The sequence below is a fragment of the Halobellus sp. GM3 genome, assembly GCF_052545375.1.
This window is the reverse complement of the sequence record NZ_JBQWLT010000002.1, coordinates 222,725-333,531: the sequence shown is the minus strand read 5'-3', so window position 1 is coordinate 333,531 and position 110,807 is coordinate 222,725. Positions and strand designations below refer to the sequence as shown.

The window sequence follows — 110,807 nt, the reverse complement described above, 5'->3', positions numbered from 1 at the left end:
ATGGTGGGATCCGTCCGACGGTCACTCACTGGAACGATCGCCCGGCGGCCACGTCCGGTGCCGAGCGACGCGCCGCCGGAGCGCCTTGGGGATGCGCCGCCGGGGCGACACTCGGCGACGGATCTTTGTCCGCCGGGGCCCCACATCCGCCGATGGATCCGGTACGAACCGACCCGGAACTGGGACCGCTGGTCGAGGAACACGGGGACCGCCCGATCGGCGCGGCCGACGACGAGTTCGAGCGGCTGGTCGTCGCCGTCGTGAACCAACAGCTCTCGGTCGAGTCCGCCGCGGCGATCCGCGATCGGCTGTTCGACCGCGTCGAGATCACCCCCTCGGGAGTCCTCGCGGCCGACGAGTCGACGCTGCGGGACGTCGGCCTGTCCGGACAGAAGGTCGAGTACGTCCGCAACGTCGCCGAGGCGTTTCGGGACCGGGATCTCACCCGGGAGGGCCTGCGCGATGCCGACGACGACGAGGTCGTCGAGACGCTGACCGAGATCCGCGGTGTCGGGGTCTGGACCGCCAAGATATATCTGATTTTCGTGCTCGGGCGCCCGGACGTGTTCCCGGTCGAGGACTTGGGCGTTCGCGCGGGGATGGCGCGGCTCTACGGGTACGACAGTGACGACAGAGACGGGATGATCGAACACGCCGAACGGTGGCGGCCGTACCGAAGCTACGCGAGTCGGTATCTCTGGATGGCCGTCGAGTAAACTCGAAATGGGTTTCTCCTTCGAGTGAGGGAAACGTTGAAACGCGACGATCCCGACGAATCGGTATGGAAGTCGACGACGTCAACGCCGTCGCGGTTCTCGGCGCTGGCAGTATGGGTCACGGAATCGCAGAGGTGGCCGCCCTCGCGGGGTTCGAGGTCAGCCTCCGCGACATCAACGAGGAACTCGTCGAGGACGGCTACGACCGGATCGAGTGGAGCCTCGGCAAACTCGTCGAGCGGGGGCGGATCGATCAGCGGGCCGCAGACGACGCGATGGAGCGGATCGAGCCGTTCGTCGACCTCGCCGAGGCCGTCGCTGACGCCGACGTCGTGATCGAGGCCGTTCCCGAGCAGCTGTCGATCAAAGAAGACGTCTACGCCGACGTGGAGGCGGCCGCGCCGGATCGGACGGTCTTCGCGACGAACACCTCCAGCCTCTCGATCACCGATCTGGCCGAGATGACTGAGCGACCCGCGCAGTTCTGCGGGATGCACTTTTTCAACCCCCCGATCCGGATGGACCTCGTCGAGGTGATCGCCGGCGACGAGACGAGCGAGGAGACGCTGGCGCTGGTCGCCGACCTCGCGGAGTCGATGGGGAAGACACCCGTCCGCGTCCGCAACGACAGCCCGGGGTTCATCGTCAACCGCGTGCTCGTCCCCCTGATGAACGAGGCGGCTTGGCTCGTCGACTTGGGGGAGGCGACCATCGCGGAGGTCGACTCGACGACGAAGTACGGGCTCGGACTCCCGATGGGGAGCTTCGAGCTCGCAGACCACGTGGGAATCGACGTCGGCTACCACGTGCTCGAGTACATGCACGAGACGCTCGGGGACGCCTACCGGCCGTGTCCGCTGTTGGAATCCAAAGTCGAGGCCGAAGCGTTCGGCAAGAAGACCGGCGCCGGCTTCTACGACTACGCGGAGGGCGAGGGCGCGCAGGTCCCCTCCGACCGGGTGCGCGAGGACGTCGCCGACCGGCTGCTGGCCGTGCTCGGAAACGAGGTGGCCGGGCTCGTCGCGAACGGCGTCGCCGACCCCGAGGACATCGACACCGCGGTCGAACTCGGCGCTCGGTGGGCGAACGGCCCCGTGAAGATGCTCGAAGAGGAGGACCTCGCCGGGCTCGTGTCGACCCTCGAAGAGCGCTATGAGTCGACGGGCGAGGATCGGTACGAGGTCGTCCCGTACCTCCGCGAACTCGCCGACTCCGGCGCCGGATTCGGTGAGGACGCCCGCTCGGAAGCGCCCGTCGACGCAGAGAGCGGCGATGGCGACGACGGGAGCGACGCGTACGACGACTACGAAACGCTCATCGTCGAGGTCAGCGAGCGCGTCGGGCACGTCCAACTGGATCGGCCGCACCGGATGAACATGGTCACCGGCGAACTCCTCGATGAGCTTCGGGACGTCGTCGATCGCTTCGAGGCCGACGAATCGGTGCGCGCGGTCCTCGTCACCGGGGCGGGCGACCGGGCGTTCTCAGCCGGCGCGGACATCCAAGCGATGGCCGGTGGGGCGGGCGACGTCAACAGGGCCGCCGAGCTCTCCCGGCTCGGACAGGAGACCTGCGGCCGCCTCGAATCCGCGGAGCTGCCGGTCGTCGCCGGCGTCGACGGCTACTGTCTCGGCGGCGGGATGGAGCTCGCGATGGGGGCGGATCTCCGGATCGCCACCGAGCGCTCGGAGTTCGGCCAGCCGGAGCACGACCTCGGGCTCATCCCGGGGTGGGGCGGCACCGTCCGGCTCCCTCGTATCGTCGGGATGGGGCGGGCAAAAGAGATCATCTTCACCGCCGACCGCTACGACGCCGAGACGATGGCCGAGTACGACTTCGTCAACGAGGTCGTCCCGAACGACGAGTTCGACGACCGCGCGTTCGTGCTGGCGCGCGACCTTGCCGCCGGACCGCCGATCGCACAGCGGTACACCAAGCGGGCGATGCACCGCGGCTGGGACGACGTCGACGCCGGCCTCGACGTCGAGTCGCAGTCGTTCGGGCTGCTCTTCGATACCGACGACCTGATGGAGGGAATAACCGCGTTTATGGGCGACGACGACCCCGAATTCGAGGGGAAATAGGCGACCTACCAGGGGTGTCTTAGAAGACTCCTCACATCCAAACAGGAACCGCTCAGTTCAGATGAAGGATACACCACATCAGGTCGTCGTCCACTCTGGAACGGCCTGCTGAATATAGCGGACTCACTCTGCGTCGAGTCGATCATAGAACGTTCTCGGTTCGACGATATCGATCCCACGGAATACTTCGAGATTGAGCAGATGCCCATCTCCAGAGACGAGGTGATCGACGCCACCAGCAACGGCCGCTTCGAGGAATTTGTCGTCATCGGGATCTGCCTCGACAGCGGTGATGTCCTCCTGTGGATCGACGAACTCCGCAAAATACCGGATCGTTTCGACTTCTTGTTGCACCTCGCTTTCCACCATATGAAAACGCTCGGGATATTTGAGTAGTGTTTCGCGGAATTCCGTGAGTGTCTCTGTAGAGACGACGATCTGGTACTCACGATTGAATCCCTTGACGAGGAGTTCGTAAGGTACACCGGTCGCTATGACACCCGAGATGAGTACGTTCGTATCCAGAACAGCTCTTATTCGTCACTGCCTCGCGCCTCGTGGACCAGTCGGGTAACCTCATCGAGAGACATTTCAGCTGTTTCTGTCCGAGCTTCAACGCGCCGTTGGAACTCTTCGATCGATGGAAGATCGATCTTTTTCAACACGAGGCCGTACTCCGTCGGGACGACCATGAGCTTCGTCCCCTTCTCGAGTCCAAATTGATCTCTGAGTTTACTGGGAATCGTGATCTGTCCCTTCGAGGTTACCGTAGTTACTTCGGGTTCGTCGGAAGCCATACTATACGTAAGAATTCCTTACGTTGTGGCTTGAATCTATTGGTCAATACGCACGCAGGTTCTCACGACTGATTCAGCTGTGGATCCGTGAAATAAACCATCGTGGCCAGAGTTCTATGAGAATCTCGCCTACCGGGGAGTCAGAGCCGACTGAAGGACTCCGAGCGCGCGTACCTCTTTGTGTGTCGCCCCCGTCGGTCACGGTATGGTGACCCGCGTCCTCGTGGCGATGGACGACTCGAAAATGGCGGAAAACGCGCTGGAATACGCGCTCGACGTGCACAGCGACGCCGAAATCACCGTGCTGACGGTCGTCGGCGAACCATCGGGGTGGATGGGCGAAGCGACGGGGATCGCGACGGCCGAGGACCCGGAGGCGAAAATCGAGGAACTCGCCGCCTCGGTGACCGAGCGCGCCCGCGAGGTCGCGGCCGAGCGCGGTCGCGAGATCGAGACGGTCGTCGGGCTGGGGCGGCCGGCCCGCGAGATCATCAACCGCGCTGAGGGGTTCGACGTCGTCGTGCTCGGAACGCACGGCGGGACGCCTGCAGAGCGACTCGTCGTCGGCAACGTCGCGAAGACGGTGTTCAACCGCTCGCCCGTGCCGGTGACCGTCGTCCGCTGATCTGTGTCGAAGGGCGGGTCGCTGCACTCGGCCCACTGCGCGAAGCAGTGGCGTACCGCCCCCGTAACGGAATCTTTAAACGAGTATATCGGCGACGTAAGAATACGGGCTCGGTTGGTGTAGTCCGGCCAATCATCTTGGCCTTTCGAGCCGAGGACCAGGGTTCAAATCCCTGACCGAGCACTCCTTCCGTAACAAGTCACGGAGCGACGGCGATGTCGCTCAGCAGGTAGAACCGTACAAACAGGCGACAGTATCTATAGTCGTCAGACCGAATACACGTACGTGGAGACCCAGCACCGGATCCGCGTCGACGACGCGAGCGCGATGGCGGCGGTCGACGACGACGCCGTCGAACTCGTCGTGACCTCGCCCCCGTACCCGATGGTCGAGATGTGGGACGAGCAGTTCGCTCGCCGGTCGGAGACGGCGGCGGCGGCGCTCGAAGACGGGGACGGCGACCGGGCGTTCGAGGCGATGCACGGCCTCCTCGATCCGGTCTGGTCCGAGGTCGAGCGCGTGCTCGTCCCGGGCGGCGTCGCGGCCGTCGTCGTCGGCGACGCCACGCGGACGCTCGGCGGCCGGTACCGGGTGTATCCGAACCACGCCCGCGTGACCGAGGCGTTCGAGGCGCTGGGGTTCGATCCGCTCCCGGACGTCCTCTGGCGGAAGCCCACCAACGGCGCGGCGAAGTTCATGGGAAGCGGGATGGTGCCGCCGAACGCGTACGTGACGCTCGAACACGAGTACGTGCTCCTGTTCCGCAACGGCGACGGCCCGCGCTCGTTCGAGCCGAGCGCGACCCGCCGGTACGAGTCGGCGTACTTCTGGGAGGAGCGAAACCGCTGGTTCTCCGATATCTGGACCAACGTCCACGGCGTGGCGCAGGCGCGCGCCGACGCGGACGGCGAGCGGAACGCCGACGGCGGGCGGCACGCGGACAGCGAAGGCGGGGCGTCGGAGTCGGCGGCCGGCCGAAGCGCCACGTCGCGCCGCGACCGGACTGCGGCGTTCCCCCTCGCGATTCCGTACCGACTCGTCTGTATGTACTCGGTCTACGGCGACACCGTTCTCGACCCGTTCCTCGGGACCGGGACGACGACGCTGGCGGCGATGATCGCCGGCCGCGACTCGACCGGCTACGAACTCGACGCGGACGTCCTCGCGGGGCTCGACGACCGCGTCGACGGCGTTCGCGAGCGCTCGCGACGGGTGATCGACGACCGACTCGCCTCTCACCGGGCGTTCATCGAGGCCCGGCGCGACGACGGGACCGCCTTCGAGTACGAGTCCGAACACTACGGATTCCCCGTCCGGACGCGCCAAGAACGGCAGATCCGATTCCGCGTCGTCGACGACGTCGATCGAACCGACGACGGGTACCGAGCGATCCACGCCCCGATCTGAGAGCGTGGGTGTCCCCCGCTTGCAACGAGCCACGGTGCCCGTCGGATCAGTCATCCCGAGACTGCTTGTTCTCACGGTGTACCGGTGGGCGCCCGCCCCGTTGACGACGTCCACCGGGACGACACGGAGACAGTCAGGATGAGAGATCGGACGCGACGGCTCTGGCCCGCCGCCTGATCTCGTCGGCATCGGCGGTCTGGAGGCCGCCGAAGGCCTCGTCGTAGACGACGTCGCCGTCTACCATCGTGAACGTTACGTCGTCGCCGTGGGCTGAAAAGACGAGATGCGACAGCGGGTCGAAAAGCGGCGTCGCACGCGTCAGATCGGTGTCCAGCGCGATGACGTCGGCCGCCCATCCCTCCCGCAGCGCGCCGACGGTCTCGAAACCCGCCGCGCGCGCCCCGCCGAGCGTCGCCATCTCGAACACGGTTTGCGCGGGCGCGACCTCCGGGTCCAGCCGATCGACCTTCTGGAGGAGGCTGGCCTGCCGCATCTCGGTGAACGGATCGAGCGTGTTGTTGCACGGCGGGCCGTCGTTCCCGAGCGCGACGTTGATCCCGCGCTCGAGGTAGTCGGCGATCGGCGCGATCCCGGAGGCGAGCTTCATGTTCGACGACGGGCAGTAGGTGACGTGCGTCCCCGTGGCTTCGAGGATGTCGCGCTCGCGCTCGGTCGTGTGAACGCAGTGAGCGAGGACCACGTCCTCGCCGGTCAGCCCGACCTCGTCGAGCCACGCGATGTTCCGCATCCCGGTGTCGGCCTCGACGGTGTCGATCTCCCCTCGGTTCTCGCTGGCGTGCGTGTGGATCCGCACGCCCTCGTATCGGTCTGCGATGTCGCGAGCCCCGCGGAGGCAGGCCTCGGTACAGCTCACGGCGAATCGGGGGGTGACCGCGTAGCGGATCCGATCGCCCGCCGCGCCGTGGTAGGTCTCGGCGAGCCGTTCCGTCGTCGCGAGCGCCTCGTCGGTGTCTTCGAGCAGTCCGTCCGGGGCGCGCTTGTCCATCAGCACCTTCCCGAGGCGACCGCGGATGCCGAGATTGATCGCGGCCTCGAAGGCCGCCTCGGCGTGGTGGACCGAGAGGTGGTCGATCGCGGTGGTCGTCCCGCTCTCGAGCAGTTCGAGGTAGCCGAGTTCGGCGGCGGTCCGCATCCCCTCGCTCCCGAGCGACGCCTCCATCGGGAGGACGTGCTCGAAGAGCCACTCCAAGAGGGCGGTGTCGTCGGCGATCCCCCGCCCGACGCTCTGTACGGAGTGGACGTGGCCGCCGACGAGTCCGGGCGACAGCAGGTCGAACTCCCGGACCGGGTGGTCGGGGTACGCGTCTTCGACGTCCGCTCGAGGGCCGACGGCCTCGATCCGATCGCCCGCGACGACGACCGCGCCCTCGTCGTAGACGGTTCGGGCGTCGGCGACGACGGTTCCTGCGAGGAGCATCCCAGCGCTTCGAGTGCGCGCGTCACCAAGTGACTTGCGCTCGGGCGACGGGCGCCTCTTTCCCGGTCGACGGGCGCCTCCTTCCCCGAAAGGCCTCGCGCTCGGGCGGTCCCGGGCTATCCAACGAACGCCGGCGTCGCTGTCGGCAGCGAGATGAGCCACAGGCTGACGGCGGTGTAGCTGATCATCACGAGGACGAACGGGTACTGGCTTCGAATCGCCTGCAGTCGGCTGGGGAAGAGCCGGTAGGCCGTCGAGTGCGCCACCCAGATGGCCACGAGGTGCCCGCCGAGGACGAAGGCGATGTTCAGCGCCGACACCCACCCCGGGAGCGTCAGCACGATCGGGTTCGTCGGCCCCGACAGCGGCGAGACGAGGACGGCCGCGAGCGAGGGCAGCAGCGACAGGAAGAAGCCGAAGTAGTGCGCGAGGTGGTAGCCCGCGGCGATAACCAAGAGCGACGGCGCGAACGCGACCGCGAGCGACCGGGGCGTCCGCGTCGTCAGGACGCGGCGCACGGCGACCCGCGACGCGCCGAGAAACGCGCCGTAGAAGACCGCGAAACCGCCAACGAAGAGGACCGCGTAGACGAGCAGCGGCGGGATCCCGGCGTTCGCTACCGTTCGGATCACCGCTGCTCCCTGCTCGGTCGTGACGAAGCCGCTGAAGGTGAGCTCCCACACCAGCGCGACGGCGACGGCGACGTCGTCGAGACCGCTGACGACCCGGCGCTCCCCGTGGTCGGTCCCCGTTTCGTCCCAGCCGTCGCCCTCGACCAGTCGCATCGCGGGCAGCGAGGCGCGCAGCCGTCCGTCCTCCCACGCCAGCGGGGCGACCCGCCCGTAAAACCGGAAGAACGTCGCCACCGGATCGGCGTTTCCGAACCACGCGTCGCTGCCGACGATGACGGCGCCCGCGACCGCGACGGCGCCGTAGGCGGCCGCGAGGACGGCGAGCCGCTCCGGCGTGTCAGTGACGCCAGTCGTTGTTTCGATCCACACCAAAAGCAGGACGCCGACGACGGCGGGCCACCGGCCGAGCCGAGTCGGGTAGGCGACGAACCCGTTGGGCAGGCGCTCGGCGATCGTCCGAAACGGGTTCAGCGCCGGCCAGCCGTTCCCGAGGAGGTACGCGGCCATCGTCAGTCCCGCGCGTCCCCCGGCGAAGACGACGACGACCGCGAAGTTGATCGTCGCCAACTGCGGCCCGTCGATCCCCCGGTAGACGACCAGCGCGAAGAGGGCGAGACCCAAGACCCCGCCGAGCGCGGCGCCCGCGCGGCGCAACCGCGGGTGGGTCCCGAAGTCCCGCCGCCAGCCGTGGATCTGCGCGACGAAGCGGCGGTCGGTCACGAACCCCGCGAGCAGCGCCGACGCGCCGATCGCCGCCCCGCCGGTGGCGACGTAGAGCCAGCGCGGGACCGCGAGCGCGTCCCGGGACGCCTCCGAGAGCCCGACGGCGGCGTTACTCGCCGCGACGCCGCGAGCGAGCAGCAACACGCCGACCAGCGCGAGCGCGAACGCGCCGGCGCGGACGGCCCACCGCGAGGCGCCGACTCCGCCACCGCGATCGGACGTGCAGCGTTCAGGACGCATAGAACACGTAGAGGAAGAGAAATCCGAAGTACAGGAGCACGAGGATCCCGAGCGCGCGGATGCGGAACGAGCGGATCGCGCGCTCCTCTTCGGCGTAGACCTCGCGGTACGCGTCTCGTTCGGCCGCGTCGAGCGCCTCCGGGTGCCTGACGCCTCGGTGGAGGACCAGCAGGTCCTCGGTGTGGAAGGCGCGCTCGCAGACGTCGCAGACGTGCGCCGGGTCCGCGCCGCCGACGTCGCTCGCCGCCACCGGTCCGGCTGATCGGTGCTCGGTCATCATTCGCGTTGGCGGTCCGTCTGACTCACGGCGTTAGGTCCACGGCACCGAGCGCTCCTGCAGTTCGCCGGCGATCGAGCGTCGCATCGCCTCGGCGGGGTCGTCCCGGTTTTCGAGCGCCCACATCAGCTTCACTTTCGCCGTGCCCGGGAGCGTGTCGCCGGCCTCGACGACCCCGGCGTCGAGCAGGTCGCGGCCCGTGTCGTACACGCGGTCGCAGACGCGGCCCTCGAGACACTGGCTCGTCATCGCCACGACGACGCCGCGTTCGACCAGTTCCCCGAGCACCGGGATGAGGTCGGTGTGGACGTGACCGAGGCCGGTCCCCTCGACGACGAGGCCGTCGAGATCGGCACTTCGAAGCGTCTCCGCGTAGCGGTCGAGATCCATCCCTGGCGTGAACTTCAGCAGGTCGACGCTCTCGTTCAGGCCCGTCCGAACGTCGAGGTCGACGGCGTCGCGTTCGACGTACTCGCGACGGAAATCGACGGTTTCCGCGTCGTAGTCGACCTCTCCCAAGGGTTCGGCGCCGACCGTCTCGAAGGCGTCGCGTCGGGAGGTGTGGTTCTTGCGGACGCGCGTGCCGCGGTGGAGCGCGCAGGCGTCGTCGGACGTGGAGGCGTGCATACAGACCAGCACCTCCGCGGCGTCGGATTTCGCGGCTTCGACCGCGCAGACCGCGTTCATCACGTTGTCCGAGGAGGGGCGGTCCGCCGAGCGCTGGCTGCCGGTGAAGACGATCGGGACGGGCGTCTCGAGCATATACGACAGCGCGGAGGCCGAGAACTGCATCGTGTCGGTGCCGTGCATGACGACGACGCCGTCCGCGCCGGCGCGGATCTCCTCGGCGACGGCCTCCGCGAGGTCGCGCCAGACGTCGGCCGTCATGTTCTCCGAGAGGATGTTCGCGACGACCCGGCCGCGGTAGTTGGCCCGCCCGGCGAGATCCGGCACGGCGCGGAGCACGTCCTCCGCGTCGAACTGGGCCGTTACGGCTCCCGTCCGGTAGTCGACCGTCGAGGCGATGGTGCCGCCGGTGGAGATCAAAGAGACCGTCGGAAGGTCGTCGTCGAAGGCGATCTCGGAGGGTTCAGACTCCGACTGCGCGGACTCGACGTCGTACGCGCCCGATTCGACGACGTCGACGGCGGCGTCCTCGCGAGCGATTCCGACGTTGTACCCCCCGTCGAGTTTGACGACGAGGTGGTCCGGCGTCGAGGAGGGCATCAGCACGCCCTCGTTCGTGACGCCCGCGCGCTCGACGCGGACGCGGTCTCCGGGGTTCATACCTCCCGATACCTGGCGCGCGGACTTGAATCCACTCGTTCGTCGCCGCGGCGGGCCGCGAGTGCCGGCGGGTCCGCGAGTGCCGCACCGACCGCACGGACAAGCACAAGAGTCACGACTGACGAGCGCGACCCTCCGGTATGCAACGCTCGATCGACCGCGAGCGCGACGACGCGGGGTCGCCGTCGACCGCCGAACGGGAGCGCGATCGGACCGACGCCGGTGAGGCCACTCGCCGGGGATCGCTTCGAGGCGCCCTCCCGTCGAAACCGACGTTTTCGATCCGGTCGTTCCTGCTCGTGCTCGCGCTCTCCGTCGTCGGCGTCGTCGCCGGGGGCTCGATCCCGCTCGTGGGCTCGGTCGGCCAGTTCGTCGGCCTGTTCGTGGTCGCCTTCGGCGTCGGCGCCGTCGGATCGCGGCGTCGATACCTCGAGATCGGGCTCGCGGGCGCCGTCGCCGCCGGACTCGCGTTCGTCCTCGGGACGCTCACGAGCGTGTTCGCCCCGGTCGCGCTGCGGATCCTCGCGGACTACGGGATCGCGATCGCCGGCGTCGGGACCGGCGCGGGTGCGCTCGCGTCGCTCGCGGGATACTACTTCGGCCGCGACCTCCGGGACGGACTGACCCGCGACGTGCGATAGCGACCGCTCGTTTATTCGGGCCGCAGTCACGTCGGCTCGGCTCCGACCGCTCAGACGATTCGCCAGTCCGATCCGTCGTGGGTGACGAGCCCGCGCTCGGAGAGCCGATCCAGCGCGGTCTCGACGCGTTCGGGGCTGGCGTTCAGTTCGCGAGCCACGTCGCGGGCACTGCGAGCGTCGCGGGCGAGCGCCGCGAGCACCTCCGCGTGGAAGCGGCTGTCGGCCTCTGCGCCGATCTGATCTGTGAGGCTGTCGAGAACGTCGGTCACGCGGCCGTGAATCCACCGCTGCGCCAGCGAGAGTTCGCTCTCCACCTCTTCGAGGTAGGCGTACTCCCGCGCGAGCGAGGCGACGCCGTCGGCCTCGCGGTCGCCGTCGCGGACGACAGCGCCGCGCTCGCCGGCGCCGTGTTCGCGGTCCCCCGTTGCCGGGTCGTCACTCCCGTCCTCGCGCGTCCGCCGATCCGCTGATTCCGGTCGGTCCTCGCGCGTTGTTCGCTCCCCGCTCTTGTCGGACCGTCGCTCCCCGTTTTCCCTCGCGCGCCCGTTCTCACGCGCGATGTCGGCCGCAGCTCTATCTCCGCCGCCCTCGCCCTCCGGCAGGTCGACCGAGAGATACCGACAGCAGCCGCGCATATCGAGGCTCTGGCTGGCCGGGTACGCGCTCTTCGCCCCGAAGCGGTAGGGCGAGACGCTCACTTCCAATCGGAGGTTCTGCGCGATATGAAAGTACTTCCGCCGCTGGTCGTCGGTCCGGCTCTCGACGAGACCCGCCTCTTCGAGGCGCCGCAGGTGGTCGATGACCGCCTTCGGACTGACCCCGAGGTACTCGCTGATCTCGGTGACGTAACAGGGTTTGTGGGCGAGAAGCCGGAGAATGCGACGCCGGTTCTCGTTCCCGAGGAGGTCCAGCAGTACCGCCGAGTCCATAACCGGAGGTAAATCTCCGAGACGTAAGACGCTGACGCATCCGTGCTTCGACGGTGATCGCACTCGGAGACGGTATCTCTGGCTGATACGCCGGTTCTACCGCCACCGAGCGTTTATATCCTGAGACGGGGGCACTCCCCCCGTGACGTAGAAACCATCTCGCGTCGGGCCGCGGTTGCTCGGCACGCCGGCGCGGGGGGAGCGCGGCGAGACAAGGTCGCCGCGAGCGGGTGCCGACTGTTCGCCACATTCACCAGCGTTTGCGCTCTCCGAGGGCGGCGGAGACACCGCTGCATCCGATCACCAGTTCCCGCCGAGTCGCTGTATCCGGTCACGCGTCTGCGTTCGGTCGAGAGCGGCCTCCCGAGTCGTAGCGGTCGAACGCCCACGCCGCGTAGCCGACAGCGACGAACGTGAGCGCGACGGTGATGCCGGCCAAGAGCGGTCCCGCCTCGTACCGGAGCGGCGGGTAGAGTCCCAGTCCGTAATCGAACGCGTCGTTGACGAGGAGGAGTGCGAGCGCGGTCAGCAGGGCCTCGCGGGTCGTCTCGCCGTAGTACGGGATCAGCGCCGCCTGCAGGAGAAAGAGCAGGTGCGTGAGGAGGATGGCCCAGTACTCATAGAGGAGCGCCGGCGTGAACCCGACGTAGAGATCCGGGCGGAGATTGAGCGCGACGGCAGTCCAGAGGCCGTACTTCACGAGCCAGACGAACGCGAGTGTGTGCACGAGCGCGAGGACGCGATTCGAGGGCGCGTCGGTGACTCGCCGCCCGAGGTTGGGCAGGAGCGTCGCCACCGAGAGCGCCGCGAGCGCCAGCGCCGTCGGGGAATCGCCGAAGAGCGGGTACGAAAGCGAGCTCACGTCCCGGAGCGATGGCTCCGAGTGAACGTAGAAGCTGACGCCGAGGAGGAACGCCGCCGCGTCCACCACGAGCAGCCACCCGAGGCTCGCGCCGTTGCCGAGGTAGTACTGCACCCAGCGCTCCGGGACAGGGCGTCGAATTCGGGACCACCAGCCGCGGCTACGGACCGGGCTCTCGGTCTCGGATCGGTCGGACCCACTCGGGTGATCGGGTTCCGACCGCTCGCGCTCGTCACCCATCGAATCGATCGACGGGAGGGAACCGAAAGAAGGTGTCGCGTCCTGACGAAGCGGGTTCCTCTCCGACGGCTCCCCACAAGCGGTGCGGCGTCGTCGCCTGCGGCTCCCCACAAGCGGTGAAGCGAAGCCTATTCCCCCGCCCCTCGCGTCGCCTCGAGTATGCAGGCAGCGCTCGTCATCCTCGACGGCTGGGGTCTCGGGGACCACGACCGTCGGGACGCGGTGAAGGCGGCGTCGACTCCGAACTTCGACTCGTACGTCGATCGCGGCGCTTACGGCACGCTTGACGTCTCCGGCCGCCGCGTCGGACTCCCCGAGGGACAGATGGGAAACAGCGAGGTCGGCCACCTCAACATCGGGGCTGGCAGGGTCGTCAAGCAGGCGTACACGCGTATCGAGGACGCCATCGCCGAGGGCACGTTCCGGACGAACGACGCCATCGCCTCGGCCTTCGATCACGCCGAGGCGTCGGGCGGCCGCGTCCACTGTATGGGACTGCTCAGCGACGGCGGCGTCCACTCCGAACAGGGACACCTCCACGCGCTGATCGAGGTCGCCGCCGACCGCGGCGTCGACGCCGTCACCCACGCGTTCACCGACGGCCGCGACACCGACCCCCACGGCGGCGAAGCCTACCTCGAAACGCTCGAATCCGTCGTCCGCGAACACGGCACCGGCGACGTCGCGACCGTCTCCGGCCGGTACTACGCGATGGACCGCGACGAGAACTGGGAGCGGACGAAGCGCGCCTACGACGCGATCGTCGACCGCGAGGCCGACTACGAGGCGCCGTCGGCAGTCGAGGCCGTCCGCCACTCGTACGAGCGCGGCGACACCGACGAGTTCGTGGAGCCAACGCTCGTCAGCGGCGCCCCCGCGCTCGAAGACGGCGACGCCGTCGTCTTCTTCAACTTCCGCCCGGACCGCGCGCGCCAGCTCGTCCGGATGCTCGCCGACATCGACCCCGCGTGGCCCTTCGCGACTGACCCCCCGAACACGCGGCTCGTCACGCTCACCGCGTACGACGAGACGTTCGACCTCCCGGTCGCGTTCCCGGCCGAGGAACCGACCGACACGCTCGGGGAGACGCTCGCGTCGGCCGGCAAGACACAGCTCCGGATCGCCGAATCCGAGAAGTACGCGCACGTCACGTACTTCCTCAACGGCGGCCGAGAGGTGGAGTTCGAGGGGGAGATCCGCCGGATCGTCGAGAGCCCCGACGTCCCCACGTACGATCTCGAGCCCGCGATGAGCGCCGCCGAGGTGACCGACACCGCGATCGAGCGCATCGAGGCGGATGACCCGGATGCGCTGGTCCTCAACTACGCGAACCCAGATATGGTCGGCCACACGGGCGACTTCGAGGCGGCTATCGAAGCGGTCGAGGCGGTCGACGAACAGCTCGGACGGCTCGTCGCCGCGATCAGAGGCGCCGGCGGCCACGTCCTCATCACCGCCGACCACGGCAACGCCGACGACATGGGTACGGCGGCGGAACCGCACACCGCGCACACGACGAATCCAGTGCCGCTCGTCTACTTGACGCCCGAGGGTGACGACGGGGGACGGCGGGTGCGGAGCGGGGGATCGCTCTGTGATATCGCCCCCACGCTGCTCGAACTGATGCACGTCGAGCAGCCGGCGGTGATGACCGGCGAATCGCTGCTGGAGTCGACGGGAAGCCAACAGTAGCGTTTGCCACGGGCGCGTTCGTCCGCTCGTTGTCGGGGGTGCACGGAGGCGTATCCCCAATCGGCGGAACGCCGCCGTCGAGGGCTGCAGAAGCTATTTCGTCTCTCTCGACGCATCCCTATCTACGCTTGGTTCGACTGAACGACAGGCTGCGGTCGATCTGGAGACAGACTGCCTCCCTCGGCTGGCCGGTTGCCGTTCAGCAGACGCTCAACACGCTGATGCGGACCGTCGACATCCTAATCACCGGCTTTTTCTCCCCGGCGGCGGTGGCGGCTATCGGCCTCGCTGACCTCTACTCGCGCGTTCCGCTCAGGATCGGGATGGGACTCGGCAGCGGCGCGATCGCGCTGTCGAGTCAGGAGACCGGCCGCGGATCGGACGTGAGCCGCGACCGGGCGATCACGCAGGCGCTTCTCGTCGGCGCGCTCTGCGGCGTCCCGCTCGTCGCTGTCGGCCTGCTGTTCAGCCAGTTTATGATCGGCGTGCTCGGGGCCGAATCGGAGGTGGTGCGACTGGGAAGCCAGTACTTGGCGATCATCTTCGCGGCCGCACCGATGCGGATCGTCGGCTTCGTGGGGGCCCGCTCCCTCCAAGGCACCGGCGACACGTTCACGCCGATGGTCGTCAACGGGAGCGCGACGACGATCAACATCCTGCTGTCGGTCGGCTTGGGACTCGGCGTGGCGGGACTCCCTCGACTCGGAATCGTCGGCGTCGGCATCGCCACGGCGGTTGGTCGTACGGTCGAGGCGCTGCTCTTCGTCGGCGCCATACTCAGTGATCGGACGTCGGTCTCGCTCGCCCGTCCGCGCGGGCTCACGATCACGCGACAGCTCTTCGCGGTGAGCGTTCCCGACATCGCCGGCGGCCTGAGCTCTGAGCTCGCAAACTTCCCGTTCAACTCGCTCGTGCTGCTTTTCGGCACCGAGGCGAACGCCGCCTATCACATCGCCAACCGCATCTACCAGCAGTTCACCGCGCCGCTGTTCCGCGCGTTCAGAACCGTCGCCAGCATCCTCGTCGGCCAAGAACTCGGCGCCGGCCGCCCCGACGAGGCGCGCTACGTCGCCGGCGCGGTCTGCGCGCTCAGTCTCTCCGTCCTCGGGGCGGCCGGCGCGCTGCTCTTCGTCGGCGCCGAACCGCTGGCCGTGCTCTTCACCCGCGACGCCGCGACGGTGGCGCACGCCGTCGGATTCAACCGCGCGTTCGCCGTCTCCATGGTGTTCATCGGGGTGTACTTCCCGCTCTCGGGCGCGCTCAAGGGCGGCGGCGACACGCGAACGCCCTTTTACGCCGGGCTGGTCGGCTCGTACGTGTTCCTCTTGGGGGCGTCGTACCTGTTCGCGATCACGCTCGGATTCGGGCTCACGGGCGTCTTCGCCGGCATCGTGCTCTCGTACGTCTCGCGCGCAGTCATCGTCGGTTCGGGCGTCCTCTGGGGCGGCTGGACTGATCTCGCCGCGCGGATGATCGCGGAACGGGCGGAAGCCGCGGACGAGGAGGCCGACAGCTAGCGCTCGCTGTCGCTCACGGATTCGGATGCGAGGGGAGGGATTTGAACCCACGGACTCCTACGAGAGCGGATCTTGAGTCCGCCGCCTTTTCCAAACTCAGCCACCCTCGCGCAGTCCGGGCTTCGATTTCGCGGAGGTTTAACCCTCCGATTTTTCTCGGCCGCGTCGACGTCGACGCGGCCACCCCGCTTCGAGAGCTACTCGCCCGCTCCGCCGAATCGCGCGCGGAGCCTCGAGGGCACTTCCAGCGCGACGGCGGCCGCGACCGCCGGGGCGACGACGGCGACGGCGACCAGCGCGACGCCGCCGCCGACGACCAACAGCGCGAGGAGGGCGACTAAGACGAGCGGCACGGCGACGACGACGAGCCCGCGAGCGGCGACGTCGCCGACGCCCGAAGCGTAATCCGCGAGCGCGCCCGGCACCTCCCGGAGTCCTGCGTCCTCAGACATACTCGAACCGTCGCGCGCGGCCGTCAAAGAACTGTCCACTCGCTCGCGGCCGTAGGTCACACCCGAGACGTCGGTGGCTCACCACTCGATGACGTCGCGGTCGCGCCAGAAGTGCCCCGCGGGCGACCCGGGCCGGAACCGGCAGAGCCACGTGGGCGTCTCCGCGCCCGCTTCGATCGGGCGGTCGGCCTCCGCGCCGCCCATCTCGGTGCGGACCCACCCGGGAGAGACGGAGTTCGCGAGCAGCCCCTCCTCGCCGTACTCGCCGTCGAGGTACGCCGTGAGGCCGTTCACGCCGGTCTTCGAGATCCGGTAGGACGGCGAGCCGCCGGTCTGCGCCTCCGAGAGCGCGCCCATCCCCGACGAGAGGTTGACGACGCGGCCGCCGTCGCTCTGCAGGAGTAACGGGATCGTGTGTTTACAGACGAGCATCGGCCCGCGGAGGTTCGTCGCGAGCGTGCGATCGATCGCGTCCACCGACTCCGAGACGATGTCGGCGTCGAACTCCGCGATTGCGGCGTTGTTGACGACGATATCCAGCCGGCCCGCAGACTGGAATATCTCGTCTGCGGCGTCGGAGATCTCGCCCTCTTGGGTCACGTCGACGAGCAGGTGTTCCCACTCGTCGGGGACGTCGTGGCGCACAGAGCGCGTGGCGGCGAAGACGGTCGCCCCGAGATCGCAGAGGTTCGCGGCGATCTGTCTCCCCAGCCCGCGGTTCGCCCCGGTGACGAGCGCGACCTGTCCCTCCAGCGAGTCGTACAGCTCCGGCGCCAGCGTGTCTTCGGGCATCGTGCGGAGGCACGGGCCGGGCGTAAAAGGGGATTCCGCCTCTCGCCGGGCATCTCAGCGTCGTGCTTCGCTCCGTCGCCGTCACTCGCCGATCAGCCCGCGGATCTGCTCGACGCGCTCACCGAAGGCCGGGGCCGTGCGCTCGCGCGGGCGGTCGAGGGACACGTCGATCACGTCTCGGACGCGGCCCGGATCGGCGGCCATCACGACCACGCGGTCCGCGAGCGTTACCGCCTCCTCGACGTCGTGGGTGACGAAAAGCACCGTCTTGCCCGTCTCTGCCCAGATCCCGAGCAGCTCTTCGTGAAGCATATCGCGGGTCTGTGCGTCAACGCTGCCGAACGGCTCGTCGGCGAGCAGGATCTCCGGATCGACCGCGAGCGCGCGGGCGATGCCGACGCGCTGTTTCATCCCCCCGGAGAGCTCCTTCGGGTAGGCGCCGGCGAACTCCGAGAGGCCGACCAGTGCCAGCATCTCCTCGACGCGCCGGCTCCGTTCGGGGTCGTCGATGCCCTGTTCTTCGAGCCCGAAGGCGACGTTGTCGCGGACGGTCCGCCAGGGGAACAGCCCGTACTCCTGAAAGATCATCCCCCTGTCCGTCCCCGGACCGGTGACCCGCTCGCCGTCGAGGCGGATCTCGCCGGCGGACGGCGCCTCGAGACCGGCGATCATCCGGAAGAGCGTCGTCTTACCGCAGCCGGAGGGGCCGACGAGACAGACGAACTCGCCCTCGGAGACGGCGAAGTTCACGTCTGAGAGCGCCTCGACCCGCTGGCGCTTCGACTCGAAGACCTTGTTCACGCCGTCGACGACGACCTTCGACGTCGCGGTCGGCCCCGACTCGGTCGATCCGGCGCCGGTGTCCGCGTCCGTCGCCGCCCCGGAGCGGTTCAGTCCCGCCACGCCAGCACCCTCCGTTCGACCCGGCGGAACCCGCCGTCGCTCACGAGGAAGACGAGGCTGATGACCGCCATGTACGCCACGCTCACGTCGGTCGCGAGGTTCTGCGCCGCGTTGATGATCTGGAAGCCGACGCCGGGCGCGCCGAACAGTTCGGCCGCGACGACGATCATCCAGCACTGCCCGATGCTCGTCCGGACGCCGGTGGCGATCGACGGCGTCGCCGCCGGCAGGACCACCTTGCGGATCATCGTCAGGTCGTCGTCGACGCCGAGGGTCGACGCCACCTCCTTGAGGTGCGTCGAGACGCCCTCGACGCCCGCATACGCGTTGTAGAAGTTGATCCAGAACGCGCCGATGCCGACGATGAACGCCGCGCCGCCGTGACCGATGCCGATCCAGACGATCGCGAAGACGATCCACGCCAGCGGCGGGATCGGCCGGAGAAACCGCGTGACCGGCGTCAGGGCGTCGTCGAGGCGGCCGCTCCAGCCCATCGCGACGCCGAGTGCGATGCCGAGGACGCTCCCGACGACGAGTCCGGGGAAGTAGTGCAGCAGGCTCTGGAGGAGGTTCGCGACGAGTCGCGTCACCGGTAGGGAGACGCCGACGAACGGGATCGTGAACGTCGTCGGCGCGGTGAGTTCGACGGCGAACGCGGTCGCGACTTCGACGGGAGACGGGAGCAGGTACGTCCGCCCGACGGCGAGCGCTGCCGCCTGCCAGACCGCGAGGAAGACCGCGGATCCGACGGCGCCGTACAGCAGGCCGTCGACGTCGAGGTCGGAGACCGGTCCGGCAGGCCGCGGATCCGTGTCGCCACCGGTGTCCGTCCCCGCAGCCGGGTCTCCCGACTCCGGCACCTCGGGTGACGCCGCGGGCGACGCCGATCCGGTCTCGAGGCTCATATCGAGTCGTACACCCCGAAGTCGAACAGCTCCTCGTTCGAGAGCGCCTCGTCGATCCGTCCGGCCTCGGCGGCGTACTCCGAGAAGACCTGCGCGCCGTCTTCGATCCGGTGCGGATCGGTGATGAAATCCGAAGCGGGCGAGTCCATCGCGCGCCGGGCCGTCTCGACCGGCAGCGAGGACTCGCCGATGACGGTGCTGGCGTGCCGTGCGGCCCCGTCGGGATTCTCGTTGGCGAACGTCGTCGCGCGCTGGTGCTGCTCGACGAACGCGACGGCCTGCTCGGGGTTGTCCTCGCGGAGGCGGTCGTGCATCAGCGTGACGGCTGCGGGCTGGCCCGGCATGAAGTCGCCGGCCCACGCGATTGACTGGTACGGGGCGCCCCGCATCTCGATGACCGTCGGCACCGGCTCCATAATCGACGTGCCGTCGATCTCACCGGCGAGAAGCGCCTGTCTGACCGGTCCGGCGCCGCCGAGGGCGGTGATGTTCACGTCGGAGTCGGGGTCGACACCGACGGTCTCCGAGAGCCAGTAGCGGAGCAGAATGTCCGGCACCGAGCCGGGCGGGAACGTCCCGAAAGTGAACTTCCGGCCGCGCTGTTCCTCGAACCGGGCGAAGGCGTCCGCCCCGGACTCCGCGTCCGCCCAGACCGCCGCAAAGTCGTCGTGCGCGAGGACCTGCATCGCGTTCTGGATGTTGGCCGCAGTGATCTTCGCGGGGATATCCTTGTCCATCACCACCATCGCGGGGACGATCCCGAAGAGCATCACGTCGAAGTCCCCGGTCGCGGACGCTTGGACGATGCTCGGCCCGTCGGAGAACACCTCGCCCTCGACCGTCGCCGACAGCTCCTCGAAGTACCCCTCCTCCTGCATAACGAAGTACTGCATATCCGGATAGATCGGCATATACGCCACGCGAATCTCGTCGAGGCCGCCGCTTCCGCCCCCGGTCGCTCCGGAACAGCCGGCGACGGCCGCGAGCCCTGCCGCCGAGGCGGCGGCAGTCGTTCGCAGGAAGCGCCGTCGCGAGACTGCGGGTCGATCGCTCGTCGAATCGGTCGTCATCTACCACTCCGTAGGAGCCCGTTATATATTTAGAACGTGCACGCGGCGAACGTCGCGGACACGCTCGACGCTCGGTGGGACCGATATCGGCGGGTTCGATCGTCATTGCATCGTCGTATCATTGGCCCGAGGCAGACCGACGGTGTCGGAGATGTAGGAAAATATTACCTCTATCTACCTCAGCGCTCGGTCGAGGAAGCAAGACCTAATTCGGTGGCCGACGCGAGCACGCGTATGACGCACTTCTCCGAGCGAGTCGAGCAGGTGTCGATCAGCGGCATCCGCGAGGTGTTCGAGGCGGCGAGCGAGGACGCGATCAATCTCGGGCTGGGACAGCCCGACTTCTCCGCGCCGGCGCACGCCCGCGAGGCGGCCGCCGAGGCCATCCGCGAGGGGCTCGCCGACGGCTACACCGAAAACAAGGGGATGGAGCCGCTGCGGGAGGCGATCGCCGACAAGCACGCCCGCGATCAGGGCGTCGACGTCGACCCCGGCGACGTGATCGCCACCGCCGGCGGGTCGGAGGCGCTGCACATCGCCCTCGAGGCGCACGTCGACCCCGGCGACGAGGTACTGATCCCGGACCCGGGCTTCGTCTCCTACGACGCGCTCACGCGACTCACCGGCGGGACGCCCGTTCCCGTCCCGCTGCGGGAGGACCTGACGCTCGATCCCGCGGCGGTCGAGGACGCGATCACCGAGGACACCGCCGCGTTCGTCGTCAATAGTCCGGGCAACCCGACCGGCGCGGTCTCCCCGCCCGAAGACGTGCGCGAGTTCGCCCGCGTCGCCGACGAGCACGACGTGCTCTGCATCTCGGACGAAGTGTACGAGTACACCGTCTTCGACGGCGAGTTCCGCTCGCCGATCGAGTTCGCAGAGAGCGACAACGTCGTCGTCGTCAACTCCGCGTCGAAGCTGTACTCGATGACGGGCTGGCGGCTCGGCTGGGTCACGGCCGCGACGCCCCGGATCGAGCGGATGCTCCGCGTTCACCAGTACGCCCAAGCCTGCGCCTCAGCGCCGTCGCAGTTCGCCGCCGAGGCCGCCCTCACCGGACCGCAGGACCAGGTCGACGAGATGACCGCGTCCTTCGAGCGCAGACGCGACCTGATCGTCGAGGGCCTCACCGACATCGGCCTCGACGTGCCGACCCCCGGCGGCGCGTTCTACTGTATGCCGAAGGTCCCCGAGGGCTTCGTCGACGAGTGTCTGGACCGCGGCGTCGTCGTCGTTCCCGGCGAGGCCTTCGGCGAGCACGGCCGGGGCTACGCGCGGCTGTCGTACGCCACAGACGAGGAGTCGCTGCGGGAGGCACTGGAGATCATGGGAGCGGCCTACGACGCAGTCGCGTAGTCGCGACCCGGAAAACCGGCGCTAGCTCGCCGTACTCACGATCTTCACGACGTCGCCCTCCTCCAGTTCGTAGTCCTCGGCGATCCGGCGCTTCGAGCGGGCGTCGACCGCGTGGAGGTAGCCCTCGCCGATGTCCGAGTGGACCGCGTACGCGAGGTCGCTGGGGGTCGAACCGCGGGGGAGCAGAAACGCGTCCGGCAGCGTCTCGCCGGTCCCGTCAGTCCACTTCGACTCGTTCTGGACGGGGTAGGCGGTCACCATATCAAGCACGTCGTAAACGGCGGTGTTGAGCGCTTCTTGGACCCCGGTGCCGCCGTACTCGTCCATCACCTCCCGGATCGTTTCCAGTCCCTGCCGCTGCGCGTCGGAGACGTCGCCGACGACCTCGAAGTCCTCGTCGCCCGGCAGGTACTCGACGACGCCGGCCTCGGCCGCCGAGCGCAGCGCGAGTTCGCCGTCCGCGGTCGCGGGGATCACGGGCTTGTCGGACTCCCGCAGGCGTTCGAGGTTCTCCGGCGGGGCGACGTCCGCCTTGTTGGCGACGAGGACGATCGGTTTCGTCCGCTCGCGGACGTCCCGTGCCAGCGTCTCGCGGTGCTCGTCGGTCCACTGCTGGGGGTCCTCGGGGTACTCGAGCGCCCGGAGCGACGCCGCGACGTCGTACTCGGTCGCGCCGAAGCCCGTCAGCATTTCCGTCAAGGCCGCGTCGATGTCGAACTCCGGCGAGCGCGACTTGCGGACGACCGACTCCCAGTTCCGCTCGATGATGCCGACGAGCCACTGTTCGAGTTCCGCCTCGACGAAGTCGGCCTCCTCGACGGGGTCGTAGGTGCCGACCTCGACCGGCTCGCCTTCCGCGTCGGTGCCGCCGGAGGCGTCGACGACCGCGAGGATGACGTCGGCGTCGGTGAGCGCGTCCAAAAACTGGTTGCCGAGGCCGCGCCCCTCGTGCGCGCCGGGGACGAGACCGGCGACGTCGAGCAGTTCCACGGGGACGTAGCGGACGCCGTCCTCGCAGTTGCCGCAGCGCTCCTCGCGGTCGCGGCAGGGACAGCGCGTCCGGGCGTGGGTCACGCCGCGGTTGGGATCGATCGTCGTGAACGGGTAGTTGCCGACGTCGACGTCGGCCATGGTCGCGGCCTTGTAGAACGTAGATTTGCCCGCGTTGGGCTTGCCGGCGAGCGCTACCGAGAGCATACCGGCGAGACGGCCGACGGCGGGAAGTAGGTTTCCGTCTGGACGAGTCACCCGTGTCGAAGGGCCTCGGACATCGGTTCTCGGAGCGCCGTCACGGTCGAACGGCCGGGACAAAGAAAGGACCAGACAGTCGCAAGGAACGAGGTTACCCCTCGGTGGCCTCTACTACCGTCTCCAATGGCAGCACATACAATGGGTTGGTTCGGACGGTTCTCAGCGGCGGGATTCGTCGTACTGGCCGGGTTGTGGGCGATCGACATCTTCGCCACCGGCCTGTGGCCGTACTCATCGGTCTGGACTGGAATCGTCGCCCTGATCGCGGGCATCGGAGCGGTTGCGCTGTACTACGGCAACGACCCGACGGCCGAAGAATACACCGAGACGACCACCGAGGCCGGGCGCTGATATCTCCACGGCATCTCGGTCCGGATTCGTCGTGACCCGCCCGTCCACCTCGCGTGAGCCCGGTCTGTCCGCGACGGAGTGGAAAATTCCAGTACAGGAGGCGGCCGCTTACCTGAAAGTAGGCGCTAAGGCCCCTTCCTCAACGACCGAGCGAAGCGAGTGAGTAGGGAGGGGATACAGCGTTGACGAGACGCAGAGCGTCTCGTCTGCACACGAGAGCTTTGCTCTCGTGAACGCCGCACAGTCCTCAACCACGTTCGCCGCTCGGCCCACAGGCCTACGCAATCGCAACTGTCTAATACGTACTTTACATAAATTATGGTGTGTCAACACGCAAGACAATCTCTATCCGTGACGACCAAGAGGAGTGGATTCAGGAGAATCACCTGAGCCTGTCCTCTTTCGTCCAAGAGAAACTTGACGAACTCATCGAAGAACGCTCGTAGATGAACTACAACTACAGGTATCGACTCCGACCGTCCGACGCTCTCAAAGAGCAATTAGCGTGGACTGTCGATACCTGTAGACAAGTCTACAACCACTTCCTCCACCGACTCAACCGCACCGACAACACGTCAGCGTACTCCGAACAGAAACTCCTGCCGAGTCTCAAGAAGTGGTGGAACGACCTGAAATGCGTCCACTCGAAGGTACTACAGAAGGTCGTTCAGCGGTTGTACGACAACCTCTCGACGCTACACAGTCGAAAAGAGAACGGCTACCGCGTCGGCACACTCAACTGGAAGGCACCGGGCGAATACCGCAGTTTCACCTACAGTCAATCCGGCTTCAAGCTCAAAAACACGAGCGGTCGGACGCGACTGTGGCTCTCGAAACTCGGAGAAATCCCCATCAGCTTCCACCGCGACCTTCCCGACGACACCGAAATCAAGACCGTCACCGTCAAGCAAGAACCCACCGGCAAGTGGTACGCTATTCTCGGTGTCGAAACCCCGGACGACCCACCGGAGAAACCGGATAATCCGGAGACGTGCGTCGGCATCGATGTAGGGATTTGCAAGTACGCTCACGACACGGACGGAACAGCCGTCGAATCACTCGACCTCTCGGACGAACGCGAGCGGTTGGAACGCGCCCAGCGCGACCTCTCTCGGAAACAGCACGGGTCCGCAAATTGGGAAGAACAGCGGAAGGTCGTGGCCGAACGTCACGCCGAGTTGAAGAACAAGCGGCGCGACTTCCTTCACAAACTCTCGAACCACTACGCCCGAGAATACGACCTCGTGGCGGTCGAAGACCTCGACGCGAAGGGCTTGGTCGAACTGCCGGGCAACTCGCGGAACCGGGCGGGAGCGGCGTGGGGAACGTTCCTTCGGATGCTCGAATACAAGTGCGAACGCGAAGGAACGCACTTCGTCGCCGTAGACCCGAGAGGGACGACCAAGGAGTGTGCGTCGTGCGGCGTCTCGACGGAGAAACCGCTGTGGGTGCGCGAACACTCCTGTCCTGCCTGCGGGTTCGAGGCGGATAGAGACGCGAATGCGGCGTGGAACATCCTTTCTCGCGGTATCAGGAAGCGGTTAGGAGCGGGACGCTCCGAATCAACGTCCCCAGAAATCGAAGATTTCTGGTGTGCGAACGAATCGCGCAGCGATTCGTTAACGCCTGTGGAGACTGCGCTCCCTGTGGATACCTCGGTATCCGCAAAGCGCGTCGTAGAAACAGGAAGTCCCACCCTCAAGCGCGAGCCGTCAGGCGAGCGGTAGGGTGGGGTAGTTCACTGGAACGTGCGGCTGACCTCTCTCTCGGGAGTCCGCTCGACGTCGCTGGTCTGGAAGCGCTCTTCGATCTGCTGGTAGCGCTCGCGGGTCTCGGGGGTGACGCTGGGGCCGACCTCCTCGAGGGCGCGCTCGAAGTGCGCCATCGTCACGCGGACGTTTCCGATGGACTCCTCGACCTCCTCGCGGGAGACGCTGTTGATGAATTCTCGGCTCGCGGCCATCGACGCCTCGCGGCAGACGGCCTCGATGTCGGCGCCGACGTAGCCCTCCGTCCGGGCGGCCAAGTCGTCGAGGTCGACGTCGTCGGCCAGCGGCTTGTGCTCGCTGTGGACCGCGAAGATCGCCCGGCGGGCGTCCTCGTCGGGAACGGGCACGTGGACGTGGCGGTCGAGCCGCCCCGGCCGGAGCAGCGCCGAGTCGATGAGGTCCGGGCGGTTCGTCGTCGCGACGACGACGACGTCCTCTAGGGTTTCGAGCCCGTCGAGCTCCGTCAGTAACTGGGAGACGACGCGCTCGGAGACGCCCGAATCGCCGGTGTTGCTGCCGCGCTCGGTCGCGATGGAGTCGATCTCGTCGAAGAACACCACCGTCGGGGCGTTCTCGCGGGCCTTCTTGAAGATCTCGCGGACGCCCTTCTCGGACTCGCCGACGTACTTATCGAGGAGTTCGGGGCCCTTCACCGAGATGAAGTTCGACTCCGACTCGTTGGCGACGGCCTTCGCGAGCAGCGTCTTGCCGGTCCCGGGCGGGCCGTACATCAGGACGCCCTTCGCGGACTGCATGTCCATCGCCTCGTAGACCTCGGGGTATTCGAGCGGCCACTGGATCGTCTCGCGGAGGCGCTCTTTGGTGTCTTCGAGGCCGCCGACGTGCTCCCAAGTGACGTCCGGGACCTCGACGAACACCTCGCGCAGCGCCGAGGGCTCGATGCCCTTGATGGCCTCCTTGAAGTCCGCTTCGGTGACCGTCAGCGAATCGAGCACCTCGGCGTCGATCTCGTCGGATTCGAGGTCGAGTTGGGGGCGGATGCGACGCAGGGCAGTCATCGCGGCCTCCTTCGCGAGGCTCTCGATGTCCGCACCGACGAAGCCGTGCGTGTTGTCGGCGTACTCGTCGAGGTCGATGCCGTCGGAGAGCGGCATGTTCCGCGTGTGGACCTGCAGGATCTCCTTGCGGCCCTCGCGGTCGGGGACGCCGATCTCGATCTCGCGGTCGAATCGACCGCCGCGGCGCAGCGCCGGGTCGATGGCGTCGACGCGGTTCGTCGCGCCGATGACGACAACCTCGCCGCGCTCGTCGAGCCCGTCCATCAGCGAGAGCAACTGTGCGACGACGCGCCGTTCGACGTCGCCGCCGGCCTCGCCGCGCTTCGGGGCGATGGAGTCGATCTCGTCGATGAAGACGATCGCCGGTGCGGCCTCCTCGGCCTCCTCGAAGATCTCTCTAAGCTGCTCTTCGGACTCGCCGTAGTACTTCGACATGATCTCCGGCCCCGAGATCGTGTGGAAGGAGGCGTCGATCTCGTTGGCGACGGCCTTCGCGATCAGGGTTTTCCCGGTCCCCGGCGGGCCGTGAAGCAGCACGCCCTTCGGCGGCTCGATACCGAGCCGCTGGAACAGTTCGGGGTGCCGCATCGGCAGCTCGATCATCTCTCGCACCTGTTCGAGCTCGCGGTCGAGACCGCCGATGTCCTCGTAGGCCACGGAAGGCGTGTCTGCCTCGCTCTCTGCGTCCGTCTGAATCTCCTCGGCGGGCGTCTGGCTGATCGACACCTCGGTGGAGTCGGTGACGACGACCGTGCCGTCCGGCTCCGTCGCGGCGACCTTCAGCGGGATCGGCTGATTCGAGGAGGTCATGAATCCGAACCCGAAGGGGACGCGGATGTTCTGGCCCTTCGTGACGGGCTGTCCGGCGAGCTTATCGCGCAGGTGCGCGCCGATGTTGCCGCTGATCCGGAGGTTCTGCGGGAGCGCGACCGAGACGTGCTTCGCGGGCTTGATATCCGCCTTCTCGATCTCGACGCGGTCGTCGATGCCGACGTTCGCCTGCTGGCGGAGTCGACCGTCGATCCGGACGATTCCCGTGCCGGTGTCCTCGGGGTACCCGGGCCAGACACGCGCGATGGCGGTGCCGCCGTTCCCGTCGATTCGAATGTAATCGCCGCCCTCGAGGTCGAGTTCTTCGGCCGCCTCGCGGTCCATCGCCGCGAGTCCGCGACCGGCGTCCTTCTGCTTCAGCGGTTTGACGGTGAACTTCATTTTTCCACCGTGATGGTGAGCACGCCGTTGTTCGTCGAGACCGATGCATCCTCGCCGGGCAGCTCGAACTCCGCCTCGGAGACCTCACCGTCCCGTTCGCCCACGACGATCGCGGTCGTGCCGACGACGTCGACGTCGATGTCTTCGGCTGCGAGGCCGACGTCAGCGGCGAGAACCCAGCTGTCCTCGTACTCGTACCGGCGGACGATCCGTTCGTCTCCACCGGCTAATTGCTTGGTACTCATCGTTTATTCCTAACTCCAAGTTAGTCGCCATAGTATATAAACCTTTCTCCGACTAATCGCAACACAGCGGTCGACCCTTGCGAATACAAGTTGAATTGCGATTCGATCCCGAATCGGCCGCCACGACTCCGCTGACGCACCCGCGGATGCCGACGTCACGCTCGCTCGGAGGTTTATTATCGGCGCCGCCCAAGCAGTCAGTATGCAAACGGTAACACACCACGGCCGAACGACGGCCTATCGCGTGTTCGACCGCGACGCGACCGGGCCGACGGTCCTGGCCGTCCACGGGAGCGGGGGCAGCCACCGCGCCTGGAGCGCACAGGCGAAACTGGCCGCGGACTACCCGTTCGTCGCGGTCGATCTGAGCGGCCACGGCGAGAGCGAAGACGTGTCGGCTGATCCGGGCTATGAGACGCTCTCGGCGTACGTCGACGACGTCGTGGCGGTCGCCGAGGCCGTCGACGCCGACGTCCTCCTCGGTAACTCCCTCGGCGGCGCGGTGGTTCTCTCGACGCTCTTAGAACGCGACCTCGACGTCGAACGGGTGATCCTCGCCGGCACGGGCGCGCGGCTCCCGGTGCTCGATGACCTCCTCCAGTGGGTCGCCGAGGACTTCGAGCGCGTGATCGAGTTCTTCCACGAGCCGGATCACCTCTTTCACGACGCCGACGAGGCCACGCTGGCGGTGTCGCGAAAGGCCCTACGGAGCACAGGCGCGGCGACGCTCGAACGCGACTTCCGGACGGCGCACGCGTTCGACGTCCGCGGCGACCTCTCGGCGGTTGACGCGCCGGCGCTCGCGCTCGTCGGCGAGTACGACCGACTCACGCCGCTGCACTTCCACGAACAGCTCTGTGAGGAACTGCCCGACTGCGAGCTGACCGTGCTCGACGACGCCGCTCACCTCGCGATGCTCGAAGCGTCGTCGCAGTTCAACGACGCTGTGCGGACGTTTCTCTCCGAGCGCTGACGTCCTCCAACGACTGGAGTCGTGGGCTCTCCTCGACTCCGTGTAACGCGGCGTCGCCCTAACGAGGCGGGAGAGAAAGAGACGGAACGGCCGAGAGACGGAACGGCCGAGAGACGGAACGGCCAAGAGACCGAAGAAGGCAGACGGACGAGAGACGGGAATCCCGCCTGCCTCGGCGGCGCAACACTCGCCGACTGCTCACTCGGCGTCGTCGGGGGGCGCGGGGAACGACCCGTCTTCCACCGCCGCGCAGTACGCTTCGGCGGCGCCCTCGATCTCATCTCTGATCGACGCGAACCGCCGCGCGAACGGCGGCGAGCGCTCGCTCAGTCCGAGCACGTCGTCGATGACGAGCACCTGCCCGTCGCAGTCGGGGCCGGCGCCGATCCCGATCGTCGGGATGTCCAGTTCCGCCGTGATCCGCTCGGCGAGCGACGCGGGGACGTGTTCGAGAACGATCGAGAACGCGCCGGCGGCCTCGTGTCGGCGCGCGAGCTCGACGATGTCCTCGGCCTCGGCCTCGGCGGTCCCCTGTTTCTGATAGCCCAGTTCCTTCACGCGCTGGGGCGTCAACCCGACGTGGGCCATCACCGGGACGCCGAGTTCGACCAGCCGCTCGGTGAGCCCGACGGTGTGCTCGCCGGATTCGAGTTTCACCGCGTCGACGCCGGCCTCCTTCAGCAGTCGACCGCAGTTGCGCACGCTCTCTGCCTCGTCGACGCCGACTGAGAGAAACGGCATATCGGCGACGACCAGCGCGTCGTCGATCGCGCGGGCGACTGCGGCGCTCCGGGACTTGATCTCCTCGTAGGTCACCGGCAGCGTCGAATCGTAGCCGAGCGCGGTGTTGCCGGCGCTGTCGCCGACGAGGACCACGTCGACACCGGCCGCTTCCAGAATGGACGCCATCGTCGCGTCGTAAGCGGTCAGCACCGTGACCGGCTTCGCCCCGTCTTCGCTTCGTTCGCGGATGTCGCGTACCGTCGTCACGGATAGATCGTCACTGTGAACCCGATTAAAGCATTCGCTGTGCCGGCGCCCCACGAGAGACCATCACGCGGAGGGGTGACGACGGGTGCGGGAGCGAGTCGGTGTGTTGCCGCGGGGGAGAGTCGGATACGGTGTGTTGCCGCGGAGGAGAGTCGGATACGGGTGTCGGGTACGGGAGGGCGAGCAGTCGGCACGTTCTCCGCCTCGATTCGGCCGTTCTCCGGCCGATCTCCCCGCGTCGGTGTGCCGAACAACCGCGTTCGACGCGGGGTGAACGCTACGTCACACCGGTGCTGGTGCCGGAATCAGTTATAAACCCTCGCCGGTCTCGGTCGAATCGGCACGGCTTTGACGCCGCCGACGAAGGTCCGAACGTGCAACCAGTCGAGACCTCGAACCCCGAGGGGGTCGACTACGGGTGGGTGATGCAGACGACGTTCGTCCTCACGATCGTCGTCGGCGCGCCGGTCGTCACCGCGCTCTCGCTCAACGCGACGCTCCCCACGTGGGCCGCCCGCGTCGAGTTCGCGGTCCGGGTGGGCGCGGTCGTCTGGATCATCGTCGCTATCGCGGTGTTCGCGTACGCGAAGCGGTTCGACGCGGGCGACGGCGGTACCGACCCCGACGAGATCGCCGAATCGGAGTGAGCCGATACCGGGAGCGCGTCCGGCCGGCACCCGCGACAAAACCGTCCCGCTGCGGCGACGAACCGCCCTCCGTCGGAAGGTCTTTCACCCGAGTCGCCGACTCTCAGCTATGATCGACGAGACGATCGCGGAGATCCGAGAGATGCAGACGCACAGTTCGTCGGTCGTCGCCGTCAAGGCGACACGGGCGCTCTCGGAGCTCTTAGACCGCGATCACGCGACGGTCGAGGAGTTCGAACGCGACCTCGAACGCAACGCGGGCGCGCTCAAACGAGCGAACCCTTCCCACGCCTCGCTGTACAACGCGATGCAGGGCGTCCTGACGAACGTCATCGACCGGAAGGACTCCGTCGAGGAGGCCAAATCGCTGCTGGAGGAGGTCATCGAACGCGTCGTCGAGGACGTCCAGCAGGGCAAATCGCGCGCGGCGAAGAACGCCGTCTCGACGTTCGAGGACGACCAGACGTTTCTGGTCCACGACTACTCATCGACCGTCCTCGAGGCGATCGAGCGGGCGGCCGCGGGCGGGACGTACCTGACGGCGTACGTGACGGAGGCGCGGCCGCGGTATCTCGGGCGGAAGACGGCCCGCCGACTCGCCGAACTCGACCGCGTCGAACCGCACCTGATGGTCGACGGGGCGGCCGGGACGTTCCTGTCGGAGTGCGATCGGGTCGTCATCGGGATGGACTGTATCGTCGAGGACGTCCTGTACAACCGCATCGGTACCCTCCCGATCGTCACCACGGCGAACCGCCTCGACGTCCCGGTGACCGTCGTCGGCTCGGCGGCGAAGATCGTCGGCGACGACTTCGTCTTCGAGAACGAACACCGATCCCCCGCGGAGGTGTCGCTGGAACCGATCGAGGACGTGGTGATCGAAAACCCCGCCTACGACGCGACGCCCGTCGAGATGATCGATCAGGTGATCACCGACAACGGCGTCAAAGAGCTGTAGTCAGGTCGTCATCGCGTCGTCGTCGTACTCGTGCGGGCCCGTGGACGTCGATACGCGGCTGAGCGCGAGTGACTGGTCGCTGTACTCGGACCGCTGACGAGAGTGACTGGCCGCTCACTCGCCGACGACAGAGCGGCGGAAGAACTCGGCGAACTTCTCGCGGAGCGAGGAGCCGTCGCCGAGGCGGAGGTAGTAGGCGTCGCCGCCGTCCTCGTAGTAGCCGGTGATTCGGCGCGTGACCTCGAAACCGAGGTGCTCGTAGAACGACAGCGCGTCCTCGTTCGTCGCCCGCGCGTGACAGGAGATGGACTCGTGGTCCTGAAGCGCGGCCGCGACGAGCCGCTTGCCGTACCCCTCGCCGCGGCGGTCCGGCGAGACCGCGAGAAAGAGGATGTAGCCGTCCCGGCGGACGGAGGCGAACCCCACGAGTTCGTCCTCTTCGAAGAGCAGGTGATCGTGCGCGCGCCGGTACGCGTCGACGAAGAAGCCGCGCCGCTGCTTGAGCACGCCCTCGCGGGCCCTGATCCGCTCTTTCAGGTCCCAGGCTTCCTCGGCGTACTCGGCGGAACCCGGGGCGTCCACCCGCGTCTCGACGTTGACGCTCACACTCCCGAGTAGGACCACGAGCGATATAATTCCACCGTCCGACGGGTCACAGGCGGCCCGTGTCGAGCTCCACGCCCGGCGGCGTCACGACGAGGAACCGACGGAAGTGCGTGAGGCTGCCGCCCATGTCTCTGATCGGCCGGGCGAACCCCTTCGCCAGCTCGTTGAGGTCGCCCTCGACCGCGAGGACGAGGACGCTTCCCGCCTCCACCGCGTCGATCCACGCCGCTGGGTCCGTCGAGCCGTCGAGGACGCCGAGAACAACGTCGCCGTCGGCCTCGTCGTCGAGGTGTTCTTCGGCCTCCGAGAGGTTCAGGTTGAAATCGCTCATAGGGGTGCACACGCGAAGGGGCACGAAAAGGATTCGGGCGACGGACACAGAGAGCGTCGCCGTCCCGCTTCGTCGCAGCTCCCGCGGCGCTCCGTGTCCGTCGCCCGACCACAGCGAAAGAGTTTAATATCGTCCCGCGGCAGTTGACAAACACAATGTCTAACGACGACATGGAGGCTCAGTCGGACACCCCGGCTGGTCGAGTTCTTCCAGGGCACATTAGCCCAAATAACTGAATCCGAGATCGAGAACGTACGGATTTTTGACACGACGCTCCGCGACGGCGAACAGTCGCCACGCACCTCGTTCAGCTACGACGAGAAGCGCGACATCGCGGCCACGCTGGACGAGATGGGGACACACGTCATCGAGGCGGGCTTCCCGGTCAACTCCGAAGCCGAGTTCGAATCCGTGAGTGACATCGCCGCTGCGACGGACACGACCGTCTGCGGGCTGGCGCGCGTCGTCGACAAAGACGTCGAGGCCGCGATCGACTCCGGGGTGGAGTTGGTCCACGTCTTCGTCAGCACGAGCGACGTCCAGCTCGCGGACTCGATGCACGCCTCCCGCGAGGAGGCCGTCGAGCGCGCGGTCGAGAGCGTCGAGCGGGTGAAAGAGGCCGGCGTCGAGGCGATGTTCTCGCCGATGGACGCCACCCGGACCGACATCGACTTCCTTTCGGAGATCCTGAGCGCCGTCGACGAGGCGGGCGTCGACTGGGTCAACATCCCGGACACCACCGGCGTCGCGACGCCGACGCGCTTTGCGAACATGGTTCGCGAGGTGCGAACGCACACCGATGCGCGGATCGACGTCCACGCCCACGACGACTTCGGACTGGCCGCCGCCAACGCGATGGCCGGCTTCGAGGCGGGCGCGTCGCAGGCGCAGGTGTCCGTCAACGGCATCGGCGAGCGCGCCGGTAACGCCGCCTTCGAGGAGGTCGTGATGTCGGCGGAGTCTTTGTACGGCGTCGACACGGGGATCGACACCACCCGAATCACCGAACTGTCGCGGATCGTCGAGGAGGCCAGCGACATCCCGGTTCCGGCGAACAAGCCGGTCGTGGGACGGAACGCCTTCTCACACGAGAGCGGAATCCACGCCGCGGGCGTGATGGAGAACACGGACACGTTCGAGCCCGGCGTGATGACTCCCGAGATGGTCGGGGCCCAGCGCGAGTTCGTCCTCGGCAAGCACACCGGCACGAACTCGGTCCGCAAGCGGCTACAGGAGTCCGGGTTCGCGCCCACCGACACGGAGGTCACCGAGGTCACCCGCCGGGTCAAAGACTACGGGGCCGAAAAGGAGCGCGTCACCGTCGACGTCCTGACGCGCTTCGCCCGCGAGGTCGGCGTCGACCGCGCGGACGAGGACGAAGACGAACAGGAGGAGGTCCGCGCCTGATGGCGCGCGCCCCGTTCGCTCGATCCGCCGAGCCGCGGGTGCGCTGTCGACCGGGCCGATCCGACGGCGGAGCACGAAACGTTCATTACCGACGAGACGAATCTGTGGTGTATGACGCGACGACGACACACCTGCGAGACGGCCGCCGCGAGCGCGGCGGCTCGGACCGCGCCCCGTCGTCGGTCGTCCAACGGCGCGCTCGGCGCCGTTTCGCGGATCATCGTAGGGGCCCTATAGCCCCGCATACCCCCATTCTCGTCCGTTCGATCTCGTTCGAGACCGCCGTTCGACCGACCAGTACCCATCACCCAACCATGGAGCATCACGCTCGATTCACACGACCGAACTCGCATCGCACGCAGACCGCGTCGGGAACGACACGACCGCGTCCGCCCCGTCGACCGCCCGCCCCGAAGCGGGGTGAGCGCCGATGAGCAAACAGGCCCCGTCCTCGCCGGAGACCGACGCCGACGACGACGCCGGGTCGGAGGCGGCGCGCTCGCCCGTGACGACCGGTTCCGAATCAGTCATCCGCGCGCTCGAAAACGAGGGCGTCGAGGCGGCCTTCGGCGTCCAGGGCGGGGCGATTATGCCCGTCTACGACGCGCTGTACCACTCTGACATCCGCCACATCACGATGGCGCACGAGCAGGGCGCGGCGCACGCCGCCGACGCCTTCAGCGTCGTCAGAAACGAGCCCGGCGTCTGTCTGGCCACCTCGGGCCCCGGCGCGACGAACCTCGTGACCGGCATCGCCGACGCGAATATGGACTCGGACCGCCTGCTCGCGCTCACGGGGCAGGTCTCGGCGGATATGGTCGGCTCCGACGCGTTCCAGGAGACCGACACCGTCGGCGTCACCGCGCCGATCACGAAGCACAACTACTTCGCCGACGACGCCGACACCGTCGGCGACATCGTCGGTGAAGCGTTCGCGCTCTCCGACGAGGGGCGTCCCGGGCCGACGCTCGTCGACCTGCCGAAGGACGTCACGCTCGGCGACACCGACAGCGAACCCGGCCCGGCGGAGCCGCCGGCGACGACCCGGCCGCAGTACGTCGCCGACGAAGACGCCGTCGGGGAGGCCGCCGACGTCATCGAGGCCGCCGAGCGGCCGCTGCTGCTCTTCGGGGGCGGCGTCATCAAGGCCGACGCCGCCGACGAGGCGCGCGCGTTCGCGCGGGAGTACGAGATCCCGGTCGTCACGACGATGCCGGGGATCGGCTCGTTCCCCGAGGACGACGACCTCTGCCTGTCGTGGGCGGGGATGCACGGCACCGGCTACGCCAACATGGCGATCACGCACACCGACCTGCTGATCGCCGTCGGGACGCGCTTCGACGACCGCCTGACCGGCGGGATCGACACGTTCGCGCCCGAGGCCGAGGTCATCCACATCGACATCGACCCCGCGGAGATCTCGAAGAACATCCACGCGGACTACCCGCTGATCGGCGACGCGGGGATCGTCCTCGACCAGCTCGACGACGCCATCAAATCGGCCCCCGAGGCCGCCGAGTGGCGCGAGCAGGTCCAGACGTGGAAGGCGGAGTACCCGATGGACTACGCGACGCCCGACGACGAGCCGCTGAAACCGCAGTTCGTCGTCGAGATCCTCGATGAGGCCACCTCCGACGAGGCCATCGTCACGACCGGGGTCGGGCAACATCAGATGTGGGCCGCGCAGTACTGGACCTACACCGAGCCCCGGACGTGGGTGTCGAGCCACGGTCTCGGTACGATGGGTTACGGCCTGCCCGCGGCGATTGGCGCGCGGATCGCCGCCGACGACGATCAGGAGGTCGTCTGCGTCGACGGTGACGGCTCGTTCCTGATGACGATCCAGGAGCTGTCGGTCGCGGTCCGCGAGGACCTCGATATCACCGTCGCGGTGCTCAACAACGAGTACATCGGGATGGTCCGCCAGTGGCAGGACGCCTTCTTCGAGGGCCGCCGGATGGCCGCGGAGTACAACTGGTGTCCGGAGTTCGATATGCTCGCGGAGGCCTTCGGCGCCCGCGGCTGGCGCGTCGACGACTACGACGAGGTCGCAGAGGCCGTCGAGGAGGCGCTGGCGTACGACGGCCCGTCGGTCATCGACTTCCACATCGACCCGGCGGAGAACGTCTACCCGATGGTCCCCTCTGGCGGCGCAAACGGACAGTTCGCCCTGACGGAGGATCAGCTATGAGCTCACAGGATTCCGAGACGGACGCGGCGGAGGAGTTACCGAAGCACGGACTGCAGGGACCGACTCCGGAGGAACGGCCGCACCCCGAGGGGCGGCGGAACGCCCAAGGGATCCGAATCGATCCCGAGGCGGAGGCCGAACACGAGCCGCGGCGGGCGGTGCTCTCGGCGCTCGTCGAGGACGATCCCGGGGTGCTCTCCCGCATCGCGGGGTTGGTCTCGCGGCGGCAGTTCAACATCGAGAGCCTGACCGTCGGGCCGACGACCGTCGAGAACCACTCGCGGATCACGATGGTCGTCGAAGAGCCCGAGCCGGGCATCGACCAGATCGAAAAGCAACTCGGCAAACTCAAGCCCGTCATCGCCATCGGTGAACTCGACGACGACGCCGTGCGGACCGAACTCGTCCTCCTGAAGGTCGAGGGCGACGACCCCGACAAGGTCCACGCGGTCACCGAGATGTACGACGGACAGACGCTCGACGCCGGCCCGCGGACCATCACGGTCCAGCTCACCGGCGACGAGCAGAAGATCGACGACGCGATCGACGCGTTCCGGCAGTTCGGCATCATCGAGATCGCGCGGACCGGCTACACGGCGCTGGCGCGCGGTGACCAAGCGACCGTCCCGGGCGAGAAGCCCGGAACCGCGGACGAGCCGACGCAACCGACGAACGTACAGTGACGGACGGACAACGACAGACGACAGACGCACAATGACAGACACAGACCTGAATACGACGGTATACTACGACGACGACGCGGACCGCTCATACATCGACGACAAGACCGTAGCCGTGCTGGGCTACGGCAGCCAGGGGCACGCCCAGGCGCAGAACCTCGCCGACAGCGGGGTCGACGTGATCGTCGGCCTGCGCGAGGACTCGTCCTCGCGCGACGCCGTGGAAGCGGACGGACTCCGAGTCGAGACGCCCGCCGAGGCGGCCGCGGAGGCGGACATCGTCACGATGCTCGTCCCCGACACGGTCCAGCCCGCGGTGTTCGCGGAGATCAAAGACGGCCTCGAAGCCGGCGACACGCTCCAGTTCTCCCACGGGTTCAACATCCACTACAACCAGATCCGGCCGCCGGAAGACGTCGACGTGACGATGATCGCGCCGAAGTCCCCGGGGCACCTCGTGCGACGCAACTACGAGGCCGGTCAGGGAACGCCCGGCCTCGTCGCCGTCTACCAAGACCAGACGGGCGAGGCGCGAGAGGAGGCGCTCGCGTACGCGCACGCGATCGGATGCACCCGCGCCGGCGTCATCGAGACGACGTTCCGCGAGGAGACCGAGACCGACCTCTTCGGCGAGCAGGCCGTCCTCTGCGGCGGGGCGACCGCGCTCGTCCGACAGGGCTTCGAGACGCTGGTCGACGCCGGGTACTCCCCGGAGATGGCGTACTTCGAGGTCCTCAACGAGCTGAAGCTGATCGTCGATCTGATGTACGAAGGCGGGCTCTCCAACATGTGGGACTCCGTCTCCGACACCGCCGAGTACGGCGGGCTCACGCGCGGCGACCGGATCATCGACGACCACGCCCGCGAGCGGATGGAGGAGGTCCTCGAGGAGGTTCAGGACGGGACGTTCGCCCGCGAGTGGATCGCGGAGAACCAGGCCGGCCGGCCGTCGTACACCCAGCTGAAACACGCCGAGGAGACCCACCACGTCGAGCGGGTGGGCGAACCGCTGCGTGAGCTGTTCTCGTGGGCCGAGAAAGAAGAGGCGGAGGCCGCCGAGGCGGCCGCGGACGACTGATCGGAGACGGACATGACAGGAACACAATTCACAGGTGATGTAGATGAGTGAGGGAACGCTGTACGACAAGGTGTGGGAGGAACACACCGTCGGGGAGCTGCCGACCGGACAGACGCAGCTGTTCGTCGGCCTACATCTCATCCACGAGGTCACGAGCCCGCAGGCGTTCGGAATGCTGCAGGAGCGGGACTTAGAGGTCGCGTATCCCGAACTCACGTACGCGACGGTGGACCACATCGTCCCCACGGCGGACCAGTCGCGGCCGTACCGCGACGACGCCGCTGAGGAGATGATGTCCGAGCTCGAACAGAACGTCCGCGACGCGGGCATCCAGTTTGCGGACCCGAGTTCGGGAAAGCAGGGAATCGTCCACGTCATCGGGCCCGAGCAGGGGCTCACCCAGCCCGGTAAGACCATCGTCTGCGGCGACTCGCACACGTCGACGCACGGCGCCTTCGGCGCGCTGGCGTTCGGCATCGGGACGAGCCAGATCCGCGACGTGCTCGCGACGCAGACGATCGCGATGGAGAAAAAGAAGGTCCGAAAGATCGAGGTCACGGGCGAGCTCGGTCCCGGCGTCGAGGCGAAGGACGTCATCCTCGAGGTGATCCGCCGTCTCGGTACCGAGGGCGGCGTCGGCTACGTCTACGAGTACGCCGGGGAGGCCATCGAGAACCTCGACATGGAGGGCCGGATGAGCATCTGCAACATGTCCATCGAGGGCGGCGCCCGCGCGGGCTACGTCAATCCCGACGAGACCACCTACGAGTGGCTTGCCGAGACCGACTACTTCCGGGAGAACCCCGAGAAGTTCGACGAGTTCAAGCCGTACTGGGAGTCGATCCGCTCCGAGGACGACGCCGAGTACGACGACGTCGTCACGATCGACGGCTCCGAGCTAGAGCCCGTCGTCACGTGGGGGACCACCCCCGGACAGGGCATCGGCATCAGCGAGCCGATCCCCGCCCCGGAGGACCTTCCGGCGGACAAACAGGACTCCGCGCGAGGTGCACAGGAGCACATGCGCGTCACGCCCGGCGAGAAGATGGACGGTTACGAGATCGACGTCGCCTTCATCGGCTCGTGTACGAACGGACGCCTACCCGACCTCCGCCGCGCCGCGGCGGTCGTCGAGGGCCAGCAGGCCCACGAGGACGTCCGCGCGATGGTCGTCCCCGGCAGCCAGCGCGTGAAGGCCGCCGCCGAGGCCGAAGGACTCGACGAGATCTTCGAGGAGGCCGGCTTCGAGTGGCGGAACGCCGGCTGTTCGATGTGTCTCGGGATGAACGAGGACCAACTGGAGGGCGATGAGGCCTCCGCGTCCTCGTCGAACCGCAACTTCATCGGGCGGCAGGGCTCGAAGGACGGCCGCACCGTCCTGATGAACCCGCGGATGGTCGCCGCCGCGGCCATCAAAGGCGAAGTGACTGACGTGCGCGACCTCAAGGAGGTGACTACGGCATGACCGAGGAGATCCCGGAGATCGATTCGGTGTCGGGGTCGGGGATCCCCGTCCGCGGCAACGACATCGACACCGACCAGATCATCCCGGCGCGCTTCATGAAGGTCGTCACGTTCGACGGCCTCGGGGAGTTCGCCTTTTTCGACCTCCGGTTCGACGAGAACGACGAGCAGAAGGAACACCCCTTCAACGAACCGCAGTTCCAGGACGCTTCGGTCCTCGCTGTCAACGCCAACTTCGGCTGTGGGTCCTCACGCGAACACGCGCCGCAGGCGCTGATGCGCTGGGGGATCGACGCCATCGTCGGCGAGTCGTTCGCGGAGATCTTCGCGGGCAACTGCCTCGCGTTGGGTATTCCGACGGTCACGGCGGACCACGAGACCATCGTCGAACTGCAGGAGTGGATCGACGAGAACCCCGACGGCGAAATCGACGTCGACGTGGAGGCCGAGACCGTCACCTACGGCGATACGACGGTCGAGGCGACCGTCGACGACGCACAGCGACGGGCCCTCACCGAGGGCGTCTGGGACACGACGGCGCTGATGAAGTCCAACGCCGACGCGGTCGCGGAGAAAGCCGCCGCTCTGCCCTACACCGATGCGTGAGGAGATCGTCGTCATCGAAGGCGACGGGATCGGCCGAGAGGTCATCCCCGCGGCCGTCTCCGTGCTGGAGGCCGTCGGCGACTTCGAGTTCGTCGCGGCCGAGGCCGGCGACCGAGTGAAGGAGGCGACCGGCGAGGCGCTGCCGCAGGAGACCTACGACACCGTCGCCGCCGCGGACGCGACGCTGTTCGGCGCGGCCGGTGAAACGGCGGCCGACGTCATCCTACCGCTTCGGGAGGCGGTCGGCTCGTTCGTCAACATCCGCCCGGCGCGGGCGTACCCCGGCGTCGACGCGGTTCGGCCGGAGACGGATCTGGTCTTCCTGCGCGAGAACACCGAGGGCGTTTACGCGGGCCACGAGGACCGCCTCTCCGAGGACCTCTCGACGCTGACGCGCGTCGTGACGACCTCCGCCTCGGAGCGGCTGGCGGAGTTCGCCTGCGAGTACGTCGACGAGCGCGACGAGTCGGGCTTCCAAGTCGTCCACAAGGCGAACGTGATGCGCGAGACCGACGGTCGGTTCCGCGACGCGGTCGTCGGCGTCGCCGAGGAGGCCGGCGTCGAGACCGATGAGGTATTGATGGACGCGTTCGCCACGCGAGTCTGTCTCGACCCGACGCAGTTCGACGTCGTCGTCTGCCCGAACCTCGCGGGCGACGTGCTCTCGGACCTGGCGGCCGGGCTCGTCGGCGGGCTCGGACTCCTGCCCTCGGCGAACGTCGGTCCCGACAACGCGCTGTTCGAGCCGGTCCACGGGACCGCGCCGGACATCGCGGGGGAGGGCGTCGCCAACCCCTCGGCGGCGATCCTCTCGGCGGCGATGCTGCTGGAACACCTCGGATACGTCGAGGCGGCCGGAAACGTCCGGAGCGCCGTCGAAGCGGTGCTCGAATCGGGTCCACACACGGGCGATCTCGGCGGCGACGCCGGCACCGACGAGGTCACCGACGCGATTATCGACCGACTGGACTGACGTCAGATCGATTCGGTTTTCGTTTGTGTTTGCGCCCATACCGCTGCGTATATCTGTCAGGTCTGCTCCTCGAAGCGCAGAATATCCGTAGTCTCGCGATAATATGTCCGTTTGTGACTGATATGGCTGCCTATTCCGAATGTTCGATCCGATACGAACACGAACCATTAACAATACACAGGGCGAACGACACGTAGACGACCCACATGTTACCCGCTGAGCGAAAACGACGCATCGTCGAACTCGTCACCGACGAGGACGGGCAGTCCGTCGAGGCACTCGCGGCGGAACTGGAGTACTCGAAGGCGACGATCCGGCGGGACCTCCACGAACTGGAGGACCGCGGTCTCATCGAACGGTCCCACGGCGGCGCGGTCCCCGTGACGAACGTCGGGCACGAACAGGCGTACGGACAGAAGGAAGTACAGAACCTCGACGCGAAGCGCGCGATCGCCGACCGCGCCGTCGAGGAGATCACCGAGGGACAGGTGGTCTTCTTCGACGCGGGGACGACCACGATGCAGGTGGCTCAGCAGGCGCCGAAAGACGGGTCGATTCTCGCGGTGACGAACTCGCCGCGACTGGCCGTCGAACTCGGCAAAGAGGACAACGACGTGAAGCTGACCGGCGGGACGCTGCGCCGACGGACGCGGTCGCTCGTCGGGCCGAGCGCCGAGGCGTTCCTCGAGCGGACGAACTTCGATCTGCTGTTTCTGGGCGCGAACGCCGTCGACGCGGAGACCGGGCTGACGACGCCGAACGAGGAGGAAGCGCGCGTCAAAGAGCTGATGGTTCAGAAGGCCTCCCGGGTCGTCCTCGTCGCGGACGCGACGAAAGTCGGCGAGCGCTCGTTCGTGACGTTCGCCGACCTCGAGGACGTCGACCTGTTCGTCACGGACGACAGCCTCTCCGAGGAAGCGCGCGAGCGGTTCGAGGCCGAGGACGTCGCCGTCGCGATCGTAGAGGCGAGATCGGGATGACGGGAGGCCGCGGCGGCCCCGATCCGGGCGGCGACGTTCTGACGGTGACGATGAACCCGGCGATCGATCACACCCTCGCGGTCGAGGAGCCGCTTCGGACCGGCGAGGTCGCAAGGACCGACGACGCGCGGTTCGACGCCGGCGGCAAGGGGATCAACGTCTCGCAGTATCTCACCGCGCTGGACATAGCGGCCCCCTCGACCGGCTTCCTCGGCGGTCCGTTCGGACGAATGATCGCCGAGGCGCTCGACGACGACGGGGTCGCGCGCGACTTCGTCGAGATAGCGGGACGGACCCGACTGAACACGACCGTGCTGAGCCCCGAGGGGGAGTACAAGATCAACCACGACGGGCCCGTACTCGAAGCGGCGGACGTCGACGCGCTCGTCGAGCGCGTGCGCGAGCGCGGCCCCGAACTGCTCGTCGTCGCCGGCAGCCTCCCCCGCGGTATCGACACCGACGCCGTCGACCGGCTGGCCGGGGCGGGACCGTGGGACACCGCGGTCGACATGGGCGGCGAGTTGCTCAGGCGGCTCGACGCCGACTACCTCGTCTGCAAACCGAACCGCGAGGAGCTCGCCGCCGCGACCGGGCGCGGCGCCGAGACGCTCGACGCGTGCGCCGAGGCCGCCCGGGAACTCCGCGAGTCGGGGTTCCGGTACGTCCTCGCGTCGCTCGGCCCCGACGGGGCGCTTCTCGTCACCGACTCGGCCGCGCTCTACGCCCCGGCGCTCCCCGTCACGGTCGTCGACACCGTCGGCGCCGGTGACGCGATGCTCTCGGGCTTTCTCGCCGGCCTGTCGCGCGGAGAGTCCCACGCAGCGGCCCTCCGGACCGCGATCGCCGTCGCGTCGCGGGTCGTCTCCGTCTCCGGCACGCGCGTGCCGGCGTTCGAGTCCGTGTTCGAGGCGCGGGAATCGGTCGACGTCCGCACGCTCTGATGCGCTCGGTGATCGGTTCTATGTATTTTGCAACTTGAGAAGTCAGAAACGATCACAAGCGAAAGTATTTTTCATATCCTTCGTAAACATCCGTGAGAGAGACTTATGTCAAGCAAGGCTGAGAGCAAGATGCGGTCCCACCTGACGAAGGTCAAGGAGGACCTCATGACCGGCGTATCGTACATGATCCCGTTCGTGACCATCGGCGGGATCTTCCTCGCCCTCGGGTTCGCGGTCGCGCCGACGGGGCCGAACGGCGCGCCGGACACGTCGCAGGTAGGGACGCTGGCGTACTTCCTCGGACAGATCGGTGGACTGGGGCTGACGATTATGGTCCCGATCCTCGGCGCGTACGTCGCGTACGCCATCGCCGATCGGCCGGGGCTGGCCCCCGGGTTCCTGGCGTCGTATCTGATCCAGCAGGGTGAGGTGCTGGTGGCCGCCGGCGAGGTCATCGGTCTACAGGGCGGCGAAGCCGGTGCCGGCTACCTCGGCGCGCTCGTCACCGGCCTCCTCGTGGGCTACGTGGCCCGGTGGATCAAAAACTGGAGCGTCCCGGACTTCATCCGGCCGATGATGCCGGTCCTCATCGTCCCGGTGCTGACGATGGCGATCGTCTCGCCTATCGTGCTGTTCGTTCTCGGCGTCCCGGTCGCGATCGCGAACGCCGGCCTCACAGCGTATCTCGAGGGGCTGCAGGGCGGACAGGCGCTGCTCGTCGGCGCGCTCCTCGGCGCGATGATGGCGTTCGACATGGGCGGCCCGGTCAACAAGGTCGCCTACGTGTTCGCCGCCGGCCTGATCACCGAGGGGATCACCGAGCCGATGGCGGCGGTGATGATCGCCGGGATGATCCCGCCGATCGGCCTCGCCATCTCGAATTTCATCGCCCCGCACAAGTACGCCGAGGAGATGTACGAGAACGCGAAGTCCGGCATCATCCTCGGGTTCTCGTTCATCACTGAAGGGGCGATCCCCTACGCGTCGGCCGACCCGATCCGGGTCATCCCGTCGATCATGGTCGGCAGCGCGGTCGGCGCGGCGATGTCGATGTCGCTCGGCATCGACATGCCCGCCCCGCACGGCGGCGTCTTCGTCGTCCCGCTGTCGAACAGCCCGCTGCTGTTCCTCGCGGCGATCGTCATCGGCTCGCTCGTGACGGCCGCGCTCGCGACGCTCTTGAAGCCCGACTACGAGGACCGCGTCGGCGCGTCCGAAGGCGCCGAGGCCGGCGCGGCGGCGGGAGACTAACGCTCCCGACGCCGCCAGTTCCGGACTGACCGAAGAGAAAATTCCTTACGGTTCCCCTGCACATATTCGAACGATTATGCTCGAAGATGACATCGACCGGCTGCTACCGCTTGCACATATCTCGCTCGAGGAACCGCCGGCCGACAAGGCGGAAGCGATCGAGTACCTCTTGGACCTCATCGCGGACAACGGCCGCGTGAGAGATCGAGAGGCGGCGCTCGACGCGCTCCGCGAACGGGAGAAGGAGGCGACGACCGGCGTCGGGATGGGAATCGGCATCCCGCACGCGAAGACGGCCGCGGTCGAAGAGCCGTCCGTCGCGTTCGCCCGCTCCAGTGCGGGCATCGACTTCGACGCGATGGACGACGAGCCCGCGCGGCTCCTATTTATGATACTCGTCCCCGAGGAGGGCGGCGAGGAACACTTACAGATCTTGAGCGCCCTTTCGAGAGCACTCATGCACGAGGACGTCCGCGAGACGCTGCTTGGAGCCGAAGACGAAGCCACCGTCCAGAACGCGGTTCGGGAGGCCGTGAACTGATGGCCGAGCGCGTCGTCACCGTCGTCCCCGAGGACGGCCTGCACGCGCGGCCGGCGTCGAAGTTCGTCGAGGCGGCGAACGGGTTCGACGCGGAGATTCGGGTCGCCGCCGCCGACGGGGAGCCGGTGAACGCCGCGAGTATGCTCGCGGTGACGAGCCTCGGCGTCGCCGCCGGCGACGACGTCCGACTGACTGCGGAGGGCGCAGACGCCGAGGCCGCCCTCGACGAGCTCGAACGCATCCTGAGCACGCCAGAGGACGAGCTCTGAACCGATGTCCGAGCGACGACTCTCCGGCGTCGGCGTGACGCCGCTGTCCGGGGCGGGAACCGTCGTCTGGTACGCGCCCGACGCGGAACTCGACGCGCCGCCGGCCCCCGAGACGGTCGATCCCGACGCTGAGCGCGATCGCTTCGAGACCGCGCGGGACGCGGCGCGCGAGGAGCTCCGAACGGAGCGCGAGCGCACGGCCGAACGCGTCGGCGAGGCCGAGGCGGAGGTCTTCGACGCGCACGTGCAGTTCCTCGACGACCCGCAGATCACCGAGGGCGTCGAGACCGAGATCGGCGAGGGTCTCCCCGCCGAGCACGCCGTCTCGCGGACGTTCGAGCGGTTCGTCGAGCAGTTCGAGGGGATGGACGGGCGGATGGCCGAGCGCGCCGACGACCTCCGAGACGTCCGCGACCGACTCGTTCGCGTGCTCCTCGACGGCGAGCGCGTCGACCTCGCGGAGCTCCCGTCGGGGAGCGTCGTGCTCGCAGAGCGGCTGACCCCGAGCGACACCGCACAGCTCGATCCCGAGCGCGTCGCCGGGTTCGCGACGGTCACCGGCGGTCGGACGTCCCACGCGGCGATCTTCGCGCGCTCGCTCGCGCTGCCGGCTATCGTCGGGATCGGCGAGGAGCTTCGCGACGTCGCCGACGGCGCGGACGTCGTCGTCGACGGCACCGAGGGGACGCTGATCGTCGATCCCGACGCCGAGACCCTCGAGGCCGCCGCGAGCGACGAAGACGTCGAAATCCGCGAGGAGGCGGTCGAGACCGCCGACGGAACACCCATCGAGGTCGCCGCGAACGTCGGCACGACGGCGGATCTCGCGCCCGCCGCCGAGCGCGGCGCGGACGGCATCGGCCTGTTTCGGACGGAGTTTCTCTTCCTCGACCGGGAGTCGGCGCCGACCGAAGAGGAGCAGTACGAGGCCTACCGCGAGGCACTGGAGGCGTTCCCCGACGGGCGAGTTGTCGTCCGGACGCTCGATATCGGCGGCGACAAGCCGGTCGAGTACCTGAATCTACCCGCAGAGGAGAACCCGTTCCTCGGCGAGCGCGGCATCCGCCGATCGCTCGGTCCCGACGCCGACATCTTCGAGACGCAGTTGCGCGCGCTCCTGCGCGCGGCCGGCGGGGGTGGGACTCCGGACGGGCCCCAGACGGCCGGCGGGACGCTGTCGGTGATGCTGCCGCTCGTCTCGACCGTCGAGGAGGTCCGCGAGGCCCGGGCGGTGCTCGAGTCGGTCGCCGCGGACCTCGAGGAGGAGGGCGAGGCGTACGCGCGCCCGGAGTTCGGCGTGATGATCGAGACGCCCGCGGCGGCGCTCCTCGCGTCGGATCTCACCGAGCACGTCGACTTCTTCAGCATCGGGACAAACGACCTCGCGCAGTACGTGATGGCCGCAGAGCGGGGCAACGACCGCGTGAAAGACCTCGGGGACTACCGCCAGCCGGCGGTGTTGCGGGCGATTCGCGCGACTGTCGAGGCCGCCGAGGGGACGGACGTCTGGGTCGGGATGTGCGGCGAGATGGCCGGCGATCCCGACCTCACGGAGCTGCTCGTCGGGCTCGGTCTCGACGAGCTGAGCATGAGCGCCGTCACGGTGCCGCAGGTCAAGCGCGCCGTGACAGAGACGACGGTCGTCGACGCGCGCGACCTCGCAGAGCGCGCGCTCGCCGCCAGCACGAAAGATGAAGTCATCGGCGTGGTAACAGAAGGCACACAATGAACGTAGTCGCAGTCACATCCTGTCCGACCGGAATCGCACACAGCCAGATGGCCGCGGAGAACCTCGAACAGACGGCCGAACGGCTCGGCCACGACATCAAAGTCGAGGTGCAGGGCGCGATGGGAGCGCAGAACGAACTCACGGCCGCGGAGATTGAGGCCGCGGACGCGGTCATCATCGCCTCCGACACCTCGGTCAGCCGGGACCGGTTCGCGAACAAGCCGCTCGTGAAGGGGACGGTGAAAGACGGCGTCAACGACCCCGAGGCGCTTTTCGAACGGGCGGCCGAACTCGTCGAGGAGGGCGAGGCCGGCGAGGTCGAAGTAGACGCCGCGGACGCGTCGGAGTCTGACGCGGCGGCGGACGCCGGCGACGAGGAGTCCGAGCGCTCGCCCGAGGAGACAGCGACGGCTGAGACGACCGCCGCGGAGCCGGCGTCGGGCCGCCGCGGCGGCGACCGAGAGAAGGGCCTGTTCGCGCGGCTCAAGAAGCTGTTCTCCTGATCGGGACCCCGCCCGGCGCGATTCGACCGCTGTGTCGATCCGCGCGCCGGCCTGTTGGTCGGGGGAAATCGACCGAACCCGCCCGTTTCGCGCGGAGCGCACGCACTACCGCGCAGAGACGAACAGGTCCGCATATCTTATGATGGCGGCGCCGGAAAGCGCACACGAGGTGACACACAGTGCCGTTCTACGGCGGGAGTGAACTCGCCAACGTCTACGACGACGCGCTCGAGGAAGGATTCGGCCTCGTCGCGTCGAACATCGCCGAACCGAACGTGATGATGGGCCTGATGGAAGGCGCCGCGCGGGCGGAGTCGGATCTCCTCTTGCAACTCAGCGGCGGTGCCTGCACGTTTGCGGGCAACGAGGATCCGGTCGCCGGCCTGAAAGCGATGGGCACGTACATCGAGACCATCGCCGACCAGTACGACATCGGCGTCTTCCTCAACATGGATCACCAGACGGACCCCGAGTTCATCGAGACGCAGATGGAACTCGATATCCCCTCCTCGATCATGATCGACGCCTCTCACGAGCCGTTCGAGGAGAACGTCGCGACGAGCAGAGAGGTCGTCGAGATGAAAGAGCGGAAGGACGCAGACGTCCTCATCGAGGCCGAACTCGGGCAGATCAAGGGCGTCGAAGACGAGATCGAAGCCGAGGAGGCGTTCTACACCGACCCCGAGCAGGCCGTCGAGTTCGTCGACCGAACCGGCTGTGATCTGCTCGCCATCTCCGTCGGGACCCAACACGGGGTCGCGAAGGGCAAGGACTTGGAACTCCGTCCGGATCTCGCGGGCGACATCCGGCAGGCGCTGCGCGATCACGGCCTCGACACGCCGCTTGTGCTGCACGGCTCCTCGGGCGTCCAGCCCGATCAACTCCGGCGGATGCTCCAGCACGGGATCTGTAAGGTGAACAAGGACACCCGGTACCAGTACGAGTACACTCGAACGGCCTACGATCTCTACCGCGAGGACCCGTCGAACATCGTCCCGCCGGAGGGAGTCGACGCCGACCGCGACACGTTCTTCAACGACACCGACTGGTCGCCGAACAAGGACGTCTTCGACCCGCGGGTCGTCGGCCGGGACATCCGCGAGCGCATCGCCGACGTGCACGCGGACCTCACCGAGGTCTCGGGAAGCGCCGGGCAGAGTCGGTACGCCTGACCCCGCGTTCCCATACCCGCCGATCCGATCGAGAGTGGGGACCGAGCGGGATTTAAGTCGATTCACCACGTCCGTTCGAGTATGCCTCAGATACACCTCGACGAGGAGACGGTGGCGCGACTGGACTCCCTCCGGCAGGACGACGAGGAGTACGACGAGATCGTCACGGAACTCATCAACATCTACGAGGCCGAAGAGCTGACGCTGTTCCGGAGCGGCGACGCGTAGTGACTGACGACAAAAGTTTCACTCACCGCTATCGAGCACAGACGACAGCGTCGCAGGCGTGGCAGCTTAACAGAGTCGGTAGCGCTCGGCGTCCTGATCGATCAGGTCGCGTTCACACAGCGTCGAGAGAATGCTGTACAGCGAGATTTTCTTCATATCGAGCCCGGATTCGAGTTCGGAGATGGTCGCTTCACCGTGCGTCGAAAGGAACAGATAGACGAGTTTCGCGCGCGGCGATTCGAGTTCGGACGGAATCGACGGCGTCTCGATCCCAGCCGTCGGTCGTGTGCGTATCGTGCCCTGCATCGTTGGTATCTATCTCTTGGATTCGACGATAATAAAACCCGCCCACGACGATTGTCGAACTCATTGTGTCGCGAATCGGTTGTCACATCGGCTCTCGCGACCGATTGCGGAATCGTCCACGAACGATCACCGCGTTCTGCGGCGCTCTGAGGGGTCGTATTTTCGACTGGTGACGTGATTCACTCAGCGAGCGCGACGCCGGAGACGCACCGAAGGCGCACGAGGACACCGCCTGAAGGCGCACCGGACACCCCCCGAAGGTGCGTCGAATACTGTCAGAAACCCGCAGGGTAGCCGGGAGCCGTGCGGCGTCACAGGATTACGGTGACCGTTCGTCGGTTCTCGCCGAACGGGACGGCGGTATGGCTGCGGAGGGGCGATGGTCCCCTCAGTAACTCCGGATCTTCGGCTCGTAGCGCTTCTCTTCGCCCTCGAGGAGCACCGGCTTGAACCACAGTTCGGGCGAGCCGTCGTTCCACGACAGCAGCGTGTGTTTCAGCCAGTTCTCGTCGTCGCGCTCTTGGTGCTCTTTGCGCCAGTGCGCGCCGCGGAACTCCTCGCGCACGAGGGCGCCGAGGGTGATCGCTTCCGCGAGGTCGATGATGTTGCGGGTCTCGATCGTCTGCAGCAGGTCGGTGTTGAACGTCCGCGACTGGTCGGCGACGCCGACGTCGCGGTAGGCCTTCCGCGCCTCCCGGATGTCGCGGAGCGCCTGTTCGAGGCTGGCTTTCTCGCGGAAGACGTTGACGTTCTCCGTCATCGACTGCTGGACGTCCGAGCGGATTTCCGAGTGGTTCCGGCCGTCCTCGTTGGCCAAGAGCGCTTCGACGCGCTCTGTGGTACGCTGCGTCGCCCGCTCGACGAGCTCGTCGGGACCGAGATCGGCGGCTCCGGCGGCTGCGCCCCCGTCGGCGACTGCGCCGCCCTCGGAGGCGTCGATGTCGCCGGGCTCGACCGGCGTCTCGACGTCCCCGGCCTCCCACTCGCCCCGCTTGCCCGTGGGGATCTCGGCCTCGCCGAGGTCGCGGCCGGCGGCGTGGTGGCCCGCGCGCGCGCCGAAGACGATGAGTTCCGGCAGCGCGTTCCCACCGAGGCGGTTTGAGCCGTGGACCGAGGCGCAGGCGCACTCGCCGGCGGCGTAGAGCCCCTCGATGCACGTCTCGCCGTTCTCGTCGGTCTCGATCCCGCCCATGGCGTAGTGCTGGCCGGGCTTGACCGGCATCGGCTCTTCGAGCGCGTCGACGCCCTCGAAGTCCTCCGCGAGGTGGAGGATGTTCTCGAGGCGATCGAGGATGCGCTCCTCGCCGAGATGGCGCATGTCGAGGTGGACGTACTCGTCCTCGATGCCTCGCCCCGCGTTGACCTCGTTCAGCTCCGCGCGGGCGACGACGTCGCGGGAGGCGAGTTCGCCGTCGTTGCTCGCGTAGCCGTACTCGAACATCAGCCGTTCGCCCTCGGCGTTGTAGAGGATCCCGCCCTCGCCCCGGACGCCCTCGGAGATGAGCACGCCCGTCGAGGGCAGCGTCGTGGGGTGGAACTGAATGAACTCCATGTCCTCGATCGGAACGCCGGCGCGGTAGGCCATCGCGACGCCGTCGCCGGTGTTCGAGACGGCGTTCGTGGTGTGGTCGTACACCTGGCCGAGCCCGCCTGTCGCGAGGATGACGCCGTCGCGGGCGCGGAAGCCCTCGATCGACCCCGACTGGATGTCGTATCCGACGACGCCGTGACAGCGTCGGTCCTCGGGGGCGTCCTCGTCCGTCACCGCCAGATCGAGGACGTACCACTCGTCGTAGACCTCGATGCCGCGCTTGACGAGCTGTTCGTACATCGTGTGCAGGAGATGATGGCCCGTCTCCGCGCCGGCGTAGGTCGTCCGCGGGAACGAGAGGCCCCCGAACGGCCGCTGGCTCACCGTCCCGTCTTCCTCACGCGAGAACGCCATCCCCCAGTGTTCGAGCTGGATGACCTCCTCGGGGCTGTCCTGTGCGAGCGTCTCGATCGCCGGGGCGTCGCCGAGGTAGTCCGACCCCTTCATCGTGTCGTAGGCGTGGTCCTCCCAGGAGTCCCCCTCGCGGAGGGCGGCGTTGATGCCGCCCTCCGCCGCCCCGGTGTGACTCCGCACCGGGTGGAGTTTCGAGACGATAGCCACGTCGGCTCCCTCTTCTTGCGCCGCGATGGCCGCGCGGAGGCCCGCGCCTCCGGCGCCCACCACGATAACGTCGTGTTCGTGCATATGTATCTTCAACTACCAGAATTTGAGGTTGTTCTTGACCGCCTCGCGCTTCAGTTCCTGGATGTGCTCGGTCAGCGGGATGTCCTTCGGACAGACGTTGGTACAGGAGAACTGCGTCTGACACCGCCAGACGCCGTGTTCCTGCTCGAGGATCTCCATCCGGTGCTGCTTCATATCCTCTCCCTCGCGTTCGTCCATCGTGAAGCGGTACGCCTTGTTGAGAGCCGCCGGGCCGAGATACTGGTTGTCGCCCGCGGCGATGTTACACGAGGACATACACGCGCCGCACCAGATACAGCGCGTCGACATCTTCACTTTCTCGCGGTTCTCGGGAGTCTGCCGCTGCTCTTCGAGTTCGCCCTCCGGAAGCTCGTTCGTCTGGAAGTACGGCTCGACCGCCTCCATCTGGTCGTAGAAGTGCTCCATGTCCACGACGAGGTCTTTGACGACCTCCTGATGAGGAAGCGGCTCGATGCGGACCGGCTCTTCGAGGTCCGAAAGCTGCGTCTTACAGCAGAGCCGCTGTTTCCCGTTGACGAACATCGCGTCCGAGCCGCAGATCGCCTGCCGGCAGGAGTGCCGGAAGGTCAGGCTCGAATCGTACGTGTCCCGGGCGTACATCAGCGCGTCGAGGACGGTCATTCCCTTGTGATAGGGGACGTAAAAGTCGTCGAAGCGTGGCTCCTCCTTGCCGGCGATCTCGGGGTCGTACCGGAACACCTTGAGGTGGTACGTCTCCTCGTCGGCGAGTGCCGCCTCGGCCTCCTCGGCCTGCTGCTGTCGCTCCTTGTCCGCAGCGCGCTGTCGTTTCTTCTCCAATCGGCGCTGCTGTGCCGGGGACTGCGGTTCGGCCTCGCCGGCGGACGATTCCTCTTCGGCCTGATCGGGTAGTTGCGTGCTCATTGTGTTAGAGTGGGACGCCTCCGGCCCACGCGAGTGCGGTTCTGATTCCCTGCACGATCACGACGAGACTCGCGACGCCGAGGACCAGTGCCGCCGCGGTCTTTCGAGAGCCGGTGAGGCCCTGATTGATCAGCGCGTTGTACACGCCGTTGACGCCGTGGAAGGTCGCCGCGAGGAGGAACAAGATCATGAGCGAGAAGTACGTCAGCTGTTCCATCCGCGCCTGCGACATCGCGAACGTCACCTCGTCGGCGTGGTTGACGAAGTGCAAGAGGAAGAAGTGAAACGCGAGGACGACGACGAGGAACGCCGCCGTGATGCGCTGCCAGAGCCAGCGGCGGCCGCCGGACTCGAACGAGGAGTAGCGCTCGGCCATCAGCCGAACACCCCCGCGAGGAACGTCGGCACGCTCGCGATGGCGATCGCTCCCGTGAGCAGCAGCGACGCGTAGAAGCTCTTATCCTGCGACTCCAGCCCGACTCCGAGATCGACGAACAGCAGCCGGAGGCCGTTGAGGATGTGGAAGACGGCGACCGACAGCAGCCCGACCTCGAGGATGCGTACGAGAAGCAGACTCTCCAGCGACTGGATCGTCGTCGTGTACGCCTCCGGGCTCTGTAGCGCCGTCGAGAGGACGGCGATGTGGGTGAAGAGATACCCCACGAGCACCCAGCCCGTGAACTTGTGGAACACCCAGGCCCACATCCCCGCTGAGAACTCCCGCCAGCGGCCGAAGTCCTCGATGCGGCCTCGATTGTAAGACTGACTCATACTCTCGTGAGTCTCGGGTCGGGGCCACTATAGAACTTACGTGTACGGCCGCTCGTGGCCGGGGCGAGAATCGATCGACGGCGGGATCCCCGCCGGACTACTCGGGGTGTGCCGGCCTGACCGCGGCCGTTTCCCGCTCGACGACCCGACGGACGTCTGGTTCGAGCTCGACGAGGTGACAGAGGGGGTTGCCGGGATAGACGACGGGGTTTTCGAGGATCCCCACCAGCAGCCCGGTGAACGGGGCTTCGACGGCGACGTTGTCGTCTTTGAACGGGTTCGTGAGCGTACAGATCCGCTCCCCCTCGTGGACGAGCGAGCCCCGTGCGTGGTGCATATCGACGATCCCGCCGGCGTCGGCGCGAATCCACGTCTTCTCGTTGGCGTCGTCGATGACGGTCCGCCATCCCGGCCAGCGGACGGCGGGCGTCGAGAGCAGTTCGTACTCCGCGAACACACTCTCGACGCCCGCGAGCGCGTCGTCGATCAGCCCCCGCTGGAACCGGTGGGCCTCACCCATCTCGACGGTCACGGTCGGGATCCCGACCCGCGTGGCCTCGGTCCGGAGGATGCCGTCGCTGCCGCCGCTGTCGATGATCACGTTCGAGCCGAACGCCCGCGCCAGTCGGGACACCGCGTCGTCGGACATATCAGCTCGAACGTGGAGCATATTCGTCCGCCCGCGCGTCGACGTGTGGAAGTCGATGCCGAAATCGCAGGGAGCGATGAAGTTATCGAAGATCCGAGCGGCCATCCGCTTCGCGCTCGTGGAGTCCTCGCGGCCGGGGAACGACCGGTTCAGGTCGCGGTCGTAGATCGGGAGGTAGCGCTGCTGGGCGAGGAAACCGGGGACGTTCAACACGGGGAGACAGACGAGCGTGCCGGCGAGCTCGGAGAGGTCCCACTCGTGGGCCACCTCGCGGACGACCTCGATGCCGTTGAGTTCGTCGCCGTGCGCCGCCGCCGAGAGGAAGACCGTCGGCCCCTCCCGTTCGCTGTTGATGATGGTGACCGGGATGCGGACCGGATCGCCGAGGTACGTCTCGCTGATCCCGTAGCGGAGATTCTGTCGCTCGCCGGGATCGACCTTCCCGCCGTTGTACGTGAAGGCCCCGTCGGTACTCATACCCCGCGCTCGGACAGCCAGAGGGATAAACGCTCGTACCGAGGAATCTCCGCCTCCGAACACGCGGCAGCGTCGTGGCGGATCGAGCGTCTGCGGGACGCCCCGCCAACGTGCGAAGCGCTCACATCGGTCGAGGGAGGCGTTCGGTCGGCCGTCGAGGGTAGATCGTCATCGGCACTTCTTTGAGCGCGTGCGCGTACGAGGAAGTATGCCTACCGGTACTGACGACGACCCGGTTCGTGTCGGCGTCCTCTCGTTACACAACAGCAAGGAGACGAAGGCGATTCTCAACGCGGTCGACGACCTCGGCCACGAGGGCGTGTGGCTACGCCGGGAGAACGCGGCCGTCTCTATCGAAGGCGGCGACGTCGCGACCGAGCCCGAGGTGGACATCGTGGCCAATCGACTCCTGCTCTCGAACACCGAAGAGCCGGCGGAGCTTCTGGGGCTCGCGACGACGTTCGAGCGGATCCGCCCGATGCTGAACGAACCCGCCTCGGTGCTCACCGCGATTCACAAGTTCGCCACCGCGGCGACGCTCGCGAATTGGAACATCAAGGTCCCGGACGCGCTGCTCGCGCTCTCGAACGACCGGCTGAACCGCGGTCGCGACCGCTTCGGCGAAGTCGGCGTCTACAAGTCGGCGATCGGAACCCACGGCGGCGGCACGTGGAAGGTGGACCTCACAGAGCCCGTCAACCCGAAGGTCGGGAACCGGCAGGCGTTCCTGCAGGATCTCATCGACCGCGACGAGAGCGAGCACCGCGACCTCCGCGTCTACATCGTCGACGACCAGATCGTCGGCGCGATGTACCGGTACGCGCCCGAGGGCGAGTGGCGGACCAACGTCGCCCTCGGCGGCGACGTCGTCGACGCGACCGACGATATGCCGCAGGAAGCCCGCGAGACGGCGCTCTACGCCGCCGAAGTGATGGAACTCGACTACGTCGGCGTCGACCTCATCGAGGGCGACGACGGCTGGTTCGTCCTGGAGGTCAACCCGACGGCCGGGTTCAGGGGACTGCACAAAGCGACCGGACGCAGCCCCGCCCCCTACATCGCCAAACTCGCGATCGAGCGAATCGGCGGCGAGGTCGACGACGAGCGCGTCGAAGAGCTGTCGGCGACGCTCGATGACTCCCGGCCGGCCGGGATGCCCCGGGTCGACACGACGCCGGTCGGCGACCGGCCCACGATCGGCTACATCGAGGAGGTCGTCGTCTCCGGGACCAGCGGCTCGACGCAGGCGAAGGCGAAGTCCGACACCGGCGCGACGCGGACGAGCATCGACACCTCGCTGGCCGCCGAGATCGGCGCGGGGCCGATCAAGAGTATGACGCGCGTGAAGTCGGGATCGCTGAAGTCCGGGAAGGCCCGCCCCGTCGTGGACCTCGTCATCGGTATCGGCGGGACCCAGCACACGGTCACGGCGAGCGTCGAGGACCGCTCGCACATGGACTACCCGCTGCTCCTCGGACGCGACATCCTCCAGCACTATCAGGTCGACGTGAACCGGCGGACCGACGAGGGCGGAAAGGACGACGCCGAGCGCGAAGAGGAGTACCTGGAGTAACGCGGCCGCTTCGTTCACCGGGATACAGAGGCGACAGACGCGCGCGTCCCGACCGGAACCACCGGCAGCCGAGTACACCGGCGATCGAGCATCGATTCCCGAGAGCCGGAGCGAAGTAGCGAACAGTCGGCACAGTCACACAGTAGCGTTTGCACTGTCGATCCCGCGTCGATGTGCCGAACAACCGCTGTTCGACGCGGGGCGAGTCCTACGTCACGGGATCTCTGGCCGCGTCATCCGTCATAAACGCCCGGTCGCACGTACAGACCGCATCGAACGGGGCGAGAGGGGACCCAGACGAGTCGAACCGACGCTACCGCTGCCGGACGAACCAGACCGCGAACCACACGAGCAGGACGGTGAGGCCGCCGAGAAACACGAGGAGCCCCGGCGGCGGTCCCGTCGCGGCGGCCGTGTCGGCGGCGACCTGTACCGACTCGGTCTGCGCCGCGTAGTCGCCGTCGGCGCCGGTCTGTGCGGCGAACGGGAGCCCCTCGATGGCGAACTGTGCGAGGAGGCTGACGAGACCGACGACGCCGACGCCGGCGAGCAGTCGCTTCAGCGCGGACGCGAGCCCGTCCGTCTCGTCGTTGTCGGCGGCGACGACGACGAGGGGGCGATCGGCCGGCGCGTACACGTTCATCTCGCGGCCTTTCTCGGAGTAGACCGTGTCGACGACCTCGACGGCGCCGGCCGATTCGAGCCGTTCGAGGTGGTACTGGACGTTCTGCAGGGACGTATCGACCGCGTCGGCGAGCGCGGCGGGGTTCGTGGGCTCGTCGTGGAGCGCCGCGAGGACGCGGCGCGCGGTCGACGAGGACAGCGCCGACAGCAGGTCGTCTGCATCGTCGTCTTCGAGACCGACCACGCGCGGGGACGCGTCGACTTCGGGCTCGGATTGGGAGGGCAGGAGGCGGGCCATCGTCGCCCCGTAGGACGCAATCCGATACAAAGCTGTTGCTCCCACCGCGGGGACCGGACGGCCACCGACAGCCGGCGGCCCCGGGTCTCCGACAGGCCCGGATCTCCGACAGGAGTAAAAACCACCGCGCGGTAGGGGGCACAATGAGTCAGGAAGCGGCCGGAGAGGGTCGCGTCCGCGTCGTCGGGACCGCACACGTCTCCGAGGAGAGCGTTCGCGAGGTCGAAGCGACCATCGAAGCCGAGCGCCCCGACGTCGTCGCCGTGGAACTCGACGAGGGGCGGTACCGACAGCTGAAGGGGGGCGAACCGGACGATATCGACCCCGGAGACCTGCTCCGCGGCAACACCGTATTTCAGTTCATCGCCTACTGGATGCTGTCGTACGTGCAGGCGCGCCTCGGCGAGCGCTTCGACGTGACACCCGGCGCGGACATGCTCTCGGCGGTCGAGACCAGCGAGGAACTGGGCATCGACGTCGCGCTCGTCGACCGCGACATCAACGAGACGATGCGGCGCTTCTGGTCGCAGATGGGACTGATCGAGAAACTGCGGATGATCGGCGGCCTCGCCTTCGGCATCGGCGACAGCCGGGGCGTCGGCCTCGCCGCGGGCGTCTTCCTCGGCGTCCTCTTCGGCCCGCTCGTGGCGATCTTCGGCGGGAGCGTCGGGATCGGGCTCCCGGTCCTCTCGCGGATCACCGGCGGCGCGCTCCTCGCGGTCGGGGTCGCCACGGCCGTCTGGATCTTCGGCGCGTCGGTGCTCTCTACGGAGGACCGACTCCTCGCCGCCCTCGCCGCCGGTACCGCGATCGGCGGCGTCGGCGGCGTCGGATTCGGCCTCGCCGCGCCCGCGGTCGATCTGCTGGGTGACTTCGTCGTTCGCGTCGTCGGGAGTATGACGCTCGGTATCGTCGGCGGACTGCTGGTCGGCGGGCTACTCGGGCAGTTCGCGGCGACCCTCGGCGTCAACGAGGTTGACGGCGAGGAGCTCGAGGAGTTCGATATGTCCAAGATGACCGACACCGACGTGGTGAGCGCGATGATGGAGGAGTTCCGGCAGTTCTCGCCGGGCGGTGCCGCGGCGCTCATCGACGAGCGCGACGCGTTCATCGCGCACAAGCTCATCGCGCTCCGACAGACCGGCGCGGACGTCATCGCGGTCGTCGGCGCCGGCCACCGCGAGGGGATCGAACGGTATCTCGAACACCCCGAGGAGCTGCCGCCGATGTCGTCGCTTTCGGGCACCGACAGCGGCGGTCTCCCGTGGGCGAAGATCGTCGGGACGGGGATCTCGCTCGTGGTCGTCAGCTTCTTCGGCCTGCTCGCGCTCTCGTCGGCCGGTGACGACACCCTGCTTCGGCTCTTCGGCGCGTGGTTCCTCGTTAACGGCCTGTTCGCGGCGGGGCTGGCGAAGGCGGCCGGCGCGCGCTGGACCTCCTCGCTCGTGGGCGGCGGCGTCGCGTGGATGACCTCGATCAATCCCTTCCTCGCGCCGGGGTGGTTCGCCGGCTACGTCGAACTGCAGTACGACCCAGTGAACGTCTCCGACATCGGCACGCTCAACGAACTGCTCGCCGACGAGGAGAAGCCGATCGGCGACCTCGTGAGCGAGATGTTCGCGGTGCCGCTGTTCCGGCTGATCGTCGTCGTCGCGGCGACGAACATTGGCAGCGTCATCGCCTCCGCGCTGTTCGTCGCGTACCTGCTCCCGCTTTTCGCGCTGGACCTCGGCGGGGCGGCGGGCGTGACGCAGTACCTCTTCGAGGGCGCACAGAACGGCTGGGAGATCCTCCGGAGCGCGATCTGAGATGGCTGACGTCCCGCTTCTGTCGGGCGTCTCGTTCAGTTCCAAGGAGCTGCAGGACCTGTTGGTCGCATGGATCGCACTCGGCGTCGCGTTCGCCATCTTCTTCGCCGGCGGCGGCCAGCGCGCCGTCGTCGGGCTCCTCGAGGGGGGCGTCGTCGGTCCGCTGCTGCTCAGTCTGCTGACGGCGGGGATGGGCTTTCTGCTCCACGAGGTCGCCCACAAGGTCGTCGCGGTCCGGTACGGGCAGATCGCGGAGTTCCGAGCCGACTACGGGATGCTCTTTCTGGCGGTCGTCAGCGCGCTCGCCGGGTTCATCTTCGCGGCGCCGGGGGCGGTCTATCACCGCGGCCGGCTGACGCCGCGCGAGCACGGCCTCATCGCGCTCGCCGGCCCCGCGACGAACGTCGCGCTCGCGGTGCTTTTTCTCCCGCTCTTTTTCGTCGGTGTGCTCCTCGGCTCGGAGTTTCTCGCGCTCTCGGGCTCGCGCGGGCTGACGATCAACCTCTTTCTCGCGGCGTTCAATATGCTGCCGTTCGGACCGCTCGACGGGAAAACCGTCATCGGCTGGAGCAAGGCGGTCTTCGCGGCGTTTTTCGTTCCGACGCTGGTGCTCGCGCTCGGGGCGCTGTTCGTGGGATTCGGGTTCTGAGGATCTGAGTGGAGGGGCGGCATCGAGGGTCGCTCGGCGGTCGGTTCATCGCGGCCCCAATCGGTGTTCCGTCTCGGGCCCGCTACAGTGGGTTCACTCGGTCGTCGCGGACTCCGCTGCGGCGGCCTCGGCCATCGCCGGATCGTAGTCGTGGCCGAGGACGAACGCGAGCGCGTTGAGCGCCACGAGACCGGCGAAGAGGAGGGCTTCGCCGCCGGTGAGACCGCCGGCGAGGAGCGGGAGGTACGTGAACGGGAGCACGATCGCGGCCCAGAAGCTGGCGGCTTTCAGGCCTCGAAGGCTCCGTTTCGCGGCGGTTCCGGCGGCACCGAGCCCGCGACGGAAGGCGTCGCGGTTCAGGGGGGCTTGAAGGGAGTGGGGGACGCTCGACATTGTGTTTCCTCACTCGTTCGTACGACCGGGACCCCCATATAATGCGGTGAGCGTTCAGTCGTTTCGCGACGCTTCACCGGGAGATAACGACGTTTTATAAACCGTTTAGGTGTCGTTAAAACGTTCACAGTTCGATTTAATGCAGTATTTCGACCACAAGAAATACTGATCCCCTCCAGCGAACGCGACGCGTGAGCTTACTGTCGTGTCAGTTCGCGTCCGCGCTGATACCCCAGACTCGGATCGCGTATACGCGCGGCGGAGACCGGACGTATTTTCTCCCCCGACCGCGGGAATTCGCGTATGAGCGACGACGCAAGCGCGGAGAACGACGAGGGGGCCGTCGAGGAACTGACGTACGCCGAGGCGGGCGTGGACATCGAGGCGAGCGAGGCCGCGACCGCGGCGCTGATCGGCGCAGTCGGCGAGAGCGAGGGCGACTACGCGGGACTGCTCGACATCGGCGACCGCTACCTCGCGCTCGCGACCGACGGGGTCGGGACGAAGCTCCTCGTCGCGGAGGCGCTCTCGGACTACTCGACGGTCGGCATCGACTGTATCGCGATGAACGCGAACGACCTCGTCGCCGCCGGGGTCCGTCCGGTCGCGTTCGTCGATTACCTCGCGGTCGAGGAGCCCGACGAGATGTTCGCCGAGCAGGTCGGCGAGGGGCTCCGCGACGGGGCCGAGGAGGCGGACCTCTCGCTCGTCGGGGGCGAGACGGCGGTGATGCCCGAGGTGATCCGCGGTCTCGACCTCGCGGGGACCTGCGCGGGCCTCGCCGCGAAGGACGCGATCTTTCCCGGCGAGGCCGAGCCGGGCGACGCGCTCGTCGGCTTCCGCTCCTCGGGGATCCACTCCAACGGCCTGACGCTCGCGCGGACCGCGACCACGCGCGACCACGAGTACACCGATCCCTGCCCGTTCGGGGAGTACGACACCCTCGGCGAGGCGCTGCTCGAACCGACGCGGCTGTACACGTTCCTCCTCGATCCGATGCGGGAACACGGCGTCCGCGCGGCCGCACACGTCACCGGCGGCGGTTGGACGAACCTCGAACGGCTGGGCGAACACCGCTACGTCGTCGAGGACGCCTTCGAACCCCAGCCGGTCTTCGAGTTCATCCGGCGGGAGGGCAACGTCTCCGACGAGGAGATGCACCGGACGTTCAACATGGGCACGGGCTTCGTCTGCGCGCTCGCGCCCGACGACGCCGAAGCGCTCGCAGACGCCACGGACGGCCGCGTGATCGGCCACGTCGATGAGGGCGAGGGCGTCTCGATCCGCGGGCTCGAACTCTGACCGCGCGCCGAGAATGCGCTAGGAACAGCAGATCGCGCTCACAAGTGAGCCGCGACGTCGGCCTCGGTCACGATCCCGATGGTCTCTCCGCTCTCGACGACGAGGACGGCCGAGTGGTGGTCCAAGGCGGCGTCGATCTCTTCGAGCGTCGCCGACGGCTCGACGGTCGTGACCGATTCGCGCATCACGTCCGCGATGGGGAGCGTCCCGACGTCGTCTTCTTCCTGTGCGTGCCTGATATCGCTGTTCGAGATGATGCCGACCGGCCGGCCGTCGCGGATGACCGGAAGCTGAGAGAACCCCTCATCGAGCATCACGTCGCGCGCGAAGCGCACGGAGTCGTCGGGCGCGACGCTCACCACGTCCTCGTTCATCAGGTCGGCCGCGCGAACGATGCTCCCCTCGGCCTCCTCGAGGGCGTTAACGATCCGGCGGAGCGTCGAGAGCCGGGGGTCGACGTCGCCGCCCTCGATGCGCGCGATGAGCGGCTGGGAGACGCCGGCCATCTCCGCGAGCGTGCTCTGCGTCAGATCCAACTCGGTGCGACGCTGTCGCAGGTCCTGTGGGGTCGGGAGTTCCATAGGGCTAATAACCCGAAGTTATACGAAAGTGTTTCGGGGGCGCGGCGGCCGCCCGCCGCGGGCGCTACTCGTCGCGCTCGTGGGCGTCCTCGTCGATCTCGATGACGTCGATCACCGAGAGGGGGACGTCGCGGAGCGCGCCGCCGACTTCGCTCTTGGCGATTCGGGAGGCGTGCTCCTCGCCGTCGGCGTTGAAGACGTCGATCTCGAGGAGGAGACCGACGAGCGCGGTGTTGGCCGCGATGAACGCGGAGTCGAAGGGTTCGCCGCAGGCGGGACACGGGGTCGCGCCGACCTCGACTTCGACGTACTCTTTGTTCTGATCGTTGAGTCGCTTACCGGCCTCGCTGACGGCGACCCCGATGGCGTCGTCGATGTCGTCGACGTCGCGGACCAGCCACGCGGCCTCCATCGCGACGAGATAATTGCTCATACGCCGCGGACGGGCCGCGGGGTTTCGTGTCTTGTGGTTCGTCCGCGCGGGTGCGAGTCAGTGACAGGACGCCCGTCGAACGGCGGATCACGGCGGTATCGCGGTGCGTACGCGACTGCAATACTCCGCATAAGTTATGTCGAAGCACGACGCTGATGACTGCGTTCGTACGTGGTGATCCGGCGCCCGGACAAGCCTTCTTGTCTCTGACGCAAGCTCGATTTAATCGGATGACTGCGTCGACCCCGTATCGATCTTCGACAGAGAAGGTTTATATACCCCCGTCGCCCCAGCACGGGCAAGGCGATGATGACAGACCTGCACCGGGGCGCGGCGCTCCTGCTGTATCAGACGACGCTGCTCTTCGGAATCCTCGCGATGCCGATCGCGCTGTTCGCGCGGCAACTGGGACTCACACTTCCCGTCCGACCACTCATCGAATCCGCAGAGCGGACCTACGAGCGCGCCGGCGAGCGCAGCGGACACCGCTGAATCGAGGCACCGATTTTTTGTTCGGGTTCGTACGGGTCGATGCCGTGAGCCCGTCGGTCACGTCCGTGACTGCGCCGACCCCACGGTACGGGCAACAGCAGTGGGAAGGGTGGCATTTATCTGCGGCGGGCGTCAACGTCGGGTAATGCGTACTCCCACGAGCGACGACGCCTCTGGGCGTCTCGATCCACTGAACGGCGAGCACTCCGGCGTCTTCTCGCCGGAACTCGGCGAGTTCTCGAACCGCGAACAGCGCGCCGGTCAAGCGACCGACACCGAGACCAAGACGGGAACGACGACCGTCGGTCTGAAGACGTCCGAGGGCGTCGTCCTCGCGACGGATATGCGCGCGAGCCTCGGCCATATGGTCTCCTCGAAGGACGTCCAGAAGGTCGAAGAGATCCACCCGACGGGCGCGCTCACGATCGCCGGGTCCGTCTCGGCCGCCCAGTCGCTCATCAGCTCCATCCGCGCGGAGGTCCGCCTGTATGAGGCCCGGCGCGGCGAGGATATGAGTATGCAGGCGCTGTCGACGCTCCTCGGGAACTTCCTCCGCTCGGGCGCGTTCTACATCGTCCAGCCGATCCTCGGCGGCGTCGACGAGGAAGGCGCACACATCTACAGCATCGATCCCGCGGGGTCGATCCTCGAAGAGGAGTACACCGTCACCGGCTCCGGGAGCCAGTACGCCCTCGGTGTCCTCGAACAGGAGTACGACGACGATCTGACGATCGAGGAGGCGAAGACCGTCGCCGCGCGCGCCATCGAGAGCGCCGTCGAGCGCGACCTCGCCTCCGGCAACGGGATCAACGTCGCCGTCGTCACCGACGAGGGCGTCGAGATCACGAAGCACAAGGACTTCGAAGAGATCCTGTAGTCGGCCCGCTCGCGCTTCGCGCCGAGTTTTCAGCGCCGCTCCGCGGCGCGTGTCAGATCCAGTCTGCGAACGACCCGTCGAGAAGCGTCTCCCGCTGTTTTCGCACGTAATCGCGCTGCATCTCGCTGACGGCGTCGGCGAAGTCGTCGCCGTCGGCGAGGTACTCGCTGACCCGCCGGGTCTTCCAGTCCGCGGGGGTGATCCCGCGTTCGACCCGGGCGCGGAGCGGTTCCACGTACGTCTCGGCCTCTTCGGGCGAACAGCCGGCGCTTTCGAGCCCGTCGACCGCGTGCGCGAAGATGTCGTCGTAGACCGCCGCCGTCTCGACGGTCTCGACCCCGTCGTTTCCGATCCATCGCTGGCCGCTGTCGATCCCGTCTCGCATCGCGGCGTAGAAGTTCTCGCGGGCGGTCGACCACCCCTGATCTCTCGCGGGGTGCCGCCGGCGCGGCAGGCTCTCCATCAGCCCGGCGAACGTGGCCTGGAAGGCGACGGCGTCGCGCACGGTCGGCTGTGCCGCGATCGGTCGGAACTCGATGCGGGCGTTCGCCGAGGAGCGCGACGCGCCGTCGAACACCGGCCGAACCCAGCGCCAGTACGTGCCGTGTTTCCGTCGGAGCGTGGCGAACGTGTCGTCGAACCGCTCGCCCTGCGGGACCGGCATCGGGACCATCGTCGCGTCGCTGGCGACCCGATCGACGGCTTCCTCGACGCTCTCGAGGTCGCGGGGGAACCGGACCTTCTCCGTCTCGCCGGAGTTGAGGACCGACTCGAAGACGAGGATCCGGTGACCGTCGTACCCGTCTTCGAGGATCTTCTGCGCGCCGACGTCGTCGTAGAGGTCCGGCGGGAAAAGCGGCGAGTTGACCCCGAGCGCGAGGAGCGGCCCGGCGACCCGCAGCGCGTAGTTGAAGTACGTCGGGAGGTCGGCGGCGTGAGCGACCTGATAGTGCGGCTGGATCGAGGTGATGAGCGACTCGGGCATCACGGTGTCGGCCGAGAGCGTCACGTTCGGCGCCTCAATCGTCAGTTCCTCGGGCGCGGCCGGTCCGTTGGCCATCGCGTGGTACCGGACGGACCCGCTCATGTTCGTCGCGATCCGAACCCCCTCGGCTTCGATGCTGTCGGTGAGGTACTCGCGCGCGGTCTCGCCGGCCGGGGGAATCGTCCACATCCCGTCGCTGACGAGGCGGATCCCCTCCGCGCCGGTGCACTCGAGCGCCGCCGCGAGCCGCGCGCGCACCTCCGACTCTTGGGCCCGCAGACCGTCGGGGTTCAACGGCTGTGGGCTGGTGGTCATTTCTGCATTATGGAGGCCGAGTTCCTTCTCGAAGCCGATGAGTTCGAGCAGCCGTCGCGGGACGCGCATCAGCCCGTAGACGTCGGCGTCGTCGGAGGCGGCCCACCGACCGTCGGCGACCGCGTAGAACTCGTACTCCAAGCCGACGATCGACTGGTGGTTGTCGAACGTGCCCTCTCGGAGCTCTGATTTCACCACTTCGGCGTCCGTCCGCGCCTGCGCTTCGAACTCCTCGGGGTCTACGGCGAGCGCGTCTCGCACCGACGCCGCCAACTCCTCGGTCATGGCTCTTGCTGAGCGATGGGACGGCTTGATAGTGTCGGACGCGAGCCTCGCCGCGACCGAGTCGGCGGACTCTTGTCGCGGGGACGGGTACGGTCGCCCGATGCAGTTCGCCGAGTTCGCCGCGCGCGCACGGGAGTTAGAGGCGGAGCCGGGTGATCTCGCGACCGTCGAGGCCGTGGCGACGCTCCTCCGGGAGGCGGAGTCGGACCTCCCGGTCGTGGTCCGGTTCCTCCAGGGGCGGGTCTTCCCGGCGTGGGACGCCACGACGATCGACGTCGGTCCGGCGCTCCTCCACGAGGCCATCGCCCGCGCCGCGGGCCCGAACGTGGACGCCGGCGACGTCGAGGCGAGGCTCGCGGACGTCGGCGAGATCGGTGCCGTCGCCGCGGCGTACGACTTCGGCGGCCAGCGGGGGCTCGGCGCCTTCACCGGCGGCGGAAACGAGAGCGGGGGCGGAGCCGGTGATGGGAGCGAAACCAGCGGCGGGACGGGCGCCGACGACCTGACCGTTGCAGCGGTCGACGAACGACTTCGCGCGGTCGCGAGCGCGGCCGGCGACGGGAGCGAGCGCCGGCGTCTCGACGTGCTCTTCGGGCTGTTCAACCGCTGTTCGAGCGCCGAGGCGAAGTTCCTCGCGCGCCTCGTGCTCGGAGAGATGCGCATCGGCGTCGGCGAGGGAGCGATCCGCGACGCCGTCGCCGTCGCGTTCCTCGACGCCGGCGCGAAGCCGGACGGTGAAGCGGTCGCGGGCGGGGACGGGGACGCGATCGAAGACGACGGCCGCGAGTCTGTCACCGCCACCGACGACTCAGTCGAGACCGTCGAGCGCGCCCTGCAGGTCTCGAACGACTACGGGATGGTCGCGCGCGTCGCCCGCGACGAGGGCCGCGAGGGGCTCGAATCGATCGGTCTCGAAGTCGGTCGCCCCGTACAGGCGATGCTCGCGCAGGCGGGAACGGCGACGGAGGCGCTCGAGGCGTGGAGCGAAGCGGTCGTCGAGACGAAATACGACGGCGCCCGCGTGCAGGTCCACTTCGACGGCGGGGAGACGAGGCTGTTCTCGCGGAACATGGACGACGTCACCGACCCCCTGCCGGACGTCGTCGAGGCGGTCGAGTCGGCGGTGGACGTCCCGGTCGTCCTCGACGGCGAGGTCGTCGCCGTCGACGACGCCGGCGAGCCGCTGCCGTTTCAGGAGGTGCTCCGGCGGTTCCGCCGCAAGTACGACGTCGAGCGGATGCGCGAGGAGGTCCGCGTCGAACTCCGGGCGTTCGACTGCCTGCACGTCGACGGCGAAGACCTGCTGGACGCACCGTTGACGGAGCGCCACGAACGCCTGCGGGGCGTCTTCGGCGACAGCGGCGAAGAAGCCGCCGGCGTCGTCTCCGACGCCGACCACGGCGATGAGGCCGCGGGCGTCGTGTCCGATCCGACCGTCGCGTCCGATCCCGACGAAATCGCCGCGGTCGAGGAGGCGGCGCTGGAGGCGGGCCACGAGGGGATTATGCTCAAAGACCCCGCCTCGACGTACGCGCCGGGCAAGCGCGGCCGCAACTGGCTGAAGCGCAAGCCCGACGTGGAGACGCTGGATCTGGTCGTCACCGGTGCGGAGTGGGGAGAGGGTCGCCGCGCGAACCACCTCGGGACGTTCCTCCTGTCCGCGCGGACGGACGGAGACGCGTCGGGGCATCGGTCACGGACGGAAGGAGACGCGCCGGGGGCCGATTCGAGCGTCGGCGGCGACGACCCCTACGTCGCGATCGGGAAGGTCGCCACCGGCATCACCGACGCGAAACTCGAGGAACTGACCGAACGGCTGCGGCCGCACATCGACACGCAGGACGGACAGACGGTGTCGATCGATCCCGCGGTGGTCTTCGAGGTCGGCTACGAGGAGATCCAGCGCTCGCCGAGTTACGCGTCGGGGTACGCGCTTCGGTTCCCGCGGTTCGTCGGGGTTCGCGAGGACAAATCGGCCGCCGACGCCGACAGCCTCGACCGCATCTCGCGGCTGGCCGACGAGCAGTGAGCGCTGACTGATGAGCAGTGAGCGCTGACTGATGAGCAGCGAGTGTGTGCGGGCGAATAGTGAGCGATAGCCGACGAACGGTCAGCGCTGACGAGCGAGTAGCGAGCGTCGACGCCGACTACAGGACGCCCATCGTCGAGAGCCGCTCGGGCAGGTACGTCTCGGTGACGAAGTCCAGCCCGCGGGCGGCGAGCGCCTGCTGTTCGGCCTTCTTCTCGATGTCGAGTTGGAGTTCGATCTGCTCTGTCCAGTAGTCGGTCTCGAAGCGGGGGTCCTCCAGTTCGGATTCGAGGGCGTTGATGTCCGAGTCCGCGAGCGGGTCCGTCGGGAGGTCGTACTCGACGATGTCCTCGGGCTGGATGCCGACGAAGCGCGCCTCCGGGGTCGCCAGATACTCAGAGAGGTGCGCCGATTTGATCGAGCCGTAGGCGACCGATCCGTAGATGCGGTAGGACCACGGGTCGCCGTCGGTGAAGACCACGACCGGGAGGTCGAGTTCGTCGTGCAGACGCTTCGTGATCCGCCGCGTCGCGCGTGCGGGCTGTCCCTTCAGGTGGACGACGAGGCAGTTGTACTGCTCGTCGAAACCGTTCTCGACGAGTCGATCGCGCATCCCGCCGGTCTCGACGCAGAGGACGAAGTCGATGTCGTGATCCAGGAAGTCGATCGTATCGGGGTTGTTCGGGATCTGATAGCCGGCCTCGCCGACGTCTTTCTGACAGTGGATCTCGCGTTCGCCGCGGCGAGTCTGCTCCCGAAGCTCCAGCGGACCCATCAGGGTCGCTCCAGACTCCTCGGGGCGCATGTGGAAGTCCTCGCGGGTGACCTCCGAGACGATCTCTAAGTCCTCGATGAGTTGGTTCGACTCGTCTTGGCTCTGGAACTGCGCCTCCTCGTTGTCCCACGACTCCGAGAGGTAATACAGCTCACGCAGCGTCGAGGAGCGGTCCTCCTCCAGTTGGTTCACCAGAAACTCGATCGCGTAGGCGGCCTTCAGTAGCTTCCGTGCGCCGCGGACGCTGTTGGCCGACCGCGTCGACGTCCGGTCGCCGTAGACCCACACCTTCGAGTCCTCGTCGAAGACGATGTTCGATTTCGTCCGCGTGGGGATGTTCATCTGCGGCACCTCGCCCGCCGCGAACTGGTCGTAGAACTCCACGGCGAGATCGACGAGGCGCTCTTGGGCGAGTTCGTCGTCCTGTTTCGTGCTCATTGTCTTAGTTTGCGTTGATCGTCAGCTTCTCGGTCTCGATACCGTCGACGTCGACGTCGAACTCGGCGTCCGACGCGATGGTGTAGGCGAGCTCGGCCGATTCGCCCGCGGGGATCGACGGCGTCCACGTGATGAACCACTCGCCGTCGAGGTCGACGACGCTCGCGTCCCCCGGGAGGTCCGACGGCTCCGACGTGACGATATCCGTGATCTCGGGCTCTTCGGTCCGGTCGGAGTGGTTCTCGACGACGAGCGTGACGCGTCCGTCCTCGACCTCGCGTTCGACGCTCACGTTGTTCATAATCCGCGCCAGCGCGCCGTCGATGTTCGGCCGCCGCCGCCCCGTCACCTCCGAGAGCTTGTCGGCCATCTCCGGGAGGATCCGGCCGAGGACGTCCTGTTTCTTCCGGCGCTTCTGCATCGAGCGTCGCTTGTTCAGATACGATTTGAGCTCTCGGGCCGCCTCGCGGACCGCGAGCTCGATCTCGTCTTCGATCGCGGGGATGTTCGCGAGCGCGTCCTTCGACTCGCTCGTGAACGGCACGTTCGTCGAGGCGACGTGGATCATAATCACCGCCGGACCGCTCGGCATCCCGGAGCCGCCCGGCTGGTCGAGGCCGTAGTTCCGCCAGCCGATCCCCTTCACCACGTCGGTCGTCGCACAGGCCCCCCGCTGGTAGACCAGCGGCACGCGGTTGGCAAAGCGGAGCAGATCGACTGTCCCGTCTTCGAGTTCGCCGCCGTAGGCGATACCGGCCTCGACGATGAAGGGGTCGCCGCCGTGGACTTCCGCGTCGCGCGTCGCCGCCGAGTAGAAGTCGGCGTCGAACTCCTTGCGAAGCCCGGCCTCGACGAGTTCGGCCGTGATCGGCGAGAGGCAGTTCGTCGGCGGCGCGAGGATGTCGGTCTCGCGCATCGCCTCCAGCAGTTCGGAGGCGACGTCGCGGCTGTCGGCGACCTCCCGGACCTTCGGCACGTCGTCGGGGACCGTCCGCATCGCCGCCCAGACCGCCTCGACGACGTTCTCGCGGGCGGTGTCGCCGAAGGAGACCTCCTCGGAGACCAGCCGGTCGGCCGAGCGATCGACGTACTCGCGAAGCGCCGCGCGCGTGGCCCGGTGCCGGGGGTCACCCGCCTCGAACTTATCGGCCAGTCGGTCCGCCAGCCCGGAGACGGTCGCGTCGTCCTTCTGCGTGCTCGTCGCCTCGTCGACCAGCGGATACAGATCCGCGGTGAGGTCCGTCGTGAGCACGTCCCACGCGGCCCCGACCGCGTTCTCGCGGACGGTGTCGCCGAACATGGCGTCGTACTCCTCGCCGACGTCGTCGGCGACGGTGTCGACGATGGCTTCCAGTTCCGAGTGCGTCGTCCGCTCGCGGGAGGCCAGGGTGTCTGCGACCCGCGTCGCGAACGTCTCGGTCGCCTCCGCGCCCTTGTTTGCGACCGCGTCGGCGACGGCGTCGTCGAGCGCGACGTCCGGACCGCGGGGGACGGCCCACCCCATCTCGCGCCCGAAATGTCGATCGCGGAAGCTGTTCAGCACCTTCGCCGCTGTCTTCGACCCGACGCGGGTGAACTCCTCCTGCAGGAACCCCGAGACCGAGTACGACTCGGTCGCGCCGAGCATCTTGATCAGGGTGCCGAGTTCGACCCCGTGGGGATGCGGGCGGATCTCCTCGGTCTCCGCGGGCAGGTCGGCGCCCTCGACGCGCTCGAACCGGAGCGGTTCCGCCAGTTTCGGCTCGTCGAGGACGAGCCGCGCGTGGGGGTTGACGACCGCGGTGTGCTTGACGTAGTCGTGGAGCTGTTGGCGCGCCCGCATGTTCGCCTCCATCTCCATTTCGATGCGCGTGCCGTGGGTCGGCGAGAGGTCGGACTCGCCGGGCGCGCGCTCCTCGTCGACCTGGATCTCCGGCTCGTTCGTGTCGGTGTCGATGATGAGCTCGAAGTACTGGGCGGTCTCCGAGCGCTGGGTCCGCGAGGTGACTCGCGCCGGCTTCCCGGACGTGAGCTGAGAGTACAGGACAGCGGCCGAGATCCCGATCCCCTGCTGGCCTCTACTCTGCTCTCTGCTGTGGAACCGCGACCCGTAGAGCAGCTTCCCGAAGACCTTCGGGATCTGCTCCCGCGTGATTCCCGGGCCGTTGTCCTCGACGATCAGGGTGTAGTAGTCGCCGGACTCGCGGATCTCGATCGAGATGTCCGGCTTGATCCCGGCCTCCTCGGTCGCGTCGAGGGCGTTGTCGACCGCCTCCTTGACGGCGGTGACGAGCCCCCGGGCTCCCGAGTCGAAGCCGAGCATGTGTTTGTTCTTCTCGAAGAACTCGGCGATGGAGATCGCGCGCTGGCCCTCCGCCAGTTCCTCGGCGATCCCGCCCCCCTCCTCCTCGGCGAGCGTCGACTGAAACGAGGTCATTCTGTGCGCGCTCCTACCCCACGGACGGTTAAGAAGGGTTCGGCAGTGGAGTGAAAGTGATACCGACCGCCCGCGAGTGACGCCCGAAAAAAGCGAAAATCCACCTTGGAGACCTCTACACGTACTTACGCGCCCGCGCGTGCGAGGGTTTAAGAGCCGAGGTGGTCTAACGACGGTACGTTCAATGTCACGCGATACTGAGTACGGGGCCGGGCAGATACAGGTCCTCGAAGGGCTCGAGGCCGTCCGGAAGCGCCCGGCGATGTACATCGGGTCGACGGACGATCGCGGGTTACACCATCTCGTCTACGAGGTCGTCGACAACGCGATCGACGAGGCGCTCGCCGGCTACTGTGACTCCATCGAGGTAACGCTCCACGACGACGGATCGGTGTCGGTCTCGGACAACGGTCGGGGGATCCCGGTCGACACCCACGAGCAGTACGACCGCCCGGCCGTCGAGGTCATCATGACCGTCCTCCACGCCGGGGGGAAGTTCGACAACAAGTCCTATCAGGTCTCCGGCGGCCTCCACGGGGTCGGGGTGAGCGTCGTCAACGCGCTCTCGCGCCGCCTCGACGTCGAGATCAAGCGCGACGGCGCGCTCTGGCGGGACGGGTTCGACCACGGCGAGCCGAAAGCGGACGCCTTCGAGCGCGTTCGCGACCTCCGAGAGGGGGAAGATACGGGCACGACAGTCCGCTTTTGGCCCGACGGGGAGATCTTCGAGACCGTCGAGTTCGACTTCTCGACGCTCGAAAACCGCCTCCGCGAACTCGCCTTCCTCAACTCGGGCGTCGAGATCCGGTTGGTCGACGAGAGCGCGGACGTCGAGGGCGAGGCCGCCGATTCGGACGCGGACGCCGACGCGCAGCGACGCGAGCGCACGTTCTACTACGAGGGCGGCATCCGGGAGTTCGTCCGCTACCTCGACGAGACCAAGACCGTCCTCCACGACGACGTCATCTACTACGCCGACAGCGCCGAGGACATCGAGATCGAGGTGGCGCTGCAGGCGACCGAGGAACTGCAGGGCTCGATCCACGCCTTCGCGAACAACATCAACACCCGCGAGGGGGGCACCCACCTCACCGGGTTCAAAACGGCGCTCACCCGCGTCGTCAACGACTACGCCCGCGAGCACGACTTGCTGGGTGATCTGGACTCCCTGAAAGGCGAGGACGTCCGCGAGGGACTGACAGCGGTCATCTCCATCAAACACCCCGATCCGCAGTTCGAGGGCCAGACGAAGACGAAACTCGGCAACAGCGAGGTCCGCGGCATCACCGAGTCGATCACGCACGAGAAACTCGGCACGTACCTCGAAGAGCACCCCGACACCGCCGAGGCGATCGTCCGCAAGGCCGCAGAGGCCGCGAAGGCGCGCAAGGCCGCGAAACAGGCCGAAGAGCTCACCCGACGGAAGTCCGCGCTGGAGTCGACGTCGCTGCCGGGCAAGCTCGCGGACTGTCAGAGCCGCGATCCGAGCGAGTCGGAGCTGTTCGTCGTCGAGGGCGACAGCGCCGGCGGGAGCGCAAAACAGGGCCGAGACCGGAGATTTCAGGCGATCCTCCCGCTCAAGGGGAAGATCCTCAACGTCGAGAAGCACCGGCTCGACCGCGTGCTGGAGAACGACGAGGTCCGCGCGCTGATCACCGCCATCGGCGCGGGCGTCGGCGAGGAGTTCGACGTAGAGGACGTCCGCTACGAGCGGATCATCCTGATGACCGATGCCGACGTCGACGGCGCTCACATCCGGACACTCCTTCTGACGCTGTTTTATCGACACATGCGACCGCTCGTCGAGGCGGGGTACGTCTACGCGGCGAAGCCGCCGCTGTACCGCGTCCGCTACCGCGGCGAGACGTACGACGCGATGACGGAAGCCGAACGCGACCGGATCATCGCCGAAAAGTGCGACGGCAACCCCACGCAGGTCCAGCGCTTCAAGGGGCTGGGGGAGATGAACCCCGATCAGCTGTGGGAGACGACGATGAACCCCGAGAACCGCATCCTCAAGCAGATCACCGTCGAGGACGCCGCGGCCGCCGACAAGATGTTCTCGGTCCTGATGGGCGACGCCGTCGAGCCGCGAAAGCAGTTCATCAAGGAGCGAGCGACCGAGGCCGAATGGGTGGATATATAATGAGTTTCGACGCACACGAGGTGGCCGAGAGATGAGTTCCGACGCCCCAGAGCCGTTCGATCCCGGAACGGGGATCGCCGCTGACGTCGAGACCGCGCGCATCGAACAGGAGATGGAACAGTCCTACATCGACTACGCGATGTCGGTCATCGCGGGGCGGGCGCTTCCCGACGTCCGCGACGGGCTCAAGCCCGTCCACCGGCGCATCCTCTATGCGATGCACGAGTCGGGCGTCACCGCCCGGTCCTCACACCGGAAGTCCTCCTCTATCGTCGGCGAGACGATGGGTGATTACCACCCGCACGGGGACTCCGCCATCTACGACACGCTCGCGCGGATGGCGCAGGACTTCTCGATGCGCTACCCGCTTATCGACGGGCAGGGGAACTTCGGCTCCGTCGACGGCGACCCGCCGGCCGCGATGCGCTACACGGAGGCGCGGATGGCCCCGATGGCCGAGGAGCTGCTCTCGGACATCGAGATGGACACCGTGGACTTCCAGCCCAACTACGACGACCGGCTGGAGGAGCCAGAGGTGCTGCCCGCGTCGTTCCCCAACCTCTTGGTCAACGGTTCCTCGGGCATCGCCGTCGGGATGTCGACGAACATCCCGCCGCACAACCTCGGAGAGGTCATAGACGCGACGGTCCACCTCATCGAGCACCCCGACTGCACCGTCGAGGACTTAATGGAGCACGTGAAGGGCCCGGACTTCCCGACCGGGGCGAACATCGTCGGTCGCAACGCCATCCACAAGGCGTACAAGACCGGTCGCGGACGGATCCGCGTCCGCGCGGAGTTCGAGATCGAGAGCGACGACCGGATCGTCATCACCGAACTGCCGTTTCAGGAGAACAAGGCGCGGCTCGTCGAGCGGATCGCCGACAACGTCAACGAGGGGAAACTCGAGGGAATCCGCGACCTGCGCGATGAGTCGGACCGCGACGGCATCCGCGTCGTCGTCGAACTCAAACGCGGCGCGAACGCCGAAGTGGTGAAAAATCAGCTGCTCGAACACCACCTCGAATCGACGTTCGGCGTCATCAACCTCGCGCTCGTCGACGGGCAGCCGCGAGTGCTCACGCTGAAGGAGACGCTCGTCGAGTACCTCGAACACCGCCGCGCGGTCGTCCGCCGCCGCTCGCAGTTCGAGCTCGGCGAGAAAGAAGAGCGCGCGCACATCCTCGAGGGCCGGCTGACGGCGCTCGAACACGTCGACGACGTGGTCGAGGTGATTCGCAACTCCGAGAGCCGCGACGACGCGAAGGCGGCGCTGCGCGGCGAGCACGCCGTCGAGGTCGACGGCGAGGTGCTCCCCTCCTTCGACTTCTCGGAGGCGCAGGCGAACCACATCGTCGCGATGCAGCTCGGGTCGCTCACCGCGATGGAGGCCGACGAGATCGAATCCGAGTACGAGGAGGTGCAGGCGCGCATCGAGCGCCTCGAGACGATACTCGGCGACGCCGACGAGCTCGACGCCGTCGTCGAGTCCGAGCTCCTGGAGATCAAAGACGAGTACGGCGACGACCGCCGGACGTCGATTATCGAGGACACGGGGACGGTCACCCACGAGGACCTCATCGCCGAGGAGGACGTCGTCGTCGTCGTCACCGAGGACGACTACATCAAGCGGATGCCGCTCGAGCGCTTCCGGGCCCAACACCGCGGCGGCAAGGGAATCATCGGGACCGAACTGAAAGAGGGAGACAGCGTCTCGTCAGTGTACGTCGCGAGCACCCACGACTACCTGCTGTACTTCACGAACCACGGGAAGGTCTATCAGCTGAAGACGTATCAGGTCCCGGAGATGTCCCGGACCGCCCGCGGGAAATCAGCCGTGAACCTCCTCGACCTCGACGACGGCGAGGAGATCGCCGCCGTGGTCAACACCGCCGAGATGGACTCCGACGCGGAGAAGTTCCTCACGATGACGACGCGGAACGGGTACATCAAACGGACGAGCGTCGAGAACTTCCAGAACATCCTCTCGACGGGGATCATCGCGACGAAACTCGACGGCGACGACGCGCTCGTCGACGTGGAGGTCACCGACGGCACCCGAGACCTCATTCTCGCGAGTCGCGGCGGGATGGCGATCCGGTTCGACGAGGCCGAGGTACGAGCGATGGGCCGCTCCGCGCGGGGCGTCCGCGGGATCAACCTCGCCGACGGTGACGAGGTGGCCGCCCTCGCGTCGGTCGACGGCGACCGACACCAGTGGGTGCTCACCGTCACCGAACACGGCTACGGAAAGCGGACCGACGTCGAGAAGTACCGTCGCCAGTCCCGCAACGGGAAGGGGCTCATCGACATCAAAACGAACGACCGCAACGGTCGCGTCTGCGAACTGGAGACCGTCGGTCCCGGCGATCACCTCTTCGTGATGAGCGGCGACGGGCAGATCCTCCGAACGCCCGTCGAGGACGTCTCGATCGTGGGGCGAAACACGATGGGCGTGATCGTGATGACGCTCGATGAGGGCGACGCCGTCGCCAGCGTGGACGTTCACTTCCCGGCCGAGGAGGATGCCGAAGCGACCGCGGACGCCACGGACGCTGCCGGCGACGAAAGCGCCGCTGTAGACGACGGCGCCGACGGCGACGGCGACGCCCCGCAGTAAGCGGCCGATTTCACCGGAAACCCGGTGTGTTCAGCCGTCGCATTCGGGGCGATCCGGGCGTCGTCCGCACGGTCGCGCCGCGCTGCGTCAATCCACGTCTCATACTGATTATTCACACTGTATACCGGTGAGCCCCGTTAACGGGGTGGGCGCTCACCGGGACGGGGCGACGCCAATCAGTATCAGAGAATCTTTTTCCCGAGCGCGCTGGCAGCCAGTTCGGCCGCGAGCGACGCCGTCTCGTTGGCCTCGTCGAGGATCGGGTTGACCTCGACGAGTTCGAGCGAGCGGAGGCAGCCGCGCTCGGCGACAGCCTCGAGCGCCGAATGGGCCTCCCGGTACGTGACGCCGCCGCGGACGGGCGTTCCGACGCCGGGCGCCTCGCGGGGATCGAGCCAGTCGAGATCGAGGCTCACGTGGACGCCGTCGGTCCCGGTCGCGGCGACGTCGAGCGCGTCCTCGACGACCGCCGCGATGCCGCGCTCGTCGATGTCCGACATCGAGAACGCCGTCACGTCGCTGTCGGCGATCGCGTCGCGCTCTCTCTCGTCGACGTCACGGAGGCCAACCAGCGCGACGTTCTCGGCGCGGAATCCGGCGTCTCGCTCGTCGGCTCCGGAGCCGTCGCGTCCGCCCGCGTTCGCCCAGTCGACGTCGGCGAACTCACCGATCCCGAGGAGAGCCGCCAACGGCATCCCGTGGACGTTGCCCGACGGCGAGGTCTCCGGCGTGTTGAAGTCGCCGTGGGCGTCGAACCAGACCGCGCCGATCGACGCGTCGCGGGCCGATCCGGTGACCGTCCCGATGGCGACGGAGTGATCGCCGCCGAGAACGAGCGGTACCTCCCCGGCGTCGAGCGCCCCCTCGACCCGCTCTGCGAGTCGCGTCGCTACCTCTCTCGTCTCCCGGAGGAACCTCACTCGCCCGGTCGAGAGCGTCTCGGCGTCGGGGTCGCGCTCTTCGGCCCGCGGCGCGCGAACGTCGCCGTCGTCGACGACGGCGACGCCGGCCCGCCGCAGTTGCTCTGCGAGCCCCGCATAGCGGATCGCGGAGGGACCCATATCGACGCCGCGCCGGTTCGCCCCGTAGTCGATCGGCGCACCGATGACTCGGACGGTTCTCGCGGGCGTCATCTCACACCAGATACGGCGCGCAGACGCGTTCGACGCCGTCCTCGAACGATATCTCGGGCTCCCAGCCGGTCGCCTCGCGCATCTTCGTGCCGTCGGCCATCGTGTCGTGGACGTACACGTCGAGCGGGTTCTCGACGTACTCGGGATCGACGTCGGTGCCGAGCGCGTCGTTGATCAGCGCGATCATCTCGTTGAACGTGTAGCTCTCGCCGGTGCCGAGGTTGTAGATCCCCTGCAGCCGATGGTCCGCGGCGAGTTCGACGCCGCGGACGATGTCGTCGACGTGCGTGAAATCCCGCGTCTGCGAGCCGTCGCCGAACACCTTCGGTCGCTCGCCGTTGGCGATCTTGTCTGCGAACTGCGCGACGGTGTTGGCGTACTCGCCCTTGTGCTCCTCGGCGCCGCCGTAGCCCTGATACACCGAGAAGAAGCGCAGGCCGGCCAGCGTCATATCGTAGTGGTGATGGAAGTACTCGCCGTACTGCTCGCGGGCGAGTTTGGAGGCCTCATAGCACGTCCGCGCTTCGACCGGGAGCGACTCCGGGGAGGGCTCGGTCCGGGAGCCGTAGATCGACGAGGTCGAGGCGTAGACCACCGTCTCACAGCCGTCCTCGCGGGCCTGTTCGACCGCGTTGACGAAGCCCTCGACGTTCACGCGAGTCGCCTCGCGCTTATGCTCCTCCGCCATCGTGTACGAGGAGTACGCCGCGAGGTGAAACAGCGCGTCGACGCCCTCGGTCGGGAGGTCGTCCTCGAGCACGCTCGCGTCGACGAACTCGACGCCGTCCTCGAGGTTCTCGGGCGTTCCGAGATGCAGGTCGTCGACGGCGACCACGTCGTTTTCGGCGGCCAAGTGGTTCGCGAGGTTCGAGCCGATGAACCCCGCACCGCCGGTCACGAGCACCCGTTTGGATTCCATATCCACCACACGAACGAGGGCGCACAAAGCGGTACCGGAACCGAGATCCGCGAGATGTTCCGATCAGCGAATTGACCCTCTCCGAAACGAAACGAATCCGAAGAAAGTGGAAGAAAATCGGGAGAGTGTGTGACACTGCGCTCATCCATCCACCGGATTTAAGACCGTATGCGGCCTACGATTTGGTATGTCATCAATCGAGCTGACGTCCAGTCAGAAAACGATTCTGACAGCATTAATCAATCTCCATCGGGAGAGCGAGGACGCCGTGAAGGGCGAGGACATCGCCGCGGAGGTCGACAGGAACCCCGGAACGATTCGGAACCAGATGCAGAGTCTGAAAGCGCTCCAACTCGTCGAGGGAGTCCCCGGCCCGAAAGGCGGCTACAAGCCGACGGCGAACGCCTACGAGGCGCTCGACGTCAATCAGATGGACGAGCCCGCGTTCGTCCCGCTGTATCACGACGGCGAGGAGGTCGAAAACGCCAACGTCGACGAGATCGACCTCTCGTCGGTTCATCACCCGGAGCTGTGCCGCGCGGAGATCCACATTCAGGGCTCCGTCCGCGACTTCCACGAGGGTGACAACGTGACGGTCGGTCCGACCCCGCTCTCGAAGCTGGTCATCGAAGGGACCGTCGACGGCAAAGACGACACGGGCAACATCCTCATCCTCCGCATCGAGGACATGCGCGCGCCCGTCGGCGACGCGACGCACTGACGGCCACTTTTCGACGACATCGACATACTGCCGACGTATCTCTTTCGACGACACCGACACACTGATGGCCGCCCCGTCGATGACGCCGATACACGTCGTCCGGTGATTCCTCTCCGGTTTTCTGTTCGATCACTCGGCGAGAGCGACGCCGGTTCCCGATCCGTCAGACGGATCGACGGCTACGGCTAGAGGCTGTCCCAGGCCTCGAGCGCGTCGCGCGGCGAGGAGATGTCCGAAATCCAGCGTGCGGCGATCGTCTTCTTCAGCGTGCGCGCGGCGGGGCCGCCGAAGACGTTCACCGGAAGCCCGCCGAGGACGGGGAGTTTGACGGCGTGGGCGACGGCGTCGTCGCCGACGGAGACGACCGTGCCCTTGTCGTCGTGGCGCCACGTTTTCAGCGGTTCGCCCGCGACCGCGCGGGCGACGTTCTCGCCGGCGACGTCGGCGGCCTGCCAGGCGGCCTGTGCCGTCGGCGGCGCGACGGCGTCGGGGCCCTGCTCGACGAGCGCGGTGTCGCCGACCGCGAAGACCCGGTCGTTCGAGGTCTGGAAGTCGGCGTCGGCGAAGATCCGGCGCGAGCGCTCGTCCTTCTCGACGTCGACGTCGTGGATCTCCTCGTGACCGGTGATACCGCCGGTCCACAGCAGGACGTCGTAGCCGAGCTCTTCGGGCGCTTCGTCCTCGCCGCCGCCGAGGTAGACGGCGTCCTCGTCGGCCTTCGAGATGAAATCGCCCGTGAGGATATCGATATCCAGCGCCTCGAGGCGCTTGCGGAGCGCCCCCTGGAGCTCCGGATCGTTGCCGGGGAAGACCTCATCGAGCCCCTCGACGAGCGTGACGTCGATCGGCGCGCGGTGTTCGTCGCGGTACTCGGCGATCTCACCGGCGGTCTGGATGCCCGAGAGGCCGGCACCGCCGACGATCACCTGCGCGGGATCGTCGCGGGAGGCCGCCTCTGCGGCCTCTCTGATCTCGGCGTGGATGGCGCGCGCGTCGTCGAGGCCCTTCAGCTCGTGGGCGTGCTCCCGCAGGCCCTCGATGCCGAAGAAGGCCGTCCCCGAGCCGACCGCCAGGAGGAGGTAGTCGTACTCGACCTCGTCGTCCTCGAGTTCGACCACGCGCTCGTCGACGTCGACGTCCGTGACGTGGCCCTTGATGAAGGCCGTCGAGGGCGATTTGATGTCGTCGACCGGGATGGCGATCTTCGATTCGACGCTCGGATCGCGGATGCACCGGTGGACCTCGTGGAGGACCAGGTGATAGTCGGTATCGGATATCCACGTGAGTTCCGTGCCGGGATCGAGTTCCGCTTCGAGCCGTTTGACGGCGCCAGCGCCGGCGTAGCCGGAGCCGACGACGACGACCTGTGTGCTCATAGACGTGAGTGCGACGGCATCGGATAAAGGGACTGCGAAACGGTCCCAGCGGGGACGGGATCGCAGACGCGACTGTCGAGCGCGTACGCGGCGGTCAGTCGAGGGCGAGGCCCGGATGCCAGTGATCGACGCCGGCCTCCCGCTTCGCCTCGTCCATCCTCGCGAGCAGGTGGACGGCGAGACTCGCCGTCTCCGCCGCGCGCGACTCGCCCTCGGTCCTGAACTCCCCGGTGATCCGGTTCGCGTAGACCGAACAGACCGCGCCCGCGCGGAGCCCGTACACGTTCGCGATCGTGAGGAGCGCGGCGGCCTCCATCTCGATGTTCTTCACGTTCGCGTCCCGGAGTTCCGCGACCAGCGAGTCCGACCCGGCGGCGCGGAAGCCCTCGAAGCCCGGGCGCCCCTGGCCCGCGTAGAAGGAGTCGGCGCTCATCGTCAGCCCGACGTGGTAGTCGTGACCGAGGCGCTCGGCGGCGGCGACGAGCGCGGCGACGACCTCGCGGTCGGCGACGGCCGGGTAGTCCTCGCGGACGTACTCCTTCGAGGTGCCCTCCTGTCGGACGGCCCCCGACGTGATGACGAGGTCGCCGACGTCCATCCCGGGTTGGATCGCTCCGCAGGAGCCGACGCGGATGAACGTCTCTGCGCCGACGCGAGCGAGTTCCTCGATCGCGATCGCCGCCGAGGGACTCCCGATCCCCGTCGACGTCACGGAGATCGGCGTCCCCCGGTATTCGCCCGTCGCCGTTCGGTACTCGCGGTGAGATCCCGCCTCCTCGGAGTCGTCCCACAGCGCTGTGACCTTCTCGACGCGCTCTGGGTTGCCGGGGAGGAGCACGCGCTCTGCGGCGTCGTCGGGGCCGACCGCGATGTGGTACTGCACCTCGTCGTTTGGGTCTTCGCTGTCGCTCATACGGACGCTCCCGGCCGCAGCGAAAATATACTGTCGGCTGCGTCGGGTGAGCGAGCGCCCGCCCCGCGGCAGCGCGACGACGGCCCGCGCTTACGACTCCGGGTCGTCGTCGGTCGCTCGCTTCGCCTCCGCGGCCGAGAGCGTCTCCAGAGAGATCGTGTTCGGCAGGAGTTCCGAGAGCGTGTAGGTCGTCGCCTCGTCGCCGCCCTCGTCGCAGACGACCTCGAAGTCTGCGTCGGCGAACTCCGCGAGCGTCTGGCGGCACATCCCGCAGGGCGTCACGCCGTCGCGAGCGCCGGAGGCGACCGCGATGCGCTCGAAGCGCTCTTGGCCGTCTTTGACCGCCTCCGCGATCGCGACCTCCTCGGCGTGGAGGCTGTTCGAGTAGTTCGCGTTCTCGATGTTGCAGCCGACGTACACCGAACCGTCGGCGGTCCTGAGCGCGGCTCCGACCCGGTATTCGGAGTACGGTACGTAGGCGGCTTCGAGCGCCTCGCGGGCCCGTTCGACGAGATCGTCGGTCATCGTCATTCCGTTCAGCCGGCGCACGCTTGTACGTTGTCGTCGCGGCCGTGTCGCCTCGGTGCGGTGCGCCGACGGACCAGCCGACCGGGAACGGGACCCCGAGCGCGAAAGAAAGCGCCAAACGTCCCCCGCGCGTAACGCCCGTCGTGCACTCGGAGACACCCGCCGGCGAGCCCGAAGACGAGGCGAACGCCGATGATATCGACGCCGACCCAATTGCGGACGCCGACGATATCGACGCCCATCCGAAGGCGGACGCCGACGCGGATCCGGAGACCCCCCCGACGGGGCGCCCCGGGCTGGGCCGGAAGATCCTGCTGTCGGTCGGCGCGAGCGTCGTCGCGATCTCGGGGATCGTCGGCTGGATCGTCGGGAGCAACGGCGCGGAGGCGGTCCCGGAGTCGACGCTCTTCGGAACCGGGCTGTCGATCCCGACGACGCCTACCACGTTCGCGCTCTACGGCGTCGTCGTCTCCGCACTCATCCTCGGCGTGCTCTTCGGGCTCGTCGAGCTCGCGTCGCGTCTCGAAGACGGGCCGTGAGCACAATCCGTACGAGGCCGGCGAGACACAGCGCGGCGCTTTTGTCGCTTCGGTCCCGACTCGCTGGTATGACCTCCACGACCTCGGCCGACGATCCCGCAGAGGCCGCGGGAGGGACCGACGAGGAGTTCGACCCCAACGCGCCGCTTCGAGCGGAGTCGGGGGGAAAGAACCGAAAGCGGGCCGCGCTGGCCGTCGCGCCGTTTCTCGCGATCGGCCTCGGCTGTGTGGTACTGCTCCTCGGGTGGGGGCTCGAACCGCTGTGGGCGTTCGCGATACTCCCGCCGATCCTGTTCTGTAGCCTGCTCGCGTACCTCGTCTTCAGCACGGACTTCCTCGACGAGCGGACGTAAACTACCCTACCCTACTCCCTCGGCGTTGTGCGCCTCGGTCCTTGAGGGTAGGGCTTTGATGTGGACTCCCGGCAATCAGTCGTCAGCAATAGGCTGGTGACTCTCACCGTTCAACATCCCACCATTCACACGCACGTCTACTTGTGCGTCTCCGCTCCCCGACGTGGGCGAGGAACGGAGTCTGTGTGTCCGCTTTCGAGCGTACCGCACGCCAATGTTCTTCGCAGCGTTATAATCCGCGTTCACCTCGTACCCGCATTTCTGGCACTCGAAGTGTTCGCCGTGGCGATTGCCGTCGTGCGTAAAGCCACAATCCGTCCGAGAACACCGTTGGGATGTGTGGTTCGACTCGACCTGCTCCACGGAGACCCCCTGTTCAGGGGCTTTGTAGGAGACGTATTCAAACAGGCGTCGGAACGCCCAAACGTGGTGCCACTTCGCGTGTGGAAGCCGCTCTCGAATGTCGGTTAACTCCTCGAACACAATAACGTTGCAGTCGTGTTCAACGGCTTCCGCGACAAGTTCGTTAGCGACCGTGTGGATGTACTGTTTCCGCCACGCTTCTTCGCGCTTCCCGAGGCGAAGCAAGGCGTTGTGCGCGGCTTGTGTGCCGCGCTGTTGCATCTCACCACGCCGCGTCTCAAACTCACGGCACCAGTGGTCGTAGTCGTCTCCCTGCCAGAACATACCGGTCGAGCAGACTGCCAACGAGTTGACGCCGAGGTCGATACCGAGGACCGTCTGGTCGGGGTGCCCGGTATCTTCCGAAACCTCTGCGTCACCGTCTATCTGCCGCGTCGAGAGTTGGATGTAGAACTCGTCGTCCACCGCGTCGTATCGAACCGTACTTTCGCGGAACTCGTAGTCCTCGGAGAGTACGTACCGCTCGTAGGGCGTCGGACTGTCTGCCGGGAGAACGAACGAGGGTTCGACTCGACCCTCGACAGTTGCCAGCGACACCTTGTTTCGGTAGAAGGTCGCGCTTCGCGTGTCGTAGTCCATCGTTTCAGCGGTGAACGTCGGTTGAGAGACGCGCTGTCCTTTCTTCCACCGTTTGACACACGCTTTGACGGCTTCGACGGCGCGTTTGATAGCGGCTTGGACGAGTTGTGCCTGTAGGTTTGTCTCCTCTCGAAGTGCGGAGTAGAGCGCGTCACGAACCTCTCGCTTGTTGGTCTTACACTCGATGTAGGAGGTGTCGGACCAACAGTAGTCGGCGGTTCGGTTCGCGCAGTACAGGTATTGCTCGGCGGTTCGGTGGAGTGCGTCGCGTTGCTCGTCGGAAACGTCGAGTTTCACGACGGTGGTTCGACGCACATCCATAACTTCAGAGAGTGACTGACGGTACATATACGTTCGGGAGTCAGTCGGTCGTAGTATGCCGGTTGTGTCGTACTATGTCGGGTTCCTCTCCGGCCTACTCGCTCACTCCGTTCGCTCCTTGAGGTCGGAGGCTCCACCTCGAAAATGCTGACTCGGTGGCGGTGGCTCACCGGTCGGCCACGCCGCCGTCCGCGTGTCGGTAAGCACGCACAACCCCTGGCCGCAGGCGCGTCCCGAACTCCGTGGCGACGTTCGAGAACCGGTAGTACCGACCGTCGACGCCTTGTTTCATCTTTCGCACCCGCGCCCGGCCGCGTCCAACGAATGCGAGTGTCGAGAACGTTTCACCCACCTTATCTGCACTGCCGCGCCGCTATGTGGCTCATAACTAATCAGCCGTAGCCGGTACTCGACAGAGTCGAAGACGGGGTCACGCGATGGAATACGGGTACGTACTGCTCTGGGCGGTGATGTTCGTGACCGTCTCGGCGCTCGGCCTCCCGCTCACCAACGCGCTTTTCTCCCGTCTCCCGGGGAGCGGCTCCGGGTTCGCGCCGGCGGTTTCGATCGGCGTCGTCTCGCTCGTCGCCTTCTGGCTCGGTCAGGTTCGCTTCGGCCCGGTCGTACTCATCATCGGAGTCGCGGCGCTTGTGGCCCTGAGCGGACTCGCCGTCCGCGCCGGCGCCGAGATACACTGGCGGGCCTTCGGTGAATCGATGGGCGTCTTCGCGGCCGCTTTCGGGTTTATGATCGCCATCTACTCGGTCGATCCGGGGATCCTCCCGTTCACCGAGGACTTCCTCGACTACGGGATGATGCGCGCCGTACTTCGGGCACCGCAGTTGCCCCCCGAGGACTTCTGGTTCGCCGGCGAGTCCGTCCGGTATTATTACGGGGGACACCTGATCGCCGCGCTGGAGACGTCGGTCACGGGAACGCCTCCCCCGGTCGCCTACAATCTCGCGATTGCCGGATTTTACGCCACGCTCGTCTCCGGGGCGTACGCGATGGCGGGGGCGGTCGCCGCCTCGAACAGTCGTTCGAGGCGGCTCGGGGGCATCTTCGGAGCGTACTTCGTCGGGTTCGCGTCGAACCTGCTCGCGCCTTTCACGTTCCTCCTGTGGGTGATTCCGGACGCGGTCGCGCGCCCGCTGGCCGCATTCGCCGCGGAGAAGACCGCCCCGCAACTCGGGTGGTTCTCGGAACCGAATGCCGTCGTGTACTGGACGCCGAGTAGAGTCGTCGAGGGGACCATCAACGAGTTTCCGCTGTTCTCCTGGCTCCACGGCGAACTTCACGCTCAGATGACGAGCGCCCCCTTCTTTCTGGTCGTCGCCGGGCTCTGTTTCGCGTACTTCCGAACCCCCGAGGAAGCGCGCGGCGAACGCCGCCGTTTGGCGTTCGTCGCCGTTCCGATCGCCGCGGGGTTCGCGATGCTCGTCGACATCTGGACCGCTCCCTCGTCGCTCGGGCTCTTCTGGCTCACTCTCGCGTTCTCCCCGGCGGCTCTCGGAACGCTGCTCCCCGATCGGATCCGGGCTCCGCTCACCCTCGTTCGTGGGGGGACCCGCGAGTCCGTGAAGTCCCGCGCTACGTTCGAGCTCTTGCGGTTCGGCGGCGCGACCGCGTTGACTGCCGGGATGGGGTTCGCCGTCGTTCTCGTCGCTGCGCCGCTTCTTCTCATCGCGACCGGTGGCTCCGAATCCGTCGGCTTCGTCGCCAGCACCGAGCGTTCGACGCTCCTTTCGTTGCTCCTCGTTCACGGCGGTATGGTTTCCGTACTCGTCGTGTTTCTCGGCGCACGCGTACGATCACGTCAGTCTGGGAACGTCGGCAGTCCCTTCCTCGTCGTGGTGGCGTTCGCCGCACTGGTCGTTCTCTCGGCGGTTACGAACGCGATGGCACTCCTCCTCGTCGTTCCGCTTCTGGCGGTGAGCTGGGTGCTGTTACGGACCGACGCCGGGGGGTACGAAGTCGTGCTGATCGCCGGCGGCGCAGGCCTCGTTCTCGTCCCGGAGTTCGTCTACCTCCACGGTCACGAGTACCTAGCGACTCGACGGATGAACACCGTCTTCCGGGCCTATCTGCAGGCGTGGGTCCTCTGGGGCGTCGCAGTCGGGGGAATCGTTTCGACGCTCGTCCGAGTTCCCGAAACCTCACCGCTGTCGCTCCCGAAGCGGGACGCCCTTCGGACGGCGTTCGTGTGCGGCCTCCTCGTATCGACGGCCGTTTACGGAGGTGTCGCCGCGTTCAACCACTTCGACAGGGCATTCGAAGAACCGGACGACCGGTGGGAGATTCAGGGATACGTCTATCACGCGGCGTACGCGCAGGACGGGCCGAACTCCCCGACGCAGCCGCCGACGCTCGATGGCCTACTCTGGGCCGAAGTGATGTACCCCAACGAAACGGCCGCCGTCAACTGGCTTGATCAGAACGCGTCCGGGACACCGACCATCGTGTCCGCACCGGGCGGGCGCTGGGAGTGGCGGAGTCCGGCCGCCTCGTTGACCGGCGTCCCCACCGTGGCCGGGTGGGGCCACGAACTCGTATACCGCGACTGGGACGAGTATTACTCCCGGGTTTCGGACGTGCAGCTGATATACACCGGCACCCCCGAAGAGCGGGTGGAACTCCTGAAGCAGTACGACGTGCAGTACGTTTACGTCGGACGCGACGAGCGGATCCGATACGACATCTGGGAATTCGCCGTTCTCAACGGAGTTACGGTCGCCTACGATCGCGGAGAGCGGTGGAACGAGTCGGTCACGATCTACCGGATCGATCAGTCGGCGTTGGCGTACGCGCCGACCCGATTCGACGGGAGGCGGATCAGTCCCGGTGACCTCTCCGTCAATCGGAGCGTGGCGGACTGGCGTGAAGAGTCCCTTGTCGCGAACGGCTCCGGCGGCGCACTCGCTTGGTACGGACCGGAAATGCACCTACCGCCGGGAGCGTACGAAGCGACGTTCGAGATCGACGTGAACGCGACCGACAACGCCGCGGCGTCGGAACCGAGAGTTACCGTCGACGTTGTTCGCGGGGCGAAGAGCAGGGGGATGGCGGACTTTCGGGTCGTCGGCAACGAGTCCGTCGGACCGACGGACGGCCCGAGAAACGTCACGGTGTCGTTCAGGCTCACCCGCCCCGCGACCGACGTTGAGTTCCGCGGGACGCTCCGAGAGGGCAACGGCTCCGTGAGGCTACACGGGATCAGCGTCGCTCCCCGATCGGAAAACGTAACGAAAAACGTGGACGCGCCGCGGCGGGGGTAGCGACTGTCGTGCGGGCACTGTTAACTTCCGCGCCGCTCTTCTTGTGCCGCTTCCGTTTCGTCGTCCTTCTCGCCGAACGCGTCCTGCGTTACGAGGTCTCGACACCGTTCGAATCCCGGATTCTCCACCGTCGCGCTCTCATCGCCCGCCTCGATAACGAGCGAACGGATGATGTGTTCTCGGTTGTTGGTATCGTCGTCCTCGTCTCGGAACCCGTTGGTACCATCGAACGGACCGTCGAACCGTCGGTCGGTACCGTTCAGGAAGTTCAGACGCACCCGGTCGTACTCGTCAGCGTTCACCGTCGCCGTGGTGCAACAGAACGTCACCTCGGCCTCGAACGGATCTTCGACGATGACCGTGTTCATCGCGCACGCGTCGTCTCTTCCGTGTTCGTCGCCCGCATCGTCACAGGATCCGGGGCGGATAGTGATCGGCTCTTCCGGGTCTAGCTCGATTACCTCGGGATCGTCGATGTCCCCTGAGAGGAACTGCCAGTCGGTCACTCCGTCGCCGTCGCCGAACGGGTCCAACTTCGCGTCCTCGCCGAAGACCGACTTCACGGAGAGACAGAACTCCTCCGCTTCCAGCCCGCGGAATACGGCTCCGTCGTTTCGGCCGGACGACCCCCAGGCCCAGTTGAGGACCGCCTCTTGGTCTCCGAGCAGGAACTCGTCGGTGGCACCACCGTAGCTGTCGTCGAGAACGACCCATTCGCCGTCGACGGGGAGTCCGCAAACGAGAACTGTCGCGGCGCCGCCGGGGTCATCGTCCCCGCCCTGAACGAACACCAACGAGAGCCCTTCCGGTCCGTCGTAGAGGAACAACCGACTCGTCTGCGCTTCTTCGAGCGGTGACGGGAGGTTCGCCTGCCTCGGGTCCTCCACGTCGATGTCGCCCTCGTATCCATAGGCGTCGACGACGTCTTCGTCACCCCGTAGGGGTTCGATTTCGGTGCACGTCTCGCCCTGTGTGACGGCGAAGAGGTAGTCCCCGCTTCCGCTGGCGGCTCCCGCCAACTGCGCTCCGCCGACCGCTCCGATCACGGTCGCGGTCCCGGCCCCTTTGAGTACGGTGCGTCGACTGAGGCGCTCGAGGATCTCTTCGCGCTCCATAGCGTGACAAACGAATACCACCGTGGAGTTAGTTATAGACAGAGACGTTATGGGAAAGGGAACCCTGTTCGTCTCGCCACTGACGAGCTCCCGGCCGGGATTTTGAATATGACCGTCCTAGTCTCGAAGTCGATCGCTGAAATGTACTCACAATCCCGAAGGCCACCAGAGCTGGGCGGGTGCATCTGGAAGACGTATAGTAGCGTTTGCAACTGATCGCTCATTCGGTCGCACGACTGCTCGTGATTAGAAATTCGACAGAGAGCCGCTGAAGCGTCCGTTTTCGTCTTCGAAAACGATACGCCAGTAATCGGATTGATACCGGATAGATGCAGTAATCTCTACGTTTTCGCGCCCTAGTGACGGCCTGTGAATCCGGCCGTTCGGAAGTGAGAGCGATTCTCTCCGAACTGGTTTGTCCCCCCACCGCTTCGGCACGATCGGTCCCTCTCAGTTGCCGGTGTCGTACTTGTAGGTCGCCTCCGAGGGGTCGATCCCGAAGTCCTCGGCCGTCTCCTCGACGCCGACCTCTCCGTCCTCCGGTTGGTCCGCCGGCTGCGCCTCTTTGAATCGATCGCGGAACTCCCCCGGCACGTCGAATCCCTCGGCGCGAACGGCCATCGCGATGACGTCGTCGCCGCGTTCCCCGCGGACTTCCGCCAGCCGGGCTGCGACCGGCTCCGGGAGGCCGCTCGTCTCCTGCGGCTCGAATCCGAACGGCGTGAAGTACGCCGGCTGTCGCGTGAACGTGTAGACCGTCTCGTATCCCTCGTCGCTGGCCTCGGCGACGAGCCGCTCCATCACGTGCGCGCCGACGCCCTGCTGTCGCCACGGGGGGAGCGTATAGACGAACGCCAGTTCGCAGAACTCGCCGCCGTCGGTTTTGTGGACGCGGATACGGCCGAATCCGGCCTTCCGAGACGTCTCCTCGTCGAGGGCGATCACGTAGTCCCGGGACCGAAACGCGGGGTCGTCGATGTCCGCCTCCTCGATCCTGTCGAGTAACCAGACCTCATCGCGGTTTTTCGCGTCCCGGACGTACATATCGACGTCTAGGAAGCCGGGAAGGAAGTGTATTGCGGCGCGGACAGGACGTATCGCTGCCGGCGGGTCGGAGCGCCCTCGCTGTCGCTCGGATCTCCAGTGCGGGGGATGGGATTTGAACCCACGAACCCCTACGGGAGCGGATCTTAAGTCCGCCGCCTTTGGCCTGGCTCAGCCACCCCCGCGCAAGCGAGCATTCCGCGGACGACCGGATAGTGGTTTCGCTTCGACGGACGCTGACGACCTACCAGTCGACGCTCAGGGTACCGTCGCCGTGGGGGTCGGGCGCGATTTCCTCGTCGGTTCGGCGATCGATGACGTGGATCACGCCGCGGTCTTTCTTCGCGGGGCAGACCGACGCCGCGCGGACGTTCTCGTCGAGTTCGTCCTCGCCGATGAAGTACGATTTCGGGCGCGCGAGACCGGAGGTGATGTCCATCTCCCAGTTGGCCGCGACCTCGGCACAGCGACCCGCGCCGATGCATTTGTTCCCCTCGAAGATGATCTTGTAGGGCTTCTCCGAGACCGGCGGGGCGTTCGCCTCGTCGCCGATGTCGCTCGGTGAGAGGGGCGCGTCCTCGCTGTCGTCGACCTCACTCATACGTCGGCGTAGCGGCGGCGGCGTCTTTGCGCTGTCGGTTCATCCCCTCCTTCTTTATCGTCGAGATTCACGGGACACGTATGTTTTCGCTCGCACAGGCGGTCGCGACGGTGCCGTTCGCCGCAATCGGAGGCGTCGCCGCCCTCCTTCTGATCAGCGCCTTCTTCTCCTCGTCGGAGATCGCGCTCTTCTCGATCGACGACCTGTTCGTCTCGGGGCTCGATGCGGGCGACGACCGCGTCGCCGCGCTCCGTCGACTCCGAAAGAATCCCCACCGCCTCCTGGTGACGATCCTCGTCGGCAACAACGTCGTCAACATCGCCATCGCATCAATCGCGACGACGATCCTCGTCGATCGGCTCCCGGCCGGGTACGCGGTCACCGCCTCGACGGTTCTCGTGAGCGTGCTCGTACTCGTCGTCGGAGAGATCTCGCCGAAGTCCTACGGCGTCGCCAACGCCGAGTCGTGGTCGCTGCGGGTCGCCCGGCCCCTCGAACTCGTACAGACGGCGATGTTCCCGCTCGTCGCCGGCTTCGAACTCGTCACCCGTGGGGTCGTCCGCCTGACCGGCGGCTCGACGGCGTATCAGCCGGCGGCGGTGACCCGCGCGGAGGTGAACGCGTTCGTCGAATCCGCCGAACGCGCCGGCGTCGTCCACCCGGGCGAGCGCGAACTCATCCAGCGAACGCTCGAGTTCTCCGGGACGCCCGCCCGCGACGTGATGACGCCGCGGGACCGGGTGATCGCCGTCGAGGCCGACGCGACGGCCGAACGGGCGATCGGCCTCTGCGCCACCCATCGGGTCACGCACCTGCCAGTGTACGAGGGCTCTCTCGACCGGATCGTCGGCTCCGTGGACCTCCGGGACCTCGTCGCCGAGCTCGAAATCGGCGGCAGCGGCGACGGAGAGAACAGCGGCGGAGCCGAACGGGGCTCCGTCTCGGCGCCCGGATCGAATGCGGCGTCGGTGTCGGCTCACCTTCACCCTGTGCTCTCGATCTTCGGCGACAGAGCAGTCGACGGCGTCCTCCGTGATCTCCAAAACGAGCGGTTCGCGCTGGCGGTCGTCCTCGACGGATCGGGAACCGTCGAGGGAATTCTCACGGCCGAGGACATCGTCGAGGAGTTAGTCGGCGAGATTCCGGAAGGCGACGACCCCCCGTCGATCACGCGCGTCGCAGGGCAGGCAGTGATCGCTCGCGGCGACGCTCCGCTGGGAGAGGCCGTTCGGCTCCTCGACGTCTCGCTTCCCGCCGACGTCGGGACTGAGACGTCCGTCGCGTCGTTCCTCGCGGGCGAGCTCGGACGCGCGCCCGTTTCCGGCGACGTGATTCGCTCCGCCGGAATCCGCCTCACCGTGGGCGCCGTCGACGGGGACGAGGCCGTCCGCGTCCGAATCGAAGCCGACTCGGATGGGGGCGAGAGTCGGTGAAAGCCCCGCAGAACGCGACTACTCGACGTCGACTGATTCGATCTCGATGTCTCGGACCGGTTTGTCGTCGCTGTCGGTCGGGACGTCGCCGATCTCCGTCACCACGCTCATCCCGTCGACGACGCGCCCGAAGACCGCGTGGCGGCCGTCGAGATGCGGCTGGGCGCCGAGCGTGATGAAGAACTGCGAGCCGTTCGTGTTGGGGCCGCGGTTCGCCATCGAGAGGACGCCCGCGCCGTCGTGGTTCAGGTCCTCGTGGAACTCGTCGTCGAAGGTGTAGCCGGGACCGCCGCGTCCCGTCCCCTCGGGGTCGCCGCCCTGGATCATGAAGTCGTCGATGATCCGGTGGAAGACCGTGCCCTCATACAGCGAGTCCGTGCGCGTCTCGCCCGTCTCGGGGTCGCTCCACTCCTTCTCGCCGGTCGCGAGACCGAGGAAGTTCTCCACGGTTCGCGGGGCGCGCTGCTCGAACAGTTCGAGCGTGATGTCGCCCTTCGTGGTGTGCAGCGTAACGACGGGGTTCTCGGGGTTCTCCAGATCGGAGTCGTCGACCATACCGTGGGGAGGAGCGAGGGATACAAAACGGTGTCCTCTCTCGACGCTCCCGACCCCGAACTCATCGCCGGTCAGAACGCGCGGAGGTCGTCGAGGACGGCCTCGGCCGCGCCCGACTCGATGCTTTCGCGCGCCATCTCCAGCCCCTCGTCGATGGTTTCGGCGTCCTCGCGGGCGTAGATCCGGAACGCCGCGTTGAGGGCGACAGCGTCCGCGAAGTGATCGTCACGCTCGCCGGCGACGACCGCCTCGGTGAGGCGCGCGGAGTCGCCCGCGACGTCGTCGGGGTCGACCTCGAGGTCCTCGTACTCGAATTCCATCCCGTACTCGGGGGTCTCGATCTCGTAATCCCGGAACTCGCCGTCAGTCCACTCGCCGACCTTCGTGTATCCCGGCCGGATGTCGTCGTAGCCCTCCATGCCTTGGAACATCACGACACGACGGGGGCTCTGTGAGTCCATCCGATCGAAGGTGTCGACGATCTTCTTCGCGAACGCGAGGTGGTAGAACGAGCCGAGGTGGACGTCGGCTCTCGCGGGGTTGGCGATCGTCTCGACGGTGTTGACGAACGTCCGCACGCCCATCTGATCGCGGCGGTCCCACAACGCGTGCACGCGCGGGGCGAACTCGGGCTGGTAGTAGAACCCGAACCCGGTCTCGTCGACCATCTCGGCGCTCTCGGCGGGTGCGAGTTCGGTCCGGACGCCGAGTTCGTCGAGGACGTGCTTGTAGGCGTCCTGTTTCTGCGTCGGGACGCGGTCGCCCGAGTGGACGACGACGGGCGTGCCCGCGCCGGCCGCGACGATGCCCGCGGCGGCCCCGAGGATCGCGGTGTCGCCCTTGCCGTCGTAGTTGGCCCCGCAGTCGACGGGGTCGCAGTCCGGCTCTGCGTAGACGACGTCCTCGGCGATCACGTCGGCGTAGGCGGCGAGTTCCTCTGCGACGTTGTGCTTCCAGCGGTTCGCGAGCCAGAACGCCCCGAGCGTGGTGTGATCGGGCTCGCCGGCGAGGATGCGTCGCATCGCCTCGGTCGCCTGCTCGCGCGAGAGGTCTTCGGCGGATTTGACCCCCGTTCCGACGACCTCCGTCATCAGTCGTTTCAGCGGCCACTCCCCGTATTCGGCGGTTTCCGGCGATTGCGCCATATGTCACCGCGTACGGATGCGACCGCCAAAAGTGATCCGTTCGGTTCTCACGGCGTCGGATCGATCGCGCGGACCGAGGCCGAAATAGGTACGTCCCTCGGGCTCGAAGGCCGCCCAATGAGCGCACTGGACGAGGACTGGCGCGCCGACCTCGACGACGTCGACGCCGCGCTCGTCGACGGGTACCAGAGCGGCTTTCCCGTCGTCGAACGGCCCTTCCGCGTCGTCGGCGAGGAGCTCGGAATCGGCGAGGAGGCGGCGCTCGACCGTGTCCGCCGTCTCCGCGAACGAGGGGTCTTCCGGCGGTTCGGCGCGGTGTTGAACCCGCCCGTCATCGGAAGCTCGACGCTCGCGGCCGTCTCCGCGCCCGAAGAGCGGTTCGAGGAGATCGCCGACGTGATCAACGGCTACCGACAGGTGAACCACAACTACCGACGGGACCACGCGTGGAACATGTGGTTCGTCGTCACCGCGGCCGGCCGCGAGAAGCGCGATTCGATCCTCGGAGAGATCGAGACGCGGACCGGCTGCGACGTCCTGGCCCTTCCGATGCTCACCGACTACTACATCGACCTGGAGTTCCCCGTCGTCAACGACGACGCGTTCGCACGGGAGAGCGTGGCGTCGACGGACGCGTCGGCGACTCGGATCTCCGAGGAGGCCGCCGGCCACCTCTCGGAGCTGGAGGCGGCCGTCCTCGTCGAGATTCAGGACGGCCTCCCGCTCTCTGCGACGCCCTACCGCGACGTCGCCGACGCCGTCGGCGCGGACGCCGGCACCGTCGTCGACGCGGTCGAACGCCTCCTCGAGGGCGGCTGTATCAAGCGCGTCGGCTGCGTCGTCAACCACGTCGTTACCGGCTTCGACGCGAACTGTATGGTCGTCTGGGACGTCCCCGACGGCGAACTCGACGCGCGCGGCGAGGCGGCCGGCGAACTCCCGTACGTGACGCTGTGTTATCACCGCCCGCGGCGGCCCGAGCAGGGGTGGCCCTACAACCTCTTCACGATGATCCACGGCCGCGAGAGCGACGCCGTCGACGCCAAGATCGACGAACTCGCCGAGGAGTACCTCCCGTTCGACCACGAGCGCCTGTACTCGACGGAGACGCTGAAACAGACCGGCGCGCGCTACGACGAACTCGTGAGCGCCCGGCCGAGGTCGTAGCGGCGGCCGGGACCGGGTAGCACCGGTTCGCGCTCGAGGTGTCGCTCCCGGTGAGTACGCTCGGGGGCGACGTCGGGGAACTACGCGTCGAGGATCGTGGACAGGAGCTTTCCCTGTGCGGCCGCGACGTGCTCTGCGAACGTCGAGCGATCGATGCCGAGTTCGTCCGCCACCTCGCCTGCGTTCGCGCGCTTCGGATACTCGAAGTAGCCCATCTCGTGGGCGGTCCGAAGCACGTCCCGCTGTCGGTCGGTCAGTTCGCTCCGGTCGACGAGCACGAGATCCCCGCTCCCGCTACCGCCGCCCGATCGGACGAGTCGATGCAACGAGACGCCGTCCCAGCGCTCGTCGAGTCGCGCGATCACCTCGCGCAGCGTGTCGACGTCGGGGGCGTGGAAGCTGATCGTCAGATCGCCGTCGCGGGAGAACACGTCGCGAATCGGACAGCCGAACTGCTCGACGCACTCACAGAGACACGTTCGCGCCTGTGATCGCTCGAATCTGTACACCCGCTCTGAACCGTAGGCGAACACCTCTCGCATCTCGGTGTCGGCGGCGGAGACGGCGCCGTCGCGCTCGGTCCCGTCCGGGGTCGTCGGCGACTCCAGCGTGAACTCCTCGACGACGTCGTCGCTGGGATCGCTCGGCACGGACTTCGAGACGGCTGACGCCTCTCCCCCCGTCGCGGCCGACGCCAAGGCGGCCGGGCAGTCCGACGGGGAGTCGATCGCGATCTCCGCGCGGATCCCACTCATATCTGTCCCGAGGGCGTGCGATACCAATAATCGTTCGTCATCGATCACGGTTTTTCCACCGGCTGGTTAAAAATGCCCCCGATACCGGGGGTGGCGCTATACCTCACTCGCCGTCGAACTACTTCGTGTCTGGTGGCGGGTCTCGACCACCCCCCACGAACCGACACCACGGTCACAACAATGAAACGACGAAACTCCCCTGTTGCTAAACTCGGACACGTCGCGGCGCACACTCCCGACCTCGACGAATCACTGTGGTTCTTCAACGAGGTGATGGGCTTTCAGATCACCGAACGCGACGGTGACACCGCCTACCTCCGCGGAATGCGCGACTGGGAGCATCACACCCTGAGTCTCACCGAGAGCGGTCAGACCGGCGTCGACCACTTCGCGTTCAGGACCGAGAGCGAGGCGGCGCTTTCGGACCTCGAGGCCCAACTGAAGGCGGAGGGAGAAGAGGTCACGCACGTCGCGGCCGGCGAGGAGAACGGCATCGGCGAGGCGATCCGCGTGGACAAGTTCGGTCACAACTACGAGTTCTACTGGGACGTCGAGAAACCGCGCGCGCCCGAGGGCCAGCGCTCCGGCCTGCTCAATCGCAACTACCGCGAGTCGCTCGCCAACCGGATCGCGCCGCGGCGGATCGATCACATCCACGTGAACGATCCCGGCGAGAACGCGTTCAAACACGACGAGTGGCTGCGCGAGACGATGAACTTCCAACTGAACGAGCGCTACGAGGACAAAAACGGCGAGTACTGGGGCTGGTGGTACGCCGTCACGCCGCTGCCGCACGACATCGCGATCCACCGCGAGGCCGAGGACGACCCGACGCAGTTCCACCACGTCGCGTTCCACCTCGACAGCCTGCAGGACCTCTGGACGGCGGGCGACATCTGCAGCGAGCACGGCTTGGAGATCAACAACCGCAGCAACGGCCCGGCGATGCACGCCATCACGCGCGCTGACTGTATGTATGTGAAGGATCCCGCGAGCCAACTGCGCCTCGAGCTGTTCGCCGGCCCGGGCTATCTGAACTTCGAGCCCGACTGGGAGCCGATCGAGTGGAAAGAGGAGTCTCTCGGCGGCCCGACCAACCACCAGTGGCACGGCGGCGGCCCCACGTGGGACGGCATCGACTACGTGTGATCACCATCACCACGGGTGCGGGCGACCCACGATAAACGCCCGCCGCGCACCGCTCCCGATCCACCAATTATCCCCCTTCCCGAACCGGCGAGCGGCGACGTCGCCGAAGCGCTACTGCGAGAGCGGCGAGAGCCGATAGAGCATCCGCGCGGCCCCGAGCGCGCCCGTCTTCGCGAGCGCACCGCTCTTGTACGCGCCGTATTTGGCGTACCAGCCGCTCTTCCGCGCGCCCGCGCCGGCGTAGTGGCGCGCGGAGGTCGGAATCGGCGTCCGACGACCCTCGACGCGGGTCGCGCCGTCGCGGATCGCATCGAGTACCACGTCGGACGTCAACTCCGCGCGCGCGACGTCTTCGATCTCGATTTCGGTGTACGCGCGGCCGACGTACCCGACCTTGTGGGCGTCGCTGCCGGCGACGCCGGGGTAGCCGTTGGCGTCGGCGTAGCGCCGAGCGCGGCGGTTCTTCCACCCCGTGAACGCCCACGAGTTGTACACTTCGATGGCGTCGGGGTCGACGCCGGAGAGGTTCCGTTTGCGGACGCCGTGGCGACTCCGCTGGAACGGGTGCGGGACGATCGCGACGCCGCCGCGGTCGCGCACCCACGCGGCCGTCTCGTCCATCGGTGCGCGACGCGGCGGCATCTCCTCGACGCCGAGTGCGAGCAGGTGGCCGTCAGCCGTCGACACCTCGACTCCCGGAATACCGACGAGCCCGTACACCGGGGCTAATTCGGCCGCGCGCACGGATTCGTGCACCACGTCGTGGTCGGTCACGACGACGGCATCGAGTCCGATCTCTGCGGCCTGTTCTAAGAGTAACTCCACGGGGTCGGTCCCGTCGTAGGAGGCCTCCGAGTGGACGTGCGGATCGATTCTGACGGTGAGCGACACGAACGGAGGTTGGGATCCGGGGAAGTAAAGGCTGTCTCACAGGGGGTAACACACTGCGAGCGAATCGATATCGACCGGCAGACCCACGGGCCTCCGATCGGCGAAAACGGGACGGAACCGTTATACGGGAGTCGAATGAGGACCCACTATGCGGATACCGAGCGGGATCAGCGGCTTCGACCACCTGATCCAGGGCGGATTCCTTCCGGGGCGGTTGTACGTCCTCTCGGGGCCACCGGGGAGCGGCAAGACGACGTTCACCGCCCAGTTCACCGCGGAGGGACTCAGGAACGGAGAGAACTGCCTCTACATCACGATGCACGAGTCGCGCGAGGAACTCGTCGACGACATGTCGAACTTCGAGTTCGGCTTCGAGACGCTCACAAACTCCGAGCAGTTCCGGTTCGTCAACCTAGCGAGCAAGCAGGGAAAACGCCTGCTGAATCAGTCACAGAGCGGCAGTCCGTCAAGCGTACAGAGCCTGACGGACAAGATCGTCGCGTTCGTCAACTCCCGGGACATCGACCGGCTGGTCATCGACTCGACGATGCTTCTGGAGCTGTTCTTCGCGGACGGCGACGAGGAGATGACGCGGTTTCTCACGGCGCTGAAAGAGTGTGGCGCCACGACGCTTCTCATCTCGGAGATGACCGACCCGAGCGCGTACTCCGACGAACACTACCTCGCACACGGCGTCATCTTCTTCCACAACTACCTCGAGGCGACCGGTATGACGCGCGGGATACAGGTCGTGAAGATGCGCGGCACCGACATCGACTGTGACATCCGGTCGCTCCGGTTCACCGACGGGGGGATCGTCATCGACCCGACCAAGCGCGTGGACTTCTGAGATGTACGAACGCGTCTTCGATACGGACTGGGAATCGCTCTCGGGCGAGAGCGCGCTCCAGCGGATGTACGCCCTCGGTATCGCCGCCGAACTCGGTCACCGCCACCCCGAAGAGCGGTCGCGGATCCGGGCGCTCGCCTCCAGCGCGTACGAGCGCAGCGTCCTCGATCTGGCCTTCGAGGAGGGAAAGCGGAACGTCGCGGACGTCCGCCCGCTCCACGACAGTGACGAGGCGGCGTGGGAGGAACTCGTCGAAGGCGAGGAGTCGCCGACGCCGCCGCCGGAGTCGCTCTCCGTCGACGACCGACCGGTGGAGCTCCCGGACGCGATCGACCGACCGTCGCTGCTCGACGGCTTCGACGTCGACGACCTCGAACGACTCCGCCTCCCGCCGCTGCTCAGACGCGACGAGGAATGAACGACTGCGATTCGACTGCCGGCGGGTCGACTGCCTGAAGGGGAACCTCTCAGCGGCCGCCACGTCCGCGAGCGTTTATATACGAAAACGAGACCAGTACCCGTATCACGTAGCAGCCGCCCCCCGCCGAGTCGCGGTTGTTCGGCACGTCGGCGCGGGGAACCGGTCAGAGACGACCGTGAGGGAACGCTCGGACCGAAAACTGGCGTGCCGACTGTTCGCAACAGCGCTCCACCGGACGAGGGCGAAGTTCTTGACGCTCCGTCCCCAACGGTGGGTATGGCGAACGAAACGACAGAGAGCGACGCGGCGGAGCGAGCGCTTCCGGAGTCCGAAGACGAGTGGCGCGAACGGCTCACCGAGGAGGAGTACGCGATCCTCCGCGAGCGCGGGACGGAGCCGAAGTTCAGCGGCGAGTATCTCGACGTCCACGACGACGGGACCTTCAGGTGCGCCGGCTGCGGCGCCGACCTGTTCGACAGCGAGACGAAGTTCGACTCCCAGTCGGGGTGGCCGTCCTTTTTCGACGCCGACGAGGGCGCCGTCGAGACGCGGACGGACACGCGACACGGAATGCGACGCGTCGAGGTGCTGTGTGGCAACTGCGGCGGCCACCTCGGGCACGTATTCGAGGACGGCCCGGAGCCGACGGGCAAGCGCTACTGCATCAACTCCGTCGCACTGGATTTCGACCCCGAGGAGTGAGCGCCGCGAGCGGAGCGGTCGGCGACCATCACTCCTCGGCCGCGAGGTTCGTCGTGAGGACGGGCGCGGACGCGCGGGCGACGACCTTCTGGGAGACGCTCCCCATCAGGTTGTTCGCGTAGTCGCCTCGGCGGGTCCCCATCGTGATGAGGTCGGCGTCGATCTCCTCGGCGTACGCGAGGATCTCGTCAGCCGGGTCGCCCTGTCCGATCGCCGTCTCGACGGCGATACCGGCGTCGCGGAGACGCGTCGCCGCGCGGTCGGTCGCGGCCTCGCCCTCGCCGGTCAGCTCTTCGAGCACGTCGGTTTTCATCTCCTCTTGGAGCGTGAGGAACGCCCTGTCGTCGACGACGTAGAGGACGTACACGGTGGCGTCGCGACGACCGGCGATGTCGGCCGCGGTCTCGACGACCGCGTCCATCGAGTCGGTTCCGTCAGTCGGCAGCAAGATTCGCTCGAACATATGGCTCTGTCGGACGTTTCACCCGCGGCACCCTATATCCTCCTTTCTCGTTTCGCGGTTGCGGCTGCGGTGCGGCCGCGGCGTTGAAGTCGCTGCCGCCCCTCAATCCGAGCGATGGATTCGCGGCTCGTTCCGCAGCGCTGGCCGACGAGACCCGAGACGGCCGTGTTCGTCTCCGGAGTCACGAGTATGGGCCTCGAGATCCTCGCCGGACGGATCCTCGCCCCGGAGTTCGGAAGCAGCATCTACACGTGGGGCGGCATCATCGGCGTCTTCCTCGCCGCGCTCAGCCTCGGCTACCACCGCGGCGGGAAGCGAGCGGCCGAGAACGCGTCGCACGCCCGTCTCGTCGGCGTCTTCCTCGCGACCGCGCTCTACGTCGCCGGCGTGGTCCTCTTCGGAGATATGGCCGTCCAGTCGACCGGGATACTGCCGCTCCCGAGCCGGTTCGCGTCCCTGCCGGCGATCACGCTGCTGTTCGGGCCGCCGACCTACCTCCTCGGATACGTGAGCCCGTACGCCGCGGAGCTCGCCGGCGGCGACGTCGGCGCCACGGCGGGCCACGTCTACGCAGTGGGGACCGTCGGGAGCATCGTCGGCGCGTTCGCGACGACCTACGTCCTCGTGCCGGCGCTCTCGATCCCGCAGATCGGCCTCGTCCTCGGTCTCTCCGCGGTCGCCGCAGCGGCCGTCGTCGCCGTGCCCGACCTCGATCGGCGCGAGAGCCTCCGCGTCGGCGGCGTCGCGCTCGCGCTCGTCGCCGCCGCCGCCACCGGCGGCGTCGGCCCGAGCGTCGTCGGTGACACGGTTTACGGGACGCAGACCGCCTATCAGGAGCTCCGCGTCGTCGACCGCGGCGACACTCGGACGCTGTATCTCGACGGGCAACCCCACAGCGCGATGGACCGCGAGGACCCCACGCGACACGTCTTCGAGTACACGCGGTACTTCCACGCGTCGCTGCTCTTCACCGACAGCGTCGACGACGTCGACCGCGTGCTGTTTATCGGCGGCGGCGGGTTCACGGGGCCGCGGATCTTCCACGATCGATACCCGAACGTCACGGTCGACGTCGTGGAGATCGACCCCGCGGTCGTCGACGCCGCCGACCGGTACTTCGGCGTCCCCGACTCCCCGCGGATGAACGTCCACGTCGACGGCGGTCGACAGTACCTCGAAGAGACCAACCACACCTACGACGTGATCGTCCTCGACGCCTACCGAAAGGACACCGTGCCGTTTCAGCTGACGACGGTCGAGTTCATGCGCCTCGCCGCCGAGCGTCTCGACGACGACGGCGTCCTCCTCGCGAACCTCATCTCCGCGCCCACGGGACCGGCCTCGGAGTTCTACCGCGCCGAGTACAAGACGATGCAGGAGGTGTACCCGCGCGTCTACAGCTTCCCGACCGCCGGCGGACCGGTCGTCCAGAACATCGAGGTCGTCGCGACGAAAGACGGGACGCTTCTCACCCGCGAGACGCTGCAGTCCCGGAACGCGGATCGTGACCTCGGAATCGACCTCTCCGGGGACCTCTCCTCGTACCGCCGGGACGAACCGACCGGTGACGTGCCCGTCCTCAGAGACGACCGCGCGCCGGTCGACAGCCTGATGGACGGGATGGTCGGCCAGCGCTACGTGCAGGTCCGCGCGAACGAGTCGGCGTCGGTCGCCACGGCGACGGCGACACCCGGTTAGCGGCTTTCACCGACCGCGGTCTCTCTTCAGAACCCGCCCCAGCGGATGTACACCATCACAGCGACGATGCTGAGTTGCAAAACACCCTGCACGCCGCTGAGTTTCGCGTTTCGCATCCCGATCGATCCGATGAGGTCGGCGTCGGGGCTCTCTGAGGTCATCTCGAGGTACATCCGGGCCTCGCCGGGAAGCAGGACGCCGAATCCGAGGACCGTGAGGACGGTGACGATGGCGAGCGCGAGCAGAATCGCCGCGCTGGGCATCGCGAGCGCTCCCAGGTTCGCGACGAGCGAGGCGGCCCCGCCGCCGACGATGACGGCGAAGAAAGCGAGCCAGCGCCAGTCGGTGAGGGCGTCGAACTGGTAGCCGACCGCGAGCAGCGCGGGCCCCATCGCAACGACGGAGAACAGCCCGCCCCACGCGGCGAGACCGGGGAGCAAGCCGAGATCCGCCGCCAGCACCATCCCGCCGATGATCGTGGTGAACGCCAGCGTCGGCATCAGAAACGTCATCTTGGGCGTGAATCGCTGGAAGACGGCCGCGCGCCGCTCGACGGCGAGCCCGCCGAGGACGGGACCGAGAACCAGCGCCATAAACAGGTCGATCCCCGTCCAGAGCACCCCAGCCATCACGTGGACGTACGTTAACTGCTGTGTCGTCCCGAACAGGACCGCCGCGACGAGCAGCGCCACGGGAACGAAAACCGCACCGGCCCCGAACGCCGGGTTCGCTCGATCCGCCATTCCCCGAACCGTGTCAGTGATCGATACGCTCACGGTGAGGACGGAACGACGGGCGGACTAATAGCTACCGGTTGTCACATTCGGCGGCGCCGCTGAAGCGATCAGCCACACCGTTCGACGGCGTGAACGCTATCGGGCGTAGTGAGTTGGAAAATCGCGGTTGTCGTCGTCAACAGAACGCGAGGCGTTCTGGCCGGGTCACGAGCGCGAAGCCCTCGTGAAGACCGGACGGCGACGGTGTAACCGGATTAGACGCGGACGACGTTCGTCGCGCGGGGGCCCTTGGGGGCCTGTTCAATCTCGAATTCGAGTTCCGTACCTTCTGTGAGATCTTCGCCGCCGATGTCTTCCATGTGGAAGAACACGTCCTCGTCAGCGTCTTCTGTCTCGATGAAACCGTAACCGCCCGTGTCGTTGAAGAAATCAACCGTACCGTTTGCCATTGCAAATAGACGAATGTCCGATTGACGGATAAGGCTTCCGTATTCGTTTTCAAAATCGCCCGGTAGAATATACAGATATCCGATTATAGAGAGAATTGGTTTGATATCCGGTATACGGTCGCTTTCCGGAGACAAAGGACGACAGTTCGACGATCCAATCGGGAATTCTGCCGGAATCAGCAGCGCGGGTTCACTCCCCGCGCGGGAAGTTGTCGATCGTATCCGCGCGGAAGGCGTCCTCGTCGAACTCGTAGTCCGTCTCGAAGAACTCCAAGAGCGTCTCGGTGTCCCGCATCGCGTTTTTCAGGCTGGTCGAGGCCCCCGGCGAGGGCGTGATGTTGAAGATGATGTCGTCGCCGACGATCTTCGCCTCGCCCATGTCGAGCGACTTCGCGCTCGTGTCGACGATCTGGGGGCGGACCCCGCCGTAGCCCTTCGCGCGCTCGATGTCGTCGAGTTCGACGCTCGGGACGACCTTCTGGACCTCCGGGAGGAACGACCGCGCGCCGAGGTTCGGGACGTCGTACAGGAGGTTCCTGAGCACGTAGGGGAGGAGAATCCGGTCTGCGAGGATGTTCCCGTAGCTGAGGAACGACGCGGCGTTCAGTCCGAACACGTCGAAGAAGTCCCCCACGGTCGAGACGCGGCCCCGTTCGAGCGTCGGGACGAGCTTCGCCGTCGGCCCGAAGCGAGTGACGCTGGAGTCGTGGACGTCGGCGTCGCCGTGAACCGCCGCGAACGGCAGTTTCTTCATCTGAAGCGTGTAGACCTTCCCGTTCAGCAGGTCGTTCGCGAGGAAGAAGCTCCCGGCGACGGGCAGAAGCACCATATCCTCGCCGTAGCCGAGCTCCTTTGCGATCTGGAGGCTGTGTGACCCCGCGGCGACGACGGCGACCTCGCAGTCGAAGGGCCCCCGACTCGTCGAGAGCGTGTACCCATCGGTGCTCTTCGTGACGTCTTCGACCTTCGTCCCCGTGTAGACGTCGACCGCGGACTCCTCGCGTGCGCGCTCGACGAACGACTTCGCCGTCGCGCCGTAGTCGACGACGTACCCGTCAGGCGTCTGCAGCGCGAGCATCTCCTTGTCGGGGTCGCGTCCCTCCACGACCTTCGGTTCCAACTCGCCGATCTCCTCGCGACCGATCGGCCGGAGCTTCGGGAACAGGTCGCCGAATCCCTCGTCGTGGTAACGGCGTTCCAGCTTCTCGACTTCCTCCTCGCCGACGCCGAGGACCATCTTGCTGCGTTTCGCGTGCATCTCGCGGTCGGCATCGTGGTTCTCGAGATAGCCCGCGAGCAGTTCCGCGCCCGTCTTCACGCCCTCGGCCTTCTCCAAGGTGTAGTTGGTCTCGATGTCCCCGAAGTGAAGCGTCTGGGAGTTGTTCGTGTGATGTGAGTTGATCGCCGCGATCTCCGGCTCCTTCTCGATCAGGGCGATGGAGTCGATGTCGGTGAACTTCGCCGTGGTGTAGAGAAGCGATGCCCCACTGATACCCCCGCCGACGATGACGAGATCGTATTTTCCAGACATGATCGTAGGTGTGTCTATCGTGACCGCTGTGCTCCAGCGGGATAACTCCATATTTTTTCGATCGGCGTTTAGACGATTGACGAAGGTGTTTTCGACAGAATTGGCGCCACGGATTCGGCGGCTCGAAACGGCGGATCGGTGGGTCGGAGGGACGACCGGGGACCGGCTCCTCGCGCGACTGCTCTATGGAACGCGACCTTCGCCCGGATATGGAGCTATAGTAGCGTTTGCAACTGATTGCACATCCCACCGCACGCCGTCGTGCGGTCGAGTGTGTAAAGACTTGCAAACGCTACTATACCTTCCGATGCCCGAGTGGAGGCCATCGAAGAACAGCTCGATCGCGAGCCGGACGCTACCGACGGCTCAGTAGTCGACGCGGAAACGATCGGATCGGTGTCGGGAGTGTCGAATCGGTGGGCGCGCTCGCCGAGGTCGAGTGAGAAGCCAGAGGCGGCGCGATACTCCGTCAGTTCCCCCCGCTGATCACGGTCCCCGCGTTCTCGCCCGCGAGGAACGCCTCGAGCGCGTCGGGGCCGAACACGTGTGCGGGCGCCCCGAGGTCGAGGAGCGCGCGGACCTTCGCCGCCATCCCCCCGGTCACGTCCGTCGCCTCCGAGCCCCCGAGCGCCGCGTCGACGTCCGCGAGATCCGTGATCTCAGGGATCACTCGGCCGTCGTCGTCGTAGACGCCGGGGACGGTCGAACAGAGCCCGACCGAGTCGGCGTCGAGCCCGCCCGCGAGACGCGTGACCAGTTCGTCGCCGCTGATGATCGTCGCCCCCGCGCCGGCGTGGGTGATCACGTCGCCGTGGAGAACGGGCACGAAGCCCTCCGCGAGCATCGCGGCCGTGGAGTCGAGCGGGAACGCGAGCGCTGCGTCCGCGTCGCGAGCGCCCACGGAGAAGGGGTGCACCGGCTGCGCCGGCACGCCGGCGTCGTGCAGTTGTTGGATGACTGCGTCGTTCAGCCGGCGCATCGCGTCGTGGATCGCCCAGACGCCGGCGGCGTCGCGGCTCCCGTCGGCGACGCTCACGCCGTGTCGCTCCGCTTGGGGATGACCGAAGCTCCCGCCGCCGTGGACGAGCGCGAGCCGCGTCGTGTCCGCCTCGGCGATGGTGCTCGCGACCGCGGCGAGCGTCTCTTCGTCGACCGTCTCGGGCGTTTCCTTGTCGGTGACGACGCTCCCGCCGAGCTTGAGGACGACCGTCACAGTTCCTCAGCCTCCGGACTCGTCCCCTCGCCCGACGCATCGGCCGAGTCCTCTTCGCGAACGCCCTCGCGGTCCAGCTCGGCCCGGAACTCGTCTGTGCACTCGGCGGTGTACCGGAGTGCGGTCCGGGTTTCGGACGTCTCATCGAGCGCGACGATGCATCCGCCCCCGCCCGCGCCGGTGAGCTTCGCCCCGTGGGCGCCCGCCTCGCGAGCGGCCCAGACCATATTGTCCAGCGTCCGCGAGGAGACGCCGAGCGCCTCGAGCAGGCCGTGATCGAAGTCCATCAGCCGGCCGAGTTCGGTCAGCAGGTCGTCGCTCGGAACCGAGTCGGGGTCCGCGTCCGCGAGAATCGACTCGCCGGTCCGGACGATGTCGCCGATGCTCTCGACGGTGTCAGCGGCGAACCCGTACTCCTCGCGGAGGCGTCGAACGCCCGCGACGAGTTCGCCCGTGTCGCCCGCGCCGCCGTCGAATCCGACGACGAACGGGAGGTTCGGCGCGTCGATCCGCCGGCAGTCGTCGCCCTCGACCCTGACCGCGCCGCCCACCGCCGAACAGAACGTGTCCGCGCGCGAGGCCTGCCCGTCCTGTACCTCGTACTCCGCGCGGTAGGCGCGCTCGGCGATCTCCTCGGGGGCGAGCGGCACGCCGAGCTCCCGCGTCGCCGCGTCGATGCCGGCGACGACGACGGCCGCCGACGACCCGAGTCCCGCGCCGAGCGGAATCTCGCTCTCGACGGTGATGTCGAAGCCGGCGTCGGGGGCGTCCGCGGCGTCGCGGGCCTGCCCGACGGCGGCGTCGATGTACCCCACCGCGGCGTCGACGAGCCCCTTCGACACGTCGACGTCGGGGCGGTAGTCGGTCTCGCCCGCGTACTCGACGGTGAAGCCGTCGAGGCTCAGATCCCGCGCTTCAACCCGGATATGGTCGTCCTCGCGGGCGTCGACGGTCACCCGCGCTCGCCGCTCGATCGCACAGGGAACGGCGGGTTCGCCGTAGACGACCGCGTGCTCCCCGAAGAGGTACACCTTCCCGGGGGCGCTTGAGACGGTCATACGGGTGCGATGCCGGGGACACCGCTTAAGCTATCCGACTGCGAGTCTCCCCCCGTTCGCTACGCTTTGGGATGCCCGCCGTCACTGCTACTGCCGCTCGCCGGACGCCTGACTGCTACTGCTGCTTGAGGGGCGACTGGCTGAGAAGCGCTCTCCGACAGGCGACTGGCTACGCGCAGACGGACTACTCCTCGGTGAAGTCCTCCAGTTCGGTCAACTCCCCGGATTCGTCGTCGCCGCGGAGGGACTTCGCCGCCGCGGCGAGTGCGAAAAGGAGCACGAGCGCGACCAACGCGCCTACCCGGCGACCGCGGAGTCCGTCGTCCGCGGAGCCGTCCGACCCGCCGAGAGGGCCACTCGACTCGCCGCCGAATAGCCCGCTCGACTCGTCGCGGTCGGCGTCTGACGCGTCCGCCTCGGCCTCCTCGTCGCTCGACCTGCCGATCGCGGGCGCGGTGTTCGTCGCGCTGAAGCTGAAGCCGTCGTGCAGATGAATCTCGAAGAACGTGAATGATTTTTCGCTCATCGCATATTTCGATACGCCGACAAGAAGGATAATCGTTGCGGAAAGGTATCAGATGGGCGTCATTCGATGGTTTCAGGTGCCGGCCGGTCGGAGCACCCCTATGAACGACGACAGACGGACCTTTCTGACCGACCTACTGACGACGCCGAGTCCATCTGGATTCGAGGCCGTCGGCCAGCGGGTGTGGACCGAGTACGTTCGGCAGTTCGCCGACGACGTCTGGACCGACGCCTACGGCAACGCGGTGGCGGTCCACGAGGGCGACGCGGACGCCTCCATCGCGTTCACGGGGCACGCCGACGAAATCGGCTACATCGTCCGGGACGTCACCGACGACGGCTACCTCCGGATCAACTCGATCGGGGGCGCAGACCGAACGGTTTCGAAGGGCCAGCACGTGACCGTCCACGCCGAGACGCCCGTCGCCGGCGTGATCGGGCAGACAGCCATCCACCTGCGCGACGTCGGCCACGAGGAGTACGACGACATCGACGAGCAGTTCGTCGACGTCGGGGCCACAGACGCCGAGGAGGCCGCAGAGATCGTCGAGATCGGCGACCCGGTGACGGTCGAGACCCGCGTCCGACCGCTCTATGGAACGCGACTCGCCGCCCGCGGGATGGACAACCGCGTCGGGACGTGGGCCGCCGCGGCGGCGCTCGAAGCGGCCGTCGAAGCCGACGTCGACGCGACGGTGTACGCCGTCAGCACCGTGCAGGAGGAGGTCGGCGTCCAAGGCGCGAAGATGGTCGGATTCGACCTCGATCCCGACGCGGCCGTCGCGGTCGACGTGACCCACGCCACCGACAGCCCCGACGTTCCCGAGAACCGGGTCGGCCCCGTCGAACTGGGTGCCGGACCGGTGATCTCCCGCGGCAGCGCGAACCATCCCTCGCTCGTCACCCTCGCCCGCGAGGCGGCCGCCGACGCCGACGTCGAGGTGCAGTTGCAGGCGACCGGGACGCGAACGGGGACCGACGCCGACGCGTTCTACACGGCCCGAAGCGGCATCCCGTCGCTGAACATCGGCGTCCCGAACCGCTACATGCACACCCCGGTCGAAGTCGTCGACACCGACGACCTCGACGCCCTCGCAGCGCTGCTGGGCGCGATGGCGGAATCGGCGGCCGATTCCGCACCGTTCGGCCTCGACCTCCGATAGCGAGCCCCCGTGCCTCCGACTGACACGGCCGTTCGGCCGAAAGAAAACCGTTAAAAGTCGTCACAGGGTGTTGTGAGGTATGGCTGGAACCATCGAAGTACTCGTTCCCGGCGGGGAGGCTAACCCCGGCCCGCCACTCGGTCCGGAGCTCGGACCGACTCCTGTGAACGTGCAGGACGTCGTCCAGCAGATCAACGACGAGACCGCCGCATTCGACGGGATGGAAGTCCCCGTCACCGTCGAGTACGATGACGACGGCTCCTTCTCGATCTCGGTCGGCGTGCCGCCGACGGCCGAACTCGTCAAAGACGAGGCCGGTTTCGAGACGGGATCGGGCGAACCGCAGAAGGACTTCGTCGCCGATCTGACCGTCGAGCAGGTGAAGAAGATCGCAGAGCAAAAGTCCTCGGACCTGCTCTCGTACGACTCGTTCAACGCCGCAAAGGAGGTCGTCGGAACCTGCACCTCCCTCGGCGTCACGATCGAGGGCAACAACCCGCGCGAGTTCAAAGAGCGGATGGACGACGGCGAGTACGACGGCGTTTTCGCCGAGTAAGCGACCCACGCGGCGGACACAAGTCGCATCTCGTTGCCCGCGCGGCTGACGACGTCCTTTCTCTGTTCGGTTTCGGGGAGTAGCGGCGCGGCTCTCCCCGCAGACCTTCGGCGCGACGGCGACGGATCACGCGTGTCACCTTCGATCACCGACGTCGCGGTCGACAGGGGTCGCCCGTTCGACCGTGGTGACGATTCCCACGAACGGGGCGTCAGGCCCCCGAAATCCCCCGAAACGAGGGATCCGCTTCGACGGACTTAAGGCCGCCATTCCCGTTCGATCCGACGAGACAGGCAGACGCCTGTTTCACTGACCCGTAGGAGCAATCCTGCGTACTACGGAGGTGAATAATGGCAGATACGATAATTGACGCAGTCTCTCGCGCACTCGACGAGGCGCCGCCGCGGAAATTCCGCGAAACGGTCGACCTCGCCGTGAACCTGCGCGATCTCGACCTCAACGACCCGTCGCAACGCGTCGACGAGTCTGTGGTTCTGCCGGCCGGCACCGGCCAGGAGACCCAGATCGTCGTCTTCGCGAGCGGTGAGACCGCGCTCCGAGCCGAGGAGGCCGCCGACCAGGTACTGGACGGCGACGACCTCGAAGACCTCGGAGACGACACCGACGCGGCAAAAGACCTCGCCGACGAGACCGACTTCTTCGTGGCCGAAGCCAGCCTGATGCAGGACATCGGCCGCTACCTGGGGACGGTTCTCGGTCCGCGCGGTAAGATGCCGACGCCGCTTCAGCCGGACGACGACGTGGTCGAGACGGTGAACAGAATGAAGAACACGGTGCAGCTCCGCTCTCGCGATCGCCGGACGTTCCACACCCGCGTCGGCGCGGAAGATATGGACGCCGAGGCCATCGCGGACAACATCGACGTCATCGTTCGTCGGCTCGAAGCGAACCTCGAGAAGGGTCCGCTCAACATCGATTCGATGTACGTGAAGACGACGATGGGGCCCTCTGTGGAGGTACCCGCATGAGCGAAAGCGCATCCGCCCGTCGCACGGAGACGATCCCCGAGTGGAAGCGCGAGGAAGTCGACGAACTCGTCGAGTTCCTCGAGGGCTACCAGTCGGTCGGCGTCGTCGACGTCGCGGGCATCCCGAGCCGGCAGCTGCAGAGTATGCGGCGCGATCTCCACGGCAGCGCGGAACTGCGGATGAGCCGCAACACGCTCACTATCCGCGCGCTGGAGGCGGTCGACGACGGCCTCGAGGAGATCGTCGAGTACGTCTCCGGACAGGTGGCGCTCGTCGGCACCAACGACAACCCATTCGGGCTCTACAAGCAGCTGGAGGCGTCGAAGACGCCCGCTCCGATCAGCGCCGGCGAAATCGCGCCCAACGACATCGTCATCCCCGAGGGTGACACGGGCGTCGACCCCGGCCCGTTCGTGGGCGAACTCCAGCAGGTCGGCGCGGCCGCGCGCATTATGGACGGCTCGATCCAGGTCACCGAGGACTCGAAAGTCCTCGAGGCCGACGAAGCCGTCTCCGAAGAACTCGAAGGCGTTCTCGGGGAACTCGGTATCGAACCGAAGGAGGTCGGTCTCGACCTCCGCGGCGTCTTCTCCGAAGGCGTCCTCTTCGAGCCCGAGGAACTCGCGATCGACGTCGACGAGTACCGCGCGGACATCCAGTCCGCCGCCGCAGCCGCTCGGAACCTCTCGGTCAACGCGAGCTACCCGACGGCGCAGACCGCGCCGACGCTGCTCGCGAAGGCCGCCGGCGAAGCGAAGGCCCTCGGCCTGTTCGCCGCGATCGAGGATCCCGACGTGCTTCCGGATCTCGTCGCGAAGGCCGACGCGCAGCTTCGCGCGCTCGCCGCCCAGATCGACGACAAGGAGGCGCTTCCGGAGGAGCTCCGGGGCGTCGAAGCGCCCGAGCCGGCCGCCGACGAGGCGGCCAGCGCGGATGACGAGGAATCGGCCGACGAAGACGAAGACACTGAAGCCGACGCCGACGACACCGACGACGACGATGACGACGACGGTGCCGAAGGCCTCGGCGCGATGTTCGGATAACAAGGTACACGACAATGGAATACGTTTACGCAGCTCTCATCCTGAACGAATCGGGCGAAGAGATCAACGAAGACAACGTCACGGCGGTCCTCGAGGCCGCCGGCGTCGATGTCGAGGAGTCCCGCGTGAAGGCGCTCGTCGCCGCGCTCGAGGACGTCGACATCGAGGAGGCCGTCGAGACGGCCGCCGCCGCACCCGCACCCGCTGCGGGCGGTGCCTCGGGCGGAGAGGTCGAGGCCGCCGACGAGGACGAAGACGAAGAGGAAGAGGCTGAGGAAGCCGACGAAGCGGAAGAAGACGAGGACGAAGAGGCCTCCGGCGAGGGCCTCGGCAACCTCTTCGGCTGAGTCCGGATTCACTTCCCGACGACGCCGTCCGTCCTATCCGGACGTCGCGCTGACTCGACTTTCGATCCGATTTCTTTCGATGCCGTCCCGTCCAGCGGCAGCGCTGGTCGTACTATGGTCGCGTGTGGCGAACAGTCGGCACTGTCGGCTTCGGTCGGTGGCTCTCCGACCGACAGTCCCCGCGTCGACGTGCCGAGCAGTCGCAGTCCGACGCGGGACGGTATTCACGTCACGGGGGTGCTGGCCCCGTTTTGAAATATAAACCTACGCTCGGTCCGGCGGGCGGCACGCCCGGCAGAATCGGATTCGTCCGATAGTATCTATACGGTCGCGACGCACCGTTCGGGTATGTCCGCACTCGACCGGTACGACGAAGCGCGCGCGACGCTCGACCCCGACGACGGCGAGATCGAGACGGCAGAACTTGTCGTCACCGACGACGTGCTCGTGAAGGCGTTCGGACTCGGTCCGGGGGCCGAACTCGCTCCGCACGAGCACGCCGAGAGCACGAACGTCTTCCACGTCCTCGAGGGGCGGGTCGTCGTCGTCCGCGACGGCGAGGAGGAGACCGTCGACGCGCCCGGCGTCGTCCGTCACGATCGCGGTGCCGTTCACGGCGCTCGCAACGAGACCGACGAGGTCGCGGTCTTTACCGCGAGCCTCTGTCCGCTGCCCTGAGTGTCGAACCCGATGCTGGCCACGCACCGTGTCGACCCCGATGAAGTCGCGCCGATCGCGATGGATCCGCGCCCGAAATGATTAACGGCGACGCACGAGAGGGGCGCGTATGGACCGCATCCCGTTCGGCGTCTCGCGCTTCGACAGGATCGTCGGCGGCGGCGCACCGCCGGGGACGGTGGTGCTTCTCGTCGGCGAACCGGGGGCCGGCGCACGGGAGTTTATGTACACGAGCGCGGCGATGAACGGCCTCGCGCACGCCGACGAGGACCTCTTCGACCTCCACTACGGCGACCTCCACGAGAACGCCGCGCTCCCGCCCGAGGTGCACTACCTCTCTTTCACGGCGGACGAATCGAACGTCCGCCAGGAGATGTCATACGCGCTCGAAGCGGAACTCGTGAGCGAGGCGACGGACCACATCGCCGTCCGCGACTTCTCGCCGGAGTACTTCCAGCTGAGTCCGGTGCCGCGCGAGTGGTACCTCGGCGAGACCACCACGCTGCAGGACCTCGGCAGACGGGAGGGGCGGGCGTCCGTCCTGTCGGCGCTCGGCCGGTACCTCAACGAGCACGCGCCGGAGAACCTCGTCGTCGTCGATTCCATCACGGACCTCGTCGCGGCGATCTCCGACGAGATGGCGTGGAACGACATCGCGATGCTGATGCGGGGACTCGGAAAGGCGTCGCACCGCTGGGGCGGGCTCGTCCTCGCGTACGCCAGCCGAGAGACGCTCGAACGGACGCAACTCGGGCACCTGATGGACGCGGCGGACGGAACGCTCCAGTTCGAGTGGGAGTCGGGCGGCTCGAAACGCGCTCGGACGATGGTCGTCCAGGAGTTCCGCGGCGTCCTCTCACAGATCGAACGCGAGAACATCGTCCGCTTCGAGACGGAGATCCACGAGGGCGGATTCGACGTCAGCGACGTGCGGAAGATCCGGTGAGCGCTGACAGATGCCCCGACGAACGCTGAGACGAGCGAAATCGACGCCGAAGGAAACGAAGTGCGCCAGCGCCGAAGCGTCACTCCTCGACGACGTCGACGCCGCTAATCTCGAAGCGAGCGCCGCCCGCTCGGCCCTCGACCGCCCGGATCTGCCAGTCGTGCGCGTCGAC

At 67.1% G+C, this 110,807-nt stretch carries 112 protein-coding genes and 3 tRNA genes (1 of these 115 cut by a window edge); 59 read left to right on the top strand and 56 right to left on the bottom strand.

Annotation, left to right across the window (positions count from 1 at the left end; translation table 11 throughout):
• The first annotated feature begins 152 nt into the window (after window positions 1-152).
• Together ACT3HL_RS04445 and ACT3HL_RS04440 are read left to right on the top strand one after the other, a co-directional pair.
• Window positions 153-716 carry a DNA-3-methyladenine glycosylase family protein gene (locus tag ACT3HL_RS04445; protein WP_445085601.1) on the top strand — a complete coding sequence of 188 codons (564 nt, stop codon included), beginning with the start codon at window positions 153-155 and terminating at the stop codon, window positions 714-716.
• A 65-nt stretch (window positions 717-781) separates the two neighbouring features.
• Window positions 782-2,800, top strand: coding sequence for a 3-hydroxyacyl-CoA dehydrogenase NAD-binding domain-containing protein (locus ACT3HL_RS04440; RefSeq protein WP_445085600.1), 2,019 nt, complete (start codon window positions 782-784; stop codon window positions 2,798-2,800).
• A gap of 123 nt (window positions 2,801-2,923) precedes the next feature.
• Here the strand turns inward: ACT3HL_RS04440 and ACT3HL_RS04435 are convergent, their stop codons facing one another.
• Complete coding sequence (locus ACT3HL_RS04435; protein ID WP_445085791.1) at window positions 2,924-3,325, bottom strand: putative toxin-antitoxin system toxin component, PIN family; 402 nt, start codon at window positions 3,323-3,325, stop codon at window positions 2,924-2,926.
• Between the two features lie 8 nt (window positions 3,326-3,333).
• Window positions 3,334-3,597 carry an AbrB/MazE/SpoVT family DNA-binding domain-containing protein gene (locus ACT3HL_RS04430; RefSeq protein WP_445085599.1) on the bottom strand — a complete coding sequence of 88 codons (264 nt, stop codon included), beginning with the start codon at window positions 3,595-3,597 and terminating at the stop codon, window positions 3,334-3,336.
• Window positions 3,598-3,802: 205 nt separating this feature from the next.
• On the opposite strand from ACT3HL_RS04430, the gene ACT3HL_RS04425 reads away from it, so the two are divergent.
• The 3 genes from ACT3HL_RS04425 to ACT3HL_RS04415 all read left to right on the top strand — a co-directional run bounded on the left by ACT3HL_RS04425 (window position 3,803) and on the right by ACT3HL_RS04415 (window position 5,629).
• On the top strand, window positions 3,803-4,222 hold the full coding sequence (locus ACT3HL_RS04425; protein ID WP_445085598.1) for a universal stress protein: 420 nt from the start codon (window positions 3,803-3,805) through the stop codon (window positions 4,220-4,222).
• A 108-nt stretch (window positions 4,223-4,330) separates the two neighbouring features.
• Window positions 4,331-4,405: transfer RNA gene (locus ACT3HL_RS04420), tRNA-Glu, on the top strand.
• 102 nt (window positions 4,406-4,507) lie between these two features.
• Window positions 4,508-5,629, top strand: a complete 1,122-nt coding sequence (locus tag ACT3HL_RS04415) for a DNA methyltransferase (RefSeq protein ID WP_445085597.1) — start codon at window positions 4,508-4,510, stop codon at window positions 5,627-5,629.
• A 133-nt stretch (window positions 5,630-5,762) separates the two neighbouring features.
• On the opposite strand, the gene ACT3HL_RS04410 is transcribed toward ACT3HL_RS04415, so the two are convergent.
• The 4 genes from ACT3HL_RS04410 to gatD all read right to left on the bottom strand — a co-directional run bounded on the left by ACT3HL_RS04410 (window position 5,763) and on the right by gatD (window position 10,226).
• Window positions 5,763-7,067 (bottom strand): 5'-deoxyadenosine deaminase, encoded by a 1,305-nt coding sequence (locus tag ACT3HL_RS04410; protein WP_445085596.1) that lies wholly within the window; start codon window positions 7,065-7,067, stop codon window positions 5,763-5,765.
• Between the two features lie 116 nt (window positions 7,068-7,183).
• Window positions 7,184-8,662, bottom strand: coding sequence for a hypothetical protein (locus tag ACT3HL_RS04405; RefSeq protein WP_445085595.1), 1,479 nt, complete (start codon window positions 8,660-8,662; stop codon window positions 7,184-7,186).
• Window positions 8,652-8,939 carry a DNA-binding protein gene (locus ACT3HL_RS04400; RefSeq protein ID WP_445085594.1) on the bottom strand — a complete coding sequence of 96 codons (288 nt, stop codon included), beginning with the start codon at window positions 8,937-8,939 and terminating at the stop codon, window positions 8,652-8,654. The genes ACT3HL_RS04405 and ACT3HL_RS04400 overlap by 11 nt, the downstream gene beginning before the upstream one ends.
• 33 nt (window positions 8,940-8,972) lie before the next feature.
• Window positions 8,973-10,226: a Glu-tRNA(Gln) amidotransferase subunit GatD gene (gene gatD, locus ACT3HL_RS04395; RefSeq protein ID WP_445085593.1), complete on the bottom strand. Its 1,254-nt coding sequence runs from the start codon at window positions 10,224-10,226 to the stop codon at window positions 8,973-8,975.
• A gap of 140 nt (window positions 10,227-10,366) precedes the next feature.
• Here gatD and ACT3HL_RS04390 point away from each other — a divergent pair, with 140 nt between their 5' ends.
• Complete coding sequence (locus ACT3HL_RS04390) at window positions 10,367-10,867, top strand: hypothetical protein (protein WP_445085592.1); 501 nt, start codon at window positions 10,367-10,369, stop codon at window positions 10,865-10,867.
• A gap of 50 nt (window positions 10,868-10,917) precedes the next feature.
• Here the strand turns inward: ACT3HL_RS04390 and ACT3HL_RS04385 are convergent, their stop codons facing one another.
• Together ACT3HL_RS04385 and ACT3HL_RS04380 are read right to left on the bottom strand one after the other, a co-directional pair.
• Complete coding sequence (locus tag ACT3HL_RS04385) at window positions 10,918-11,796, bottom strand: metalloregulator ArsR/SmtB family transcription factor (protein ID WP_445085591.1); 879 nt, start codon at window positions 11,794-11,796, stop codon at window positions 10,918-10,920.
• 331 nt (window positions 11,797-12,127) lie between these two features.
• Entirely contained in the window at window positions 12,128-12,898 is a 771-nt protein-coding gene (locus ACT3HL_RS04380) for a DUF1405 domain-containing protein (protein ID WP_445085590.1), read from the bottom strand.
• Window positions 12,899-13,057: 159 nt separating this feature from the next.
• Between ACT3HL_RS04380 and gpmI the strand changes: the two genes are divergently transcribed.
• Together gpmI and ACT3HL_RS04370 are read left to right on the top strand one after the other, a co-directional pair.
• Window positions 13,058-14,590 carry a 2,3-bisphosphoglycerate-independent phosphoglycerate mutase gene (gene gpmI, locus ACT3HL_RS04375; RefSeq protein ID WP_445085589.1) on the top strand — a complete coding sequence of 511 codons (1,533 nt, stop codon included), beginning with the start codon at window positions 13,058-13,060 and terminating at the stop codon, window positions 14,588-14,590.
• 128 nt (window positions 14,591-14,718) lie between these two features.
• Window positions 14,719-16,107: an MATE family efflux transporter gene (locus ACT3HL_RS04370; protein ID WP_445085588.1), complete on the top strand. Its 1,389-nt coding sequence runs from the start codon at window positions 14,719-14,721 to the stop codon at window positions 16,105-16,107.
• Between the two features lie 26 nt (window positions 16,108-16,133).
• On the opposite strand, the gene ACT3HL_RS04365 is transcribed toward ACT3HL_RS04370, so the two are convergent.
• From ACT3HL_RS04365 to ACT3HL_RS04340, 6 genes are all read right to left on the bottom strand, one after another.
• Window positions 16,134-16,217: transfer RNA gene (locus ACT3HL_RS04365), tRNA-Leu, on the bottom strand.
• A gap of 87 nt (window positions 16,218-16,304) precedes the next feature.
• Window positions 16,305-16,559 (bottom strand): hypothetical protein, encoded by a 255-nt coding sequence (locus ACT3HL_RS04360; protein WP_445085587.1) that lies wholly within the window; start codon window positions 16,557-16,559, stop codon window positions 16,305-16,307.
• Between the two features lie 78 nt (window positions 16,560-16,637).
• Entirely contained in the window at window positions 16,638-17,336 is a 699-nt protein-coding gene (locus tag ACT3HL_RS04355) for an SDR family NAD(P)-dependent oxidoreductase (RefSeq protein WP_445085790.1), read from the bottom strand.
• A gap of 96 nt (window positions 17,337-17,432) precedes the next feature.
• Entirely contained in the window at window positions 17,433-18,254 is an 822-nt protein-coding gene (locus tag ACT3HL_RS04350) for an ATP-binding cassette domain-containing protein (RefSeq protein ID WP_445085586.1), read from the bottom strand.
• Window positions 18,242-19,159 (bottom strand): ABC transporter permease subunit, encoded by a 918-nt coding sequence (locus tag ACT3HL_RS04345; protein ID WP_445085585.1) that lies wholly within the window; start codon window positions 19,157-19,159, stop codon window positions 18,242-18,244. The genes ACT3HL_RS04350 and ACT3HL_RS04345 overlap by 13 nt, the downstream gene beginning before the upstream one ends.
• Complete coding sequence (locus ACT3HL_RS04340; protein ID WP_445085584.1) at window positions 19,156-20,229, bottom strand: ABC transporter substrate-binding protein; 1,074 nt, start codon at window positions 20,227-20,229, stop codon at window positions 19,156-19,158. The genes ACT3HL_RS04345 and ACT3HL_RS04340 overlap by 4 nt, the downstream gene beginning before the upstream one ends.
• Window positions 20,230-20,463: 234 nt before the next feature.
• On the opposite strand from ACT3HL_RS04340, the gene ACT3HL_RS04335 reads away from it, so the two are divergent.
• Entirely contained in the window at window positions 20,464-21,585 is a 1,122-nt protein-coding gene (locus tag ACT3HL_RS04335) for an aminotransferase class I/II-fold pyridoxal phosphate-dependent enzyme (protein ID WP_445085583.1), read from the top strand.
• Window positions 21,586-21,606: 21 nt separating this feature from the next.
• On the opposite strand, the gene ACT3HL_RS04330 is transcribed toward ACT3HL_RS04335, so the two are convergent.
• On the bottom strand, window positions 21,607-22,782 hold the full coding sequence (locus ACT3HL_RS04330) for a YchF-related putative GTPase (RefSeq protein WP_445085582.1): 1,176 nt from the start codon (window positions 22,780-22,782) through the stop codon (window positions 21,607-21,609).
• Window positions 22,783-22,974: 192 nt separating this feature from the next.
• Between ACT3HL_RS04330 and ACT3HL_RS04325 the strand changes: the two genes are divergently transcribed.
• The 3 genes from ACT3HL_RS04325 (at window position 22,975) to ACT3HL_RS04315 (ending at window position 24,914) form a co-directional block, all read left to right on the top strand.
• Window positions 22,975-23,187, top strand: a complete 213-nt coding sequence (locus ACT3HL_RS04325) for a hypothetical protein (protein WP_445085581.1) — start codon at window positions 22,975-22,977, stop codon at window positions 23,185-23,187.
• 323 nt (window positions 23,188-23,510) lie between these two features.
• On the top strand, window positions 23,511-23,633 hold the full coding sequence (locus ACT3HL_RS04320; RefSeq protein ID WP_445085580.1) for a hypothetical protein: 123 nt from the start codon (window positions 23,511-23,513) through the stop codon (window positions 23,631-23,633).
• On the top strand, window positions 23,634-24,914 hold the full coding sequence (locus tag ACT3HL_RS04315; RefSeq protein ID WP_445085579.1) for an RNA-guided endonuclease TnpB family protein: 1,281 nt from the start codon (window positions 23,634-23,636) through the stop codon (window positions 24,912-24,914).
• Between the two features lie 11 nt (window positions 24,915-24,925).
• Here the strand turns inward: ACT3HL_RS04315 and ACT3HL_RS04310 are convergent, their stop codons facing one another.
• Together ACT3HL_RS04310 and ACT3HL_RS04305 are read right to left on the bottom strand one after the other, a co-directional pair.
• The gene (locus ACT3HL_RS04310; RefSeq protein WP_445085578.1) at window positions 24,926-27,187 is read right to left on the bottom strand and encodes a CDC48 family AAA ATPase; all 2,262 of its coding nucleotides are present in this window, start codon (window positions 27,185-27,187) and stop codon (window positions 24,926-24,928) included.
• Window positions 27,184-27,432 (bottom strand): DUF7127 family protein, encoded by a 249-nt coding sequence (locus ACT3HL_RS04305; protein WP_445085577.1) that lies wholly within the window; start codon window positions 27,430-27,432, stop codon window positions 27,184-27,186. The genes ACT3HL_RS04310 and ACT3HL_RS04305 overlap by 4 nt, the downstream gene beginning before the upstream one ends.
• 202 nt (window positions 27,433-27,634) lie before the next feature.
• Here ACT3HL_RS04305 and ACT3HL_RS04300 point away from each other — a divergent pair, with 202 nt between their 5' ends.
• Entirely contained in the window at window positions 27,635-28,405 is a 771-nt protein-coding gene (locus ACT3HL_RS04300) for an alpha/beta fold hydrolase (RefSeq protein ID WP_445085576.1), read from the top strand.
• A gap of 198 nt (window positions 28,406-28,603) precedes the next feature.
• Here the strand turns inward: ACT3HL_RS04300 and panB are convergent, their stop codons facing one another.
• Window positions 28,604-29,395: a 3-methyl-2-oxobutanoate hydroxymethyltransferase gene (gene panB, locus ACT3HL_RS04295; RefSeq protein WP_445085575.1), complete on the bottom strand. Its 792-nt coding sequence runs from the start codon at window positions 29,393-29,395 to the stop codon at window positions 28,604-28,606.
• Window positions 29,396-29,769: 374 nt separating this feature from the next.
• Here panB and ACT3HL_RS04290 point away from each other — a divergent pair, with 374 nt between their 5' ends.
• Complete coding sequence (locus ACT3HL_RS04290; protein WP_445085574.1) at window positions 29,770-30,042, top strand: DUF5822 domain-containing protein; 273 nt, start codon at window positions 29,770-29,772, stop codon at window positions 30,040-30,042.
• Between the two features lie 109 nt (window positions 30,043-30,151).
• Complete coding sequence (locus ACT3HL_RS04285; protein WP_445085573.1) at window positions 30,152-31,000, top strand: translation initiation factor eIF-2B; 849 nt, start codon at window positions 30,152-30,154, stop codon at window positions 30,998-31,000.
• Between the two features lie 114 nt (window positions 31,001-31,114).
• Here ACT3HL_RS04285 and ACT3HL_RS04280 read toward each other — a convergent pair whose 3' ends face one another.
• Together ACT3HL_RS04280 and ACT3HL_RS04275 are read right to left on the bottom strand one after the other, a co-directional pair.
• Entirely contained in the window at window positions 31,115-31,606 is a 492-nt protein-coding gene (locus ACT3HL_RS04280) for a GNAT family N-acetyltransferase (RefSeq protein ID WP_445085572.1), read from the bottom strand.
• A 46-nt stretch (window positions 31,607-31,652) separates the two neighbouring features.
• Entirely contained in the window at window positions 31,653-31,937 is a 285-nt protein-coding gene (locus tag ACT3HL_RS04275; protein ID WP_445085571.1) for a DUF5779 family protein, read from the bottom strand.
• A 195-nt stretch (window positions 31,938-32,132) separates the two neighbouring features.
• On the opposite strand from ACT3HL_RS04275, the gene ACT3HL_RS04270 reads away from it, so the two are divergent.
• The 17 genes from ACT3HL_RS04270 (at window position 32,133) to ACT3HL_RS04190 (ending at window position 47,950) form a co-directional block, all read left to right on the top strand.
• On the top strand, window positions 32,133-33,344 hold the full coding sequence (locus ACT3HL_RS04270; RefSeq protein WP_445085789.1) for a homocitrate synthase/isopropylmalate synthase family protein: 1,212 nt from the start codon (window positions 32,133-32,135) through the stop codon (window positions 33,342-33,344).
• Window positions 33,345-33,455: 111 nt separating this feature from the next.
• Window positions 33,456-33,581, top strand: a complete 126-nt coding sequence (locus tag ACT3HL_RS04265) for a hypothetical protein (protein WP_445085570.1) — start codon at window positions 33,456-33,458, stop codon at window positions 33,579-33,581.
• Between the two features lie 193 nt (window positions 33,582-33,774).
• Complete coding sequence (ilvB, locus tag ACT3HL_RS04260; RefSeq protein ID WP_445085569.1) at window positions 33,775-35,535, top strand: biosynthetic-type acetolactate synthase large subunit; 1,761 nt, start codon at window positions 33,775-33,777, stop codon at window positions 35,533-35,535.
• Window positions 35,532-36,218, top strand: coding sequence for an acetolactate synthase small subunit (ilvN, locus tag ACT3HL_RS04255; protein WP_445085568.1), 687 nt, complete (start codon window positions 35,532-35,534; stop codon window positions 36,216-36,218). Before ilvB ends, ilvN begins: the two co-directional genes overlap by 4 nt.
• A gap of 31 nt (window positions 36,219-36,249) precedes the next feature.
• Window positions 36,250-37,293 (top strand): ketol-acid reductoisomerase, encoded by a 1,044-nt coding sequence (gene ilvC / locus ACT3HL_RS04250; RefSeq protein WP_445085567.1) that lies wholly within the window; start codon window positions 36,250-36,252, stop codon window positions 37,291-37,293.
• 43 nt (window positions 37,294-37,336) lie between these two features.
• Window positions 37,337-38,758, top strand: a complete 1,422-nt coding sequence (leuC, locus tag ACT3HL_RS04245; RefSeq protein WP_445085566.1) for a 3-isopropylmalate dehydratase large subunit — start codon at window positions 37,337-37,339, stop codon at window positions 38,756-38,758.
• Window positions 38,755-39,363: a 3-isopropylmalate dehydratase small subunit gene (gene leuD, locus ACT3HL_RS04240; protein WP_445085565.1), complete on the top strand. Its 609-nt coding sequence runs from the start codon at window positions 38,755-38,757 to the stop codon at window positions 39,361-39,363. Before leuC ends, leuD begins: the two co-directional genes overlap by 4 nt.
• Window positions 39,356-40,336, top strand: coding sequence for a 3-isopropylmalate dehydrogenase (gene leuB / locus ACT3HL_RS04235; protein WP_445085564.1), 981 nt, complete (start codon window positions 39,356-39,358; stop codon window positions 40,334-40,336). Before leuD ends, leuB begins: the two co-directional genes overlap by 8 nt.
• Window positions 40,337-40,542: 206 nt before the next feature.
• Window positions 40,543-41,316 carry an HTH-type transcriptional regulator GlpR gene (gene glpR / locus ACT3HL_RS04230; RefSeq protein WP_445085563.1) on the top strand — a complete coding sequence of 258 codons (774 nt, stop codon included), beginning with the start codon at window positions 40,543-40,545 and terminating at the stop codon, window positions 41,314-41,316.
• Complete coding sequence (gene pfkB / locus ACT3HL_RS04225; RefSeq protein WP_445085562.1) at window positions 41,313-42,257, top strand: 1-phosphofructokinase; 945 nt, start codon at window positions 41,313-41,315, stop codon at window positions 42,255-42,257. The genes glpR and pfkB overlap by 4 nt, the downstream gene beginning before the upstream one ends.
• 105 nt (window positions 42,258-42,362) lie before the next feature.
• Window positions 42,363-43,508, top strand: a complete 1,146-nt coding sequence (locus ACT3HL_RS04220; protein ID WP_445085561.1) for a fructose-specific PTS transporter subunit EIIC — start codon at window positions 42,363-42,365, stop codon at window positions 43,506-43,508.
• Window positions 43,509-43,584: 76 nt separating this feature from the next.
• On the top strand, window positions 43,585-44,049 hold the full coding sequence (locus tag ACT3HL_RS04215) for a fructose PTS transporter subunit IIA (RefSeq protein ID WP_445085560.1): 465 nt from the start codon (window positions 43,585-43,587) through the stop codon (window positions 44,047-44,049).
• A complete protein-coding gene (locus tag ACT3HL_RS04210) occupies window positions 44,049-44,318 on the top strand; it encodes an HPr family phosphocarrier protein (protein WP_445085559.1) in 270 nt (89 codons plus the stop codon). Before ACT3HL_RS04215 ends, ACT3HL_RS04210 begins: the two co-directional genes overlap by 1 nt.
• 4 nt (window positions 44,319-44,322) lie before the next feature.
• The gene (gene ptsP, locus ACT3HL_RS04205; RefSeq protein ID WP_445085558.1) at window positions 44,323-46,047 is read left to right on the top strand and encodes a phosphoenolpyruvate--protein phosphotransferase; all 1,725 of its coding nucleotides are present in this window, start codon (window positions 44,323-44,325) and stop codon (window positions 46,045-46,047) included.
• On the top strand, window positions 46,044-46,550 hold the full coding sequence (locus ACT3HL_RS04200) for a fructose PTS transporter subunit IIB (protein WP_445085557.1): 507 nt from the start codon (window positions 46,044-46,046) through the stop codon (window positions 46,548-46,550). Before ptsP ends, ACT3HL_RS04200 begins: the two co-directional genes overlap by 4 nt.
• Before the next feature lie 179 nt (window positions 46,551-46,729).
• Window positions 46,730-47,722: a class II fructose-bisphosphate aldolase gene (fba, locus tag ACT3HL_RS04195; RefSeq protein WP_445085556.1), complete on the top strand. Its 993-nt coding sequence runs from the start codon at window positions 46,730-46,732 to the stop codon at window positions 47,720-47,722.
• Window positions 47,723-47,803: 81 nt separating this feature from the next.
• Window positions 47,804-47,950 carry a DUF7557 family protein gene (locus tag ACT3HL_RS04190; protein WP_445085555.1) on the top strand — a complete coding sequence of 49 codons (147 nt, stop codon included), beginning with the start codon at window positions 47,804-47,806 and terminating at the stop codon, window positions 47,948-47,950.
• Between the two features lie 66 nt (window positions 47,951-48,016).
• Here ACT3HL_RS04190 and ACT3HL_RS04185 read toward each other — a convergent pair whose 3' ends face one another.
• The 6 genes from ACT3HL_RS04185 to ACT3HL_RS04160 form a co-directional block, all read right to left on the bottom strand.
• Window positions 48,017-48,256, bottom strand: a complete 240-nt coding sequence (locus ACT3HL_RS04185; protein ID WP_445085554.1) for a TrmB family transcriptional regulator — start codon at window positions 48,254-48,256, stop codon at window positions 48,017-48,019.
• A 388-nt stretch (window positions 48,257-48,644) separates the two neighbouring features.
• Window positions 48,645-50,492, bottom strand: a complete 1,848-nt coding sequence (locus ACT3HL_RS04180; RefSeq protein ID WP_445085553.1) for an FAD-binding protein — start codon at window positions 50,490-50,492, stop codon at window positions 48,645-48,647.
• Between the two features lie 12 nt (window positions 50,493-50,504).
• Window positions 50,505-51,395 carry a succinate dehydrogenase iron-sulfur subunit gene (locus ACT3HL_RS04175; protein WP_445085552.1) on the bottom strand — a complete coding sequence of 297 codons (891 nt, stop codon included), beginning with the start codon at window positions 51,393-51,395 and terminating at the stop codon, window positions 50,505-50,507.
• A 4-nt stretch (window positions 51,396-51,399) separates the two neighbouring features.
• Complete coding sequence (locus tag ACT3HL_RS04170) at window positions 51,400-51,771, bottom strand: succinate dehydrogenase (RefSeq protein ID WP_445085551.1); 372 nt, start codon at window positions 51,769-51,771, stop codon at window positions 51,400-51,402.
• On the bottom strand, window positions 51,771-52,166 hold the full coding sequence (gene sdhC, locus ACT3HL_RS04165) for a succinate dehydrogenase, cytochrome b556 subunit (RefSeq protein ID WP_445085550.1): 396 nt from the start codon (window positions 52,164-52,166) through the stop codon (window positions 51,771-51,773). Before sdhC ends, ACT3HL_RS04170 begins: the two co-directional genes overlap by 1 nt.
• Window positions 52,167-52,263: 97 nt before the next feature.
• Window positions 52,264-53,292, bottom strand: a complete 1,029-nt coding sequence (locus ACT3HL_RS04160) for a succinylglutamate desuccinylase/aspartoacylase family protein (protein WP_445085549.1) — start codon at window positions 53,290-53,292, stop codon at window positions 52,264-52,266.
• A gap of 208 nt (window positions 53,293-53,500) precedes the next feature.
• On the opposite strand from ACT3HL_RS04160, the gene ACT3HL_RS04155 reads away from it, so the two are divergent.
• On the top strand, window positions 53,501-54,865 hold the full coding sequence (locus ACT3HL_RS04155; protein WP_445085548.1) for a putative ATP-dependent zinc protease: 1,365 nt from the start codon (window positions 53,501-53,503) through the stop codon (window positions 54,863-54,865).
• Window positions 54,866-55,178: 313 nt separating this feature from the next.
• On the opposite strand, the gene ACT3HL_RS04150 is transcribed toward ACT3HL_RS04155, so the two are convergent.
• Entirely contained in the window at window positions 55,179-55,787 is a 609-nt protein-coding gene (locus tag ACT3HL_RS04150; RefSeq protein ID WP_445085547.1) for a helix-turn-helix domain-containing protein, read from the bottom strand.
• A gap of 143 nt (window positions 55,788-55,930) precedes the next feature.
• On the opposite strand from ACT3HL_RS04150, the gene ACT3HL_RS04145 reads away from it, so the two are divergent.
• Window positions 55,931-57,595, top strand: a complete 1,665-nt coding sequence (locus tag ACT3HL_RS04145; protein ID WP_445085546.1) for a TraB/GumN family protein — start codon at window positions 55,931-55,933, stop codon at window positions 57,593-57,595.
• Window position 57,596: 1 nt separating this feature from the next.
• Entirely contained in the window at window positions 57,597-58,244 is a 648-nt protein-coding gene (locus ACT3HL_RS04140) for a metalloprotease (RefSeq protein ID WP_445085545.1), read from the top strand.
• A gap of 93 nt (window positions 58,245-58,337) precedes the next feature.
• Here ACT3HL_RS04140 and ACT3HL_RS04135 read toward each other — a convergent pair whose 3' ends face one another.
• Complete coding sequence (locus tag ACT3HL_RS04135; protein ID WP_445085544.1) at window positions 58,338-58,637, bottom strand: hypothetical protein; 300 nt, start codon at window positions 58,635-58,637, stop codon at window positions 58,338-58,340.
• A gap of 303 nt (window positions 58,638-58,940) precedes the next feature.
• Here ACT3HL_RS04135 and purM point away from each other — a divergent pair, with 303 nt between their 5' ends.
• On the top strand, window positions 58,941-59,939 hold the full coding sequence (purM, locus tag ACT3HL_RS04130; RefSeq protein ID WP_445085543.1) for a phosphoribosylformylglycinamidine cyclo-ligase: 999 nt from the start codon (window positions 58,941-58,943) through the stop codon (window positions 59,937-59,939).
• A gap of 38 nt (window positions 59,940-59,977) precedes the next feature.
• On the opposite strand, the gene ACT3HL_RS04125 is transcribed toward purM, so the two are convergent.
• Window positions 59,978-60,520, bottom strand: coding sequence for a CBS domain-containing protein (locus ACT3HL_RS04125; protein WP_445085542.1), 543 nt, complete (start codon window positions 60,518-60,520; stop codon window positions 59,978-59,980).
• Window positions 60,521-60,584: 64 nt separating this feature from the next.
• Window positions 60,585-60,953, bottom strand: coding sequence for a DUF555 domain-containing protein (locus tag ACT3HL_RS04120; protein WP_445085541.1), 369 nt, complete (start codon window positions 60,951-60,953; stop codon window positions 60,585-60,587).
• 306 nt (window positions 60,954-61,259) lie between these two features.
• Between ACT3HL_RS04120 and ACT3HL_RS04115 the strand changes: the two genes are divergently transcribed.
• Entirely contained in the window at window positions 61,260-61,445 is a 186-nt protein-coding gene (locus ACT3HL_RS04115; protein ID WP_445085540.1) for a hypothetical protein, read from the top strand.
• 145 nt (window positions 61,446-61,590) lie between these two features.
• Window positions 61,591-62,322 carry an archaeal proteasome endopeptidase complex subunit beta gene (gene psmB, locus ACT3HL_RS04110; RefSeq protein WP_445085539.1) on the top strand — a complete coding sequence of 244 codons (732 nt, stop codon included), beginning with the start codon at window positions 61,591-61,593 and terminating at the stop codon, window positions 62,320-62,322.
• Between the two features lie 52 nt (window positions 62,323-62,374).
• On the opposite strand, the gene ACT3HL_RS04105 is transcribed toward psmB, so the two are convergent.
• Window positions 62,375-63,907 (bottom strand): hypothetical protein, encoded by a 1,533-nt coding sequence (locus ACT3HL_RS04105; protein ID WP_445085538.1) that lies wholly within the window; start codon window positions 63,905-63,907, stop codon window positions 62,375-62,377.
• Window positions 63,908-64,007: 100 nt separating this feature from the next.
• Here ACT3HL_RS04105 and ligA point away from each other — a divergent pair, with 100 nt between their 5' ends.
• Entirely contained in the window at window positions 64,008-65,936 is a 1,929-nt protein-coding gene (gene ligA, locus ACT3HL_RS04100) for an ATP-dependent DNA ligase LigA (protein ID WP_445085788.1), read from the top strand.
• A 118-nt stretch (window positions 65,937-66,054) separates the two neighbouring features.
• Here ligA and ACT3HL_RS04095 read toward each other — a convergent pair whose 3' ends face one another.
• Both ACT3HL_RS04095 and ACT3HL_RS04090 read right to left on the bottom strand, forming a co-directional pair.
• Window positions 66,055-67,149 (bottom strand): DNA topoisomerase IV subunit A, encoded by a 1,095-nt coding sequence (locus tag ACT3HL_RS04095; protein WP_445085537.1) that lies wholly within the window; start codon window positions 67,147-67,149, stop codon window positions 66,055-66,057.
• Window positions 67,150-67,153: 4 nt separating this feature from the next.
• Window positions 67,154-69,565, bottom strand: a complete 2,412-nt coding sequence (locus ACT3HL_RS04090; protein WP_445085536.1) for a DNA topoisomerase VI subunit B — start codon at window positions 69,563-69,565, stop codon at window positions 67,154-67,156.
• A gap of 184 nt (window positions 69,566-69,749) precedes the next feature.
• Here ACT3HL_RS04090 and gyrB point away from each other — a divergent pair, with 184 nt between their 5' ends.
• Window positions 69,750-71,711, top strand: coding sequence for a DNA topoisomerase (ATP-hydrolyzing) subunit B (gyrB, locus tag ACT3HL_RS04085; RefSeq protein WP_445085535.1), 1,962 nt, complete (start codon window positions 69,750-69,752; stop codon window positions 71,709-71,711).
• A gap of 31 nt (window positions 71,712-71,742) precedes the next feature.
• Complete coding sequence (gene gyrA / locus ACT3HL_RS04080; protein WP_445085534.1) at window positions 71,743-74,331, top strand: DNA gyrase subunit A; 2,589 nt, start codon at window positions 71,743-71,745, stop codon at window positions 74,329-74,331.
• Window positions 74,332-74,513: 182 nt separating this feature from the next.
• Here gyrA and rocF read toward each other — a convergent pair whose 3' ends face one another.
• Both rocF and ACT3HL_RS04070 read right to left on the bottom strand, forming a co-directional pair.
• A complete protein-coding gene (gene rocF / locus ACT3HL_RS04075; RefSeq protein ID WP_445085533.1) occupies window positions 74,514-75,464 on the bottom strand; it encodes an arginase in 951 nt (316 codons plus the stop codon).
• 1 nt (window position 75,465) lies between these two features.
• Window positions 75,466-76,383, bottom strand: coding sequence for an NAD-dependent epimerase/dehydratase family protein (locus ACT3HL_RS04070; RefSeq protein ID WP_445085532.1), 918 nt, complete (start codon window positions 76,381-76,383; stop codon window positions 75,466-75,468).
• A 187-nt stretch (window positions 76,384-76,570) separates the two neighbouring features.
• Between ACT3HL_RS04070 and ACT3HL_RS04065 the strand changes: the two genes are divergently transcribed.
• Complete coding sequence (locus ACT3HL_RS04065) at window positions 76,571-77,104, top strand: Rrf2 family transcriptional regulator (RefSeq protein WP_445085531.1); 534 nt, start codon at window positions 76,571-76,573, stop codon at window positions 77,102-77,104.
• Window positions 77,105-77,289: 185 nt separating this feature from the next.
• Here ACT3HL_RS04065 and ACT3HL_RS04060 read toward each other — a convergent pair whose 3' ends face one another.
• The 3 genes from ACT3HL_RS04060 to cdd form a co-directional block, all read right to left on the bottom strand.
• Complete coding sequence (locus ACT3HL_RS04060) at window positions 77,290-78,480, bottom strand: FAD-dependent oxidoreductase (RefSeq protein ID WP_445085530.1); 1,191 nt, start codon at window positions 78,478-78,480, stop codon at window positions 77,290-77,292.
• Between the two features lie 94 nt (window positions 78,481-78,574).
• On the bottom strand, window positions 78,575-79,393 hold the full coding sequence (locus ACT3HL_RS04055) for a phosphorylase family protein (protein ID WP_445085529.1): 819 nt from the start codon (window positions 79,391-79,393) through the stop codon (window positions 78,575-78,577).
• 90 nt (window positions 79,394-79,483) lie between these two features.
• Entirely contained in the window at window positions 79,484-79,918 is a 435-nt protein-coding gene (cdd, locus tag ACT3HL_RS04050; protein WP_445085528.1) for a cytidine deaminase, read from the bottom strand.
• 146 nt (window positions 79,919-80,064) lie between these two features.
• Here cdd and ACT3HL_RS04045 point away from each other — a divergent pair, with 146 nt between their 5' ends.
• Window positions 80,065-80,460, top strand: a complete 396-nt coding sequence (locus tag ACT3HL_RS04045; protein WP_445085527.1) for a DUF7520 family protein — start codon at window positions 80,065-80,067, stop codon at window positions 80,458-80,460.
• 68 nt (window positions 80,461-80,528) lie between these two features.
• Window positions 80,529-80,813 carry a hypothetical protein gene (locus ACT3HL_RS04040; protein WP_445085526.1) on the top strand — a complete coding sequence of 95 codons (285 nt, stop codon included), beginning with the start codon at window positions 80,529-80,531 and terminating at the stop codon, window positions 80,811-80,813.
• A gap of 75 nt (window positions 80,814-80,888) precedes the next feature.
• On the opposite strand, the gene ACT3HL_RS04035 is transcribed toward ACT3HL_RS04040, so the two are convergent.
• Window positions 80,889-82,136 carry an RNA-guided endonuclease TnpB family protein gene (locus ACT3HL_RS04035; RefSeq protein ID WP_445085525.1) on the bottom strand — a complete coding sequence of 416 codons (1,248 nt, stop codon included), beginning with the start codon at window positions 82,134-82,136 and terminating at the stop codon, window positions 80,889-80,891.
• A gap of 166 nt (window positions 82,137-82,302) precedes the next feature.
• Entirely contained in the window at window positions 82,303-82,428 is a 126-nt protein-coding gene (locus ACT3HL_RS04030; RefSeq protein WP_445085524.1) for a hypothetical protein, read from the bottom strand.
• 145 nt (window positions 82,429-82,573) lie between these two features.
• Here ACT3HL_RS04030 and ACT3HL_RS04025 point away from each other — a divergent pair, with 145 nt between their 5' ends.
• On the top strand, window positions 82,574-85,411 hold the full coding sequence (locus tag ACT3HL_RS04025; protein ID WP_445085523.1) for a DUF2298 domain-containing protein: 2,838 nt from the start codon (window positions 82,574-82,576) through the stop codon (window positions 85,409-85,411).
• A 20-nt stretch (window positions 85,412-85,431) separates the two neighbouring features.
• Here ACT3HL_RS04025 and ACT3HL_RS04020 read toward each other — a convergent pair whose 3' ends face one another.
• The 4 genes from ACT3HL_RS04020 to ACT3HL_RS04005 form a co-directional block, all read right to left on the bottom strand.
• Window positions 85,432-86,526 (bottom strand): hypothetical protein, encoded by a 1,095-nt coding sequence (locus tag ACT3HL_RS04020; RefSeq protein WP_445085522.1) that lies wholly within the window; start codon window positions 86,524-86,526, stop codon window positions 85,432-85,434.
• A 450-nt stretch (window positions 86,527-86,976) separates the two neighbouring features.
• Window positions 86,977-87,570 carry a GNAT family N-acetyltransferase gene (locus tag ACT3HL_RS04015; protein ID WP_445085521.1) on the bottom strand — a complete coding sequence of 198 codons (594 nt, stop codon included), beginning with the start codon at window positions 87,568-87,570 and terminating at the stop codon, window positions 86,977-86,979.
• 100 nt (window positions 87,571-87,670) lie between these two features.
• A tRNA-Leu gene (locus ACT3HL_RS04010) sits at window positions 87,671-87,755 on the bottom strand.
• 59 nt (window positions 87,756-87,814) lie between these two features.
• The gene (locus tag ACT3HL_RS04005) at window positions 87,815-88,171 is read right to left on the bottom strand and encodes a ferredoxin (protein ID WP_445085520.1); all 357 of its coding nucleotides are present in this window, start codon (window positions 88,169-88,171) and stop codon (window positions 87,815-87,817) included.
• 80 nt (window positions 88,172-88,251) lie between these two features.
• Here ACT3HL_RS04005 and ACT3HL_RS04000 point away from each other — a divergent pair, with 80 nt between their 5' ends.
• Window positions 88,252-89,604 (top strand): CNNM domain-containing protein, encoded by a 1,353-nt coding sequence (locus tag ACT3HL_RS04000; RefSeq protein WP_445085519.1) that lies wholly within the window; start codon window positions 88,252-88,254, stop codon window positions 89,602-89,604.
• Between the two features lie 18 nt (window positions 89,605-89,622).
• Here ACT3HL_RS04000 and ACT3HL_RS03995 read toward each other — a convergent pair whose 3' ends face one another.
• Both ACT3HL_RS03995 and ACT3HL_RS03990 read right to left on the bottom strand, forming a co-directional pair.
• On the bottom strand, window positions 89,623-90,159 hold the full coding sequence (locus tag ACT3HL_RS03995; RefSeq protein ID WP_445085518.1) for a peptidylprolyl isomerase: 537 nt from the start codon (window positions 90,157-90,159) through the stop codon (window positions 89,623-89,625).
• 71 nt (window positions 90,160-90,230) lie between these two features.
• Window positions 90,231-91,304: an anthranilate phosphoribosyltransferase gene (locus ACT3HL_RS03990; protein WP_445085517.1), complete on the bottom strand. Its 1,074-nt coding sequence runs from the start codon at window positions 91,302-91,304 to the stop codon at window positions 90,231-90,233.
• Between the two features lie 117 nt (window positions 91,305-91,421).
• Between ACT3HL_RS03990 and ahbB the strand changes: the two genes are divergently transcribed.
• Complete coding sequence (gene ahbB / locus ACT3HL_RS03985) at window positions 91,422-92,471, top strand: siroheme decarboxylase subunit beta (protein WP_445085516.1); 1,050 nt, start codon at window positions 91,422-91,424, stop codon at window positions 92,469-92,471.
• A gap of 80 nt (window positions 92,472-92,551) precedes the next feature.
• On the opposite strand, the gene ACT3HL_RS03980 is transcribed toward ahbB, so the two are convergent.
• Entirely contained in the window at window positions 92,552-93,226 is a 675-nt protein-coding gene (locus ACT3HL_RS03980) for a helix-turn-helix domain-containing protein (protein WP_445085515.1), read from the bottom strand.
• A 180-nt stretch (window positions 93,227-93,406) separates the two neighbouring features.
• On the opposite strand from ACT3HL_RS03980, the gene ACT3HL_RS03975 reads away from it, so the two are divergent.
• Entirely contained in the window at window positions 93,407-94,375 is a 969-nt protein-coding gene (locus ACT3HL_RS03975) for a VOC family protein (protein WP_445085514.1), read from the top strand.
• A 111-nt stretch (window positions 94,376-94,486) separates the two neighbouring features.
• Here ACT3HL_RS03975 and ACT3HL_RS03970 read toward each other — a convergent pair whose 3' ends face one another.
• Complete coding sequence (locus ACT3HL_RS03970; protein ID WP_445085513.1) at window positions 94,487-95,266, bottom strand: CehA/McbA family metallohydrolase; 780 nt, start codon at window positions 95,264-95,266, stop codon at window positions 94,487-94,489.
• Window positions 95,267-95,414: 148 nt separating this feature from the next.
• Between ACT3HL_RS03970 and ACT3HL_RS03965 the strand changes: the two genes are divergently transcribed.
• The 3 genes from ACT3HL_RS03965 (at window position 95,415) to msrB (ending at window position 97,239) form a co-directional block, all read left to right on the top strand.
• The gene (locus tag ACT3HL_RS03965; RefSeq protein WP_445085512.1) at window positions 95,415-96,116 is read left to right on the top strand and encodes an ATPase domain-containing protein; all 702 of its coding nucleotides are present in this window, start codon (window positions 95,415-95,417) and stop codon (window positions 96,114-96,116) included.
• A gap of 1 nt (window position 96,117) precedes the next feature.
• Window positions 96,118-96,534, top strand: a complete 417-nt coding sequence (locus ACT3HL_RS03960) for a hypothetical protein (RefSeq protein WP_445085511.1) — start codon at window positions 96,118-96,120, stop codon at window positions 96,532-96,534.
• Window positions 96,535-96,813: 279 nt separating this feature from the next.
• Window positions 96,814-97,239, top strand: a complete 426-nt coding sequence (msrB, locus tag ACT3HL_RS03955; protein WP_445085510.1) for a peptide-methionine (R)-S-oxide reductase MsrB — start codon at window positions 96,814-96,816, stop codon at window positions 97,237-97,239.
• Between the two features lie 28 nt (window positions 97,240-97,267).
• On the opposite strand, the gene ACT3HL_RS03950 is transcribed toward msrB, so the two are convergent.
• Window positions 97,268-97,702, bottom strand: a complete 435-nt coding sequence (locus ACT3HL_RS03950; protein WP_445085509.1) for a universal stress protein — start codon at window positions 97,700-97,702, stop codon at window positions 97,268-97,270.
• Window positions 97,703-97,816: 114 nt separating this feature from the next.
• Here ACT3HL_RS03950 and ACT3HL_RS03945 point away from each other — a divergent pair, with 114 nt between their 5' ends.
• Complete coding sequence (locus ACT3HL_RS03945) at window positions 97,817-99,400, top strand: fused MFS/spermidine synthase (protein ID WP_445085508.1); 1,584 nt, start codon at window positions 97,817-97,819, stop codon at window positions 99,398-99,400.
• Window positions 99,401-99,426: 26 nt separating this feature from the next.
• Here ACT3HL_RS03945 and ACT3HL_RS03940 read toward each other — a convergent pair whose 3' ends face one another.
• The 6 genes from ACT3HL_RS03940 to ACT3HL_RS03915 all read right to left on the bottom strand — a co-directional run bounded on the left by ACT3HL_RS03940 (window position 99,427) and on the right by ACT3HL_RS03915 (window position 104,914).
• Entirely contained in the window at window positions 99,427-100,143 is a 717-nt protein-coding gene (locus tag ACT3HL_RS03940) for a hypothetical protein (RefSeq protein WP_445085787.1), read from the bottom strand.
• Between the two features lie 248 nt (window positions 100,144-100,391).
• Complete coding sequence (locus ACT3HL_RS03935) at window positions 100,392-100,586, bottom strand: cold-shock protein (RefSeq protein ID WP_121559490.1); 195 nt, start codon at window positions 100,584-100,586, stop codon at window positions 100,392-100,394.
• Between the two features lie 190 nt (window positions 100,587-100,776).
• Window positions 100,777-102,117 (bottom strand): FAD-dependent oxidoreductase, encoded by a 1,341-nt coding sequence (locus ACT3HL_RS03930; protein WP_445085507.1) that lies wholly within the window; start codon window positions 102,115-102,117, stop codon window positions 100,777-100,779.
• 469 nt (window positions 102,118-102,586) lie between these two features.
• The gene (locus ACT3HL_RS03925; RefSeq protein WP_445085506.1) at window positions 102,587-103,330 is read right to left on the bottom strand and encodes an isopentenyl phosphate kinase; all 744 of its coding nucleotides are present in this window, start codon (window positions 103,328-103,330) and stop codon (window positions 102,587-102,589) included.
• Window positions 103,327-104,388 (bottom strand): mevalonate kinase, encoded by a 1,062-nt coding sequence (gene mvk, locus ACT3HL_RS03920; protein WP_445085505.1) that lies wholly within the window; start codon window positions 104,386-104,388, stop codon window positions 103,327-103,329. Before mvk ends, ACT3HL_RS03925 begins: the two co-directional genes overlap by 4 nt.
• A gap of 184 nt (window positions 104,389-104,572) precedes the next feature.
• Window positions 104,573-104,914, bottom strand: coding sequence for a hypothetical protein (locus ACT3HL_RS03915; protein WP_445085504.1), 342 nt, complete (start codon window positions 104,912-104,914; stop codon window positions 104,573-104,575).
• A 100-nt stretch (window positions 104,915-105,014) separates the two neighbouring features.
• Between ACT3HL_RS03915 and ACT3HL_RS03910 the strand changes: the two genes are divergently transcribed.
• The 7 genes from ACT3HL_RS03910 (at window position 105,015) to ACT3HL_RS03880 (ending at window position 110,635) form a co-directional block, all read left to right on the top strand.
• Window positions 105,015-106,076, top strand: coding sequence for a M20/M25/M40 family metallo-hydrolase (locus ACT3HL_RS03910; protein ID WP_445085503.1), 1,062 nt, complete (start codon window positions 105,015-105,017; stop codon window positions 106,074-106,076).
• Window positions 106,077-106,155: 79 nt separating this feature from the next.
• Window positions 106,156-106,632, top strand: a complete 477-nt coding sequence (locus tag ACT3HL_RS03905) for a 50S ribosomal protein L11 (RefSeq protein WP_445085502.1) — start codon at window positions 106,156-106,158, stop codon at window positions 106,630-106,632.
• Window positions 106,633-106,982: 350 nt separating this feature from the next.
• Window positions 106,983-107,621 carry a 50S ribosomal protein L1 gene (locus tag ACT3HL_RS03900; protein WP_445085501.1) on the top strand — a complete coding sequence of 213 codons (639 nt, stop codon included), beginning with the start codon at window positions 106,983-106,985 and terminating at the stop codon, window positions 107,619-107,621.
• Window positions 107,618-108,664, top strand: a complete 1,047-nt coding sequence (locus ACT3HL_RS03895; RefSeq protein WP_445085500.1) for a 50S ribosomal protein L10 — start codon at window positions 107,618-107,620, stop codon at window positions 108,662-108,664. Before ACT3HL_RS03900 ends, ACT3HL_RS03895 begins: the two co-directional genes overlap by 4 nt.
• Before the next feature lie 14 nt (window positions 108,665-108,678).
• Window positions 108,679-109,011 carry a 50S ribosomal protein P1 gene (gene rpl12p / locus ACT3HL_RS03890; protein WP_445085499.1) on the top strand — a complete coding sequence of 111 codons (333 nt, stop codon included), beginning with the start codon at window positions 108,679-108,681 and terminating at the stop codon, window positions 109,009-109,011.
• Window positions 109,012-109,359: 348 nt separating this feature from the next.
• Window positions 109,360-109,689 carry a cupin domain-containing protein gene (locus ACT3HL_RS03885; RefSeq protein WP_445085498.1) on the top strand — a complete coding sequence of 110 codons (330 nt, stop codon included), beginning with the start codon at window positions 109,360-109,362 and terminating at the stop codon, window positions 109,687-109,689.
• Between the two features lie 109 nt (window positions 109,690-109,798).
• Window positions 109,799-110,635: an RAD55 family ATPase gene (locus ACT3HL_RS03880; RefSeq protein ID WP_445085497.1), complete on the top strand. Its 837-nt coding sequence runs from the start codon at window positions 109,799-109,801 to the stop codon at window positions 110,633-110,635.
• A gap of 79 nt (window positions 110,636-110,714) precedes the next feature.
• Here ACT3HL_RS03880 and ACT3HL_RS03875 read toward each other — a convergent pair whose 3' ends face one another.
• Window positions 110,715-110,807 carry the 3' end of a PAS domain S-box protein gene (locus ACT3HL_RS03875; protein ID WP_445085496.1) on the bottom strand. Its footprint extends 2,220 nt past the window's final position, so only the last 93 of its 2,313 coding nucleotides appear in the window; the start codon falls outside the window, past its right edge; its stop codon occupies window positions 110,715-110,717.

Bases quoted from the DNA above. Each gene is read 5' to 3' on its own strand.
- ACT3HL_RS04180 (WP_445085553.1), bottom strand. From the start codon at position 50,492: ATGCACGAACACGACGTTATCGTGGTGGGCGCCGGAGGCGCGGGCCTC.
- ACT3HL_RS04385 (WP_445085591.1), bottom strand. From the start codon at position 11,796: ATGGACTCGGCGGTACTGCTGGACCTCCTCGGGAACGAGAACCGGCGT.
- ACT3HL_RS04020 (WP_445085522.1), bottom strand. From the start codon at position 86,526: ATGGAGCGCGAAGAGATCCTCGAGCGCCTCAGTCGACGCACCGTACTC.
- msrB (WP_445085510.1), top strand. From the start codon at position 96,814: ATGGCGAACGAAACGACAGAGAGCGACGCGGCGGAGCGAGCGCTTCCG.
- ACT3HL_RS03940 (WP_445085787.1), bottom strand. From the start codon at position 100,143: ATGGCGGATCGAGCGAACCCGGCGTTCGGGGCCGGTGCGGTTTTCGTT.
- ACT3HL_RS04315 (WP_445085579.1), top strand. From the start codon at position 23,634: ATGAACTACAACTACAGGTATCGACTCCGACCGTCCGACGCTCTCAAA.
- ACT3HL_RS04445 (WP_445085601.1), top strand. From the start codon at position 153: ATGGATCCGGTACGAACCGACCCGGAACTGGGACCGCTGGTCGAGGAA.
- ACT3HL_RS04360 (WP_445085587.1), bottom strand. From the start codon at position 16,559: ATGTCTGAGGACGCAGGACTCCGGGAGGTGCCGGGCGCGCTCGCGGAT.
- ACT3HL_RS04105 (WP_445085538.1), bottom strand. From the start codon at position 63,907: ATGACCGAGGAGTTGGCGGCGTCGGTGCGAGACGCGCTCGCCGTAGAC.
- ACT3HL_RS03990 (WP_445085517.1), bottom strand. From the start codon at position 91,304: ATGGCGCAATCGCCGGAAACCGCCGAATACGGGGAGTGGCCGCTGAAA.
- ACT3HL_RS03945 (WP_445085508.1), top strand. From the start codon at position 97,817: ATGGATTCGCGGCTCGTTCCGCAGCGCTGGCCGACGAGACCCGAGACG.
- ligA (WP_445085788.1), top strand. From the start codon at position 64,008: ATGCAGTTCGCCGAGTTCGCCGCGCGCGCACGGGAGTTAGAGGCGGAG.
- ACT3HL_RS03885 (WP_445085498.1), top strand. From the start codon at position 109,360: ATGTCCGCACTCGACCGGTACGACGAAGCGCGCGCGACGCTCGACCCC.
- ACT3HL_RS03895 (WP_445085500.1), top strand. From the start codon at position 107,618: ATGAGCGAAAGCGCATCCGCCCGTCGCACGGAGACGATCCCCGAGTGG.
- ilvC (WP_445085567.1), top strand. From the start codon at position 36,250: ATGACAGACACAGACCTGAATACGACGGTATACTACGACGACGACGCG.
- gpmI (WP_445085589.1), top strand. From the start codon at position 13,058: ATGCAGGCAGCGCTCGTCATCCTCGACGGCTGGGGTCTCGGGGACCAC.
- pfkB (WP_445085562.1), top strand. From the start codon at position 41,313: ATGACGGGAGGCCGCGGCGGCCCCGATCCGGGCGGCGACGTTCTGACG.
- ACT3HL_RS04135 (WP_445085544.1), bottom strand. From the start codon at position 58,637: ATGTCGAGCGTCCCCCACTCCCTTCAAGCCCCCCTGAACCGCGACGCC.
- ACT3HL_RS04430 (WP_445085599.1), bottom strand. From the start codon at position 3,597: ATGGCTTCCGACGAACCCGAAGTAACTACGGTAACCTCGAAGGGACAG.
- ACT3HL_RS04155 (WP_445085548.1), top strand. From the start codon at position 53,501: ATGCCTACCGGTACTGACGACGACCCGGTTCGTGTCGGCGTCCTCTCG.
- ACT3HL_RS04325 (WP_445085581.1), top strand. From the start codon at position 22,975: ATGGGTTGGTTCGGACGGTTCTCAGCGGCGGGATTCGTCGTACTGGCC.
- ACT3HL_RS04215 (WP_445085560.1), top strand. From the start codon at position 43,585: ATGCTCGAAGATGACATCGACCGGCTGCTACCGCTTGCACATATCTCG.
- ACT3HL_RS04335 (WP_445085583.1), top strand. From the start codon at position 20,464: ATGACGCACTTCTCCGAGCGAGTCGAGCAGGTGTCGATCAGCGGCATC.
- ACT3HL_RS04055 (WP_445085529.1), bottom strand. From the start codon at position 79,393: ATGAGCGACAGCGAAGACCCAAACGACGAGGTGCAGTACCACATCGCG.
- ACT3HL_RS04410 (WP_445085596.1), bottom strand. From the start codon at position 7,067: ATGCTCCTCGCAGGAACCGTCGTCGCCGACGCCCGAACCGTCTACGAC.
- ACT3HL_RS03880 (WP_445085497.1), top strand. From the start codon at position 109,799: ATGGACCGCATCCCGTTCGGCGTCTCGCGCTTCGACAGGATCGTCGGC.
- leuC (WP_445085566.1), top strand. From the start codon at position 37,337: ATGAGTGAGGGAACGCTGTACGACAAGGTGTGGGAGGAACACACCGTC.
- ACT3HL_RS03900 (WP_445085501.1), top strand. From the start codon at position 106,983: ATGGCAGATACGATAATTGACGCAGTCTCTCGCGCACTCGACGAGGCG.
- glpR (WP_445085563.1), top strand. From the start codon at position 40,543: ATGTTACCCGCTGAGCGAAAACGACGCATCGTCGAACTCGTCACCGAC.
- ptsP (WP_445085558.1), top strand. From the start codon at position 44,323: ATGTCCGAGCGACGACTCTCCGGCGTCGGCGTGACGCCGCTGTCCGGG.
- ACT3HL_RS04190 (WP_445085555.1), top strand. From the start codon at position 47,804: ATGCCTCAGATACACCTCGACGAGGAGACGGTGGCGCGACTGGACTCC.
- ACT3HL_RS04060 (WP_445085530.1), bottom strand. From the start codon at position 78,480: ATGAGCACACAGGTCGTCGTCGTCGGCTCCGGCTACGCCGGCGCTGGC.
- cdd (WP_445085528.1), bottom strand. From the start codon at position 79,918: ATGACCGACGATCTCGTCGAACGGGCCCGCGAGGCGCTCGAAGCCGCC.
- ACT3HL_RS03975 (WP_445085514.1), top strand. From the start codon at position 93,407: ATGAAACGACGAAACTCCCCTGTTGCTAAACTCGGACACGTCGCGGCG.
- ACT3HL_RS03935 (WP_121559490.1), bottom strand. From the start codon at position 100,586: ATGGCAAACGGTACGGTTGATTTCTTCAACGACACGGGCGGTTACGGT.
- gyrA (WP_445085534.1), top strand. From the start codon at position 71,743: ATGAGTTCCGACGCCCCAGAGCCGTTCGATCCCGGAACGGGGATCGCC.
- ACT3HL_RS04265 (WP_445085570.1), top strand. From the start codon at position 33,456: ATGACGCGACGACGACACACCTGCGAGACGGCCGCCGCGAGCGCGGCG.
- ACT3HL_RS04025 (WP_445085523.1), top strand. From the start codon at position 82,574: ATGGAATACGGGTACGTACTGCTCTGGGCGGTGATGTTCGTGACCGTC.
- ACT3HL_RS04095 (WP_445085537.1), bottom strand. From the start codon at position 67,149: ATGAGCACGAAACAGGACGACGAACTCGCCCAAGAGCGCCTCGTCGAT.
- ACT3HL_RS04285 (WP_445085573.1), top strand. From the start codon at position 30,152: ATGATCGACGAGACGATCGCGGAGATCCGAGAGATGCAGACGCACAGT.
- ahbB (WP_445085516.1), top strand. From the start codon at position 91,422: ATGAGCGCACTGGACGAGGACTGGCGCGCCGACCTCGACGACGTCGAC.
- sdhC (WP_445085550.1), bottom strand. From the start codon at position 52,166: ATGAGTCAGTCTTACAATCGAGGCCGCATCGAGGACTTCGGCCGCTGG.
- ACT3HL_RS04390 (WP_445085592.1), top strand. From the start codon at position 10,367: ATGCAACGCTCGATCGACCGCGAGCGCGACGACGCGGGGTCGCCGTCG.
- ilvB (WP_445085569.1), top strand. From the start codon at position 33,775: ATGAGCAAACAGGCCCCGTCCTCGCCGGAGACCGACGCCGACGACGAC.
- ACT3HL_RS04185 (WP_445085554.1), bottom strand. From the start codon at position 48,256: ATGCAGGGCACGATACGCACACGACCGACGGCTGGGATCGAGACGCCG.
- ACT3HL_RS04400 (WP_445085594.1), bottom strand. From the start codon at position 8,939: ATGACCGAGCACCGATCAGCCGGACCGGTGGCGGCGAGCGACGTCGGC.
- ACT3HL_RS04345 (WP_445085585.1), bottom strand. From the start codon at position 19,159: ATGAGCCTCGAGACCGGATCGGCGTCGCCCGCGGCGTCACCCGAGGTG.
- ACT3HL_RS04300 (WP_445085576.1), top strand. From the start codon at position 27,635: ATGCAAACGGTAACACACCACGGCCGAACGACGGCCTATCGCGTGTTC.
- ACT3HL_RS04125 (WP_445085542.1), bottom strand. From the start codon at position 60,520: ATGGAACTCCCGACCCCACAGGACCTGCGACAGCGTCGCACCGAGTTG.
- ACT3HL_RS04305 (WP_445085577.1), bottom strand. From the start codon at position 27,432: ATGAGTACCAAGCAATTAGCCGGTGGAGACGAACGGATCGTCCGCCGG.
- gatD (WP_445085593.1), bottom strand. From the start codon at position 10,226: ATGAACCCCGGAGACCGCGTCCGCGTCGAGCGCGCGGGCGTCACGAAC.
- ACT3HL_RS04005 (WP_445085520.1), bottom strand. From the start codon at position 88,171: ATGAGTGAGGTCGACGACAGCGAGGACGCGCCCCTCTCACCGAGCGAC.
- leuD (WP_445085565.1), top strand. From the start codon at position 38,755: ATGACCGAGGAGATCCCGGAGATCGATTCGGTGTCGGGGTCGGGGATC.
- ACT3HL_RS04160 (WP_445085549.1), bottom strand. From the start codon at position 53,292: ATGAGTACCGACGGGGCCTTCACGTACAACGGCGGGAAGGTCGATCCC.
- ACT3HL_RS04090 (WP_445085536.1), bottom strand. From the start codon at position 69,565: ATGACCTCGTTTCAGTCGACGCTCGCCGAGGAGGAGGGGGGCGGGATC.
- ACT3HL_RS03915 (WP_445085504.1), bottom strand. From the start codon at position 104,914: ATGAGCGAAAAATCATTCACGTTCTTCGAGATTCATCTGCACGACGGC.
- ACT3HL_RS04275 (WP_445085571.1), bottom strand. From the start codon at position 31,937: ATGAGCGATTTCAACCTGAACCTCTCGGAGGCCGAAGAACACCTCGAC.
- ACT3HL_RS04425 (WP_445085598.1), top strand. From the start codon at position 3,803: ATGGTGACCCGCGTCCTCGTGGCGATGGACGACTCGAAAATGGCGGAA.
- ACT3HL_RS03960 (WP_445085511.1), top strand. From the start codon at position 96,118: ATGTACGAACGCGTCTTCGATACGGACTGGGAATCGCTCTCGGGCGAG.
- ACT3HL_RS04330 (WP_445085582.1), bottom strand. From the start codon at position 22,782: ATGCTCTCGGTAGCGCTCGCCGGCAAGCCCAACGCGGGCAAATCTACG.
- ACT3HL_RS04070 (WP_445085532.1), bottom strand. From the start codon at position 76,383: ATGGAATCCAAACGGGTGCTCGTGACCGGCGGTGCGGGGTTCATCGGC.
- leuB (WP_445085564.1), top strand. From the start codon at position 39,356: ATGCGTGAGGAGATCGTCGTCATCGAAGGCGACGGGATCGGCCGAGAG.
- ACT3HL_RS04340 (WP_445085584.1), bottom strand. From the start codon at position 20,229: ATGACGACCGATTCGACGAGCGATCGACCCGCAGTCTCGCGACGGCGC.
- psmB (WP_445085539.1), top strand. From the start codon at position 61,591: ATGCGTACTCCCACGAGCGACGACGCCTCTGGGCGTCTCGATCCACTG.
- ACT3HL_RS03950 (WP_445085509.1), bottom strand. From the start codon at position 97,702: ATGTTCGAGCGAATCTTGCTGCCGACTGACGGAACCGACTCGATGGAC.
- mvk (WP_445085505.1), bottom strand. From the start codon at position 104,388: ATGACCGTCTCAAGCGCCCCCGGGAAGGTGTACCTCTTCGGGGAGCAC.
- ACT3HL_RS04065 (WP_445085531.1), top strand. From the start codon at position 76,571: ATGTCATCAATCGAGCTGACGTCCAGTCAGAAAACGATTCTGACAGCA.
- ACT3HL_RS04310 (WP_445085578.1), bottom strand. From the start codon at position 27,187: ATGAAGTTCACCGTCAAACCGCTGAAGCAGAAGGACGCCGGTCGCGGA.
- ACT3HL_RS04030 (WP_445085524.1), bottom strand. From the start codon at position 82,428: ATGAAACAAGGCGTCGACGGTCGGTACTACCGGTTCTCGAACGTCGCC.
- ACT3HL_RS03905 (WP_445085502.1), top strand. From the start codon at position 106,156: ATGGCTGGAACCATCGAAGTACTCGTTCCCGGCGGGGAGGCTAACCCC.
- ACT3HL_RS04140 (WP_445085545.1), top strand. From the start codon at position 57,597: ATGGCTGACGTCCCGCTTCTGTCGGGCGTCTCGTTCAGTTCCAAGGAG.
- gyrB (WP_445085535.1), top strand. From the start codon at position 69,750: ATGTCACGCGATACTGAGTACGGGGCCGGGCAGATACAGGTCCTCGAA.
- ACT3HL_RS04115 (WP_445085540.1), top strand. From the start codon at position 61,260: ATGATGACAGACCTGCACCGGGGCGCGGCGCTCCTGCTGTATCAGACG.
- ACT3HL_RS04440 (WP_445085600.1), top strand. From the start codon at position 782: ATGGAAGTCGACGACGTCAACGCCGTCGCGGTTCTCGGCGCTGGCAGT.
- ACT3HL_RS04200 (WP_445085557.1), top strand. From the start codon at position 46,044: ATGAACGTAGTCGCAGTCACATCCTGTCCGACCGGAATCGCACACAGC.
- rpl12p (WP_445085499.1), top strand. From the start codon at position 108,679: ATGGAATACGTTTACGCAGCTCTCATCCTGAACGAATCGGGCGAAGAG.
- ACT3HL_RS04040 (WP_445085526.1), top strand. From the start codon at position 80,529: ATGACCTCCACGACCTCGGCCGACGATCCCGCAGAGGCCGCGGGAGGG.
- ACT3HL_RS04120 (WP_445085541.1), bottom strand. From the start codon at position 60,953: ATGAGCAATTATCTCGTCGCGATGGAGGCCGCGTGGCTGGTCCGCGAC.
- ACT3HL_RS04175 (WP_445085552.1), bottom strand. From the start codon at position 51,395: ATGAGCACGCAACTACCCGATCAGGCCGAAGAGGAATCGTCCGCCGGC.
- ACT3HL_RS03930 (WP_445085507.1), bottom strand. From the start codon at position 102,117: ATGTCTGGAAAATACGATCTCGTCATCGTCGGCGGGGGTATCAGTGGG.
- purM (WP_445085543.1), top strand. From the start codon at position 58,941: ATGAGCGACGACGCAAGCGCGGAGAACGACGAGGGGGCCGTCGAGGAA.
- ACT3HL_RS03980 (WP_445085515.1), bottom strand. From the start codon at position 93,226: ATGAGTGGGATCCGCGCGGAGATCGCGATCGACTCCCCGTCGGACTGC.
- rocF (WP_445085533.1), bottom strand. From the start codon at position 75,464: ATGACGCCCGCGAGAACCGTCCGAGTCATCGGTGCGCCGATCGACTAC.
- ACT3HL_RS03910 (WP_445085503.1), top strand. From the start codon at position 105,015: ATGAACGACGACAGACGGACCTTTCTGACCGACCTACTGACGACGCCG.
- ACT3HL_RS04145 (WP_445085546.1), top strand. From the start codon at position 55,931: ATGAGTCAGGAAGCGGCCGGAGAGGGTCGCGTCCGCGTCGTCGGGACC.
- ACT3HL_RS03995 (WP_445085518.1), bottom strand. From the start codon at position 90,159: ATGGTCGACGACTCCGATCTGGAGAACCCCGAGAACCCCGTCGTTACG.
- ACT3HL_RS04015 (WP_445085521.1), bottom strand. From the start codon at position 87,570: ATGTACGTCCGGGACGCGAAAAACCGCGATGAGGTCTGGTTACTCGAC.
- ACT3HL_RS04220 (WP_445085561.1), top strand. From the start codon at position 42,363: ATGTCAAGCAAGGCTGAGAGCAAGATGCGGTCCCACCTGACGAAGGTC.
- ACT3HL_RS04000 (WP_445085519.1), top strand. From the start codon at position 88,252: ATGTTTTCGCTCGCACAGGCGGTCGCGACGGTGCCGTTCGCCGCAATC.
- ACT3HL_RS04380 (WP_445085590.1), bottom strand. From the start codon at position 12,898: ATGGGTGACGAGCGCGAGCGGTCGGAACCCGATCACCCGAGTGGGTCC.
- ACT3HL_RS04170 (WP_445085551.1), bottom strand. From the start codon at position 51,771: ATGGCCGAGCGCTACTCCTCGTTCGAGTCCGGCGGCCGCCGCTGGCTC.
- ACT3HL_RS04035 (WP_445085525.1), bottom strand. From the start codon at position 82,136: ATGGATGTGCGTCGAACCACCGTCGTGAAACTCGACGTTTCCGACGAG.
- ACT3HL_RS04210 (WP_445085559.1), top strand. From the start codon at position 44,049: ATGGCCGAGCGCGTCGTCACCGTCGTCCCCGAGGACGGCCTGCACGCG.
- ACT3HL_RS03965 (WP_445085512.1), top strand. From the start codon at position 95,415: ATGCGGATACCGAGCGGGATCAGCGGCTTCGACCACCTGATCCAGGGC.
- ACT3HL_RS04150 (WP_445085547.1), bottom strand. From the start codon at position 55,787: ATGGCCCGCCTCCTGCCCTCCCAATCCGAGCCCGAAGTCGACGCGTCC.
- ilvN (WP_445085568.1), top strand. From the start codon at position 35,532: ATGAGCTCACAGGATTCCGAGACGGACGCGGCGGAGGAGTTACCGAAG.
- ACT3HL_RS04405 (WP_445085595.1), bottom strand. From the start codon at position 8,662: ATGCGTCCTGAACGCTGCACGTCCGATCGCGGTGGCGGAGTCGGCGCC.